We start from the raw sequence: 115,343 nt of genomic DNA, 5'->3' as shown, positions 1-115,343 counted from the left end.
TACAAAACGTATCTTCTTGTACAATAATAATAAAATATTTATTTTCATTTTTCCCACGCCTAGAGCAAGCCCTCTTGTGCATATACTCAGTCCATGCTAAGAAAATGAAGGATTCTTCGGCTGGTCAAAGAGGAACTTTTTACGTTTTTAAACATGGGGGTGTTCGGGTGGCGGATCATTTTTTTACAGACCGTTTGAAGTTGAATTTGAGTGGTACGGGCAAAGAGTTAACGCCGCAGCAATTAAATGAAAATTTTAAAACCATTGAAAAAGAATTCATTGAACGCAGTGTAAACGTAAGCTGGTTTGGAACTGCTGGTGATGGTATTCAGGATGATACGGCAGCTTTGCAGGAATTGATTAATAAGACCCCCGATTATTCTATTCTTCACATTCCCAGTGGACGATACAAAATAACCTCTACCCTACAGATTCGCAAGCAGGGTGTACGCATTTTTGGCATTCATAAGGGCAGATACCGACAAGGCAAAGGGGTTACGTCGATTGAATATTATGGTACGGGCCCTTGTTTTCAAATTGGAGATGAAAGTCTACCAACGTTTAGCGGATTTCAAAATGTGCAGTTTCATGACTTATCGATCCGGTACGAGGGGGCTGACAGAGCCACATTAAATAATCCGTTTTCGCAGTCGGTGAAGCGTGGATATTATGGTAAAGGTACTTTGGGTATTCAGGATTGGAAGGGCGGCGGAGTTGCCCTGGATAATGTCCTAATTGAGCATTTCGAAACGGCTTTTTGGGGCTACGAAAGTGATGTCAATTTATTTAAATGCACAGAGATTAATTACAATAAAACAGGGATTCACTTGCAGAACAGAAGTTCACAGTTTACTAGCATAGCGCTTTTTACATTGGGGAACGATACGGCATTGGATCTGAATAGCTCCAACGGGGCTAGATTTTTGGCTAGCCAGCACATTAAGGATGGAAGTTCCAATGATATTCCCATTCTCATTAATGATTTTATGAACGCTGAATTTATAGGCTGCTGGTTTGAGGGACTAAGCAGAGAGCATAAGATGACAGTACCTTCTTTTATTCAAATTGGTGCTACTAAAGAAACCAAAAATGTGGCATTGCGTGACTCCATTTTAGCGATAGCGGATAAATTCAATGATACCCAATCCGTATGTAACTATTTTGTAGATGTGGTCATTGGCAAAAAAGTTTTGGTGGACGAGGTGGGAGGGTATCCCCGTAATCTAAAAAAGCTTATTTCTTTCTCTGGTAGTTCTTCCACACAGCAGGTGACACTTCGCTCACATTTGGATTTTAACTATAACAATAATCGTTATGACGAGAATAATGGGACAGGGCAGGCTTTGCTGCTGGTCGAGAAATACTCGAACAACGGAATTGAGCATTTGGACGAAACCTTTGTTAAAGCCTACCTGGGAGCGAGACAAAATCTTCCGGCAGGTAGTTGGCAGAAGGTGAAGTTCAATCAAATCAACCAGGATGAGCTGATCGAATTCGATGCGGTGAATAGTCGATGGCGAGCCAAGCGAGCTGGGAAATACAGAATACAAGTCTACATTTCGACCGATCCCCAAGTGGATGGAAACCGTACACGGTTAGCACTTCACTTGAATGATGAGCAGCTTGCCGGGAGTTCCGCCTATGCTTATCTCGATGACAGGATAATTGGCGGACTGAACTATAGTGCATTGAGTGGAGCAATGGAACTTAGACTGGAAGCGAATTCTTTTATTGATATACGGGTGTTCAGTCAAAATGCAATGGATATTCTACCAGGTGGAGGTATCACATATCTCACCGTAAGCCGAATTTAAACAATTATTTCACAGACGATAGATGTTCTGTCATTTTAGATATTGGAAAATGCGCACCATGCTGACTCAGCTTGGTGCTATTTGATGTTTTTAGTCATATGGAATATTTTTCTTTCATTCTGACGACAATGGTTAGCAGCACAGCGAATAGGCCGGAGGAGTAAGAAGTAAATAGGCTCCGGTGGTTTACGCCAATATGTTGAGGAGGGAACCGATTGTGAAGAAAAAAGTGGTGGCGTTCATCCTGGCTTGCCTGGTAGCCTTGACTGCCGTCCCTGTCGGCGGTTGGGCCGAAGAAAGCATACCTGATAGCAAAACCAAAGAGGGATCAGCGGCTGAGCTAGCTCCCCAGGCTCTCTCGGCGATCCTGATGGATGCAGATACGGGCACAGTCATCTATGAAAAAAACAGTCGTGAAAAGCTTCCTCCAGCGAGCATCACCAAGATTATGACGATGTTGCTAACAATGGAGGCCATTCAGGATGGCAAGCTTAAGCTGACCGATAAAGTTCGTGCCAGCGAATATGCATCTTCAATGGGGGGCTCGCAAATTTTCTTGGAGCCGGGAGAAGAAATGACGGTCGATGAGATGCTGAAGGGAATTGCGATGGCTTCAGGCAACGACGCCTCTGTGGCGATGGCTGAGAAACTTGCAGGGTCTGAGCAGGCATTTGTTGAGATGATGAACGCCAAGGTGCAGCAACTCGGGCTCAAGGATACGCATTTTGCCAATTGCAACGGTTTACCCGTAGAGAATCACTATTCTTCTGCGCATGATATTGCGGTTATGAGTCGGGAGTTGTTGAAATACCCGCAAATTACGAAATATACGGGAGCCTATCAGGACTATTTGCGTAAGTCCTCAGTCAAGCCCTTTTGGCTGGTGAATACGAATAAACTTGTCCGTTTCTATACTGGAGCAGACGGGCTGAAAACAGGCTATACGGCAGAAGCAAAGTTCTGTCTTTCCGCTACCGCGAAGCGTGATGGCTTGCGTGTCGTGGCTGTCGTGCTCGGGGAGCCAAATACGAAGATACGCAACAATGAAGTGTCTTCCATGTTCGACTATGCATTTTCTCAATATACAATGAAATCCATATACAAGCCGGGTGAATTGCTGGGCAGCGTAAAAGTTGAAAAAGGCGTGTTGCCAGAGCTGAAAATTCAGGCTGATCGTTCTTACAGTGTGCTGGTGAAAAAAGGTGGCAACAAACAAACGTTGCGTCATGAATTGCAACTGGCCCCAAGCCTCAAAGCTCCTGTCCGGGCTGGTGATCCAGTTGGTAAGCTGGTCGTCTATCAGGATGGACAACGGCTTAAGGAGTTTAATATCACTTCGCCTGTGGCTATCGAGAAGGCCGGATGGTGGAAATTGTTTAGACGTACCATGTCGAACCTATTTTCTTTGTAGATTTTACGGGGTTTTCTTCTAGTTTTGTCGGAGGGCAGGAATCGTCTGCGGCTACGTAGAAATCCTTGTCCAAGACCGGGAGGAGAGTGAGCAAGCATGAACCTGCAAATTGAAATGGAGCATCACCGGGGGGTACTGATTGTAAGGCTGTCTGGTGAGCTTGATCACCATACGTCGGACATGGTCCGTATGCAAATGGATGAGGCGATTCAGCGCCGGCAATGCGAGCATATTGTGCTCAGCCTGAAGAATCTTCAGTTTATGGATAGCTCCGGCCTTGGCGTTATCTTGGGACGGTACAAACTGATCAAGCAAAAGGGCGGAAAAATGGCAGTCTGTGATGTCAATCCGCCAGTACACCGACTGCTGGATATGTCAGGGCTGTTCAAAATCATGCCCATTTATGACAACGAGGGAAATGCGCTCACGGAACTGGAGGTAGTGTCATGAGAGAAGGCACGGGTAACAATTTCATGAGCTTGCAGTTTGCTGCAAAATCCGAGAATGAAGCATTTGCTCGTGTGGCTGTCGCGGCCTTTATTTCCAGGCTTGATCCCACAATGGATGAGCTAAGTGATTTGAAAACCGTGGTGTCTGAAGCGGTGACAAACAGTATCATTCACGGCTATGACAGCGACCCGTCAGGTGTCGTAACGATTAGAGTCGGGATTGAAGCGGACGTGATCACGTTGGTTGTTGAGGACGCAGGCCGAGGAATTGAGGATCTAGAACTCGCCAAGCAGCCTTTATATACGTCCAAACCTGAATTGGAACGCTCCGGCATGGGCTTTACAATTATGGAAAATTTCATGGATGAGTTTGAAGCAGTCAGTGAGCCGGGCGGAGGCACGTCGGTCCGGATGAAGAAAAGGATTGAATCCAAGAAAGCTTTATATAATTAGGAGTTGATCCTATGGAAGCAGGAGGAAAAAAAACTTCGCACAGCTATTTAGAGGATGCGGAAGTCAAGCGGCTTATTGCATTGAGTCAATCCGGTGATAATGAGGCTCGTGAGACACTGGTCAATAGTAATATCCGGCTCGTCTGGTCTGTCGTGCAGCGCTTTATGAACCGGGGGTATGAACCTGACGATCTTTTTCAAATTGGTTGCATTGGCTTGTTAAAATCGGTGGATAAATTCGATCTCAGCTACGAAGTCAAATTTTCAACATATGCAGTACCGATGATTATCGGTGAGATTCAACGGTTCTTGCGTGATGACGGTACACTCAAGGTTAGCCGTTCCTTGAAGGAAACGGCCAATAAGGTCCGCAAAATGAAGGACGAGCTATCCAAACGGCTCAACCGCCTGCCTACAGTCAAGGAAGTTGCTGATGAGCTGGGAGTGACGCCAGAGGACGTTGTTTTTGCGCAGGAGGCCAATAAGCCGCCTACTTCAATTCACGAAACGGTGTTCGAAAATGACGGTGATCCGATTACACTTATGGATCAGATTGCTGACGAATCCCAGGAAAGATGGTTTGACAAGCTGGCACTCAATGAGGCCATTGGCGGACTATCTGAGCGGGAGCGGTTGATTGTGTACCTGCGCTATTACCGGGATCAGACGCAATCAGAGGTTGCAAGTCGGCTTGGTATTTCTCAGGTGCAGGTATCACGGCTGGAAAAAAAGATTTTACAACTGATCCGCGATCAGATTGCCCAATAATAACAGTCAGGATCTTAGTGAAATCCTTATGCTTACGTATTTTTAAAGGGTATTCCAAAGCCATTTTAATGGTCAGGGGTACTCTTTTTTGCGTGGGATAAAAGACAATACACAGAATAGGTTTCCTTGCTTCGTTCCATACTAACTGATAATTACGAGGATAAGGAGGGGATCGGATGACTCATACTCCGGCTCCTACAGTAGCTCCTATTGTCTACTTGCGGCTCCGCAGCCGTGTCCGCATGATACAAGGACAGGATTTACATTTGGGTGATGTAGCCAATTTGCTGACTAATCCTGAATGGGAAAAGGAACTGCTTGAGCTTGTTCTCAAGCGGCCGCAGCACCAGGACGGTAATCTGATACTGATAGATATGCTGCAGATCATAGCAAAAATTAGAGATCATATTCCGGGGGTCGTAGTTGAATCTCTTGGGAAGCCGCATGTACTTGTCGAACTCGTGGAGAAACCCCGTAAGCCGTCCAAAATACTGTTTGTTTTGGTATGGGTGCTTCTGTTTTTTGGCTCTGCGCTGACAATTATGAATTTTCATGCCGACGTTAGCATGATGGAAGTACAGGTTCGGATTGTGGAGATGATTACGGGACATAAGGATGAGCATCCGTACCTGTTTCAAATTGCTTACTCAATCGGCATCGGCTTTGGCATGATCGTTTTTTTTAATCACTTGTTCAAGAAAAATTGGAACGAGGAGCCGACACCGCTGGAGGTGGAAATGTATCTGTACCAGGAAAATGTGGATCAGTATGTTGTGGCAGAGGAATATGAAAAGATGGCCCGTCTGCAGACAAAGGCTAAGAAACCATGATATTTGTACAGGCTGCACTTCAGATTATTTTAGGTATTGCTGGGGGCCTTGCGGTGGGTAGCGGTGTAATTGCTTTTTTTATTGTGCTGGATATCATGCCGCGATTAGCTCAACTCACCCGTACGTATAAAAAATCACGTGCATACGAAAAAGCAATGATTATAGGTTCAGTGCTGGGGACTGTGGTCGATTTTTGGAACATTTGCTTGCCACTACCGGGCATATTTACATGGATACCTGGGCTATTTTGCGGAGTGTTTATTGGTTTGCTCGCCGCGGCTTTAACGGAGGTATTAAATCTCCTGCCTATACTCGCCAAGCGACTCCACATGACCGTGTATATGCTCGGTCTGCTAATGGCAATGGTGCTTGGTAAGGTGACGGGTTCCTTATTTGACTGGTTTGTATACAACCGTTAACAACGAAAGCGAAGGGGACAAGGAATATGGATCACAGAGCGGATCAAGAGCATCGGGAGCAGCATCAAGAAGACGGGGTAATCGGAAGGGAATATCATACTGGCGAAGAAAAGTTGAGTCCATGGCAGGAAAAGCAGGCGCAGGAATCTGCACGTTTTAAACACAAAAAAGAGAGTGAGCGATCTGATAACGTAGAGGAGTCCGTTCGCTACTGGCAGGCCGAAGATAATATATCGCCGAGGATGAAGGATAACAAGAATACACTTGAAACAGTATTAGGTTTGGGGGAGACCTTTGATGTCGTATTCAGGGAAATGACACTGGGAGGGCGTCATACTGGATATCTGTTCCTGAATACCTTTGCGAAGGATCAAATTATGCTTGAAGTGCTAAAGCGGCTCACCTATCTGACGCCGGATAATCTCTCTTCCGATGGACTACAAGCGTATTTCGAAAACTTTATTCCACATATTCAGGTGGAGAAGACAGATAAGATGTCAGTCGTCATTAACAAGGTACTGACGGGGATGAGTGCCTTTTTCATGGAAGGTGAACGTTTTTCCCTTATTCTGGATACCCGTAATTATCCGGTGCGTAGTCCAGAGGAACCCTCTTTGGAGCGGGTTGTGCGCGGTGCCCGCGACGGGTTTACTGAAACAATGCTTACAAATGTAGGTCTGGTACGCCGGCGTTTGCGGGACCCAGGACTTAAATTTGAGGCTATGCAGGTCGGACGCCGAACTCGAACGGACGTATGCTTGGGCTATATTGACGATATTGTAGATAAGGTGATGGTGGATACTGTACGAGACAAAATTAAAAATGTTAATTTGGATGGTATTCCGCTGGCCGATAAGCAATTAGAGGAGACGATTATCAATAAAGGTTGGAATCCATATCCATTAGTACGATATTCGGAGCGACCAGATGTCGTGGCATCGCATATTATGGAAGGGAGACTCGTTATTTTCGTAGATACCTCACCCAGCGTGATGATCTTGCCTACCACTTTTTTTGACTTGTGTCAGCATGCAGAAGAAAATCGGCAAACCGCTTTTATGGGAAGTTATTTGCGGTGGGTACGTTTTTTAGGCATATTCGCCTCAATGTTTCTGCTTCCGATGTGGCTGCTAATGGTCATCAATCCCGAATTAAAACCAGCTTTTCTTGATTTTATTGGTCCTCAAAAGGAAGCACATCTTCCGCTGATTGCACAGTTTATCATCGTGGAACTAGGGGTCGATCTCATGCGAATGGCGGCTGTGCATACTCCGACACCACTGGCTTCCGCTATGGGCTTGATCGCAGCCATTCTGGTCGGTGATATAGCGGTTAAGACGGGACTTTTCGTGAATGAGGTCGTGCTGTATATGGCTGTCGCTGCCATAGGAATGTTCGCAACACCGAGCTACGAGCTGGGGCTGGCAAATAGACTGATTCGACTATTCCTGCTGGTTGCTGTTGCGATTTTTCACGTACCGGGCTTTGTCGTGGGTACGACACTGATCATTTTGATGCTGACGCTGCATCGGTCATATAATTCTTCGTATTTGTGGCCGTTCATTCCTTTTAATGCCAAAGCGTTAGCTTCCATCTTGTTCCGTATGCCTGTACTAGATGCGGCTAACCGCCCGTCATCTAACAAAACGAGGGACAATACGCGTATGCCCCATACGGATGCCGACACAGATTCGAACTCAGGCAATGGACAGGAGCATTAATATAAATGATCTGCATAAAAATCCATTGTTCTTGATGTTTTTTTTGCTATACTGGTGTAAACATTCGATGGAATATGACTAGCTTGTTCCAGAAAGAGAGGCGCCAGAACATGTATTTGCATGGAAGCAGTAAAATTAACAGCAATGGACATTTGGAGATCGGCGGTTGTGATACAACGCTTTTGAAAGAGCGTTTTGGCACGCCGCTATATATTGTTGACGAACAGTTAGTCCGCCGGCGTTGCCGGGAATTCATAGAAGCTTTTCGTGAAACTGGATTGAAGTTTCAAGTTGCTTATGCAAGCAAAGCGTTTTGTGTTATGGCGATGTGCGCTTTAGCTGCTGAAGAAGGGATGTCGCTTGACGTTGTTTCCAGTGGAGAATTATTTACTGCGCTACAAGCAGGGTTCCCGGCAGAACGAATCCATTTTCACGGCAATAACAAAACACCGGAAGAAATTGAAATGGCGTTAGATGCGCAAATTGGTTGCTTCGTCGTCGATAGCGAAATGGAGTTGCATTTGTTGCAGGCCCTTGCCTCTGAGAAGGAACAGCAGGTGAATATCTTACTGCGGGTTACACCAGGGGTTGAGGCGCACACGCATGAATATATGGCCACAGGTCAAGAAGATTCGAAATTTGGCTTTGACATTGGGAACGGTACAGCACGCCAAGCAGTGGAACAGGCTATCAAGCTAGATCATCTTAACCTGCTGGGGGTACATTCTCATATCGGTTCGCAAATATTCGAAGTGAATGGCTTCCAAATGGCTGCTGAACGGGTTGCAGCTTTTTCCAGAGAAATTAAGGAACAGCTTCAGTTTTCTTTCAAAGTGATTAATCTGGGTGGGGGATTTGGCATTCGCTACACAGAGGAGGACACACCGCTGAAAGTTTCCACCTATGTGCAGGCTATCGGCGAAGCGGTGAAAACTTATTTTTCAGGACTTTACGATGAACTTCCAGAAATTTGGATTGAGCCGGGACGCAGTATTGTAGGCGATTCAGGCACGACCTTATATACGGTAGGAAGCATCAAGGATATTCCGCAAGTACGTAAATATGTTTCGGTAGATGGTGGGATGACAGATAATCCACGCCCTGCACTGTATCAGGCCAAGTATGAAGCGATGCTGGCTAATCGAGCGCAGGATACGAACGAAGAGACGGTGTCCATTGCGGGCAAATGCTGCGAAAGCGGCGATATGCTGATTTGGGATGTAGAGCTGCCTCGTATAAATAGCGGCGACTTGCTCGCTGTTGCCTCAACCGGAGCCTATAATTACTCGATGGCGAGTAATTATAACCGAATACGTCGACCTGCAGTTGTATTTGTCAACAACGGTGAGGCCGAGTTGGTGGTGCGTCGGGAAACCTACGAAGATATGGTACGCAACGATGTTGTGCCACAGCGCTTGGTTCGTGATCAAGCCAGTCCGGCGGTTCAGCCCAACGCCAAGATTACGGTTTCGTCCTGATTTTAACATTGTAAGATCAAGCAGGCCATTGAGTCGGTAATCATATACCGGGGTCAATGGCCCTTTTTTTTTGGACAAGACTTTGCTAAGCGCGGCAATTCATAGTAAACTGGAACTTGATGTTATTTAGTTCTCAAAACAGGTTGAAAAGGAGATACAAACAATGAAAAAAGGTAGAATAGATCTTGAAAACGGCGGTATCGTCGAAATTGACTTTTTCCCAGAAGAAGCTCCAAACACCGTTGCTAACTTTGAAAAGCTGGCAAACAGCGGTTACTACAACGGTTTGAGCTTCCACCGTGTCATTCCTGGCTTTGTTGCTCAAGGTGGTTGTCCGATCGGTAACGGTACAGGCGGTCCTGGTTACACGATTGACTGTGAAACAGCTACGAATACAACAAAGCATGCCAAAGGCGTTCTGTCCATGGCTCATGCAGGTCGCAACACAGGTGGCAGCCAATTCTTTATCTGCTACGCTCCACAACCACATTTAGATGGAGTACATACTGTATTTGGTAAAGTAACCAAAGGTATGGAATTCATTGATGCTGTAAAGCAAGGCGACAAAATGAAAGAGGTTAAAGTATTTGACGTGTAATTTTACCGTTAATTACATGATCTTTTTTAAATAGCGTTGCACCTAAGCCGTTCTGTCTTTGGACAGGACGGCTTTTGTTGTCTTTTGTTTGACGGTTTATTGATTTTCGCAATCACGTAGGCATTACAGTGCGTAAGATCACATTCGAAAAGTAAGTGTTGTGATAGCCTTTTCATAAGAATGCAATTTCCAATTTTTTTTATATGAGTATTCAAACTCGTTAAGGATTGGAAAAGAAGGGGGCTTATCACATTGTCTATTTTAACGAGCACAAATCGACTCGGATTTTTTGAAATCCGGCTGGAATCCATTGGTGGACTCGGCGCTAATCTGGCTGGCAAAATGTTGGCCGAAACCGGGGTGCTTGGTCTGGGGCTGAATGCTTCAAATTTTTCGTCCTACGGTTCGGAAAAAAAGGGAACTCCGGTTAAAAGTTTCGTCCGTTTCTGTGAGCCAGAAGTCGATATTCGGGATCACAGTCCGATTGAGCAACCGCATGTGGTAGGCATTTTCCATGAAACGTTATACAAAACGGTAAATGTAATCAGCGGACTGCCAGCGGATGGGATTGTAGTGGTTAATTCCACGCGTCCGGCAGAAGAAATACGGGCTGATTTGGGACTGGTATCCGGAACATTAGCGGTGGTGGATGCGATGGGCATCGCACTGGAAGAGCGAACCAAACTAAATACGTCCATGCTCGGTGCCTTGTTCCGTGTCTGTGACTTCCTGGACCCGGAAGCGATGAGATCGGTTATACGCAGTACCTTTGAAAAGAAAAATCCACTGTTAGTGGAACCTAATCTGCGTACGTTTAACCGTGGTTATGATGAAATGGAACTGCACGTATATCCGGTTACTGATGACGCGCAGGATCGGGTTTTTGAACGTCCGCAGCCATTGCTGGGATACGAAACGCAATTACTGGGGGGCGTTATTGCAACTCAGGGAAACAGCATAACGAGAGATGTTAGTGGTTCACGTCAGGGGTATGTGCCTGAATATGAAGTTGATAAATGTACCCATTGTGCCAAGTGTGATTCGATTTGCCCGGATTACTGTTTTGTATGGGAAGAGCAAGCAGACAAACGCGGAAGAATGATGCCATTTTTGCAAGGGATTGATTACCAGTATTGCAAAGGATGTCTGAAATGTGTAGATATTTGCCCATCGGGGGCACTAAGCTCGCGTCGCGAGCAATGGGGATGGGCTGAACAGAATCGAGTTGCCCACCAATTTCCGGTATATGAAGGAGGGCGTGCGTAATGGCAAAACTGGAGGAAGAACTCAAACAGACAGGCGCCGCGCAAGTGACAACGTTCGAATCCGGTAATGAAATGGCAGCAACGGCGGCTGCGCAGATTAATTATCATATGATGGGATATTTCCCGATTACTCCATCTACCGAGGTAGCGCAGTATCTAGATCAGATGAGAACGAGAGGTCAGCATAATATTAAGCTGGTTGCAGCAGACGGAGAACACGGATCGGCAGGGATTTGTTATGGAGCTGCCGCAGCGGGAGCGAGGGTGGTGAACGCCACTAGTTCGCAAGGTTTCCTGTACATGCTGGAGCAGTTACCTGTTCAGTCAGGTACCCGTTTTCCTATGGTTATGAATCTGGTGACACGAGCTGTCAGTGGTCCCCTAGATATTCGCGGAGATCATTCGGATCTGTACTATGGTTTGAATACAGGCTGGGTCATTTTGACGGCAAGTACACCACAGGCTGTGTATGATATGAACATTATGGCACTAAAAATTGCAGAGCACAGCGATGTTCGGCTGCCTGTAATGGTCGCATATGACGGTTTTTATACGTCCCATCAAAAACGTAAAGTGCAATATTTTGCCGATGCTGAGACCGTGCGTGGTTTTGTAGGTCCTAACCCGAACTTAAATTATCCGAATATTACGGATTTTGATCATCCTGTTACTGTGGGCGCGCATATGAACGGCGATGACTTGACGAATAATCATGTTCAGCTGTCCGAAGCACTGAAGCTGTCAGAAGGAGTATATGAGCAGGTAGCAGCAGAATATGCCGCTTTATCCGGTCGGGAATACCCGATTTTAGATCTGTATCAAATGGAGGATGCTGAGGTTGCGGTATTTCTGTTGAATTCGGCGGCTGAATCGGCCAAGGATGTGGCGGATCAACTCCGCGCGCGCGGAATTAAAGCTGGTGTGATACGTCCGAACATCATCCGACCGTTCCCAGCCGCACAACTGCGGGAAGCATTACGCAATGTCAAGGCGTTGCTGGTAGGTGAACGTGCAGACTCGTATGGGGCGGACGGCGGTAATTTAACGCATGAAATTAAAGCGGCCTTGCAGGAGGACCCGCTGAATCGGACACTCGTGTTGAGCCGTATCTTTGGCTTGGGCGGCAAAGATTTTTATGCAGAAGATGCAGAGGCGTTCTTCCAGCTTGCAATCGAGGCGGCAGAGGCCGGACGAGTAGAGAAGCCCTTTGATTACTACGGAATTAATTCGGGTTCACCGGACAAGGTGATGCCGCAAGTTATGCAGCCGCCACGTGGTAATGATTACCGTACGGGTCTGATTCAGGTTACGCCGGACGAGGAGACCGGGAAGCTCAAGGTCAAGGTACCCCCTTTGCGGTCGTTGACAACCAAACCACGGCGTCTTTCACCAGGCCACGGAGCTTGTCCAGGATGTGGGGCATTGTCTGCGCTGGAACTGTTTTTCAAAGGTATTGAAGGGGATATTGTCGTGCTGTTCCAGACAGGCTGCGTATATGTGACGACGACAGGGTATCCATATACATCACACAAACAACCGATGATCCACAATCTTTTTCAAAACGGGGCCGCTACCCTTTCAGGAGCGCTGGAAGCTTACATGGAAATGAAACGGCGTAATGAAATTGAGATGTCGGACGATCCGACCTTTATCATGATTAGTGGTGACGGTGGGATGGATATTGGTATGGGTTCTGCGATTGGTGCGGCTCTGCGTAATCATAAGCTAATCATGCTGGAATATGATAACGAGGGGTACATGAATACAGGTTCACAGCAATCTTACTCCACTCCGCTCGGTCACATGACCAGTACGTCGGGTGTAGGTAAAATGCAAAAAGGAAAGCAAGGGCATCACAAGGATACCGTGCAAATCATGGCTGCTTGTAACATTCCGTATGCTTTTACCGCTGCTGAAAGTCATCCGCAGGATATGCTGCGTAAAGCAGCCAAGGCTCAATGGTATGCAAACAACGTGGGTACGGCCTATGGTAAAATCCTGTGCGCCTGTCCGCTGAATTGGAAATCCGAAGACAGACTGGGTACCAGCATTGTGGGCGCCGCAGTCGAGTCCTGTTTCTTTCCTTTGTACGAAATAGAGCAAGGCAGTACGACGATTACGTACAATCCGGAGGACAAAGGAAAACGAATTCCAGCTGCTGAATGGCTGAAATTAATGGGTAAAACGAAGCATCTTATTAAGGAGGAGGCTACGCTGGCGACCTTTGAACAGGAGATTGAGCGTCGCTGGACTATCCTGAAAAAGAAACATGAAATTTCAGAGCTATAATCCTGTTTTTTGCATAATCATCGATTAACATTGTTAGCCGCTGTTACTGTAGTGGCTCGATCAAGATTCTTTGCGCTTTTTGCGCAAAGAATCTTTTTTGTCGTTTATGGGTTGAAGCATAAAAAAACAGGTAATGATTTCCGATATAGGAGTGGAGGCCTATAAGAGGCACGTTAAAAAGTTTTCTTCTGAATTTTAAGATGCAATGAGGTGCAGGTAATGATTAAGCTGAATACAGTTGAAATAATCGAAATTATAAAGAAGCAAATCCCTAAGGTTATGAACATCAAGCCAGTGGAACTCAAGTTTACGGATGATTTTGGACGGACCTCGCTGGCAGCGACAGAACACAAATTTACGCTGACGAACCAGCATTATTCTGCCAAGGTGATGGATTGCGTGTTAGAAACACAAGTACGCCCCATTTTAATGTGCGAAATTATTTATTTTCTAAAATGCGAGTTTATTGACGGACATGTTGATGTACGACTGGATTATGAAGCATGTTCTGAGGAAGGGCGAGGACCGGTTGCTTCAGCCGTAATTACCTTTGATCATGCAACAGAGCTGGGAGTCGAGGAACTGGCCGATCTGATTGACTTGGCGCTTCATATGAACGATAAAACCTGGTTTGAAGAACTCTCCAGCCAATATGTCAAAACCAAAGCAGGAGCTTCTATTTGATAACTTGCTTTTTTTAGAGGTCGGTGCTAATATACGTAACAAGTTTAATGTTAATTCAATTAAATAAGAGCAAGATCCTTCGGGGCGGGGCGAAATTCCCCACCGGCGGTGATGACATGTTTGTGGATCGTTTTTGTGAGAAACAGCATGGCTTAGTCCGTGACCCGGATGCTGAATGATCAGCAGAAGGTGGACCTGGTGCAAATCCGGGACCGACAGTATAGTCTGGATGGGAGAAGGATACGAAGCGCATGTGCATGACGTGACATGTGCCGATTTTTAGCATACCCAATTGTGCGTACGGCTTATTTCGTTGTAGGACAGCATCGGGCGATAGCTTGCTTAAGCTTTCTTTTTGATGGGTGTTCTGAGCGTATTTGGCTGTATACTCAGTCATGCTTTCTATTGGCAAACCTATGATTTCATGTCGTCTTAAGATGCAAATGAACTGCGCTTGTATACTACAAATGTGACTCTCATCACCCCCATGACGGATTGAATCCGAACTGGGGGTTTTTTGCGCTTATAGCTGATGAATTAGGGATAAACTGAGATGTAGTGGAAAGGAGTGAAGGCATGTTTACCGGATTGGTCGAGGAAGTGGGTCGTATTCAAACCATTTCCAAAAGCGGTGAAGCGATGGTGCTGGGGATTTCGGGTTCCGTGGTGTTGGGCGATTTAAAAATAGGAGACAGTGTCTCAGTGAATGGCGTTTGCCTGACGGCGATACAGATCGGTACGAAAGACTTTAAGGTTGATGTGATGCCGGAAACCTTTCGTAGCACTAATCTGAAAGAGTTGAGATCCGGCAGCCGAGTCAATCTGGAGCGAGCGATGGCGGCGAGTGGAAGGTTCGGAGGACATATCGTGCAAGGACATGTGGACGGGACGGGAACGATTCGCGGGGTGACATCAGACCAGAATGCAGTGGTGTTCGAAATTGAGCCTAAAAATCAAACATTATTTAAATATATTCTTCTCAAAGGGTCAATCACAATTGATGGTATAAGCCTCACAGTCGCACAGCGTACGGGAGATACCTTTGCCGTATCCATTATTCCCCACACCTTATCCGAAACGGCCTTACAAGCCAAACGTGAGGGGGATACCGTCAATATCGAATGCGATATTTTGGGCAAATATGTAGAACAGCTTTTAAATTACAGAGGTGCAACGGAGGCGGAGAGAGTAGAAAAAGCTCCTCTCAGTTTGGACTATTTGGCGAAATACGGCTTTGCCTGATATTGAATGGTAAACCTGTTTAGGAGCATTCGTGGCACAAGACATAAGGAGGAAAGTGTTATGGATAGAGGTAGCCAAACAAGTGCAATGGCAAACGTCATAGAGCATGGTGAGTTGGAACATGACGAAGAGATTCGTTTGGATTCCATCGAAGAAGCGTTGGAGGACTTGAAAAACGGTAAGGTTGTCATTGTAGTGGATGATGAACAGCGCGAAAATGAAGGCGATTTTATCGCTTTGGCTGAAAAAGCGTCGCCTGAGGTCATTAATTTCATGATTACAGAAGGTCGCGGGTTGGTCTGTGTGCCGATCACACGACAAAGAGCCGAGGCCTTGGAATTGCATCCTATGGTAAAGCAAAATACAGATTTCCACGGTACTGCCTTTACGGTATCGGTAGATCATATGGAGACAACAACGGGGATTTCAGCGGCCGAGCGTTCCTTGACTGTACGCGCCTTGGCAGACGAAGCAGTCACAGGAAGTGATTTCCGCAAGCCTGGTCACATGTTCCCGCTGATTGCTCGCGATGGGGGTGTCTTGCAGCGTGCTGGTCACACGGAGGCGGCTGTTGATCTGGCTCGACTCAGTGGCTTCAAGCCTGCTGGAGTCATTTGTGAAATTATAAAGGAAGATGGCTCAATGGCCCGCCTGCCTGATCTGGCATTGGTCGCTAAGCGACATCAATTGAAGCTGATCAGTATTCAGGATTTGGTGGACTACCGTCGTCGTTTGTCATTGTAAATAATTTAAATTAAGAGAGGTTGATTAATTATGGCACGTTTTCTAGAAGGTAATCTTGTATCGAACGGTTTAAAATATGGTATTGTGGTGGGCAGATTTAATGAGTTTATTACGAGCAAGCTGTTAAGCGGTGCAATTGACGCACTTCAACGACATGGTGCACAGGAAGATGAAATTGATGTAGCCTGGGTTCCGGGTGCATTTGAAATTTCACTAATTGCGCAAAAAATGGCTGCAAGCGGCAAATATGATGCCGTAATTACGCTGGGTACGGTCATCCGTGGTTCTACTTCACATTATGATATCGTCTGCAATGAAGTGGCCAAGGGTGTGGCAGCGAGCAGCCTAAAAACGGGAGTACCTGTTATTTTTGGGGTAGTGACTACAGAAAACATTGAACAGGCTATTGAACGAGCAGGTACGAAGGCTGGTAATAAAGGTTGGGATTCAGCACTGGCTGCGATTGAAATGGCCAATCTCGGCAAGCAATTTTAATGATAGGAATAGCTGATAGAACGGTATAAACTGCAAGGGGAAAAAAGGGATTGGATTGTTAAGCAAGGCGATGACGTATATACTACAGAAAGAGGGATTGATAACGCAGAGCATAAGTGCTATAGGGAAAGGTATTGTTGAATGATGATTGGAGTAAGGCAGGGGGAAGCACATTGACAGTCGTAAACTACAAGCTGGAAACATTCGAGGGTCCGCTGGATCTACTGTTGCATCTGATTGATAAAGCCGAAATCGACATTCAGGATATCCCGATTAGCGATATTACTGATCAGTATATGGCTTTTTTGCACAGTATGCAGGAGCTGGAACTGGACATTACGAGCGAGTTTCTGGTGATGGCGGCGACGCTCTTATCCATTAAGAGTAAATTGTTGCTTCCCAAGCCACCTGTGATGGAATATGACGATTTGGATTTTTATGAGGAAGAGGATTATGATCCACGTGAGGAACTGGTCCGCAAGCTGGTGGAGTATCGTAAATATAAAGGGATTGCTCGCCATCTAAGTGAACGTGAGTGGGAGCGGAGTCTAATTTATGGCAAAGAGCCAGAAGATCTGAGTGCATTCCTGCCCACTGAACCCGTAAATCCGGTGCATGGGCTGCATGCAAGCGATTTGGTCGCAGCCTTTCAGCGTGCTTTGCGCAAAGCAGAACGACGTACGACGGTAACCCGTGTTCATCGGGACGAAATTTCAGTCAAGGACCGTATCCGGCAAGTTATCGGGGCTTTAGAGATGGTGGGGAATGGAGGACGGCTGCTGTTCTCCAAGCTGATGCATGAGGATATGTATCGGCATGAAGTGGTTGTGACCTTTTTGGCTATCCTTGAACTGATGAAAATGAAGCAAATTTTCTGTTATCAGGAGAAGCTTTTCGATGATATTGTAATGGAGTGGAGAGGGGATTTACGGGTTAATGGATTATCTGAAGCTGAAATCAATTATTGAGGGACTGCTGTTTCTAGCAGGAGAGGAAGGGTTGTCCACCAAGCAGATCGCCGACATTGTAGAGCAGCAGCAAGAGCTGGTTGAACAGTGCCTGGAAGATATGAAGCAGGACATGGAGCAGGGGGGAAGAGGCCTGCAACTTGTCCGTATTGCCGGTCATTATCAGCTTGCAACTTTATCCGAACATGCACCTTACTTTGAAAAGCTCGCATACTCTCCGGCACGTGCGTCACTGTCTCAAGCTGCTTTGGAGACGCTGGCCATTGTGGCCTACCGCCAGCCCATTACAAGAGTTGAAATCGAAGAGATTCGGGGGGTTAAATCCGAGCGGGCCATACATACACTGGTCAACAAGGAGCTCATTGAAGAGAAAGGTCGAGCTGAAGCCATCGGACGGCCGATATTGTACGGAACGACGAAATCATTTTTGGATTATTTCGGTCTGGGCTCTCTGGCAGATCTACCGCAACCGGAGCTGTTCGAGAATTCGGACAATTTGGAGGAAGAGACTCAATTATTGTTCGAGCGTCTGGAGAGTAGCCAGCCTGCGGCCAACGATCTAGATCTTGAATCCCAATAAAGTTGCTCCGGATCTTGCGGTTCACTTATGTAAAAGTTCAAACAGACAGCCAGTCCTCATATCGTTGGGGGCTGGCTGTTGGTATTTTAAGATGCATGATTTTCCGGCGAACGGTCATACTATTTTTGCCATGATATTCTATAGCAAAAAGGTAGGGAGGACACGCCAGTGTGGAAATGGATCAGTATCGCCATCATCGTCGTTATATTACTTGTACTGGCAGTTCTGCTCTCTCGTATTCGTTTGAAGCTGAATATTGCCAAACATGACAATGATGATCGGGCGCATCTAGAGATCAGATTTCTATACGGGATGATAAAAATGAATTACGATGTGCCGGCCATTCTCATAACAGGGTTGAAAAAGGGGCTTCTCTATCGGCTAGATCGCAACAAAAACATACATAAAACGGATGCTTCCGTGGATAGCGGTAATATTGATACAGTAAAAATCAAGCAATTTATACATGATATACGGGTTTTGCTCAAGGGAACGAAATCCTTTAATAAATGGTTGCGACATACATTGGCACATGTGACGATGTCCAAAATGGAATGGTCTACCAACATTAGTCTTGCTGACGCGGCATATACAGCTACCTCAACTGGTATTTTGTGGGGATTAAAAACAACCTTGATCGGTTATGCTTCAAGCTTTGTACGCATGGATTGTACCCCTAAGCTGTATGTTGTGCCCTATTGGGTGGATCGCTTGCGTTTTACCACCACTTTGAACTGTGAAGCAAACGTATCGCTCGGCTATTTAATGTTCTCCATGCTCATCTTATCTTACCGCATATGGCGCGTTCCGGGTGGACCGGAGGCATGGAAACGGGTTTTTTTCAAAAAAAATGCGGCGGATCATCAAGCTAACAATGAATGGTAAACAGTGGAGAGAGGTGAGACTCAATCCTTTCTGAACTATCGAATGACATACATATTTCCTTGAACCCCTGCGCACAATAGCGAAAGAAAAGGCAGTCTACGCTTGAGATAAGCAGAGGAGGAATAAATCATGTCAGATCACCCGATTCAAGGGCTCATGCAAACCGCAATGGAAAACATCAAAGCCATGGTAGACGTGAATACGATTGTAGGAGACGCAGTGGAAACACCCGATGGTTCTGTTATTTTGCCAATCAGTAAGGTGGGATTTGGTTTCGCTGCCGGGGGAAGTGATTTTAACGTAGACGAAGAGGCACTTCATACTTCCTCGGCGTCGGGTAATCATAGCGGGAAGGAAGGGCATCCTTTTGGAGGCGGTAGCGGTGGTGGTGTATCTATTCATCCCATTGCTTTTCTGGTTGTTGGCAAACAGGGGGCACAAATCGTTCCATTGGACAATCAAACGCATCTGATTGAGAAGCTCATTGACTCCACGCCATACCTGATTGATAAGGTTCAGTCTATCTTCCGGAATTCAGGCGGCGACTTGCAGACTCCCCCCCCACAGGTACCTGTAGATGTTGCTACGGATCACAGTAATTCTGGCCCGGCTTACTTGTAAAAGTTATTGAAATTAAAAGCATTCTCTCAGGAAGGTATCCCAAAGCCGAGTATAGGCTAAGGAATACCTTCTTTTCTGCTTGTACTTGGGCCTATCCCCGAATATACTGCCTTCCCCCAATGAAAGCATGTATATGGTGACTGTATTCCTGTTGATATAAAGTATGCAGCGAGATTTCATTTTTTCGATTTCCTTCGGTAGCAAACTGCGATAGGTAGATGAAGTCCGGATAGATCACTTCATTCGTCAAATAAGCGGATACCGTGGCATCAGGCCGACGATGTTGATTCAGGGAATCGATAATACCTTTCGCCGGCAAGATGCCAATCCCATGTCCATAAAACAAGTCTTCCTTCAGCTTAACGACATTTTCTCCTTTCCATTCTAATGTTTCAGACGACACATCCGGATTGTTGAAATACAGAATATCGCCAGGAGCCGCTTTATGACTTCCTTCCTGCTGTATGAGCCTGAGGTCGCTGTCATAGTGCCAGTCATACAGCAGCATATCTGCAAAAATCCGATTAAACTCACTTTCCAGAATGGAATCCAGCACTCCATTGTACAGCACAATAACCATAGCTGTTGCACATTCAAAAGCGTATTGATGACCGTTTAAAAAGATATCTCTGATGCCTTGGGCTGGTGTGACACCTGCTTTGATCTGAAAGCCACCTTTTTCCGTTAAATTCCAAAATTGCGGGTTGCAACGTGCGGTAGCAAAAGTGGCAAAGGATACACCGCTTCGATGCAATGCTTCTGCGGACTCTACAATCCGCGATCTTAAAATCATTTCAAACTGTAGTCGCTGCATGTTATAACCCCTCGATCCATATTTAACGTTTAGTAACTAATATATATGTGCTCAGGAGGGCATGTTGCTTGGTTTGTGTAGAAAGAAAGCGAAAAAGGAGCAGCTAATGGCTAGTCCTGTAAAGGAATTTTCTGTTATAAAGGTGGACATACTTTGAACAGCTTGGACATAGAATGGTACAAGACTTGCTCAAAACCGGAGGAATCCAAATGTTTAAAAAAAAGCAACACATTCACGCGGACCACAGCCATTTCTTGAATAAGGCACGCGCATTTGTTTTGCCGCTGGTATTTCTGCTTATTTTGTCATTGCCGCTTACGTTGCTAAGTCCGCAGCCCGTTCGGGGAGCGATAAAAACAGAAGTAGCGCCGCCCGCATTAGGAACCCATGCACAGGCTGCTTCTTTAATTGATGTTACATCAGGAAGAATCATTTATTCTTCCGAAGGTGACCGGGAGCTACGTATTGCCAGCCTGACCAAAATTATGACAGCGATCGTGGCTATTGAACATGGACGCTTGCAGGACCGGGTAAAGGTGAGCCCAACCGCGTATGCCAAAGAAGGGTCCTCGCTTTTTTTGCAAATGGGTGAACAAATGTCATTGGAAAATATGCTGTACGGCTTAATGCTCCGTTCTGGTAATGATGCCGCTTCTGCCATTGCTGAGCATGTGGGGGGGACAGAAGAGGGATTTGTTCATTTGATGAACGACAAGGCGGTTCAGCTTGGGCTAAGCCATACACATTTTGCTAATCCGCACGGGCTGGATGCCGAGGGACATTATTCCTCAGCCAATGATATGGCCCGGCTTACTGCTTATGCGCTGCATAATCCAACTTTTGCCCGTATCGTAAAAACAGAATTGAAAAAAGCACCGAATCCCAACGATTCTTGGGATTACTCATGGCACAATAAAAACAAAATGCTGCGGCTGTATGACGGAGCTGATGGGGTGAAAACAGGCTTTACCAAAAAAGCGTTTCGCTGTCTGGTCAGTTCGGCTACACGGGACGGTCGTCAGCTCGCTGCTGTTACCTTGAATGACGGGGACGATTGGAACGATCATGCCCGTATGCTTGATTACGGATTCCGATATTATCCGCTCATTCCGATTACGGACAAGCAGCAACCTATCGATGGTTACCCACTATTAACAGGTACAAGCTTTGCCTATCCTTTACATGATGGCGAGAAAACCCAGTTGCACAAAAGACTGGTGTTGTATAAAAATTCCGCTTCTGCCGATAGAGCGGACGTATCTTTTGGCTTACGAGGACGGGTTGAATTCCTTTTGGAAGGTAAACTTATCGGTTCTGTTCCTGTGTATGCAAAAGGTAGTAAGCTGTCTGCTCAAAATACCGTACAGCCACAGAAGGAGACTCCAACTGCACAAGAACCTGCGAACAATACTCAGCAACGAGGTTGGACGAGCAGATGGAACGAAATCCTTAAAAATTTGTTTGGAGCATAGGGCAACCAGGAAATAGAGCTGTACGTGTCACATCATTGGGAAAAGGAGGAATCAGCCATGATTCATCTCATATGGGTGGCTTTGATTTGTATTGGATTTGTATTTGCTGCCGCGCAGGGAAATATTGAGGTGGTGACGAAAGCGGCTTTTGACGGGGCAACTACGGGGGTTACAGTGTGCTTTGGACTGATAAGTGTGCTGGTGTTCTGGATGGGCATGATGCGGCTGGCTGAAGATGGCGGGCTCTTACAGAAAATATCCAAGCTTCTTTCTCCTTTAGTTGCCTTTCTCTTCCCTGATGTTCCGCGTAATCATCCCGCTATGGGTTACATTCTGTCCAATATGAGCGCCAATCTGCTGGGCCTGGGGAATGCAGCCACACCGATGGGAATCAAGGCGATGCAAGAGCTGCAGACGCTCAATCCAGATAAGCAAACCGCCACACCAGCCATGTGTACGCTGCTCGCCCTGAATACAGCCAGTATTACGCTTATTCCTACGACGTTGATCGCGATACGGCTAAATTTTCATTCCGCACATCCGGCAGAAATCGTCGGTACGACACTGGTAGCGACCGCAATAGCCACCTTTGCTGCAATTGCGGCGGATCGTTGGTACCGTAGTCGAGAATTGCGCCGCCGTCCTCCGGCGATTCCGCCGTCCCAGTCATCCTTGGCGCCACTCGCCCCACCAGCACCAACATCTGCTGCCTCTTCAACTACGTTGCCCGCATCTTTACCTGCCGTTCCGCGAACGGGAATCACGGCTGCCAAGGGCAGGGACACCACTTGGAAAGGATGAGGGAGGCATGCTTAATTTTATAAACCTCGTATCGACTTGGGCCATTCCGGTTATTCTCGCTTTTATTCCTTTATATGCATATGCTAAAAAGGTCCCTGTCTACGATTCTTTTGTGGATGGAGCCAAAGACGGATTTTCTACCGCCATCAGCATTATTCCTCATCTCGTAGGCATGATGGTGGCGATTAGCATTTTTCGAGCATCCGGCGCCTTGGACTATTTGATCTCTTGGGTTACCCCTTGGATTAAACACTGGGGTGTACCGGGCGAGATATTGCCTTTAGGTTTGCTTCGTCCATTGACGGGCACTGGTTCACTTGCGTTTACGACGGATCTAATTCGCACCTATGGCCCGGATTCCATGATCGGTCGGATCGCTTCAACGATTCAGGGCAGCACAGACACGACGTTATATGTGCTAACTGTATATTTTGGTGCGGTAGGTATCCGCAATGGACGGTATGCTTTGAAGGTAGGACTATTTTCAGATGTGGTTGGTTTTGTGGCAGCTATTGCGATTTGCCTGCTTGTATTTTAATTTCTGCATCGTTTTTTGAACGGGGGTTGTGATTTTGCTCATGGATGGGTATCATTAGCATGAGGTGAATTAGCGAACATGGAAAGATTGCAGAAAATATTGGCCCAAGCTGGTGTAGCTTCCAGACGTAAATGTGAGGAGCTTATTCAGGCGGGTAGCGTGGAAGTGAACGGGGTTGTCGTAACTGAACTGGGAACGAAGGCAGACCCTGATCAAGATATGATTACGGTAAAGGGACGCCCGATCAAAACCGAGAAAAAAATCTATTTGATGATGAACAAACCTAAAGGGGTCATTACGAGCGCTTCCGATCCGGAAGGCCGTAAAATCGTGTCAGACTATCTGAAAGGCGTTAAGGAACGCGTATATCCGGTAGGACGTCTCGACTACGACACCGAAGGACTGCTGTTGCTTACCAATGATGGCGAGTTCGCCAATCTGCTGACCCATCCCAAGCATCATGTGCCCAAGACATATGTGGCAACAGTCAAAGGCGTTCCACATGGTACTGAGCTGGACAAGCTGAAAAAGGGAATCGTGCTGGAAGATGGCATTACTGCACCAGCCGAGGTAGAATATAAAGATGTAGATCCGAATGGTAAGGAGTCTGTGATCCAGATTACCATTTATGAAGGCAGAAATCGGCAGGTAAGACGGATGTTTGAGGCCATTTCACACCCAGTCATCAGACTCAAGCGGATAGCCTTCGGAGATCTTTTGCTACAAAACTTGAAGCGCGGTCTGACCAGACCCCTAACCAAGGACGAAATCAACCGTCTCATTCAACTTGCCAAATCAGACAACACGAAAAAGAAACGGACAGGACGGGGGTCATAACCCCGGCCTTTTTGGTGTAAAGAGACTGTTGGTTGAGAGTAAAGTTTGACCAAGCACGGGAAAATAGTAAAATAGAGAGAATGCTTTTTTTAGCGAAGGGGCTGGGAATATGTCAGAACAAAGCAACCGCATATTAATTGTAGATGATGAAGAACGCATTCGACGCCTTCTGCGGATGTATCTGGAAAAAGAAGGATATGCAATTGACGAAGCTGAGGATGGGGAGATTGCCCTCCAAAAAGCGACTGCAAGCGATTACAGCATTATTTTGCTAGATGTGATGCTTCCGGGGATGGATGGGATTGAGGTGTGTACACGGCTACGTCAGACCAAAGCTACACCTGTGATTATGCTGACTGCCAAAGGCGAGGAAGTGAACCGTGTACAAGGCTTTGAAGTCGGAGCTGATGATTATGTGGTTAAGCCCTTTAGCCCGCGAGAAGTCATTTACCGGGTAAAGGCGATTTTACGCCGTTCGTCGGAAACTGCCTTTTTAACGAAAGAAGCGGTACCAAGCAATAGTATTGTTTTTCCGAATCTTATCATTGAGCATGATGCGCACCGGGTAACTGCGGGTGGGATTGAAATCAGTCTCACGCCTAAAGAGTACGAGCTGTTGCATTATTTGGCGGTGTCACCAGATAAAGTCTTCTCACGCGAAGAACTGCTGAAAGACGTTTGGAATTACGAATTTTTTGGTGATCTGCGCACTGTGGATACGCATGTGAAACGGCTTCGTGAAAAGCTGAATAAGGTATCGCCAGAGGCAGCGGCTATGATTACGACCGTGTGGGGCGTAGGTTATAAGCTGGAGGTTCCAAAATAACGTGAACTTCTGGAGATCGCTGGTAGGCAAGCTGTGGATCACCATCATTTGTCTTGTAGGCTCTGTGCTTATTTTTCTAGGGCTTTTTTTATTGCCGTACATCAACAGAAATTTTGCGGCGTATGAATCGACGGAAATTAAGCATTTGTTCACCTATACATGCATTGTCGGATTTTTATTGACGACCTTTTTTGCCCTATTCCTTTTTACTAAAATCACACAGCCTATGCAGCTGTTGATTCAGGCGGCGAATGCGATTCGTGAGGGAAGGTATGATACTCGGCTTTCGCTGGTGACCAGTGATGAAATTGGAGAACTGGCGAAAACTTTTAATCATATGTCTACGGAACTGGAAGCAACGATCCGCAGTCTGAATGAGGAGAAAAACCATTTATCCAGCGTACTGCGAAGCATGTCTGATGCAGTAATCACCTTCGACAGAAGCGGACAAATCATCTTGACGAATCCGCCGGCACAAAGTCTATTGGATATCTGGAAAAAGCTGGAGTGGCAGGAACGTGATCTGGAGGAGTTTGGAGCTTCTGTACCTGAGCCTTTGCAGTCTCTGTTCCATACCGTTATGGACAGGGGAGAGGATGTCGGAGACTATATCCATGTCAAGAAGGGCTCCTGGTCGGTGCAGATGGCGCCTCTGTATACGGATAATGCAATCCGCGGTGCAGTAGCTGTGCTTAGAGATATTACGGAAGAAGTGAAGCTTGAGAAGATGCGGAGCGATTTTGTGGCCAACGTATCTCATGAAATCCGTACACCTTTATCTATGATGCAGGGCTACAGTGAGGCGTTGCTGGATGGTATGGCGGGTTCACCTGAAGAATCCGAGGAGCTGGTACAGGTCATCCATGATGAATCATTACGCATGGGAAGGTTAGTCAAAGATCTGCTTGATCTGGCCCGAATGGAGGCTGGGCATACAGACATGCACCGACAGGAAGTGGATGTGAATGAGCTGATCGAGCGTGTTCACCGTAAATTTACGGTACGATCCAAGGAACAGGGACTGACACTCGATTACCATGAGCAAGGCCAACGTTTGCTGCTGCCTGAGGCAGATGAAGACCGACTGGAGCAGGTATTGACCAACTTGCTGGATAATGCATTCAGACATACACCCGGTGGGAAAAAGGTTACTATTGCGACGGATCGAATTTTGGGAGAACGGCATGAGTTAATCCGTATTCGGATTAAGGATGAAGGTGTAGGCATTGCCAGCGAGGATCTACCTTATATTTTCGACCGCTTCTACAAGGCAGATAAGGCCAGAGTACGTGGTGAGGATAAAGGGACTGGTTTGGGGCTTGCTATTGTCAAGAACATTGTAGAGGCTCACGGAGGCTCTGTCTCTGCTGCCAGCGTATTGGGGGAAGGGACGGAATTTACTATTTTGCTGCCGATCTCCAACAAAACAAAGCTGAGTCTGTAAAAGGCTTATAAGCCCCAGCTGATATACCCCGGTTTGCAGGCATCCTCGGAAGAGGGTGCTTTTTGTTGAAAAATCAACATTTATCTTGTTCAACGTGGAACATCCTGTTTCATGCATGATGATTGCTCTCATGACAGATAACGGTATATGAGAAAAAGACGCCTGGGTAGCCAGGCGCCTCTCTTTATTATAAAACCATGGACTTCTCAATATGTCTGGAACTAATTTAGCACTACTTCTTGGGCAGTATTTAGTTCTGGCAAACCAACGAGTTGAATTAGCACGTCTTTTGGCACGGCTTTATCGACGGTCAGAATCATGATGGCTTCACCGCCGACAATTTTACGCCCTACTTGCATGGAAGCGATATTGACGCCGTTTTCTCCAAGCAAGGTGCCGACACGACCGATAATGCCTGGTTTATCATTGTGGGAGATGAGCAGGAAATGAGCTTCCGGTGCCACGTCTACCGGGAACTGGTTCAACCGAACAATCCGTTCACCATAGCCTGCCAGCAGGGTGCCAGATACACGTTGCTCTTCGCCGCTCTGCGTTTTGAGTGTAACGGTAATCAGGTTGGTAAAACCCTTGGTGGCGGGCGCCTGAGATACGACAAGATGGATGTCACGTGTTTTGGCCAGATGTACAGAGTTTACAATGTTCACATCGCTGCCCAGATGACGGCTAAGTACGCCTTTCAAAATATACCGTGTCAGCGGCTGTGTATCCACAGAGGACAAATCGCCAGCGTAATCTACCTGAATTTCACGTACAGCCTGATTCGTGATCTGAGCGGCAAAGCTGCCCAGCTTCTCTCCAAGCGAGAAATATGGCTGCAATTGCGTCATGACGTTGGATGGTACTGGAGGCATGTTGACCGCATTTTTAAAAGGCTCATCACGCAAAATATGCAGCACTTGCTCGGACACGTCGATAGCTACATTCTCCTGAGCTTCGACAGTCGAGGCACCCAGATGTGGTGTAACGATAATTTTCGGATGGCTCAGGAATGGGTGATCCTGTGCTGGCGGCTCTGACTCGAATACGTCAAAAGCTGCACCGGCAACGATACCTTCATCAATGGCTTCAACAAGAGCCATTTCATCGATAACTCCGCCCCGGGCACAGTTGATGATGCGCATTCCTTTTTTCATCACTTCAAACTGTGGACGAGCAATCATATGTTTCGTTTCCGGTGTTAATGGTGTGTGTACGGTCATAAAATCTGCGTTGCGGATAATTTCATCCACGCTCGCAAGCTTAATGCCCAACTTCTCAGCGCGTTCTTCCGTTAGAAATGGATCATAGCCGAGGATACTCATGCCAAATGCTTTGGCACGTTTAGCCACCTCACTGCCGATACGTCCCATGCCGAGGACTCCAAGTGTTTTGTTACGCAGTTCGACACCGAGGAATGTTTTACGATCCCATGTACCGCCAATGGTTTTGGCATATGCCTGTGGAATATGACGTGCTAGAGCCATCATCATCGCAAAAGTGTGCTCACATGTCGTAATTGTGTTGCCGTCAGGAGCGTTAATAACGATAATCCCGCGTTGTGTTGCTGCTTCGAGGTCGATGTTATCCACTCCGACCCCAGCTCGCCCTACAACCTTGAGGTTCTTACCTGCCGTCATGATGCGTTCGGTTACCCGAGTTTGACTTCGAACGAGTAATGCGTCATAGTCACCAATAATTTGAACCAATTCATCCTCGCTGAGACCTGTGTTCTTGTCCACCGTGACATCGTCTGCATCCATCAGTTGCTGGATGCCCAGGTCACTGATTGGATCGGATACTAATACTTTAAACATTTGGTTTCCTCCTCAAAGTTAACTTCTTTTATGGACAGGATGCACTTCAAACTGAAATACATTCCATAAAGAACATGAAAAAACTTGAAATGCTTCTAAAAGTACAGGAGAGCGGTGTAAAATACTAGTGTGATAACGCATTGACGCAGAAAAGGGATGGAATAGCATTATGCACCAAACTAACGACCAAAAGTCTTATGCGGAGACGCTTTGCGGTTTTCGGGCATCAAAAAAACCCCCGAATCACATACTATCTCCATAGTAAGGGACGAGAGTTATCGTGGTACCACCCTAATTCGCAGCCATTTCGCAATGGACTGCCTTCAGCGGTCATAAAATGACCGAAAGGATAACGGTTTTCTGCCGATTGCATCTAATGCCGGGAAATATTCCCCAGACCTCGGTGCAATAACTCAGGAGCGCTGAAAGTAGTTACTTCGTCACCGGCTTCCACCCAAGCACCGGTTCTCTGAGGACGAAATCAATACCTTTTCTCCATCATTGTTGTTGTCGCTAATAATTTTTTCATAATGTATCATGGCTTACATGGGCATGTCAATAGGACATGCGACATGTGAGGATAGCCGGCTAGATATATAGCTACAGAATGCGGAAAATTAAGATTTAAGTCTTCTTGAATCCGCCCGACTTTTTGGCTATGATGCTAAAGAAGACTATGCAGAGGACTAACTAACTATGAAAAAGCTTAAAGTGAAATGGAAAAGAGCGCAAATTCATGAATTGAACGACCGCTTGCTGCTTTACAATTTGTATCTAACTCAGGGGCTGACCCTGCTGATTGGCGCAATCTGGATATTTTTTCAGAAAAGAAATTTGTTAGAACTATTTGCATTGCCGAACACTCTGCACGTCTTATGGTGGGGATTGGGATTGGCCGCCGCTATGTTACTTGTGGACCTGTTGCTATCCCGGATTATGCCTGAGGATGCTATGGATGACGGTGGTATTAACCAAATGCTATTTCAAAATCGTCCAGTTTGGCATATTATTTGTATAGCAGCTATCGTTTCTATCTGTGAGGAACTCTTGTTCAGAGGTGCGATTCAGTACAGCTTTGGTCCTTATTGGACAAGCATTTTATTTGCGGTGATTCATATCCGATATTTACGGCATTGGATTCCCACTGGCTGGGTTTTTCTTAGCAGTTATGGATTGGGCTACATATATGTGCAGACCGGTAGTCTGTGGGCACCGATTATTTGTCATTTTGTGATTGACCTTATATCTGGTTTAGCGTTACGTTTTCGGAGGTATGAAGAATGAATCAGGGACTTAGCAGAGTGCAGACCTATGGTAGCCGTCGAAATGGTCGCAAAGGCAAGGAAGAGGACAGGTCAAAATCTAAACCAGTTCGCTCCCGTGCTTCACGGCCCGTGCCAGAATTGGCTCACGTTGCCGCTGCACCAGAAGTTGCTGTGACGATGGAGGGTGACACTCCTGCCAGTGAGTACCGAACGCGGGCAGAAATGTTTCCGTCCCGCCGTATTCGGGTAAGCAAGTGGTTTTTAAATTTTTTGAGCACTCTTTTTGTGCTGATTACTGCAGCATTACTGTGGTGGGGCGTCAAGGGTGCACCACCCATCAGTGAAATGCTTTGGTAATATAAAGTTATTATGGACGTCTGTGCTTAGGTCAAGGCGCGTAGTGATACGGCGAAAAGGCCTCCATCTCCACATGAATAACGGAGAATGGAGGCCTTAATTGCATCATCTATAGTTAATCCGGAGTATACGCAAGTGTCTACTAGCTGGCAGGAACCTCAATCCCTTGCGGATCGACAAATTGGTAACCCTTTTGCTCAAGGCGCGTCAATAGACTGTCCAGCGCCTCAGCTGTCCATGGCAGTTCGTGCATCAAGATATTGCTGCCTGGATGAAGTTGTTCTGTTACATTTTTGAGAAGTGCCTCCGTTTTATTAGGCCGATTCTTTTTCATTGTCCAGTCCAGAGAACCGACGGACCATGTCATGTATAGGAGACCGTTTTCCTTAGCGACCTTGCGACCTACGTCCCCGCCTGCACCATGAGGGGGGCGGAAGAAGACAGGGGCTTGGCCTGTAATGTCCTTAACAGCTTTTTGTACCGTTTCAATCTGTTTTTTGACCTCGGGCTCAGATTTGTTTTTCAGCACGATGTGATCCCAGCTATGGTTGCCGATGGGCTGTCCACGGTCATGGATAAGCTTAAGCAACTCAGGATGCTTTTTTACACGGTAACCGTTTACGAAGAAAATTGCTTTCGCTTTGTGTTTGTCCAGTACATCTATGATTTTGTTAATCATGGCTGCTTCCTTAGGACCATCATCAAAGGTCAATAACACGACTTTTTTTTCGGTACCTTGTTGGTCAGGGATTACATTGTAAGCTTTGTCCAAGTGATACATTTTGTTATTGGTAGTTGCAGATGTCGCAGCTCCTGTTTCGTTGCTTTCGCTGGTTTTATCATTTTGTGCATTGGTTTTATCCGCTGAGTTGTGATCATCACTGCCTGCTTGCTTACTGCTACTTTTTGGGGAAGAGACGTTGCTCTGATCTTTGGCGCTGTTACTTGAGTCAGAGGCTACCGAATCCTGCTGGTTGCTTGTTGCCGCAGATTCAGGCTTGGTTGCAGTGCAAGCACTAAGCAGCAGACATGCGGTGAACAAAATGGCTGCTGTTTTTGTACCCATTATTTCATCTCACCTTCCTGTATTTTATACCGTATGAGTTTGTCACTACTGACGAACACTATGCTTGATTCTACCACAAAGGGAGGTTCTAATTGTGAAAACATCTTCATTTTTCCTGGGAATCGTTTTGGGCGCTGTCGCAAGCTCTATGATCTCCCGTAACCGCAACATGTTGGGCTTATCTATGGACATAGGTGGAAAAAAAGGCGGCAATTTAGTGCAGCAAGCCCGTACTAAAATGATGGACGCGGCATTCCCCGGGATGGGCGAGATTACGCTCAATAAAGAAGACACCCATAAGGATCAAGACCATCATTCACAAACAGATAAAACCGCTTATAACGCCCATACTGCCAAGAACAAAGAAGAGAATATGAAGTTGATTAAAGACTTCATCAGCACAAGTCCCGATGTTAAACGTGAGGTCGAGCAAATTTTGAAAGAAACTCATACAGCCGTACCGGGATTGTAACCCAGAAACCTTTATTCCGAATCATTTTGCGGCTTTTTTGTAAAAGCCGTTCAAATGATTCTTTTTTTTATCTTTTTATTGCGTGCATTTACGATTATAAAATGATAACATGATTACATAGAACCATTTTCATCACAGGCATCATAATTGCATCATAATCTGTTAATAACACTCGGCTGCCAGGAGGAGGGTCCAGTATGAAAATAGAAAGATTAAGTCAGGACAAGATACGGATTTTCCTTACCTTTGACGATTTGAGCGAACGCGGTATTCAAAAAGACGATATGTGGCAAGAAATTCCTAGAGTTCATGAGCTGTTTACCGAAATGATGGATCAGGCATACAGTGAGCTGGGCTTCGACGCCACGGGACCGTTAGCTGTCGAAGTCTTTGCGCTTCCTGCTCAAGGAATGGTTGTTATCGTCACTCGGGGTAAATACGACCATCAACAGTATGGTTCGGGTCCCGATGAGGAGCTTCCAGAGGAAGTCTACGAAATGGAAGTCACGTTGGAGCAGAGTGATTCCATCGTTTATGCGTTTAGCGATTTCGAAGTACTCATAGAAGCGGCTCATATGCTTCGTAGCAACACTACGGAAGCAGGTAAGCTGTATCATTATAGAGGAAAATGGATTCTGCATTTGGAACCAGAAGAAGTAGAGGAGTCCAAGCTTGCCGCTTTAATCGCGGTTCTTGCTGAATTTGGAGAAGGCTCATCCGTTACACCAGCTATGTTGGAAGAGTACGGCAAACTGGTCATTCCTGAACAGGCAGTTGCTGTCATCTGCACTCATTTTGACAGCCGTTCTTGATTCGTTTTATCAAAAGTGATATTGAAGTGAATTTGTCGGCTCTGCGCTGAAAGCAGAGCCGACTCATTTTTATGGAGGGATGATCGGTGCTTCTGTTTTCAGTTATAGCGGCAGCCACAGCGCCGGGTCTCGCCTTATTGATGTATTTTTACTTGAAGGACAGGTATGATTCGGAGCCACTGCACATGGTTATTAAAGTGTTTTTGCTCGGCTTTTTGGTGGTTCTTCCTGTCATGATTTTTCAACGAGGGCTGCTGCTTTGGCTAGGGGATCACACGTTAATCCAGGCGTTCGGCATTTCAGCCGGAGTGGAAGAGTTTTTTAAATGGTTTCTGTTGTATCACATCATCTATAATCATACCGAGTTCGACGAGCCTTATGATGGTATTTTGTATGCGACCGCAGTCTCACTCGGATTTGCAACGGTTGAAAATCTGTTATATGCCTGGGCGGGCCATGCTTCGGTTAGCATGATGCTGATGAGATCATTGCTACCGGTATCCGGTCATGCGATGTTTGGCGTAATGATGGGCTACTACATGGGGAAGGCCAAGTTTTCAGAAGGCTTGAGGAGCAAATACATGTTGCTGCTGTCATTGGTGCTTCCATGGTTCTGGCACGGAGTATACGATTTGATTTTAACGAAATTTTCGCATGACTGGATCTGGTTTATCATTCCACTTATGGCCTTTCTATGGTATGGAGGAATGGCGAAGATCAGTCGGGCTAATAACCGTTCTCCTTTTCGTTTGTTAAAACGGGAAGAAAAGGTTAACATGTAACAAAATGGGACACACTGATCTGACAAACCTGTTAGAGAAAGAGGTGTCTTTTTTGCGTATAAAAGTTAGAATTCATTGTAAAAGATGCGGAGAACGCTTTGTGCTGAGAGGACGCATAGAGCAAGGACAGATTCAGACCGGCTTTAAACGCTGTATTTGCGATAACTGTGAGTTTATTGTTGAAGTCATGGAAAACCATGCATAAGAGAGCTTTCTTCTTGTCACACTATCGGTAGTGTACTTGAAGAAAGGAGACTCCCAATGTATAAGCGACTTAGTTCCGTATTGTTCCCGGTGGTTACCCTGATGATGATAGGAGCATTTGTGTGGGGTTATCAGCAAAGCCAGATGAGAAAAGAGGTGTCTCTTCAGGCAAATAGCATGTCGATAAAAGCGGAAAATCAATACCAGCGTGCGTTTCACGATTTGTCGTTTCATATGGATCAGCTGCATTCTCAACTCGGTAACGCGGTTGCTGTCCATAATACTTCACACGCGATGCACCGCAAATGTTTGATGAACGTGTGGAGGATTACAAGTGAGGCTCAAAATGAGGTTAATCAGTTGCCCCTCAATGTAATGCCTTTTAATCATGCTAAAGATTTGCTGTCACATCTATCTGCATTTTCGTATCAGACCGCTGTCCGTGATCTGGATCACGAGCCCTTAAACGAGAAAGAAATTTCGAACCTGAAAACGTTGTATAACAATTCCAAAGAAATTTCGAAAAACATGCAGGAAGTGCAGCAGAAAGTCATTAGCAAAAATTTGCGCTGGACGGATGTGGATATGGCGGCAGGTTCTCAAACTGGGCCGAAGGACAACACCATTATTGATGGCTTTAAAACCGTGGACAAAAAGGTGGAAAACTATAAAGAGCTGGATTGGGGACCGTCTGTAGCCAGCATCTATGATAAACGCTCTGTGAAAAAATTGAGTCTCCCGCCAGTAAATGCAGAACAAATTAAACAAAATGCTGCTGAATTTACAGGAAAACCGGAAAGTCAGATCAGGGTGAACGAAAACGGTAAAGGAACGGAATGGGCATCTTATACAGCTACCCTGCTAAATAAGAAGCAGCCTGTGGCCAGTATGGATTTTACGAAAAAAGGCGGCAAGCTTATTTCTTATCATGACATGAGGGCAGTAGGTCCTAAAAAAGCAACACGTAATGAAGCGATTCGCTATGCTAGTGAATACCTTGAACAAAAAGGTTACAAAGACATGAAGCCCGTTGCGTATGATGAAAGCGGGAATTTAGCTAACATTACATTTGTGAGCCAACAAGGGGATGTGATTATCTATCCAGAAAAAATCGCAGTCAGATCAGGCCTTGATAACGGACAAGTGATCGGTTTTCAAGCCAGTGATTATGTGTATGAGCATAGTCATCTCCGCCGCATACCGCAAGCGAAATTGAATTTGAATGCAGCACGAGCAAAATTGAATCCTGAGTTTCGTGAAACTTACCACCGTAAAGCCTTAATTGAAAATGAACTTTCGAATGAAGTTCTCTGTTATGAATTTGGTGGTAAAATCAATGGTTCCGTTTACCGGATATACATTAACGCCAATACGGGGATGGAAGAAACGATTGAAGAGGTTAAAGATTCAGATGAACCTCAGGTTACTGCAAGTAATGTCTAGTTGATTACATGAAAATGAATCAATAGTCACTCTAAACCTCCTTCATGAAGGAGGTTTTTTGTGCTTTAGTCATAGATCAAACAAATATTATGCTTAATATAGGCACAAAGTCGTGGTATTATATACCTTAATTAGAGCTTTTAATGGACAAGGATGGTGGATCATTTGTTTCCCAAAATTAATGATGTGTTATACATACAAGTGGCAGGTACTGACCATAAGGACGAGATTTTTGAATTTAAGTCTCGTATTGCAGAAGAGGAGTCACAGAACTTTTTAATTGAAATTCCTATGTCACAAACAAGTGGGCATTTGAAAAAATTGTTTCTAGGGGAAGAACTGTCTATATTTTTTTTGAGCGAGGGTGGGATTAAAAATTATTTTAATACCCACGTTACGGGTTTCAAAGAGGATATCCTCCGGATGATTCGTATCCACAAACCTGCTCCAGACAGCATCAGCAAAATTCAGCGTCGAAACTTTCTTCGGGTTAAGGCCAACTTGGAAATTGCTGTAAAGCATGGTGCGAACGAGTCCAGATTTGTAGCAGAGACACATGATGTAGGAGGTGGGGGTGTTTCTTTTCACACCCAGGGAACTCATCATCTTGAAGAAGGAGAATCATTGTCTTGCTGGATTTTAGTTCCATATAAAAACGGTACTCAGGAGCATGTTCCGTTCCAATCTGAAATTGTGCGCATTCAGCAGATGGAAAACGGTCGCAAACTCATTATGCTGAAATATGAGGAAATCGCTGATCAGGAGCGTCAAAAACTGATTAAATATTGCTTTGAAAGACAGCTGGAATTCCGGGGGAAATCTTAATCATCCGAAATTTTTCTTTTTTAGTAAACCTGTCGCTTATTTTGCATCGCCTATAAATGTGTGGTATAATTTTCACGTCGCAGGCAATGCCTGCTTTTTTCTTGAGGTTAGGTTAGGAGGAATTCCCTGTTGGCAAGGCAACATGTATCTTCAATTAACAAAATAAATGTAGCCATTGATGGACCTGCTGGTGCAGGGAAAAGTACAGTGGCCCGCTTGGTGGCGAAAGCACTTTCTTATGTATATGTAGATACTGGAGCCATGTACCGAGCAGCAACGTGGTACATGATGCGTAAGGAAATTCCTGCAGAAAATGTACAAAAAGTGCTTCAACATGTACCTGAGCTGGTGATTGAATTAGTACCGGACCCCACAGGCCAAAAGGTTTATTGTAACGGGGAAGATGTAACCACTGTGATCCGTTCGATGGAAGTGACTAGCAACGTGTCACAGTATTCAAGTATTGCTGGTTTACGGACACGTTTGACTGAAAACCAGCGTGAGATGGCTGCACGCAAGGGTGTCGTTATGGATGGTCGCGATATTGGAACAACTGTACTTCCCGATGCGGAAGTCAAGGTGTTCATGACCGCAAGTGTTCAGGAACGTGCCTCCCGCCGTTTTAAAGAACTGAGCGAAACTGATGATATCACTCTGGAGCAACTGGAACGTGACATTGCGGCACGTGACAAGCTTGACGAGGAGAGGGAGGTATCTCCGCTTCGTTGCAGTGAGGACGCCATCGTGCTCGATACGACCCAAATGGGCATTCAGGATGTCGTTGATACGATCGTATCTTATTGCTTAACGGAGAAGGATGGAGAGATCAGCCAATGATATATACTGTATGCGCCAGTATTTTGCGTCTCATTTACCGCGTTCTGTTTAGACTTGAGGCGGTAGGCAGGGAAAATGTTCCTGCTGAGGGTGGAGTGCTGTTGTGTTCTAATCATATTAGTAATCTTGACCCTCCTACAGTTGGTATTTTGCTGAAAAGAAAGGTTCACTTTATGGCAAAAGCCGAGCTGTTTAATGTTCCTGTACTGGGTCCACTAATTGGGAAACTGGGAGCTTTTCCAGTCAAACGTGGCGGTGTAAGTAAGGAATCCATTAAGTTGGCATTGAACATTTTGCGTGATGGTAAGGTTATGGGAATCTTTCCCGAAGGTTCCAGAGGAGCTGGGGGAATCGGTAAAAAGGGTGCTGCAAGCTTTGCGCTACGCAGTGGAGCGGCTGCCGTTCCGGTCGCCATTATTGGTGATTACAAGCTTTTCCGTAAAACGAAAGTGTTATACGGTAAACCTGTCAATTTGGAAGCTTACCAAAAGGGTGCCGATATCGAAGGAGATCCACTTGAACTGGCAACAGAAGCAATTATGTCTCGTATTCGCACGATGAAGGAAACGGGTAAGCCTACGAATAACTGAAAGGCTTGTATGAATTGTGTCTAAGCTCGGAAAACTAGAACAAAAGTTTATTTATGTTTTGAACTCTGCCATGCGCAGGTTTAAATAAATGGTTTTTTTTGAATTGAGGAGGGTATTGACATGTCGGAAGAAATTAAAAATCAAGAAGCTGCTGAAGCGGCAAATCAAGACGAGCTCGATCAAATCGTCTCCCTGAAAAAAGGTGACACCGTTAAGGGTACAATCGTGAAATTGGAAGATAACCAAGCGGTAGTAAGCATTGGATATAAATACGATGGAATTATTCCAATTCGCGAGTTGTCTTCTGGTCTGGATAACGCAGAAGAAGCAGTACAAGTAGGCCAAGAGGTTGAAGCTAGAATTATCAGCATTGACGATGGCAAGGAAAAACTTGTTCTGTCCAAACGTGCAATCGACAGTGAAAATGCTTGGGAAAAGTTGGAGCAACTGTTCGAAAGCAAAGAAGTATTTGAAGTCGTTGTAAATGATGTCGTTAAAGGCGGCATCGTGGTAGACGTGGGTCTGCGCGGATTTATCCCTGCATCCATGGTAGAACGTCACTTCGTAGAAGATTTCAGTGATTACAAAGGCCGCACATTGCGTGTTGTTGTAAAAGAACTGGATCGTGAAAATAACAAAGTGATTCTTTCTCAAAAAGACGTTCTGGAAGCAGAATTCGAAGCCAACAAGCTTAAAGTAATGGCTGAGCTGAAAGAAGGCCAAGAAATCGTAGGTACGGTTCAACGTCTTACTCAGTTCGGTGCTTTCGTAGATGTTGGCGGCGTGGATGGTCTTGTTCACGTATCTGAAATTGCTTGGACTCATGTCGATAAGCCTTCTGATGCAGTTTCTGAAGGAGACCAAGTGAAAGTAAAAGTCTTGAAAGTAGATCCTGAAAAAGGAAAAATCAGCCTGAGCATGAAAGCTGCACAGCCTGGTCCTTGGGAATCGGCTGCTGGACAATTCAACAACAATGACATCGTAACAGGTGTTGTAAAACGTCTGGTTAACTTCGGCGCATTCGTTGAAATCGCTCCTGGCGTGGAAGGTTTGGTTCATATTTCCCAAATTTCCCACAAACACATTGGAACTCCACAAGAAGTTCTGGAAGAAGGGCAAGAAGTGAAAGTTAAAATTCTTGAAATGAATCCTTCCGAAAAACGTGTTAGCCTGAGCATTAAAGAAACTGAGGAAGCTCCTGAAGCTGCTCCTAAAGCAGAAAGAGCACCACGTGCATCTCGTGCACCTCGTGAGGAACTGAATAATCCTAACGTTTCCCTCAATAATTCCGGTCTGAGCATCACGCTCGGCGAGCGTTTTGGCGATAAGCTGAACAAATTTAAATGAGTTTAAATCAATACATTTTATAATATGCATAACGTACACCATCGGCGGACCCAGAGGGTTCGCCGATTGTTGTTACGTGACCATATCGCCAATAGGTATGTTTTTTGCTATGATGATAGCGGAAGAATTGACAGGAGGAGTGAATTTATGGCAAGACCCGTTGTGGCTATCGTTGGTCGTCCGAATGTGGGCAAGTCCACTATTTTTAATCGGATAATCGGGGATCGTTTGTCCATCGTGGAAGATAAACCCGGAATCACTCGTGACCGTATATACGGTATATCGGAGTGGAATGGTAAATCCTTCAGTATTATTGACACCGGCGGCATTGAGATTGATGGTGAGGATGTCATTTTAAAATCCATCCGTATGCAGGCCGAACTTGCAATAGAAGAAGCAGATGTAATTGTATTTATGAGTGATGCGAAAGCAGGAATTACACAGTCAGATGAAGAGGTTGCTCAAATGCTATATCGTTCGGGTAAACCGATCATCGTAGCTGTCAACAAGGTGGACAACCTCAGTCGCGCCGATCTGATTTATGAGTTTTATTCTTATGGATTTGGTGATCCAATCGCTGTTTCTGGTAGCCATGGTACAGGGATAGGCGATCTGCTAGATGCCATTACATCCAATTTGCCTGAGCTGGAAGAAGATCACTATGATGAAGACGTTATTCGTGTTGCCTTGATCGGCCGCCCGAATGTAGGTAAGTCTTCACTGGTTAACGCCATTCTGGGAGAAGAGCGGGTTATCGTTAGTGACATTGCAGGTACGACACGTGATGCAATTGATACACCCTTTGAAAAAGACGGTCAAAAGTATGTACTGATTGATACGGCAGGTATGCGTAAACGTGGCAAGGTATATGAAACGACCGAAAAATATAGTGTAATGCGTGCCATGCGTGCCATTGAGCGTGCAGATGTTGTATTGGTCGTTATTAACGGCGAGGAAGGCATTATTGAACAGGATAAGCACATTGCTGGCTATGCTTATGAAGCGGGTAAAGCTTCGCTGTTTGTCGTTAACAAATGGGATGTCGTGGACAAGGACGACAAAACGATGCACCAGTTTGAAACGAAAATTCGCGATCACTTTTTGTTTATGACATATGCTCCGATTGTGTTCTTGTCTGCAAAAACGAAGCAACGCCTGCAAAAGCTGCTTCCTGTTGTACAGCATGTGGCACAGCAGCATGTGTTGCGTATTCAGACACATTTGCTGAATGATGTAATTTCCGATGCGGTTGCCATCAATCCTCCACCAACAGACAAGGGACGTCGTCTGCGCATTAACTATGTGACCCAGGTTGCTGTTAAGCCGCCTACGATGGTTGTATTCGTAAACGATCCAGAAATAATGCACTTCTCGTATGAGCGTTATCTGGAGAACAAAATCCGCGCCGCCTTCAATTTTGAAGGAACTCCAATTCGAATCTTTACACGGCGCAAGTCTGACGAAAGTTAGGAGCGAATAGGTTGATTTTACAAATCGTTGCCATCGTACTCAGTTACTTGCTTGGCTCTGTCAGCTTTAGTTTGCTGTATGGAAAATTAAAAGGAATCGACATTCGCCAACATGGGAGCGGCAATGCCGGTGCGACGAATACGCTGCGTGTGCTTGGAAAAGGCCCAGCTATTCTGGTACTGCTGCTGGACGTACTTAAAGGGGTTATTGCGGTACTAATAGGGCACTGGTTAGGTGGGGAATCATCCTGGGTACCGGGTTTGTGCGGCATCGCGGCGATTGCGGGCCATAACTGGCCGGTATATTTTCACTTCCGTGGAGGAAAAGGTATTGCGACTGCTATTGGTGTATTGGCATCGCTTGCCTTACTGCCCGCACTATATGCCGGAATCATTGCGATACTTGCAATCGTAATGACGCGTTACGTATCCCTTGGATCGCTCATTTTTGTCATTTTGACCCCTTGGATATTACTCGTGCTTGGTTTTGCATGGCCGTTATTCTGGACGGCTCTAATCATTTGTCTGTTCGCTGTGTGGAGACACCGTACCAACATAGTCAAGCTGGTGCGGGGGAATGAGAATAAGCTTGGCTCCAAAGGAGGAGATCGTCTTGTCTGAGAAAATAGCTGTGCTGGTCGCGGGGAGTTGGGGAACAGCCCTGGCTTCCGTTCTTGCGGCCAATAACAACGATGTCTCTGTCTGGACGAGAAACGAGCAGCAAGCAGCTGAAATCAATGAGAAGCATACAAATGAGCATTATTTACCGGGCTCTATTTTGTCTGATCGCATTTCAGCTACAACTGATATGCAGACTGCGGTATCTGGTGCTAAAGCAGTGATAATCGTATCTCCTTCTGCTGCTGCTCGTCAGGTAGCACGTAGTCTGAAAGCTCATTTTAGCAAGGATATGCTGGTAGTGCATGCCATTAAAGGTTTTGAAACAGAAACGCTTAAACGTATGTCCACGGTGATCTCGGAAGAACTGGAAGTCGCGGAGGGCGATATTGCCGTGCTGTCTGGTCCGAGTCATGCGGAAGAAGTGGTGAGGAAATGTCCTACAACGGTCGTTGTAGCTTCCTCCAATGAGCAGGCTGCACAGGCTGCTCAGGGGCTGTTCATGAACTCCTATTTCCGTGTCTATACAAACCGCGATTTGCTAGGCGTGGAACTGTCCGGGGCGCTAAAAAACATTATCGCATTGGGTGCGGGAATGTCAGATGGACTTGGTTTCGGTGATAATGCCAAAGCGGCTTTATTGACCCGTGGATTGGCTGAAATTACCCGTGCCGGAGTTGAGATGGGTGCTAATCCATTAACCTTTGCCGGTCTGGCTGGGATTGGCGATCTAGTGGTCACGGCAACGAGTCGTCACAGTCGCAACTGGCGTGCAGGGTCACTATTAGGACAGGGCCAACAGCTTGATGATGTGCTGGAATCTATGGGCATGGTCGTAGAGGGGATTCGAACGACAAAAGCGGCATACGCCATCTCTCAAAAATTAGGTGTTCAGATGCCTATTACAGAGGTACTGTATGGAGTACTGTTTGAAGGACGTGACGTCCGTAAGGCCGTTGAGGCGCTGATGGGTCGCGACCCTAAGACCGAGATGGAAGTCATGCCACTTCAGACTTGGGAGCAATGGCATTCTTAAAGGCTCAGATGAGCTTTAATAATATAAAGGCTGTCTCATGGTAGATTTTTTCTATAATGAGATAGCCTTTTTTAGTTAGGCGTTTGGCATGTCTTATGTACGCTTAATCACCTTTTGTCTCCGCCACTCATAGACTGAGTTGAGCAATGGCGGAGGAGGGGAGATTATGAATAAAAACTTTCCGAAAGATGCATTGAAGGCCATTAACAAAAAAGGCGGCAAAAACATATCCGAAAATGCAGTGAAAAAGCTGGCAGGCACGGTAAAGGCGGACACGCTTCAAAGCGAAGCGCAACTGCGTCAGCTTATCAAGCAAGTGTCTGCGATGGCCAACATTCCGGTGTCGGAAGATACAGTAAGGGATATTGTTGGTGCCGTCAAAAAGAGCGGAATGAATCCTTCCAATATGGAAGCGTTGATGAAAATGATGATGAAAAAATAGACCGCTGGCCGCACGCCAGTTAGTATTATTCACCGTGGACCGGGAAGGTTCGCGGTTTTTTTATATTTTGGAGTGGGTAACCGCTTTTACAGTACACAAAATATCGAACTGCCCTGTCGAACATGTTATAATGATGCCCATCAGGAAACGGAAGGAAAGACAGCAAAGGAGGAAACAATGTTGAAGGAGGCAATATCATCGGTGTTAGTAGACAGGCTTCCTCACAATCTGGCAGTTGCGCTGAGTAGCTTGGCTGAGAACTGGTCAACAGTGTCGGTTCCGTGGATGCTAGGCGGGAGTTGTTCACTACTTGTACATGAAGTTGAACTGGATCGCCTGCCTCGGGACATTGATATTTATGCGGATATTCATGCAGCAAAGCAACTTCATGCGCACCCCCTGGGTATGAGTATAGATCGACAGCAGGTTGATCGTAGCGGCTCTTACGTTTCATTGCTGAGCCACTATGATCTGGAGGGATTTCCAGTCGAGTTGGTGGGGGGATTTGAAGTATTATGTGACGGAGCGTTATACCGCTTAGAGATCGAGCGACTACTTTGGTCGGCTGGTGTTCAGCTTGAGCTGGGGAGTGCTTCACTGCGTCTGATGCCGCTCAGTCATGAACTTTTATTCAATATATTGCGAAATCGACCCGACCGATATAAAGCGATTGCAGAAGTCATGAAGCGCGACCCGCGACGTCATATAATTGTACTGAAGCAGCTACTAGTCAGTAATATTTGGAATGAGGAGCAATTGGACAAGCTTGTAGAACTTCTGCCTTGGCCAGAGTTGCACTCCGTCATCCAGATGGGCAATGAAGTATAAGTTGTGTGTGTTAGGAGAAAGACAACTGGAGGACTATTCATGAATGTGCAGATTACGTTTAGGCCGTCAGGTAGGCGCGTACAGGTCGGTCAGGGTACGTCATTGCTTCAGGCTGCTCGTAAAGCGGGTGTATATATCCCCACTCGTTGTGACGGAAAAGCAGCCTGTCTGATGTGTAAGGTACAAATATCACCGGAATGGGCTGAATTTGCAGACCAACCCAGAGATGCAGAGCAGCGTAAGCTGGGGCCTTTACTGGATGAAGGAATGCGCTTATCCTGCCAGGCACGTGTCCAAGGCGATATGGAGGTAACCATACCGGAGGATAGGCTCAAGGCGGCTATCAGACGGCAACTGGAGCGTCAGGCGCTGGATGATGAACTGTGGTAATGCCGATTATATCAGGAGAATAGAAAAAGGATGTTTCCGACGACTCTAAACGGTCAGGAGAAACATCCTTTTTTTATTTAATCTAGCGACGAAGTCATGGGAGAGTCCTGCCCCGCATATATTAGGTGAGTGGAACCAAACGTAAAATATCGTTTCTGCAATGATCGCTCTGTCGTAATCTATTTTTCAAAAAACTAAACATATTTTACGGAGGGGATACATATGATGGTATCAGTCCAAATGCATGTACGAGTTTACGCCGTTTCGCCGATTCCATCAGTCTCCTGAATCTCGGCGGCGGACGACTTCCGGGCATTTTAAAGGCTGTTCTGCCGCATCTGGGATCAAGCAGTTGGTTGAACACGAAGCGGATGCTCTTTAAGCATTTTTCCTTCGGAGACTTTTTAGGAGGGGATTTCATTGGAGAAAGTAGACATTTTTAAAGACATTGCCGAACGTACCGGAGGAGACATTTATCTTGGGGTCGTCGGCGCAGTCCGAACAGGAAAATCAACGTTTATCAAGCGGTTTATGGAGACGATTGTTCTGCCAAACATTACAAGTGAGGCGGACCGTGCCCGCGCCGTAGACGAGTTGCCGCAAAGTGCGGCAGGCAAGACGATCATGACGACGGAGCCTAAATTCGTACCGAATAATGCCGTCCAGATCAAAGTAACGGAAGGACTGGATGTGAATGTACGTCTGGTTGACTGTGTAGGATATGCAGTAGAAGGAGCAAAAGGGTACGAGGATGAAAATGGTCCGAGGATGATCTCCACACCATGGTTCGAAGAACCCATTCCTTTTCAGGAAGCGGCAGAAATTGGTACACGCAAGGTTATTCAGGAGCATTCGACGCTCGGTGTGGTAGTCACTACAGACGGCACGATTGCGGAAATCCCGCGCAGCTCTTATGTAGAGTCGGAGGAACGCGTCATTGAGGAGTTGAAGGAAGTTGGCAAACCATTTGTTTTGGTTATCAACTCCACGCATCCTCGCAGTGATGAAACACTCCAGCTTCGCGGTGAGCTGGCTGCCAAGTACGATATACCAGTTATGACACTCAGCGCGGCGACGATGACGGAAGATGATGTTACAGGCGTACTTCGTGAAGTATTGTATGAATTTCCGGTGCATGAGGTGAATGTAAACCTGCCGAGCTGGGTCATGGTACTGAACGAAGAGCACTGGCTGCGTAGCAATTATGAAAATTCCGTTCGCGATACGGTTAAAGATATTCGACGCCTGCGTGATGTAGATCGAGTGGTTGGCCAGTTTATGGAATATGAATTCATCGACAGGGCCGGATTGAGCGGGATGAATATGGGGCAGGGCGTAGCTGAAATTGATCTGTATGCTCCCGATGAGCTGTATGACCAGATTTTGGTCGAAGTCGTCGGGGTAGAGATTCGTGGCAAGGATCATTTGCTGCAAATGATGCAGGATTTTGCCCATGCCAAACGAGAGTACGACCGCTTCGCCGAGGCGCTGGAAATGGTCAAGACAACGGGATATGGCATTGCCGCGCCGTCGTTATCTGAGATGGCACTAGACGATCCGCAGTTGATTCGTCAGGGTACAAGGTTTGGTGTGCGGCTCAAGGCGACAGCACCTTCTATACACATGATTCGTGTCGATGTGGAATCGGAATTTGCTCCGATTATCGGAACAGAGAAGCAAAGTGAAGAGCTTATGCGCTATCTGATGCAAGATTTTGAGAATGACCCAATCAAAATTTGGGAGTCAGACATTTTCGGACGTTCGCTGCATTCCATTGTACGGGAAGGCATTCAGGGTAAAATCGCCATGATGCCGGACAATGCACGCTATAAGCTGCAGGAAACGCTGGGTCGTATCATTAATGAAGGCTCCGGCGGTCTCATTGCTATTATTCTTTAAGGGTAAGCCACACCTAAAAAATGTATAAGAGAAATACCGTGGAGAGCAATTTGCTCTCTACGGTTCGCAAAAACAAAATATTAGACTGACCTCCAAAACCAGACAGGGGTAGCCATGGACGAGAAAATAAAGTCCTAGACTACCTCTGTTTTTATTGAGCTTTTCGTTTCTCGTAGCAGGATGTAGGTTCAAATATAACAATCCGATTAATGAGTTTCACAAGTAGAGAGCTAGGCTCCGCCTTGATTTTACATTTAAACAGCAACCGTTTTCCGGTATTCAATCGGGGACGGTTGATTTTTGTGTTCTGGCCTATAAAACAGAAATTTTTCTATATTTCATAAAACCTATTTACATACTTGGTTTAAAGCGATATATTAAGTATCAAATTTGAATCATTTTGTGGTTGAACGAGGGGGAAATGAAATCATGGATATCCAAAAAGAGTTCCAAAGACACAAAAAGCTAGGACTGGGAGGTATCATGCTACTGGTGCTGGTTTTGCTGGTCACTGCATGTGGCGTGCCGAAAACAGAGAGCGGCACTCAAGGGACAAGCACTGCGGAATCGAATACAACAAACGAAAAAACGGACAACTTAAATCTAAAGGGTAAACGGGTTGCGTTGATCATGGAGTTTAACACGGGCACATTTTCGCAACAGTATGTTCAAGGTGTGGAAGAGGAAGTTAAAAAATTTGGCGGTACGCTGACTAAGTTTGTGGCAGATAACGATAAGGCTAAAATGGCTTCTCTGCTTGATAGTGCGATTAACCAGCAGTTTGATGTCATTTTGACTGATCACGGTGATGCATTACTGGAAACAGGGTTGAAAAAAGCAGTTTCCCGCAATATTCCAGTTATCGTGTTCGATGCTGCCGTCAATGTTCCGGGTGCGGTAGTGCTCTCACAGGATGACCAAAGCATGGCTGAGCTAACGCTGGAGCAAATGAAGAAGGATATCGGTGGCAAAGGCAACATTGTGAAAGTATGGGTTGCCGGATTTGCGCCGATGGAACGTCGTCAGGTTGCTTATGGTGCATTTTTGAAATCCAATCCGGATATTAAAGAAATTGCGACTTTTGGTTCGGCTCAGAATCCTGCGTTGGATACGCAAGCCAAAATGGAAGCTGTATTAAAGCAATATCCTAAGGGCGAAATTACAGCCGTCTGGGCGGCATGGGATGAATTTGCCAAAGGCGCAGCACGTGCCATCCAACAAGCGGGACGTACGGAAATTAAAGTCTACGGCATTGACATGAGCGACGAGGACTTGCAAATGATCCAAGACCCGAAAAATCCTTGGGTGGCCTCGGCAGCCGTAGATCCAACAGATATCGGGCGCGTACAAGTGCGCTATGCATATCAGAAGCTGCATGGGGATAATCCGGAGGAGAAAGTCGTACTGAAGGCTGTATATGTGCAACGCGAAGCGTTGCCGGATAAGCAAATTTCCACATCCGAGCTGTCCCAATATGTGAAGGGCTGGGGCCAAAGCGAACAGGGCTATAAGGATTGGATGAAGGAATATGAAACGTCCAAATAAAATGTTTGCATAACGCAAAGGCGCGCTTCGGCGCGCTTTTATCATAAGCAGGCGTGAGGGGGCACCATGAGTTCACAAGTATATACATTGGAAATGAAGAAAATTAGCAAACAGTTTGCTGGTGTAGATGCGCTGCGAGCCGTGGATTTTACAGTGCAGGGTGGCGAGATTCACGCTCTGCTGGGCGCCAACGGGGCAGGGAAAAGTACATTGATGAAGATTCTGTCCGGTGCGTATCATTCCGATCAGGGAGCTATCGTAGTTGGTGGCAAGGAACTGAACATTAGTTCACCGTGGGAGGCCAAAAGAGCGGGAATTCACTGTGTGTATCAGGAGGTCGATTCAGCGCTTGTACCACAGTTAACTGTTGCTGAAAATATTGTAATGGACGATTTGTCAGCCCCTGATGGTCGATGGTGGACTGCACCGGTTTCTATGCGCAGACGAGCGCGTGAGGCATTAGCACGTCTGGAGATAGATATTGACGTGCGACGATATGTGCCAGATTGACGTTGGCAGAAAAACAGCTTGTACTTATATCACGCATTCTGACACAGCAAGCCAATGCCATCATTTTTGACGAGCCTACGGCGCCGCTCAGCGAAGAAGAAACGCGACGTTTGTTCCGCACAATCCATACACTCAAGGATGAGGGAGTTGCATGTATCCTCATCACACACCGATTGCCGGAGGTTATCGAACACAGTGACCGTGTTACGGTGATGCGTGATGGTGAGCGCGTGTTCACGGGACCTGCGTCTGATTTAAGTGTAGGCGACATCGTTACGCATATGCTTGGGAAAACATTTGAGGAGGAATTCCCAAAAACAGAGGTACCGATTGGTGAAACGGTATTGGAAGCGAAAGGGCTTCACAAAGGATTACGAGTGCACGGCATTGATGTACAGGTCCGATGTGGTGAAATTCTCTCTATTGTAGGTTTGGTTGGTGCAGGCAAGACAGAGTTGTCACGACTTCTTACAGGAGCAGACAAGCCGGATAAGGGAGAGCTGACCTTTAAAGGTCGCTCCATTCGATTGAGAGAACCAGCGGATGCGGTAGCTCAAGGAATTGTGTCCATACCCGAGGAGCGACGGAAGCAGGGGGTGCTAATTGAGGAGAGTGTGGAAAGAAACCTTAGTCTTCCGCTTTTGGGCAAACTGAGTGTCCTTGGTTTCATCAGTCGGCGTAAAGAACGAAATAACGGTAATGGGATTGTCGCCTCTCTCGGTATTAAGACACCATCGCTCCGTCAGAATGTTAAATATTTAAGTGGCGGGAATCAGCAAAAGGTTGCTATTGGGAAATGGCTGCATTCCGGAGCGGATGTATTTGTTTTTGACGAGCCAACCAAGGGTGTAGATATAGGGGCAAAAAGTGATATTTTTCGTATCATTGGTGAGTTGGCGGAGCAAGGAAAAGCGATCATTTATCTAACCTGTGAATTTGCTGAAGGGATTGGCATTGGTGATCGGATTGCAGTGATGTATGATGGCAAAATTATAAAGGAATTTGCTCGGGGCGAAGTGGAACAGGAACAGCTTCTGTTGTATGCCAGCGGGGGTGAAGAGGTGCATTCATGAAGGAAAAATGGTTAAACGTCTCATTTCGTTACGGTGCCGTAGTTGTCATTATAGGTGTGTTGGCGTTTTTTTCATCTACATTACCTTATTTCTGGACTTATGATAATTTAATGGACATTCTTGGCTCGATTGCCATTGTGACTTTCGTTGCCATTGGTGTGACATTGTCACTTATCGTGGACGGTTTTGACCTGTCGGTGGGAGCTACAGTATCTTTGACAACGGTCGTTGCCGCTTCTTTAATGGTCTGGTATGAGCAGCCTGTTGCGGTGGTCATTATTGTGTCTCTGATTGTCGGCGCTTTGGTAGGACTGTTGAATTCATTATTGATCATTAAACTACGTATTCCTGATTTGCTCGCAACCCTTGCAATCATGTATATTGTAAGCGGGATTCACAAAACGTACGCACAGGGCTATACCATATATAATCATATGCAGTTTCCCGATGGTAGCAAGGCGCCGGGGGAGATATCTCCTGCATTTCTTTTGCTTGGGCAAGGTAAATGGTTGGGTATCCCGATTTCGGTTATTTTACTGTTGCTGGCTGTGGCGGCGGTGCATGTTTTCTTGACTTATACAAAGCATGGGCGTCAAATGTATGTAACGGGTGGAAATAAGGAAGCTGCTCGTCTGTCGGGTATACGGGTAAAAAAAGTCCGTACTCTGGCCTATGTTGCTTCAGGTGTATTTGCGGCGATTGCCGGTATTTTGTATGCCTCGCGCGTAGGCTCAGGCCAAATTGACGCGGGTTCCCCCTTGCTCATGGAAGCGGTAGCTGCAGTATTCGTCGGTTTTTCGGTCTTTGGTGCTGGTAAACCCAATGTCATTGGTACATTTATTGGTGCAGTTTTGATCGGTGTGTTGGTTAATGGACTAACGATGATGAATGTGCAATATTTCGCCCATGATATTGTCAAAGGAGTAGTGCTGGTACTTGCGCTGGCCGTTACTTTTTATGTGTTAAACCGTCGTCGTACTTGAAATTGTCTGTGGACTGTATTACTATAAACCTTGTTCCACGCAAGCAGGGTGCCATAAAACGCCAGTTTCGGCCTATATTGCGGAGGTTAGGTATATTCTATGTATATTTAACGACGAAACGGAAACAGATGATAACATTATGGAAGGCAGTACGCCGCCCGGGTTATTTTATACAGGCGACCTCATATCGGTCATTAACACCGATAACCTAAATGCTGGACTACACTTGAATTGGGAGGTGAATATGTTGAATAAAACGGATTTGATCAATCAGGTTTCTGAAAGCACTGAATTGTCCAAGAAGGACGTAACCAAAGCAATCGATGCAGTATTTGAGGCGATCTCTGGAGCGTTGCAAAGCGGAGATAAAGTGCAACTGGTAGGTTTCGGGAACTTTGAGGTTCGTGAACGTTCCGCACGTAAAGGACGTAACCCGCAAACAGGAGAAGAAATCGAAATCCCTGCGAGCAAAATTCCGGCATTTAAACCGGGTAAAGCGCTTAAAGACGGAATTAAATAAGATTTCTTACATATTCCCAATGCGCTGAAAAGACCGTGAATTTGATTCACGGCCTTTTCTTTTTGTCCTGTTTACTTCGTGGTAGGGGTGCTATGGACTGGAGAAGAGGAAGCTGCCCTGCCGTTTCGCGAGGCATAAGCGATCAGCACTAGGGGTTCACCTGTTAGCTCGGCAAATTCATGCTCCAGCTGTTGAAGCCGTTCGATTTGGGCAGGACTGAGATTGGCGGGAAGGTAGTTTTTCATCAGATCCGTTCCTTTCTTTAATAGATGGGACTGCACGGATAGTATGGCTCGGGACATGCTAATTATTGCAGGAGCACGGGAAGCATGTAGTTGACAAAACAAGCTTGAATCTCCATCATAAAAAGTATAGCTTCGGCTCTCAGGGAGGAAAAGGATATGGAAGATAACGTGACGGGTAGCAGTGAGTACGTCGTAATTAAAGCGAAAAGCAACGGATGTCAGGTTTTTGGTTTGACCAGAGGCCAGGATACACGCTTGCATCATTCAGAAAAATTGGACAAGGGCGAGGTACTGATTGTCCAATTTACGGATCATACTTCTGCTATTAAAATTCGCGGCAAAGCCGTTGTGATGACCAAGCACGGGGTAGTAGATACGGAGGATTAAAATGCAGGCATAGCCTGCTTTTTTTTGTTGTAGAATGAGAGTGAGGACCTTTACCGTAGCAAACCCACATTATGAGGTAGAGGTCAGGGGAGGCTCTGATGAAACCTTGGATTGTATTCGGTGGCTCCATTCTCATAACCATCGCAGCAGCTGTGTTGCTGCCGTCTTTACAAGTGCTGGACTCAGGAACCGCAGCAGTTCGTGAGACACAGGCGACGATTTCGCCTCAGCAACGGGTGCTGCTGTCAGATGACAATCTGGTGGATACGCTGAATGAGCTACCGTTGACTACACCGATTGCAAGCGCAAGCTGGGAACATTCAGTCCTGACCCTGGATGTCAAACTGTCCAAGGAAGAAACTGCCCCGCTAGAGATTTATCAAAACATGGCGGAGATTGCCGCTTTTAGCTTTTACGGAACGACGAATGTGCGGCAATTGCTGCTTCGGGTGGTGACGCAGGACGAATGGTCAGGAGAACGTCATTTGCTGCTTGCATCCGATATACGCCGGAACGAGTGGACGAACGAGGCATTGGAACAGCTGAGAAGCCGGGAAGGCGCGGAATTGCCAGAGGATTTGAAATCCCGTTTCCGCATTACAGTAACGCCCATGTGGCAAAACAGGTTTAACGGTGTATATACAGATTAGATGTTTCTGCCGGTGGACCTACAGTACTTTAGTCGCGAATCATTTTAAATTGTGATATAATATAAGGCATTGCAATTATTTGAGTATAGCAGAAAGTCATGTCTCGGAGGCTTAGGATGAAACCGTATCGCGTACCCCAATTAGCAAGGAAATATGTGGAATACGACATGATTCAACAACATACGGAAATGCCGGCTTTTCCTGACAGCCGTACCCGTTTGATGTTTGTGTTTTTGAACCGGAATGCGCAGGAGCTGCATGCCAGTGAGGACGAACTGTACGCATTGGTAACCTCACTTGTGCAGATGGGGCTGGATACGCATGATATGATTGATACTTTATCCGGTATACGGAGCCCGGAGGAGATGCGTTCCAGACAGCTGAAAGTGTTAGCTGGGGACTATTTTAGCAGTCGTTTTTATCAGCTGCTTGCACTGGCAGGCCGCATTACGGCCATTTCGAAGCTGAGTGATGCTGTATGTGAAGTGAACGCAGGGAAAATGAGTCTGTACTGGGGAATGAAGCAATTCCGCCTGGATGCAACTCAGTATTTAACTCAGATGGTTCGTTTCAAAAAGGAGCTTTTTTTATCATTCACTTCACTTGTAGCAGAACAGGATCAGGAAATTTGGAAGCAGCTTCTCAACAAATTTGCCCTCTGTGATACCTTGGTGGAGGAATGGGGTAAGCGGACAGAACCGGACAAGTCCCGTTTCGGATATATGTTCTGGCATATTTATGGTAACGGGGACCGGAACGAGCAAGCGTTGCTTTCAGAGAGTGGTACTGACACTGAAGCATGGCGTAAGCTTGTTCTGAAATACAAAGCCGAGGATGCGATACTGGACAAGCTTCGCACGGCAGTTACACACATCCGGCAGATCCTGTCAGATGATCAAAATACAGGGATCGAGGAATTTGAACGCATGCTTGAGCCTTTCCTAAAGCTGCTAAATAGTCCGCACCCATTTGTGAGGGAAGGTTAGGTGAACGTGATGGGATCAAGCGACACCAAGCCGAAAGAGCAATTCGTTCATGGCGTGTTTGAAAGCATAGCAGGTAAATACGATTTGATGAACGATATACTGAGCTTTCGCAGACATAAGGCTTGGCGGAAATTTACGATGAAAAAAATGAACATGCGTCGCGGCGATACGGCAATTGATCTTTGCTGTGGTACATGTGACTGGACGCTTGCGATGGCGCGAGCAAGTGAAAGTGGTCACATCGTAGGACTCGATTTTAGTCAGAATATGCTCAATGTTGGCGAGCGTAAAATTATATCAGAATCCCGTGAAAAGCAAATTAAGCTTGTTCAGGGCAACGCGATGGAACTGCCTTTTGAAGATAATTCATTTGATTATGCAACGATTGGTTTCGGTCTGCGCAACGTACCTGATCTGCGCCACGTGTTACAGGAGATGCAACGAGTCGTCAAACCTGGCGGGCAGGTCGTATGTCTAGAATTGTCCAAACCTACTTGGCAGCCGTTCAAGGGAATTTACTACACATATTTTCAACACATCTTGCCCATGCTCGGCAAATTGTTCGCCAAACGTTATGAGCAGTATAAATGGCTCCCTGATTCGTTGGCGCTTTTTCCAGGAAGGGATGAGTTGGCTGGCATCTTCCGTGAAGTCGGATTGAAGGATGTTCAGGCTCATTCTCTCACCGGAGGCATTGCGGCATTGCACATTGGAATCAAGGAGAGTCAGCATGTTTAAGAAAATTGCTATTTTTTTGGAAATGATTAAAATTGAACATACGTTATTTGCGCTCCCATTTGCATTCATGGGGGCTGTATTGGGGTCAGTTGTCGTGACAGGCAACCTTCCCTCGTGGCCGCAGATCGGCTGGATCCTGCTAGCTATGGTTGGCGCACGCAGTGCTGCTTTTGGCTTCAATCGTATGATCGACCGGGTGATTGACGGGAAAAATCCGCGCACAGCAGGACGCGCTATCCCGGCAGGGTTGCTCAAATCAAGCGAAGTGGTAATTTTCATTATCGTCAGTCTGGTGTTGTTATTCTGGGCATCATTCAAGTTAAGTCCGCTGGCGTTCAAGCTGTTCCCGCTGGCCTTTTTTATGCTCGTTTTTTACTCTTACACCAAGCGTTTCACTTGGCTTTGCCATATTGTACTTGGTCTGACCATTGGTTTGGCGCCACTAGGCGCGTGGGTTGCGGTAACGGGACAAATAGATTTGACCGCTATCGTTCTGTATCTCACGATCGCATTTTGGACGGCTGGATTTGATGTTATTTATGCTTGTCAGGATATAGATTTTGACCAAAACGAAGGAGTTTATTCTATTCCTGCCCGTTTTGGTGTAGCAGGTGCATTGAACATCGCTCGGGCATTTCACGTCATTACGGCGATCGGATTTATTGTACTGTTCTTTATTGCAGATTTAAGCTGGTGGTATCTGGCGGGCATGATTATTTCGTACATTATTTTATTTTATGAGCACTATATCGTATCTCCAAAAGATTTGAGTCGTTTGCAGACGGCATTCTTTACTATGAACGGTGTACTTAGCACTGTCGTATTTGCCTTTACACTGATTGATTTGGTGGTGCGTTAATACTAATGAATAATCAGGTGAGCGAACATCAAGGCAAACGAATCGTTATTGGCATTACAGGCGCGAGCGGAAGCATTTATGGTGTGCGACTGGTAGAGACTCTGCTGGACTTGCAATACACAGTTCACCTGATCGTGTCTAATGCTGGCTGGCGGGTGTTGAAAGAGGAGTTGGGCTGGAATGTAACTGACCGGGAAGGGGCTTTGAATGAACAATTCGGAGGCCGTCCCGGTTCTCTTGTATACCATCCGTTCACAGATATTGGAGCTTCGATTGCGAGCGGCTCTTATTTGGTGGATGCGATGATTATCATGCCATGCTCGATGGGGACGTTGTCAGCAGTAGCACACGGTTCGTCCGACAATCTCATGGCGAGGGCAGCGGACGTGATGATGAAGGAAGGTCGTCCGCTGATCCTTGTACCTCGTGAGACGCCTCTACATGCCATTCATTTGGAAAACATGCTTAAGCTTGCGAGACTTGGCGTCAAAATGATTCCGGCCATGCCGGCTTTTTACTTTCATCCGAAGACGCTGGATGATATTGTGCTGTTCCTCGTAGGCAAAGTATTGGACAGCTTGCGTATAGAACATCAACTGTTTACGAGATGGGGGGATTCCGATGCCGACACCGGACACCAAGACAATCACAATCGGAAAAATTAAATATACAAACGCTTGGCCTATTTTTCATTATTTTAATCCTTCTGAGCTTCTCCATTCGGCGGAGATGGTTTCTAAAGTTCCGGCTGAATTGAATCAAGGTATGTTGAATGGGAGTTTGGATATCAGTGCGATGTCCTCCTTTGCGTATGCATCCGGTGCTGAGGAAATGCTACTGTTGCCGGATTTATCCGTCAGTGCAGATGGTCCTGTGCAATCCATTTTACTATTTTCACGCAAGCCGCTGGACGAAATCAAAAACGGAACCATTGCACTAACAAATACCTCTGCTACATCCGTGAATTTGTTGAAAATTTTGATGCAAAAGGCATGGGAAGGTCAGCCTTCCTATTTTGACTGTGAACCGGATCTTGACTTGATGCTGGAACAGGCAGATGCGGGGCTACTGATTGGAGATCACGCGATTAAGGCATCTTGGCGAAACGAAGGTCTGTATGTTACGGACCTCGGAGAAGAGTGGAAGCGCTGGACGGGCTACAGTATGACTTTTGCTGTATGGGCAGTACGACGTGCTGTTGCTGCTCAAAATCCCGCAGCGGTGGCTGAAACTGCGAGTGCGTTCCGCGCAAGCAAGCAGCGTAGTCTGTCGGACTTGACGTCTGTTATTTCTGAAGCATGCGAGGAAATTGGAGGTCTGCGAGATTATTGGGAGCGCTACTTTACTAATCTGTGTTATGATTTTGGAGAGAAGCAACAACAAGGTTTAGAGCTTTACTTTCAGTATGCGCATGAACTGGGGCTGCTTGACCGACGAGTAAAGCCGCTTCTCTGGAGTGACAATACGCTGACACGGGTGAAAGAATGAAACGATTGGATTTGTTCGGTTTATTAAAGAAGGATATGAACTTTATAGAAGAAGAGTTGTACCGCAGTATCGATAGTACGGAGCCGTTGATTAATGATACGTCGCTTCATCTGCTTAAAGCAGGGGGCAAGCGTTTGCGTCCCGTATTTGTATTGCTGGGAGGCAAGTTCGGAGAATATGATCTGGACAAGCTCAAGCGTATAGCGGTACCTCTGGAACTGATTCATTCTGCCTCTCTCGTTCACGACGATGTGATTGACGATGCGGAAATGAGACGCGGTCAACCCACCGTGAAGTCCAAATGGGACAATCGGGTGGCTATGTACACCGGAGACTACATATATGCACGTGCGCTGTCTATTGCTGCTGGATTGCCGAATCCCGACATTCACCGGGTACTGTCTAAAGCGCTGGTGCAGATGTCCATTGGTGAAATGGAACAAATTCGTGATTTTTTTAATGTGGATCAGAGTGTGCGTAATTATTTGCTTCGCATACGGCGCAAAACGGCTTTATTAATTGCGGTTAGTTGCCAGCTGGGAGCTATGGCTGCAGAGGCACAGGAAAGTGTCAATTCCCTGCTGTACAGCTACGGCTATAACGTAGGTATGGCTTTTCAAATTCAGGATGATCTGCTTGATCTGTGCGGAACAGAAAAAAAGATCGGAAAGCCGCCGGGCAGCGATATGAGACAGGGGAATATTACGCTTCCGGTGATTTATGCGCTCGAACAGCCTGAGTTGCGTGCAGATCTACTGGCTGAAATCCGCCGCATTCAGGATGGAGATGGGCTAGGAGACGCACGCAAAGCGGTGGATATAATCAAAAAAAGTGAAGGAATCGCTAAAGCTGAAATTCTCGCCGACCGATATATTAATAAAGCGCTAAACGCGCTGGACTTACTACCAGATGTCAAAACAAAAAAGACGCTACGCGATATTGCTCATTTTGTAACACGCCGCTCCTACTAAAGTTGTGTTTTGGGTTTGCTGTGACAAAATGCTTTAACCAGTTCCAAGCTTTCTGTTACAATACAGTTTAGTACTGTATAAATACATTAGATTGGATTGGGAGTGAGCCGATGGATCGTACTTTTTTGATGGTTAAACCGGATGGTGTACAACGTGGATTGATTGGACGTATCATTAGTCGTCTGGAAGACAAAGGCTTTAAAATGGCGGCTGGCAAGCTTGTACAAGTATCAAGAGAACAGGCAGAACGGCATTATGCGGAGCATGTGGGCAAGCCTTTTTTTGAAGAGCTTGTAGGTTTTATCACATCAGGCCCTGTGTTTGCTATGGTATGGGAAGGGGATAACATCGTTACGCTTTCCCGCTTGTTGATTGGTAAAACACAAGTAACCGAAGCTCTTCCGGGCACAATTCGTGGAGACTTTGCAGCACATACACCGTTTAACCTCATTCATGGTTCAGATTCACCGGAGAGCGCAGAGCGCGAGATTGCAAATTTTTTCATGCCGGAAGAATCCGTTCGGTATGAAAAAAGTGTGGCGACCTGGGTGTAAGTTTAATTACGTATGAAGAAGGATGGTAGCATGACGGATATGGAACTGGGTCAGACGGACCCCGATTACACAGCGTTTATCCGCAAAATCAAGGACAGCACAGGTATTGATCTTGCACAATACAAAGAAGCACAGATGAAAAGGCGGTTAACTACGCTTCGCAACAAAAACGGGTTTCCCAGTTTTGTTTCTTTTTATGATGCCATGATGAAGGAAAAACCTCTATTCTATGAATTTCTGGATCGGATGACGATCAATGTTTCGGAATTTTGGCGTAATCCCAATCGGTGGGAAGTGCTGCGAGATACAATCTTGCCACAACTGCTTGTGGGGAAGCAGAAGCTTAAGCTGTGGAGTGCGGCCTGCTCGACTGGTGAAGAGCCTTATAGCTTGGCTATGGTTCTCGACGGTAAAGGTATTTTGGGGAATTGCTCCATTACGGCTTCCGACATTGATGATGGTGCATTGGCAAAAGCCAAGGAAGGCAAATATTTGGAGCGTTCGCTCAAGGATGTGCCTGAGCAGGTAGCTAGCAAATATTTTAAGCCGGATGGTGCGATGTATCGAATTGATGACCGTTTGAAACAAGCCGTGAAATTTCAAAAGCAAAACTTGCTGCTGGATCGGTTTGAGGATGGCTATGATCTCATTATCTGTCGAAATGTAATGATTTATTTTACAGAAGAGGCCAAACATACGTTGTATCAAAAGTTTGCAGCCAGTCTTCGTCCCGGCGGAGTATTGTTTGTCGGTAGCACAGAGCAAATCTTTTCTCCTAACCAATATGGTCTGGAATCGACGGAAACCTTTTTTTATCGCAAAAAAGCATAAGCCTGCATACATCATCCAAAGTTTTATAGGAACTTATTTATATCTTTGAGTAATTGATGGTTGGCTTATTAGCAAAGCACGTCCTTTAGCCCCTTTGGCTAAGAGGCGTGTTTTTGTTTATCTGCATACACGTGGCTTTTCTTGTCAAAGAAAGGTGCGTATACTATAATGAAGCACAGTTAAAGATTTTAGCGATGCACAGTTTAACAGTTTAAAGGGGGAACGCGTCATGAGTTTACGTTATTTAACCGCGGGGGAAACGCATGGTCCCCAGCTAACTGCCATTGTAGAGGGTATGCCGAGCAATTTAAAATTGGATTTTGAGGAATTGAATTTTCAGCTGCACCGTCGTCAGAAAGGATATGGACGGGGTCGGCGTATGCAGATTGAAAAAGATACGGCGAAGATTGCTGGAGGCGTACGTCACGGATACACCACGGGTGCACCGATTGCGCTGGTTGTGGAAAATAACGATTGGAAGCACTGGCAGAACATTATGAATATTGAACCTATTGAAGGCAGTGATGAAGAAAAGCGTCGGGTTCACCGGCCACGTCCGGGTCATGCGGATTTGAATGGCGGAATGAAATACAACCTGAAGGATCTTCGTAACGTGCTGGAGCGCTCCAGCGCACGTGAAACAGCAATTCGTGTGGCATGCGGCGGTTTGGCTCGTCAATTGCTGGCTGAGTTCGGAATCAAGGTGGCAGGTCAGGTCATTCGTATTGGGGAAATCGAAGCTCCTTACCGCGATTTGCCGATTGATGAGCTGATTGCGGTGACAGAAGCTTCCTCGGTGAGAGTAACCGATCCAGAAACCGAAAAGAAAATGGAAGCATATATTGATCTGATCAAGCAAGAAGGTGATTCAGTCGGTGGGGTAGTGGAATGTATTGTAGAAGGTGTTCCGATTGGTCTGGGCAGTCATGTACAGTATGATCGGAAGCTGGATGCACGTATCGCACAAGGCGTCATGTCGATTAATGCATTTAAAGGCGTGGAAATCGGCATCGGTTTTGAAGCAGGAGAGTTGCGCGGTTCACAGGTGCATGACGAGATTCTATATGATGAGGAACGTGGATATCACCGTCGTACCAATCGTTTGGGTGGTTTTGAGGGGGGCATGACGAATGGAATGCCAGTTGTGGTTCGTGGCGTAATGAAGCCGATCCCCACACTCTACAAGCCTCTGCAAAGCGTCGACATTGATACGAAGGAGGCGTTCACTGCACAGGTTGAGCGTTCGGATGCATGTGCAGTACCTGCGGCTAGCGTAGTTATGGAGCATGTGGTAGCTTGGGAGATTGCAAAAGCTTTGCTAGAAAAATTCGGCGGGGATTCGATTGAAGAGATTCGTGCGAATATTGCATCCTACGAAGAACAATTGGGGCGGTACTAAAATGAGTACGCTGACGGTACAGCTTGGCGAACGTTCTTATCCTATTCATATTGGACGAGGACTGTTATATCGAGCCGGAGAGTTGTTGAAAGAACGAGGAATTGCGCAAAAAAGCCCGTTGTTGATTGTTTCTGACGAAAATGTAGCGGGATTCTACTTGGCAACATTGGAGAGCAATCTTCAGGCATCTGGCTACAAGACAGTGTCCTTTGTCGTTAAGCCAGGTGAAACCTCCAAGTCGCTTGCTGTATTTGAGCAGGTCATAACAGCAGCCATTGAGGGCGGCTTGGATCGCAATTCAGCCGTTATTGCACTTGGGGGTGGTGTCGTGGGTGATTTGGCTGGATTTGTGGCAGCTTCTTATATGAGAGGTGTCAAGTTTGTACAGATCCCCACTACGATTCTGGCCCATGACAGTAGCGTGGGCGGTAAGGTCGGCATCAACCATCCTTTGGCGAAGAATATGATAGGAGCTTTCCATCAACCGGAACTTGTGTTGTATGACGTAGATACGTTGTCTACACTGCCTCCTCGTGAGGTATCTGCGGGGCTTGCTGAAATGATCAAGCACGGCTTGATCTGGGATGCTGATTTCGCCCAGTGGTGCCGTGACCATGCGACTGATTTGCTTGCACTGGATGCGACAGCTCTGGAGTACGGTCTGGAAAAGGGATGTTCCATTAAAGCCGAAGTGGTGTCACGCGATGAACGAGAACATGATTTGCGCGCTATTTTAAACCTAGGTCATACGATTGGTCATGCGATTGAAGCTATTGCGGGATATGGTGAGTTTTTACACGGGGAAGCCATTTCGATTGGAATGGTCGGCTCCGCACTTTTGGGCGTGAAGCTGGGGGCAGATCCTTCTTTGGTAGATGCAACGAAGGATATGTTGTCTTCACTACGGCTACCGACCTCCCTTCCGTCACATCTCGATACAGATCGGCTACTGGACGCGATGATGCATGACAAAAAGTTCAAAGAAGGCAGCATTACTTTTGTCGTCCCACGTAGCATCGGGCACGTGGAGGTTGTGAAGGATATTTCCGTCTCTTACATCCGAAGAGTTATTGAACAGTTAAAAGAGGGGGTGTAACGATGTACAATCGTGGAATTCGTGGCGCGACGACCGTAGCGAATAATGAAGAAAATGAAATTTTGGAAGCAACAAGCCAACTACTGGAGGAAATTGTATCCTACAATGAAATTCAGCCAGAGGATATTAGTAACGTATGGATTACGGTGACTCATGATCTGGATACTGCCTTTCCAGCCAAGGCCATTCGTCAGCTTGATGGCTGGGATATGGTTCCGCTCATGTGTGCATTAGAAGTTCCTGTGGCAGGTAGTTTGCCCAAGTGCATCCGTCTGATGGTACAGGTGAACACTGATAAATCCCAGCGGGAAATTAAACATGTATATTTGAACGGAGCGCAGGCCTTAAGACCGGATCTAGCTTCCCAAGGGAAATAAGTGCCTGTTTTTTAAGTTGATGGTTGCCAAAGTAACATCCCATGAGATATAGTGTGTGTAGCAGAGTTAAGTAGAGTAGAGTTAGCCAGAGACAGAGTTGAGATGAGAAGAGTGCAGCCTTAGCCAATTCCATATGAGATTACAGAGATCGGCGGTAGCGGGTAAGCTTTTGTCTATGAAGAGATATTCTTCTACAGAGAAGCTTATTTGAGGCAACCTGCGCGGTTAAACCAAAGGGATGAGTGTATACTTATCAATTTGCTGTAGTCATTTTACATATGGAGCATTCTTATAATTTCAATAACTGACAGCCTCTACCTTACCGGTAGAGGCTTTTTTACGATTATAGAATTTATAAAATTTTCAGCGGAGCTGAACAATTCTATAATCGCAAGAAAAACTTCCGCTACACGCGGTCTGGCCTCCGTGAAGGTACGTCGATAGACGTTTTTCTTATATTCTCTCCTTTGGTTCTGCGCCAATTTGGAAAGGAAGTGATCTCATGTTAACGCCGCATGTGGAGCAAGTGATAACGATGGCGAGTGAATTTAACCTGATTCCTGTGTACAAAAAAGTGCTGGCTGATATGGAGACGCCGATTCGGATTTTCCGTCGGTATGCCGAGCGGGACCGTGCCTTTCTGCTAGAGAGTGTAGAGGGAGGCGAGCAGTGGGCGCGACATTCGTTCATCGGTACAGACCCGTTTCTAATGGTCTCGGGTAAAAAAGGACGTTTGATATTGGAACAACACGGTAAACGGCAAATATTAAACGACAAGCCGATTGAAGCGCTCAAAGCATTGCTACGTAAATACCGCAGTCCGAAACTGAAAGAAATGCCTCCATTTACAGGCGGGGCTATCGGATTTTTTGGATATGACCTGCTTCAATACTATGAAAAGCTGCCAGAGCACTCGGTAGATGATTTGAATATGGATGATATTCGTTTTATGTTCTGCGATCAAGTCATTGTCTTTGATCATGTGAAACAGCAAATTTTGCTGGTTGGCAATGTTCATGTAGGCGAAGGGTTCCGCGATGAGGATATTCGAGCTGCTTATGCTGATGTGGAACGCAAGTTGGAGGAAACGGCACAGTATCTGCGCAAGCAGCCTCAGCCTGAGCGATTAGGATCGGCCTCCATTCCAGATGATGTGGAACTGGGTGAGATTCAATCCAATGTGACGAAGGAACAGTTTATATCAAACGTAGAGCAGGCGAAGGAGTATATCCGCTCCGGTGATATTTTTCAGGTTGTACTATCCCAGCGTTTTCACATTGATACAGAGGCCTCTCCTTTACAGGTATACCGCGTGCTGCGCACGATGAACCCGTCGCCATATATGTATTATTTGAAAATGGATGACGAGATCATCGTAGGCACTTCGCCTGAGGCACTCGTCAAGGTGGAAAACGGCCGGGTAGAAACCCGTCCTATTGCAGGAACGAGACCGCGTGGGGTAACGGAGACAGAAGATGTGGCACTTGCTGAAGAACTGTTAAACGATGAAAAAGAGCGTGCAGAACATCTGATGCTGGTCGATTTGGGAAGAAATGATTTAGGCCGTGTATCACAGTTTGGCACAGTCAAATGCGATACGTTTATGGAGATTGAACGCTATTCCCATGTCATGCACATTGTTTCCAATGTGTCGGGTGAGCTACGTGAGGACAAAGATTTCTTCGATGCCTTCCTGTCTTGTCTGCCAGCCGGCACCGTATCAGGGGCACCAAAGCTGCGGGCCATGGAGATTATTGCTGAGTTGGAGCGGGAAGCACGTGGACCCTATGCAGGGGCAATTGGATATTTGGGCTTCTCGGGCAATATGGACGCTTGCATTACGATTCGCACGATTGTGTTTAAAAAGAACCGGGCTTATGTCCAGGCAGGCGCTGGAATTGTGTGGGACTCAGTTCCGGAAAGCGAGTATCAGGAGACGGTGAACAAAGCAAAGGCATTGCTGAAGGCAATCCGCACGGCAGAAGTGATGTTCCCGGCAACGACACAGCCCTATAACAGCGTCATCAACCAGGATTATTTGTACACTCCGTAACACGCAAAAATCTGATTTTGAGGAGGAGACGACAATGGAACGACATGACATGATGCAAGTGGGGTTAAGCCGGATCATGGAGGGACAGCATCTTTCGCGTACGGAGGCCCGTAGCGTAATGGAACAGATTATGAGTGGAAGTGCTACACAGGCGCAAATTGGCGGGCTACTGACGGCTCTTCGCCTCAAAGGGGAAACGGTAGATGAAATCACTGGTTTTGCCGAGGCTATGCGTAGCTACGCTAGTCCAGTGCAAGCTGAAGAAGGCAGCGGTCGTCTGCTGGACACATGTGGAACCGGAGGTTCGGGTATTCACAAGTTTAATATTTCCACGGTATCTGCGATCATCGCAGCTTCGATGTCTGTACGGGTAGCAAAGCATGGCAATCGTTCTGCAAGTGGCCGTGCCGGGAGCGCTGATGTCCTGGAGGCATTGGGAGTCAATATTCATTTGACGAGTGATCAGGCTAGGTCATGTCTGGACCGAATCGGCATCTGCTTTTTATTCGCACAGCTGTATCATCCGTCTATGAAGCATGCCGCCGCGCCGCGCCGCGAACTGGGTGTGCGGACGGTATTCAATATGCTGGGTCCATTGACGAATCCGGCTGGTGCGGATCGGCAGTTGTTGGGCATTTATGACGCCAGCAAAACGGAAGTCATTGCCGAGGTATTGAACCAGCTCGGCTCCAAACGGGCCATGGTTGTCAGTAGTCTGGATGGACTAGATGAAATTAGCATTTCAGCTGCGACACGAGTATCCGAGCTAAGGGACGGCAAGGTTCACACGTTCGAGCTTCATCCGTCGGATTTGGGCTTGCAGACGCATTCTCTTGATCAGGTGCTGGGCGGTGACGCACAGGTTAACGCAGATATCATACGACGAATTTTAAACGGAGAGCATGGAGCTTATCGGGATGTTGTGTTAGCGAATGCAGGAGCGTGCATTTATGTATCAGGCACAGCAGCTACCTTGACGGACGGAGTAGCACGAGCGGCCGAAGCCATTGACTCTGGACGGGCACTTTCCAAGCTGGACCAATTAATACAGGCAACGGGGGAATATCAATATGTATCTTGATAAAATTGTGGTGACGAAGCAACAAGAAGTGGAGCAGCTTAAGGAGCATTTTCAAATAAGTAAAGCTGAACGATTAATTGCTGATTTACCTGCGACGAGAGGATTCGAAAATGCGATCGCGAGCGGGCGCAACCGTCCGCTCGGACTGATTGCTGAGGTGAAGAAGGCTTCCCCATCCAAAGGGCTGATTCGACCGGATTTCCATCCGGTGGACATTGCACGTGCATATGAGGGAGCAGGAGCGGATTGCATTTCTGTACTGACAGATGTGACGTATTTTCAGGGAAGTCCTGAATATTTACAGCAGATTCGCGATCAGGTGAAGATTCCACTGTTGCGAAAGGATTTTATCATTGATGAACGGCAAATATATGAAGCTCGTTTGCTGGGAGCGGATGCGGTGCTGTTGATTGCCGCTATACTGGAACCGCGTGTATTAGGGTCCTTTTTACAAATCGCCAAGGACCTTGGGCTGGACGCATTGGTAGAGGTGCATGACAGTGAGGAGCTTAAAGCGGTGCTGGAGCTGGGGACAGCAACCTTGATTGGCGTAAATAATCGAAATCTGCGAACATTCGAGACTCGTCTCCAGACGACGGAGGAGCTGATCTCACTAATTCCTAAAGGGATTACGTTCATCAGTGAGAGCGGAATTGCTGGACCGGAAGATGTAAAGTATCTGCATTCGGTGGGTGCACACGGCATCCTGGTAGGGGAGCATCTGATGCGCAAGGAAGATGTGGGACAGGCTGTAACCGAATTGATGGATGGGATTAAAGTATGAACAAAACGGGCGTAAAAATTTGTGGACTTCAAAGCGTTGAAGTGCTAAAATCTATGGTAAACTTACCGGTCGATTATATAGGTTTTGTGTTTGCCGACAGCAAGCGCCGGATTGACGGCGTACAGGCTGGAGAGCTGCTTCGCGTATTGGATGAATGGACCTCAGGCAGCAGACCGCGCAGCGTGGGCGTATTTGTGAACCCTGGTGATGCACTGTTAAATGATGTGATGGAGAAAGCACCCTTGGATGTCATACAGCTGCATGGACAGGAGAGTCCAGAGCGCTGTCGGGAAATCAGGGAGTATTTTGGTATACAGGTATTCAAGGCATGGTCTGTGGACAGTCAAGGACAGAGAGAACGCTCGGCGGACGAATTGGATGCCTATGTCGGAACAATTGATGCTTTACTGCTCGATACATACGATCCCCTGTATGGTGGCGGTTCTGGAAAAACGTTTGCGTGGGATCGAATTCCTGCCTATCAGGCTTGGACCCATCAACATGGAATTCCTTTGTTTGTAGCCGGTGGGCTGACTGCCGATAATGCGGAAAAGCTGGTTCATGAGTATCATCCCGATGGGCTGGATGTATCCAGCGGTGTAGAGACGAACGGAGTCAAGGACATAGCAAAAATCACAGCATTCGTGGAAAGGGTGAAGCAGGCATGACACAATTACCTGATAACAACGGACGTTTTGGAACATTTGGAGGACGTTTTGTACCGGAAACGTTGATGAACGCACTGATTGAATTGGAGGAATCCTACCGTAAGTACGCGGATGATCCCGAGTTTAAAGCAGAGTTGAACGGGCTCCTAAAGGACTATTCTGGTCGGGAAACGCCGCTTTATCATGCGGAGCGTCTGAGCCAGCATTTGGGCGGGGCTAAAATTTACCTGAAGCGCGAAGATTTAAATCATACCGGTGCCCACAAAATCAATAATGCGTTAGCTCAGGGATTGCTGGCGAAGCGTATGGGTAAACAGAAGGTCATTGCTGAAACAGGCGCAGGACAGCATGGTGTCGCGACAGCGACTGTGGCTGCGTTGCTCGGATTGGAATGCAAGGTGTTTATGGGTGAAGAGGATACTGTGCGCCAGCAGCTGAACGTCTTTCGGATGCAGCTTTTGGGTGCAGAGGTCATTCCGGTGACATCGGGTACACGTACACTTAAGGATGCCGGAAATGAAGCTTTGCGTTACTGGGTCAGCCATGTCCATGATACGTTCTATATTTTGGGTTCAGCTGTCGGCCCGCATCCGTATCCAATGATGGTGCGGGACTTCCAACGTGTGATTGGTGATGAAACGCGTCGCCAGATCCTAGAGAAGGAAGGCAGATTGCCGGATGTCATCGTGGCAGCGATCGGTGGCGGAAGCAATGCCATCGGCATGTTTTATCCTTTTATTGAGGATCAGGGTGTCGCTTTGATTGGCGTGGAGGCCGCTGGAAAAGGTGTCGAAACAGAATTCCATGCAGCTACGATGACCAAGGGAACACAAGGGGTCTTCCAAGGCTCTATGAGTTATCTGCTTCAGGATGAGTACGGACAAGTGCAACCTGCGCATTCCATCTCGGCTGGACTGGATTATCCAGGTGTTGGACCGGAGCATTCATACCTGAAAGATATTGAGCGGGCCCAATATGTTCCGATCACGGATCAGGAAGCGCTGGATGCGCTTCAGCTCCTCTGCCGTACCGAAGGAATACTTCCTGCATTAGAGTCGGCACATGCAGTTGCGCAGGTCGTCAAGCTGGCACCTACGTTGACGCCAGATGATATTATCGTTATTTGTTTGTCTGGACGAGGGGATAAAGATGTGGACTCCATTATCAAGTATTTGGGAGGAAATCCGTCATGAATCTAATTGATCAGGCGTTTGATCGCCTTAAAAATGAAGGCAAAACGGCATTAATTCCTTTTCTGACGGTAGGCGACCCGGATGTGGATACGACGATAGAGATCATTCGGCAGTTAGAGTCGGCCGGAGCTGACATATTGGAACTGGGTGTACCCTATTCCGACCCGCTGGCTGATGGTCCTGTAATTCAGCGCGCGTCTGAGCGTGCACTGAAACGGCAAATTTCCATCCGCACGTGCATGGAGACAGCTTCTCTGGCTAGGGCGGCAGGTTCAAACCTGCCTTTTATTCTGTTCACGTATTATAACCCTGTATTACAGATGGGGATGGATGCTTTCTTTGCAGGCTTGCAGGAGCACGGTATCAGCGGTCTTATTATTCCGGACCTTCCGCTTGAGGAAGCGGAGGAGCTGGGAGGACGGGCAGCAGAGGTGGGTGTGCATCTGATTCCTCTGGTGGCTCCAACGTCTGAACAGCGGATCGAGCGAATTGTCCGTCAGGCCCGTGGATTTGTATACTGTGTATCCTCGCTGGGTGTAACTGGGGAAAGAGCTTCCTTTTTTGAAGGTATAGAGGGCTTTATCGCGCAGGTCAAACGGCATACGGATATTCCGGTAGCGGTCGGCTTCGGGATTTCTACTCAAGAACAGGTAGCCCGGTTTTCAAACATTTGTGATGGAGTTGTAGTCGGCAGTGCTATTGTACGTCAGGTAGAGGAGGCCATTCCGCTACTGAATGATTCTGCACGCAGGCAAGAAGGTCTTTTGCAAATTCATAATTTTGTGGCACAATTAAAGCAATAATGGGTGTCAAAATATAAAGTAGTAAATATAGTTCTGATTGGATAGAGGAGGTAGGGGCATGCAACCTAAACCGCATATTGTACATTTGCCAGTATATCAGCCCGGTAAACCGATTGAAGACGTAAAACGTGAGCTGGGACTCGATGAAGTCATCAAGCTCGCCTCGAATGAGAATCCGTATGGTAGCTCTCCTAAAGTATTGCAGGCTATTCAGCAGGAGTTTGCTAACATTAGTGTGTATCCTGATGGAAGTGCGGTAGCTTTGACACAGGCACTAGCTAAACGGACGGGTTTAAAAGAGGAACAGTTTATCTATGGCTGTGGCTCTGACGAAATTATTGCGTTGATTACGCGTGCTTTCCTCCTTCCTGGAGAAGAAAGCATCATGGCCGATCAGACATTTTCCGTGTATAAAAGTAACGTGGAAATTGAAGGAGCGGTTGCAGTTGAGGTGCCTTTGCGTGATGGTGTACATGATTTGGATGCTATGCTGTCCCACATTAATGACCGTACAAAAATTATTTGGATATGTAATCCAAATAACCCGACGGGCACGATTGTACCCGAAGCGGAGCTGATTGCGTTTTTGAACCAAGTACCAAAGCATATCATGGTTGTGCTGGATGAAGCTTACGCCGAGTTTGTGACGGATCGTTCTTATCCCGACGGCATTCGTTTGTTGCCAGTGTATGAAAATCTGGTTGTACTTCGCACCTTCTCCAAAATCTATGGCCTTGCTTCGCTTCGCATTGGTTATGGTATGGGAGCTGAGTCAATTATTCGCTTGATAAATCAGGTTCGTGAACCGTTTAATACTTCACGGGTAGCACAGGCTGCGGCTATTGCTGCTTTGGAAGATCAGGAATTTGTTCAAGAATGCCGGGATCGTAATGCAGAGGGCAGAGCTTATTTGCAAAATGAGCTGAAGCGTCTGGGATTGGAGTCTTTCCCAGCACATGGTAATTTTATTATGCTGGATGTACGTCGTCCATCCGGTGAGGTATTCCAGGAGTTGCTTCGTAAAGGTGTGATTATTCGCGCAGGTCATCACAAATATCCGACATATATTAGAGTGTCCGTTGGATCACAACCGCAAAATGAGTTGTTTATTCGTGCGCTGGAACAGGTCCTGGGGGCGGAAGCGGCGAAAGTACGCCTATAATTTCCGCAGATGGGATTTGATAATTGATGAAGATTGCCATTTTCGGCGTGGGACTGATAGGTGGGTCCCTCGCACTTTGTTTTAAAGGGAAGCCGGATATTTCGGTTGTCGGCCATGCCCATCTCCCTGAACTGATGGAACCGATGTTAAGCCGTGGTGTCGTGGACACCGCGACTCTTTCGGTTGAAGAAGCGGCAGAGGATGCCGATTTTATTTTTTTATGCGTACCTGTGGGCTTATTGGAGTATTATCTCGAACTGTTAAGCAGGCTACCGCTTAAAGCGGGTTGTATTATCACTGATGTAGGCAGCACGAAATCGGCAATTGCCAAAAAAGCATCAGAAATTTCTTTGCGCAATGCTTACTTTATCGGTGGTCATCCGATGGCCGGTTCGGAGCGTTCCGGTGTAAAGGCTGCTTCCGCGTTGCTGTTTGAAAATGCATATTATGTGCTTTCCCCGGCAGAGGGTGTGCCTGAGGAAGCATACTGCTCGCTGGAACGTTTATTAAAATATACTAATGCTCATGTTGTGCGTGTCGAACCAGCTATGCACGATGACATTGTCGGTGCGATTAGCCATCTTCCGCACATTATTGCAGCAGCGCTGGTGAATCAGGTGCGAAAGCACAATGATGAAAATCCGTTGTACCGTACATTGGCTGCCGGTGGGTTCCGTGATATTACACGGATAGCCTCTAGTGATCCGGTTGTGTGGCGGGACATCTTACTGAGCAATCGTGAAGTTTTACTAGGTCTGTTGGAAGAATGGAACGGACAGATTGAGCGTTTTACCCATTTACTGAGAATACAAGACGGTGAGGGAATCGCTGACGAGTTTTTAACAGCTGGGCACTTCCGCAGTGAACTGCCAGAGCGTCGTAAAGGAGTCATCGTCTCTACGTTTGATCTGTATATTGATGTACCGGATACCCCAGGGATTATCGGGCGAATTGCTATGGAACTGGGGAATCACAGCATTAATCTGAGCAATATGCAAATCATTGAAAGCCGGGAGGATGTCCCAGGCATCATGCGGCTTTCCTTCCGTCAAGAGCAGGATTGGGAGCGTGCCAAGACACTGCTGGATTCGATGGGCTATAAAGTGGTGGTATAAAGGGTGAAGAAAGTATGAGTGTTCGTTAAAGGAGGGACTGCGCTCCGCGATTCATTTGATCTTACGATCGCTGTTGTCTGCGGATTTTCTGAATATATGTACAAAGGGGAAAATCCCGCAGGCAAAGGCGAGCGCTCCGCTTCTCCAGATTCAAATGAACCTCTACGCTATGGACCGCCTTAAAAGCACCACACTTTCTGGGAGTGAAGTAGTAAGAAAAGATCTAAAGCGGGTGAAGGTTCTCTTCGCTCGCTTTTTTGTTACTTGAAGAGGTAGTGGAGCTACGCGTTATTTTGTAATTACTATCTTTCTATACATACCGTTGAACATTATAGGTGCATCCTCTTTGATCCGCAGTTTTGTTTTTTGGGTTTCAAACAGTTCTTCAAAATTCAACCCTATATCGGTTCCTAACACCTTAATAACGGGCCTTATCGTTTTTTTGAATAATGAGGGCTTTTTTCCTTTAGGAGAAAACTTATCGAAAATAATAATTTCCCCGTCTTTTTTCAAAACCCGCACCATCTCATCGAAGCATTTATTTGCGTTAGGTACTACTGAGAGAATTAAACTTCCTACTACTATATCAAATTGCTCATCCATAAAATTCATTTGTTGAGCATCCATTTCCAAGAATTTTATGGATTTTTTGGCAAATTTATCTTTTGCTTTGTTAAGCATTTCAGGTGAATAATCTATGGCAGTAATATCCAGCCCGTAGTGATTTATTAATTCTAAATCTGCTCCAGTTCCTACACCTACAAAAAGTATTTTTTGCTCGCTATTAAATGACTTTTCTTGAAATATGATCTTTCTAGAATTGAGGAAGCTACCTGAATTGAAAAAGTTATCATAAATTGGAGACCAAATCTTATATACAGCCTTGTTCCACTTATTATTCATTTCCTGCCCCCTATCTATTGAAAAAATTAATTATATAATAATGTGTTTTAATAGGACAACCAAATAATTGGTGAAATATTGATGTATTTTATCAACCCACATATGGGGTAGGTGAGTAAGGTAAAGAGGAGTATTGGAAAACAAAAAAAAGACCACCCGGGTAAAGCCCCGGGTGGTAGCTACTTTTAGTGAAGTAGCTGAGTAGGATAGGAGTGGAGAGAAACCATACTGTACTTTTATTATATGTATACGTTTTCATTTTGTCAATATTTTTTTAAAGCGTTTTCTTTTTTTGTGTAATTATCCTTATTGGTTTATTTGATGGCACGCTTTCAGTAGGTTTGTCATTTAATCTTGAAAAAATTTAAAATCCATTGAAAAGCTGTATAAATGAATTAGTTGCCAGCGTTAGGGAGGCATTGATGGAAATCGTGGGGATTTTGGACTTTTTTACTGGCGGTCATTTTGTGGTACAATGGGTAAGTCCATTTTGGACGTTGAATATTGTTGGGGATAGCACCGTTAATGTTGGCACTACATAGGGTAAGAAAATAACAAATGTTCCATGATGCTGTTTCATCCATTTGCGCAGAGGGCGCAACTTTTTTTGACCTGTTCGGTATATATAGACAGAATCGAACGGGAAAACAGCACATGTATGGGCGAGGAGGGTCTCACTCGGATGATGACAGATTCCCAGATGATTCAGGAAATCAAACAAGGTAATGTTGAGGTTTATTCAGAATTAATGAGGCGTCACCAACGTAAAATTTTAGCTTTTGTTTATCATATGCTGAAAAGTTCGAACCTGGAAATGATTGCTGAGGACTTATGCTCGGAGACGTTTTACAAAGCGTATCGGAGCCTGCACTCTTTTCGCGAGGTAGACGCATCGTTCTCCACTTGGTTATATACAATTGCACGCAATACGGTGCTAAGTGAGCTTCGCAAGCACCGTAGCGGTCAGGTTCCATTGGAGGAGAGCGGTTATGTACCGGTAGCTCCATCGGATGTAATTCCGGAGCAGGCTGTCCTTCGCGGTGAGAAGGTAGAGATGGTTCGTGAAGCGATCAATAGATTGCCTGAGAAGCAGCGATCTGCGCTGATTTTGCGTGAATATGAGCAATTAGATTATCAGGAGATTGCGACTATTTTAGGACAGACCGTCAGTGCGGTGAAGTCGTTGCTTTTCCGGGCAAGAACCAGTGTGAAGACGCAGTTGGAGCCTTATTTTTTTGAGCCTCTCTATGAGGAAAACGAAGGGATGAGCAGCCAATGAAATCCAGGGACACTGAGGATTTGTTCGCTACAGGCAAAAATGTATCGAAACAAGACTCGGAGCGCAGACGGGCCAAAAGCTCGTCTGCTGGGTGGGAACATGGTTCGGAAGAAAAAGAGTGGGATTTGTCAAAAGAAAATCGATCCGCTATTCGTGATATTTCCTTTGAAATAACAGATGATAAGCTAGAGGCCATGAATCGCAGAGTCATGGATCGAATTTATGAAGAATCACCGTGGCTTGTTCCGGGTGAGCATCGACGTGCGCGTGTGAACCCAGCAGCCCGTAAGTATATGTCTGTATGGATCGCTGGCTTCTTGGCCGTATTTTTATGCAGCTTTTTGTTTTTGAACTGGAATGGAAGCTCCTCTAAGGAAAATCCCCCTCAAGCAGCTCCTGTCATGGATACGGGTATTTTACCGACAGGCCTGTTGGAAACTACAAGTACATCTCCACAATATCAATACCACATTAAAGATGTGAATAGTGGCATTATGGACCCGCTGGTTGCTAGCATTGTTCCTACTTATCCGCAATACTGGATGCTGTTGTCTGTATTGGCACTTGCGCTTGCTTTATTTTCTCTGGGCTGGATCCATCGGACGAGAAGGGTCAGAAGTTAGCAGGACAGCTGGACTCCAATATGAATTCATAACAATGCCTGAATAACAAAACAGCGGAGGAAAAGACACGATGCTTATTGGCTTAATCAGACATGGATTGACGGATTGGAATGCGGTAGGGAAAATCCAGGGCCACAGTGATATTCCGTTAAATGAGGAAGGACGCCAGCAGGCACGCTTGCTTGCAGAACGATTAAAGAGAGAGTCTTATCATTGGGACGGGCTTATTACAAGTAGTCTCTCCAGAGCGAAAGAGACCGGGGAGATTATTGCTTCTGCTCTGCATCTTCCGTTGCTAGAATCTGATGATCGACTAAGAGAACGTGCTTATGGTCAGGTCGAGGGCATGACACAGGCCGAGCGTGAAGAGAAGTGGGGAGTCGACTGGCATCTGCTGGATCTAGGGCAGGAAAGCGATGCGGATCTTCAGCTTCGCGGGCTAGGTTTTATGGAGGCCATTTGGACGGAAAATCGGGACAAGAATCTGCTGGTCGTTTCCCACGGCGGTTTTTTGGCTAATTTGTATAAGGCTCTGTATCAGGAAAAATTCACGGAACGAATCGGCAATTTGTCACTTAGTATACTTCAGCGTGAGGATATGGATTGGGCACCACTTTTGTATAATTGCACGAAGCATTTGCAAGAGAAAAGTGACTGTAACTCAAAAAGTTAGTAAAAGACCACGGCTTCTACTCATCGTAGAAGTCGTGGTCTTTTTTGTTTTTTAATTATACCTTTGCAAAAAAAGAGGTTTAGAGTTTGAACAATCCGTCAAAGCTGTGGGTACAACAGGTAAGAATCAATTCCGGATGACAGTCCAGTGACGAGGCGATGGAACAATGAATCTGGCGGATATGCTGACATTTGCGGATATTGTGCATTTGAACAGAATCGCGGTGTATTACGATTGTGACTGTAAACCTAATTCCAAGCATGAGTTGATCCAGGGGATTTTGACGAAGCTCGGCAGCAGTAGTTTTTTTGAGGCGCAGGTCAAGGAGCTGAGGTTGTCAGAGGTAAGGTTTTTGAACGCACTGCTGTTCGATGACCGACCGTATTTCAGCATGGAGGAATTGATTGCAATAGCCAAACAGTCTGTTGAGGAGGACGAAAATCCTGGTGAGCGGCCAAGAGATATTGTGACCCGTCTGCGTTCTAGTGGCTGGTTGTTCAACGGTTCGACGCACAACACGAGGTATTTGTTCCAAATTCCGTTGGATATGAAGGAGCGTTTTCGACGTGTTATGGTACATGACTTCCAAAGCGGAATGACACGGGTAAGCGAACCGTCATCGTACCGGGATGAAGGGCATCTACTGGCAGAGGATTTACGGCTTTTCCTTCAATACATGGGGCAGCATGAGGTTCCGCTAAATCCCGAGGGGGCTTGGTACCGTCGCAATCAGCAGCAGCTGATGGAGCATTTGCACATTGCGGAGCCGCTTTTGGGTAAGGGAGGATGGCGTTTCGGGTATGGTTCCTCTTTTAAGTTTTATCCAGACCGAATGGCCCTACTGTATGATTATGCCCGTCACTCCAAGTACATCGAGGAGAAAGGGGACCAGGTTGTGCTGACAGCAAAGGGAGAAGCGCATCAGGAGCATACAATTGAGGAAGAAATGATACAGCTATTCAGGTTTTGGTTAAGACTGTATAAAGGAGCCGTTCCTAATTTGCTTTCTCTAGTCTACTGGATTGGAGAATGTGCCAGGCCGTGGACGTCCTCAGAGTCGCTTTTTGTACATATCGGCCCACTGATTCGACCGTTTTACTATGATACGCCCCGTTCGGTCTTTGATCAGAGAATTATACGAATGATGCTTCACTTGGGTATGCTTCGTCAGGGTGAACATCCGACGGGACCCTCTGTACAGATGACAGCCTGGGGGCTGAAGTTGGCGGGAGAGTGCCGCATTGGGCGGAACGACTCGGGTATACGGCTCCATTGACAAGCAACACACATGTTGATAGAATTTCACCCAAAATGAGAGGGTGAAGTTGATGCTGATTCACTATAACGGAAACATGCCACAGCTCCATTCATCTGTCTATGTGGCAGAAGGAGCAAAAATTGTCGGAAAAGTAACGATCGGCCAAGATTCCTCTGTATGGTTTAATGCCGTACTGCGCGGAGATATGGCGCCTATCTTCATCGGTGAACGCTGCAATATTCAGGACGGTGTCGTGGGACATGTGAACACGGATCAGCCCCTGTTGCTGGCGGATGACATTTCGATAGGTCATGCTGCAATAATCCACGGTTGTATGGTAGGCAAAGGCACTTTAATCGGTATGGGGGCCATTGTACTCAACGGAGCGGAGCTTGGTGAATATGCTTTAATAGGAGCAGGGTCGGTCGTTACGGAAAATACCAAAATACCACCCTATACTCTTTCTCTCGGTACACCTGCCAAAGTGGTGCGCGAATTGACAGATGCAGATTTGCAGCGGATGTCACGAACGGCACTCAGCTATGTGGCGAAAGGAAAAGAATATAGGATCTCTTAAACTCATGTTGGAGGTGCATCCTATGGATAAAATGAAGGTTACTTATGAAGTAATGTTGGGCCTGTCTGCTGAAATGGTTTTGGACGAGGCATTACGTAAACACCGGAGTGAAAAACTCTACAAGGATATTGATGAGGCGCTGGCCTCCGGAGATGAAGTAGCTTTTCGTCATCTTACGGATGAGCTGAAAGCAATGAGTTAGAATAATCTTAGGAACCCTAAGTTGGATTTCAGACCAATTGTTAGTTCGAGATTATAATCATCAAACCTGACTGTAGCGGCGGTCAGGTTTTTTTGATACGCTTGGATATGATATAGTCTTTGTAGGATGGGCCTGTACAAGGCAACCGTCGTATGAACGGAGGATGAAGGGCGTGTCGTTATCTTATTTGTGGAGCCGGTCGTTCTTGACGAGCCGGCCTTTTTTGTGGCTGCTGTTCTGGTGTAATCTGGTAGGAACAGTGTATGGGTACATATGGTATGGGGGGCAGTTGGAATATACTCTAAATTATCATCCGATGTGGCAGATTGTATTTGTGCCTGATAGTCCGACGGCGAGTCTGTTTTTTACGATCTCTATAGCATTTTTGCTCTATTCTCCGCGTCTCAAGAGCTTGAAGGTCATTCGACAGATCATGGAGGCGTTGGCTGTTGTCACGAGTGTAAAATATGGCATATGGGCTTCAGCTATTATTTTTTGGGGAGTTGCGCAGGGCGGACATATGATATGGCAGGATTGGATGCTGGTGGCATCTCACACGGCAATGGCGGTCGAAGCGTTACTGTTCGTGCGTTTTTTCACCTGCAAATGGGCTGCTTTATGCCTAGCCGCACTCTGGACATTGTTAAATGATACGATGGATTATACATTTGGTATATATCCGTATCTTCCAAAGACGCTAATGGATAATGTACCGCAAGTGCGTGCGTTTACCTATATGCTAACCCTTGTCAGTATCGTAGCAGCATGGCTTGCCATGTTTGCGCGCAATCGAATGAGAGTAGAAGTGAAGAAATAGAAAGGAATCCGTGATGATCATAAAATAAGAAAGAGCTTTAATCATTTAGCTACACAAAGTTTTGGTTTTGATTTTGAAGAAAGTTCTAGTCCCGGTAACCTTGCCATACAGTAAGGTGAGGAGGGATGTCCCATGATTAGGGGTCAGACGTTTCAAATTACGATACGTATTGTTTCGAGTGTTGTATTATCTATGGTCCTGCTGCTGTCCGTCTGCGTCCCTCCAGGTGTGGCAGAAGCGCATGATCAATCAAAACCCATAGGAAATACAAAAGAAATTGAGGAACTGGATCATGCAGCTGCGATACTGTACCGGGATGTGATGGACGGGAACATTGAAAAAGCGCGCGCGGATGTAGCCGAGGTGAGTCGATGGTTTGGCACCGGACAGGTGCAGGCAGCGTTATCTGTAGAGGCCATTCATGCTTTGTCCGGCAGCATCCTTGAGGTGCAGCAAGCTACACAGTCCGTCCAAGTATCACCAGATGAGTGGGTGAAGGCTGCGGCCAATTTACGACTTGCGACAGATGCGCTTGCACATCCGCGTCAGCCCTTATGGCAGCAGTATTATAAGATTTTAAAAGAAGATGTTAGCGGCTTGAACAGCCAGTTTGCTAAAGGTAACATGAAGGGTTTCAAAGCTGGAGCCGCGGTGCTGGAGGACCATTATGAGACGATCCGTACAGCAGCATTGATTCATGGCAGAACAAGTGAGGTTGTCCGGGCTGATTCATGGATTTCCTACGTCAAAGGATTGGGGGATCAGCAACATGCAGATGCCTCAGCCATTAGAGGGGCGTTGGATCAGGGAAATCCGACGTTTAATGCCTTGTTTGGACGTGAAAAAGACGCCACTGCACTGGCGCCATTTATCCCACGTGAAAGTGAGCGCCGGGCAGAATTGGCAATCGGCATGATTGTTCTGCTGGCGCTGGTCTATGCAGGTTATCGTAAATATCGAGCTGGTTTCTCTGGATAACGATGCAAATTCGAACATTCGCGTCGTTGGCTGCTGAGCCATCCATATAGATTAGCCCATCGCCCGGATTTCCGGGCTATTCCTCTTTGAACCCCTCTCCATGTACATCATGCACATCCTGTATGATAATAAACGCCCGTGGATCAACCGATTTAACAATTTGGTGCAAACGTCGTATTTCCTGACGAGGCACGACACAATAGGCAACATGCTTGGCCTGCTTGGAAAATGCACCTACAGCCGGAATAATAGTAACTCCGCGATCCATGTCTCTAATAATAATATCCGCAATGTCCATCGTGTGGTCGCTGATAATCATAAAGGCTCTGGCGGAATAGGCGCCTTCTTGTATAAAATCAATAATCTTGGACGCGATGAACACGGCGACTAATGTATATAGAATTTTTTCTTTTGGTATGTAAAGTAGTGAAGCACCGATAATGACGATATCAATGACCAGCATAATCCTTCCCATACTCCAGCCAAACTTCCGGTTTAGAATACGAGCGATTATATCCGAGCCGCCCGTGGTGCCGCCAAAGCGGAACACAATACCTAATCCGGCCCCAAGCGTAACCCCCGCATATAATGAAGAAAGTATAAAATCGTGTTCAGTTTGAAATGTTCCCATCCATCCGAGATGAATCATTTTTTCATACAACCACAGAAAAAAAGTGAGCGACCCAATACCTACCCCTGTATATAGAATTTGCTTGCCCCCAAGCATTTTCCATCCAATTAAAAATAAAGGAATGTTCAGAAGCAATGTGGAGAGAGAGGGTGAAATCGAAAAAGCATAATTGAGCAGCAGGGTGATCCCAGTAATACCACCTTCCATCAGTTTACTGGGTATAATAAAATAAAGCAGACCGAATGCATAGATGGCGGTCCCGAGCACAATGGGTAAAATCATTTTAAGCTGTTCCATGGACTTGGATATCTTCATATAATCCCTCGCAGTAGCAGTTTAAGGAAGAACGACTTCATGCTGATTTTGCTAATCGCAGCTCCTTATATGTAGTATACCTTTTTACGGTAGCTTTAAAAGACTGATGACAGTAAGTTGGGGTCGTAAGTTCACAATTAAAAAAAATTTGTTTTAAAATGTGCTTTACGATAACATATGAATAAACCTGCACATGGGGGGATTGCGTGTTTCATGGAAAAATCATTAGATGAAATTCAACGTGAGGTAGACCAGTATATATCTCAATTTAAGGAAGGGTATTTTAGCCCTTTAGCGATGTTGGCCCGGATGTCTGAGGAAGTCGGGGAACTGGCGAGGGAAGTCAATCACTCCTTTGGCGAGAAACCGAAAAAAACGGATGAGGCGGACAATTCCATTGAGCTGGAGCTGGGGGACATTTTGTTCATCACCATCTGCTTTGCGAACTCGCTAGGTATAAATTTGACCGAGGCACATGATAAGGTTATGCATAAATTTAACACACGTGATGCGAATCGTTGGACCAAAAAGGACACCGATTAGGCGCTTTGTACATATGCTGTACCAAACCGGTTACCCGGAGGTGCAGTGTCATGAAGGCGGAGGAATACGTTCAGAAAGCTTATCAGTGCATTTTGCAGAACGATTTTGAGCAGGCCGTGGAATGGTTTGAAAAAGCAATTTCAGCTCAGCCTGATCATGCGGAGCATTATTTCCGGTGCTCGGTTACCTATGCTCGTAGTGGTCGTTTGGAGCAGGCTCTCGCATATGCAGAGCATGCGGTTCGTCTCGCTCCACAGCAGGATGAATATGTTCTCCATCTACATGCGCAGGAAGCCAGGCAGCATACGGAGAAGGCCAGAAAAATGCTGGATGTCGACAGAGCTACGCCGCAGGTGCGTCAGGATGCGATCTTGTTACTGGAACGAGCAATAGCCCTCGATCCGTTATGTGGGGATGCTTTTTTGCTGCTCGCATTGATTTATGACGAAATGAATGAGTATAAGCTGGCTGTGCAGGCTGCTCGTGAGGCGGCTGCACTGTTTCCTCACAATGTGCAGCTTGCCAACCTCATGAAGAAGTTATGCCAGCAGATGAATGAACAGATCTAGCACAAATGGATGCATAAGGAGTTGTAGGGAAATGTCAGAACCAATAAAAGTGGCTGTTGTAGGAGCAGCAGGGCGTATGGGCCGTGAAGTTGTCAAATTGGTTCTTCAAGATGAGGAACTACAGCTTGTGGCCGCAGTGAACAGAACACATGCCGGCAGTGATGCCGGCCTTCTCGTCGGACTACCGGAAGCGGGTATCGCTATTGTGGAGGATGTGGAGCAGGCATTACTGGATAGCCGAGCGGATGTCATGGTCGATTTTACGGGGCCGCGTTTTGCATATGCACATACAGCGCTTGCTATCAAGCATGGAGTTCGTCCGGTTATCGGAACAACAGGGTTTACTCCCGAACAGATTGATGAACTGGACAAGCAGTGTCGTGAGCAGCAAATTGGTGGTCTAATCGCGCCAAACTTTTCAATTGGCGTCATTTTGATGATGCGGTTTGCGGCTCAGGCAGCGAAATATTTCCCACATCTGGAAATTATAGAATATCATGGTGACCAAAAATTGGACGCGCCATCGGGCACAGCCATTAAGACCGCAGAGCTGATCGCCGAACAGCGTGAAGAGCTGCGACAGGGTAACCCGGAAGAGGAAGAAACGTTAGAAGGATCACGGGGAGGTTATTATCAAGGGTTTCGTGTCCACAGTGTCCGTCTTCCCGGTGTGTTCGCACAGCAAGAAGTGATATTCGGAGGGTTTGGACAATCTCTGAAGATTCGTCAGGATTCTTATGAACGGGCGGGCTATATGCCGGGTGTTAAAATCGGTATTCAGAAGGTCATGGAGCAGCCAGGGCTTGTATATGGATTTGAGCATTACATCGATTAAGAATACGCGAATGATTGGACGAATGAAATTATAGAATGAGGCAGGAGGAACTTCGAATGTTAAAGATTGCATTTATAGCGCATGACCGAAAAAAGGATGAAATGGTAAATTTCATAACGGCCTATGAGCATGTTTTTACAGATCACAAGTTATTTTCAACAGGTACAACAGGTCTGCGTATTATGGAGCAAACCAAGCTTGAAATTCACCGTTTCATGTCCGGGCCGCTTGGAGGAGATCAGCAAATCGGGGCTATGGTTGCGCAAAATGACATGGACTTGATTATATTCTTGCGTGATCCGCTCATGGCACAACCGCATGAGCCGGACATTAGTGCCTTGTTACGTTTGTGTGACGTGCAGGGGATTCCTTTGGCGACAAACGTTGCAACTGCTGAAATACTGGTGAAAGCGCTAGACCGAGGCGATTTTGCTTGGCGTGAGCTGGTACATAAATATAAACCGGGCATTGACCAGCAGGGTGATATATAATGACGCTGGACATCCTGATTTTCGGAGCTCATGCCGACGATGCAGAAATAGGAATGGGAGGCACGATTGCCAAGCATACAGCCGTTGGTTTAAAGGTGGGCGTGTGCGATTTGACGCGGGCTGAAATGTCATCCAATGGTGATGTGGATACTCGTATGTCAGAAGCTGAACATGCTTCGAAAGTGCTCGGGCTTGCTGTGCGGACGAATTTGGGTCTGCCTGATCGTGGATTATATGTAACTCCTGAACATGTAGCTGCAGTTACAGCAGAAATCAGGCGCCATGCACCGAAAGTCGTATTCGCTCCTTATTGGGAGGATCGGCATCCAGACCATGTCATGTGTAGCAAGTTGGTGGAGGAAGCGGTATTTAACGCGAAGTTGCGACGTTTTATGCCAGAAAATCCTGCGGTACAGGTAGAGCAATTATATTTTTATTTTATCAATGATATTGGCAGAACGGATTTGATTGTGGATATCACCGAGCATTATGAAGTTAAGGAACAGTCGTTATTGAGTTATGCTTCGCAATTTCAGGCAGCGCCTGGAAAGGATACAGTGTCCACACCATTAAATCAGGGATATGTGGAACGCGTAAAAGCTCGCGACTCGTTGTTGGGTCAGCGCAAACTGATTACGTATGCAGAAGGGTTTGCGTCCAAAACGCCATATCTGGTTAAGCTATTCACATAAGAATTCTATACTTGAGCATTTTGCAGAGTGTTAAAATAAATCGGCAGAAAAGTTATCACTGGTGAGCGGAAGGAGGCAGCTAGCTTGAATGACAAACTGAAAATTGGGATTACCTGTTATCCGTCGCTGGGTGGTTCCGGCGTAGTGGCTACTGAGCTGGGCAAGTTGCTGGCAGAAAAAGGGCACGAGGTTCATTTTATTGCCAATAGCATTCCGTTCAGATTAGGCGGGACGTTTCAGAAAAATATTTTTTATCATGAGGTTGAAATTAACGATTATTACGTGTTTAGATATCCGCCCTATGATTTGTCACTGGCGACCAAAATGGCCCAAGTCGCACAAATGAAGAATTTGGATGTACTCCATGTTCATTATGCGGTACCACATGCAGTATGCGCTTACTTGGCGAAGGAAATGGTGGGTGATCATCTGAAGGTGGTAACCACCCTACACGGTACGGACATTACAGTCTTGGCACAGGATGAGTCGTTGAAGGACCTGATTCGGCTGGCTATTAACAAAAGTGACGCTGTGACGGCGGTTTCCAAAGATTTGATTCGGGAGACGATAGATGCGCTGGAAATTACACGGCCTATTGATTTAACCTATAATTTTGTAGATAAACGGGTGTATTATCCACGAGATGCCGCTGCGCTTAGAAGAGACTTTGCCCAACCGCATGAAAAAATAATGATGCATATTTCCAATTTCCGTCCTGTCAAAAGGGTGGGCGATGTGTTGGATATATTTGAAAGAGTGCAACGAAAAGTGCCTGCGAAGCTGCTGCTGGTGGGGGAAGGACCGGATCTACCAAAAATCCGTTGCAAAATTGAGGATTTAGGACTTCAAGACAAGGTCTTCTTTTTAGGTAAGCAGGATCAGATCGCAGAAGTGATTTCTATGGCGGATGTGCTGCTGCTTCCCTCGGAAAAAGAAAGTTTTGGTTTGGTTGCGCTGGAAGCAATGGCCTGTGGAGTGCCGACAATCGGTTCTCAGGCCGGAGGAGTTCCTGAACTCGTTGTGCATGGAAGTACGGGGTATCTTGCTGAAATTGGTAATACTGAGGCGATGGCTGATTATGCAGTTGAGCTGTTGTCCGATGAAGCGATGGCGGAACGTTTCCGTGAAGCGTGTCTGACCCGCGCCCGTACCGTTTTTTGTGATGAGCTGATTACCCGTCAATATGAAGAAATCTATTACCGTGTGTTGGGACGCGAGGTGCCGGATCTTAAACCGATCAGCGTTTAAGGGGGCGGACTCGCGTCCGTTTTTTATATTGAATACTTGCAAAGGGGGAAACCCTATGAATACAAATACTTGGCAATGCGCTGACCAAGAGATGGCACTTCATGGCAGAGAGGTCATACATACACTAACAGCAGCAGGCCACGAAGCTTACTGGGTTGGCGGCTGTGTGCGGGATGAGATATTAGGACGAGCTATTCATGATATGGATCTGACCACTTCGGCTGAGCCTGAACAGGTCTTAGCGCTATTCCCTCATGTTATTCCGACAGGAATCCAGCATGGGACGGTAACGGTTATGCAGGGTGGCCATGCGTTCGAGGTGACCACTTTTCGTACAGAAAGCGGTTATGCCGATCACCGCCGTCCAACGGAAGTTGCCTTCGTGAAGGATATCCGTGAGGATCTGATGCGACGGGATTTTACTATGAATGCGATTGCGATGGCAGAACACGGAGAGCGGGTGGACCCGTTTGGGGGAGAAGCCGATTTGCGAGCTGCTCTCGTTCGTTGTGTGGGACGAGCTGAGGAACGCTTTGAGGAGGACGGGCTGCGAATGCTGCGTTGCATCCGTTTTGCCTCTGTATTTCGGTTCCGGGTGGCCTACAATACCTGGAAAGGTATGATCCGTCGCAGAGAGGGACTTCGATATATAGCCATGGAACGGGTACGAGTCGAGTTAGAAAAGATGCTAGCGGGGCCTGACCCATTACGTGGATTGGAGATGCTGGGACGTAGCGGATTGCTTGGCTGTACGAAGGTTCCGGTTCCCTGGGAACAATGTGACGCACAGGCGCTCAAGGAGATCGTGCAGCTGCCAGCAGAGCTACGGTGGGGTTTGCTCCTTATGTCTTGTAGACTTAGCTCCGAGGCAGCGGACGAGCTATTAAGAGCTTGGACCTTCTCCAACGCCGTACGTTTGCGTTTGGTTCATTTATTGGAATGGGAGACCGAGCTCATCAGCCATGCTGTTGCCATAGCTGACAACTCTGTTTCGAGAGATTCTGACCCTATCAACGACGAGGTACTGCGTCGTAACTGGATTCGATTGTTAATTAAGCTGGGAAAGGATACAGCTTCAGACTGGCTGGAGCTTCACAAGACACTGCCTTCTTCGTTCCGTGGATTACCGCCGTGGGTAGAAAAGCATGTGAAGAAGATTGCCGAACTGGCAAACTCGTGGACACAGCAGGCTGTCGTCGTTCGTATCAAAGATTTAAATATTACTGGAAATGAACTGGTTCAGGCAATGAATCGACCAGGTGGACCTTGGCTGGGGCAGATGATGGAACGGCTTTTACAAGCGGTCGCTTGCGGAGATATCCCGAATGAAACAGAAACATTGCTTCAGGAAGTGAAACGGGTGATGAGTAGTGAATAATCATGATAGACTGTTAGGCATACTGGAGGAAGGTTCATCCGATTACGTATCTGGTGAGGAGATTAGCCGACGCCTCTCCGTTAGTCGCACAGCAATATGGAAGCAAATCAACAAACTGCGTGAGCTGGGTTATAATATCGATGCCTCTTCGCGCCGGGGCTATCGGTTGATATCTCGGCCTGACCGATTGGAAGTATCCAAACTGGCAGATCTATTAACTACACAATCGTTTGGCCAGCGTATCATAGTGCTGGATTCGACGGTATCCACTCAGCAGGATGCTATGCGTTTAGCAGAAGAGGATGCGCCGGAGGGAACGGTAGTGCTGGCAGAAGAACAGACGGCGGGTCGGGGACGTCAGGGACGTAAATGGTATTCCCCTCGCGGCAAAGGGATATGGATGAGCATTGTATTGCGCCCCACCCAGCCCTTAGCTTTTACCCCCCAGCTAACGCTACTTACAGGTGTAGCAGTGTGTAGAGCCATTCGTCGGCTGACGGGTGTGGAGGCAGGAATCAAATGGCCAAACGATCTGTTGATTCATGGTCGCAAAGTATCCGGTATTCTGTTGGAATCTGCAACAGAGGATCAACGGGTCCGCTACTGTATTGCAGGGGTCGGCATTGACGTAAATTTAAATAAAGAAGATTACCCGGAAGAGCTATCCCATGTAGGGACATCCTTGAAAATAGAAGCAGGGCTTGAAATTGACCGTACTGCACTGATTGCTGCAGTTCTGGAAGAAATGGAGCTGCTAAGTAAGTTGTATGCCGAGCAGGGGTTCCAGCCCATAGCCATGCTGTGGGAGGCGTTATCCGTGACGATGAACCGCAGCGTTCGGGCACATACGGGACAAGGGATAGCGGTAGAAGGTACAGCGGTGGGCTTGGACCCTTCAGGGGCACTAGTGATAGAAACGAACCAGGGTGAGCGGATTCAGGTTATTTCAGGGGATATACAATTGTAGAAGCGACCCTAGCTGAGTATACGACCACAATCTTTCTGTTTCCTGTGTGAAACTTCACGTGAAAAAGCTGATGTTTTTTGTTATACTGTGCAGGAGGCGGCATCGGACGGTCCGAGCTGCACTCCAAGGGCACATTGCTCTACTTTAGCAAGTTTGTAAGACCATCATAACTTCATTTGAAGGTTACGTTGGATTCTGCTCTGAGCCGAACAGGACCGAGACAGAAGGGACGATCTCAAAATGAGTGTCTTTTTTGGCTGTTCGGACCTTTTGATGACGCAGATGTACAGGCGTTCATAAAAGGTTATTTTTTGTGCCAAAAAAAGATGGAAGGGAGCCATTCGCGATGGCAGGAAAACAAGCGCTGAATATTGTAAAAATGAAAAAAATGAAGCAGGAGGGCATTCCGCTCAGTATGCTGACCGCCTATGATTATCCATCGGCTAAGATAGCCGAGGAGGCGGGAATTGACATCATTCTCGTGGGGGACTCGCTGGGTAACGTAGTTCTTGGTTACGATTCGACCATCCCTGTGACCTTGGATGATATGGTGTACCATTCCCGGACAGTTGCAAGAGGCGCTGAGAATACATTTATCGTAGCGGACATGCCTTTTATGACATATCACGGCAGCATATCCGAAAGTCTTCAAGGCATCCGCCGTCTGATGCAAGAAGGACATGCGCATGCTGTTAAATTGGAGGGCGGAGCTGAAATTACCGATGTCGTAAAAGCGACTGTTCAGGCAGGTGTACCTGTGCTGGGACATATCGGGCTTACTCCGCAATCAGTTAATCAAATTGGTGGCTATCGCATTCAAGGTAAGGACGAAGCAGACGCACGCCGGTTGATGGCAGATGCCAAGGCATTAGAGCAGGCGGGTGCCTTTGGTATTGTCTTGGAATTGGTGACTGAGGAAGTGGCAACGGCGATTTCTAAAGAACTTTCCATTCCAACCATTGGAATCGGTGCAGGACGTGGATGTGACGGTCAAGTACTTGTTTATCACGATCTGATTCAGTACGCATCTCCTTATTTCAGCAAACGCTTTGTTAAAACCTATGCCGATGTAGGCGGCTTGATCCGCAGCAGCATTGAGCAGTATGTGAGTGATGTGAAAGGGCGGGCATTCCCGGCCGCAGAGCATGTATTCAGCGCGGATGACCGTGTTGTGGAGTCCCTGGAGTCCTTGTACGGACAGGCAAAAGGACAAGCGCAGAAACAAGCTAAGGAAAAGGTGGAATCTCAGTCATGATCATCGTAAGAGAAGTGGCTCAACTACGCAAGGTTATTGCCGAACGTCGGCAACTTGGAGCCAATGGAGCAAAAACGGTACACGATTCTGCCTCTTTACTGCAACATAAAGTCGGCTTTGTACCAACGATGGGATACCTGCATGAAGGACATGCGAGCTTGATGCACAAGGCGCGTGAAATGGCAGATACGGTGGTGCTTAGCATTTTCGTAAATCCGATCCAATTTGGACCGAATGAAGATCTGGAAAGCTATCCCCGCGATGAAGCTCGTGATTTGGAGGTAGCACGGCGTGAGGGCGTGGATATTGTATTTTTGCCAACTGTAGCAGAAATGTATCCACAACCAACCCAAACCAAAATTCGTGTATCCGCTTTGACAGATCGCTTGTGCGGTGCTTCCCGTCCCGGCCATTTTGATGGTGTGACTACGGTGGTAGCCAAGCTTTTTAACATGATAGGTCCTGATTTGGCCTTTTTTGGGATGAAGGACGCACAGCAGGTTGCTGTGCTCCAGCAGATGGTGACTGATCTCAATATGAACGTGACTATCGTACCTTGTCCCATCGTCAGAGAGGCGGATGGTTTGGCCCTCAGCTCCCGTAACGTGTATTTAAGTGCAGAACAGCGCGAGCAGGCATTGGTGCTGTCCCAGTCACTGCGTAAGGTGCAAGAAGTGAGCGAAGATATTGTAACAAACACAATTACGATTCGTCAGTTACATCAAATGGTGGAGTCCACCATTACTTCCTCTCCTTTAGCAGACATTGATTACATTGAAATTTTAACTTTTCCTGGTCTGGAGCCCCTTCTTCCCGAGCAGCGGCTATGTGATGTTCAGGAAGACATCATCGTAGCGCTAGCTGTGAAATTTGGCAGTACCCGACTGATTGACAATATAAGAATACAGAAGGCGGAGGTGCTTTCCCATGTTTAGAACTATGATGAAATCCAAAATTCACCGCGCTACGGTTACGGAAGCTAACCTGAACTATGTGGGGAGTATCACTATAGATGAAGATCTCATGGAGACATCGGATCTGTTGGAGAATGAAAAGGTTCAAATTGTAAACAATAACAATGGAGCTCGACTGGAAACCTATGTTATCCCCGGACCGCGTGGGAGCGGCGTGATCTGTCTCAACGGTGCGGCAGCTCGTTTGGTGCAGCCTGGTGATACAGTCATTATTATTTCCTATGCTTCCATGTCAAATGAAGAGGCCAAAACATACAAACCAACAGTGGTATTTGTTGATGAACATAATAAACCAGCCCAAACGATGAACAAAGAAGTACATGCGACGATCATGTAATGAATGGGAGTGCGGATGAAACCCGTCTTTTAAGCGAAAAATGTGAGTGTATTAATCCATCTTTCATAAGGGCGGGATGCACATGTTCCAGCATGTATTCGCAGAAATGAACAGCATGTTAGATGATATCGTGAAGCATTACCCATCAGCCCAGGGCTCCCGCAGGCAGGAGCTGCTACAGCACTGGAGTCTGCTGCGGAGAATGAGTGACGGAATTATGGATGAGTGGCTGGCCTTTGAGGAAAAAATGGTGTGCCTGCGTGCGGCCGGCTTTTCCGCGGAGACCGATATGTCTGACACGGAGCTGCCTGAAAAAGAGCTGCCGGCTTTTAGTCGGGGGCAAGGGTATTATCGATTACTTATGTACCCTGAGGCGATCCAACAATTTGAGCAGGTACTACAGCATTTTCCGAACAGTTGGCAGAGTCGCATGTATATGGGAATGGCCTATTTTCAACTAGATGATCCAGCAGAAGCTGTATACCATTTTCAGAAGGTGCTGGACCTGACTGAGCAGGCAGGACTAAAAGCGGTCATCTATAATGCGCTAGGCTGTCTGTTGGCAAAGCAGGCTGACGTAGAGGAGGCGCAAAAATGTTTTGCTCTCGCACATCAGTTCGATCCTGCGTTACCCGAGCCGCTGCACAATATGGAAGCCTGTTTGTCCGGTACCGAAAAGCTTCGATACGACAGCTCCATAATGACCTGGATGTAGTTGTCAGACACCGAGTAAGACGATGCATGCCCACCTCCTGAGGCGGCGTATGCATCGTCTTTTTTGGCTGTCTTAATTTCCAAACACGCGATCTTCTGCTATGCTAATATACGGAGTTATTATTTTTGTAAGTGTCATAAGAAAGGATTAAGCCCGAATGAAATTTGCGGTATTGGATTTTGAAACGACAGGCACCCAGTCCGCGGATGACATCATTCAAGTCGGACTTGCAATTATAGATCATGATAACAGCATTTCCCGTGTTTACGGCTCTTATGTAAACCCTGGCAGATCTATTCCACCTTTTATCACTGGATTGACCGGAATTACAGACGATGACGTGAAGGATGCACCTGCACTTGAAGAAATGATGATGGAGCTTGTGCCTATGCTGGACGATGTTGTACTGGTCGGTCATAATGTGGCGTTTGATTTTAATTTTTTGCAAAACGCTCTGGATCGGTGCGGATACTTGCCATTTAGCGGAAGAATCTTGGATACAATGGATTTTCTGAAAATTATGTTTCCATCACTATCTTCGTATCAGTTGGGTTTTGTGTCTTCTGAGTTCGGGCTGGCACATGATCGCCCTCACCAAGCAGACAGCGACGCATTGGCTACGGCCGAGGTGTTTTTAAAGTGTCTGGGTGAGCTTCAAGCATTACCTCTGATAACGATACAGCGGCTTAGTGATTTGTTTGCAGAGGAAGACAGTGACCTTGGATGGTTTCTTGATGGGGTGCGTGAAGAGAAAGAGCTTGATCCTATTCAGGATTTGGAGGGATATCAGTTTTTTCGTCAGCTTGCGCTAAAAGTGGAAGATTGGACGGAGCTAGCTGCTCCGCGTAGAGAAGATGACCCGAATCCACTGTCAGGTGTTACCTTTGAGGAGTACATGGATGATGTGCGGGACAATTTGCGTTCATCCTTGAGTCAATATGAGGAGCGCGAGGCGCAGATACAGATGATTGAGGGTGTGAATCAGGCACTGAGTGAAGACAAGCATCTGCTGATTGAAGCAGGTACAGGAACAGGGAAGTCTCTGGGTTATTTGCTCCCATCGCTGTATCACAGTGTGAAAAAGGGACAGCGCGTTATGGTGAGTACACATACGATCAACCTGCAGGAGCAATTACGCGAGCGCGACATTCCGATGCTGACCAAGGTGATTCCGTTTCCGTTCCGGGCTGCTATTTTCAAGGGTCGGGGACATTATTTGTGTCTGCGTAAGTTTGAACATAAAATAAACAGAAGAGACTTCGCTACACCGAAGGAAGATTTAATTACAGCGGCTCAGATGATCGTCTGGTTGACGCTAACAGAAACCGGTGATGATGAAGAACTGAATCTGAGCAACCGTGGAGGGGATTTCTGGGAAACGGTGGCGAGTGATTCAGAGTCCTGTCTTGGTCGTTCCTGCCCATGGTTCCGCAAATGTTATTATCATCGTGCACGCCATGAAGCAGGAATAGCGGATGTTGTTATTACGAATCACTCTAAGTTGTTCACAGACGTCAAAGCCAGTCATCAGTTATTGCCGAGCTATGAACATCTGGTGATAGATGAAGCCCATCACCTGGAGGAAGTAGCTGGTAAACACCTAGGTATGCATATGAAATATTTCACACTCGTGCATACACTGACGCGACTGTTCAAAGACAGCAAGAATGGACAACTGCCTTCACTTCGTCAACAGTTGGCGAAATCGGGGCACGAGAAGTCGGCAGATTGGGCCTCAACTATCGACCAGCTGTATCCGCTCGTGTTAGAGGTGAAGGAAACTTGGGACCTGCTAAGCGACAAGCTGTTTGGCATGTTGCCGGAGCGAAGTGATGCGACACCGGGTGAAACAGGACAGTTTTCTTCCCGTCTCAAACCTTCGGCCAAGCCTGCAAAGTGGGATCAGGCGGGAGCTTTGGAAAATCAGCTATATGTAACGATGAGCGAAATTTTGCGCAAGGGCGACAAGCTGATGCTGGACGTCAAGGAAGAACATGACGATTATGCGGCGGATAGCCTTATTACAGATATCACGGGTCTGCTCAAGGATTTGGCGGGGATTCGAGAAAATTTGCGCTTTTTTATCCGACTCGATGATGAAACAACCGTATACTGGCTCGAGGCAAGCGGGCAATTCCGTAGTAAATCATTGCAATTTTATGCGGTACCCGTCGATGTGAGCCGCCAGTTGAAAGAAATGTTTTTTGACAAAAAAAGAAGCATTATTCTGACTTCTGCTACCTTGTCGGTAGATAAGTCGTTTCAGTACATGATCGATCAGCTCGGCTTACAGGAGGCCGCAGATCAAGAGCGGCTGATGACTTCGCAGCTCCCGTCACCCTTTAATTACAGGGATCAGGTGTTGCTGGTTATTCCACGGGATTTCCCAAGTGTGAAGGGCAGTGTAGGAGATGCGCATTTTGTAGATATGCTCGTTAGCTCTCTAGGAGCGACTGCTCAGGCGACACGTGGGAGAATGCTCGTTCTGTTTACGTCCTATCGGATGCTCCGGCAAGTGTATGAGCCGCTCAAAGAGGCCTTAGCATCCAGCGAAATTACTGTGCTGGGACAAGGTGTGGACAGTGGAAGTCGCAGCAAGCTAACCCGCCGGTTTCAGGAAGCGAAAGCTTCTGTATTGCTGGGGACCAGCAGTTTCTGGGAAGGCGTCGATATTCCGGGGAAGGCTCTGACTTGTCTAGCCATTGTTCGCTTGCCGTTTCAACCGCCGAATCACCCGCTGCTGGAGGCAAAAAGCGAACTGCTCCAGCAGCAGAAGAAGAATCCATTTATGAAGCTGTCTGTACCGCAAGCGGTCATTCGCTTCAAACAGGGATTTGGTCGGTTGGTACGTACAGCGAACGACCACGGGGTCGTTATCGTTTATGATACGCGTGTGATTGAATCCTATTACGGAAAGCACTTTTTGTACTCGTTACCGGGACCAAAAATGGAGCATATGCCATCGGAGCAAATGGTGCCCCGCATCGCCGAATGGCTCCAATCCGCCCCGGAGACAGAGGCATAACGGACGGACATAAGTATGTTCGTTACAATTAGGGGGAGCAAGTATGAAATCAGATAAAATTTCAGAGGCTGTCGTACGGAGGTTACCCGTATATTTACGTTATCTGAATGCACTGCACAAACGGGAGGTGGCTACGGTCTCTTCTCAAGAGCTGGGACAGAGGCTAGATTTGAACCCGGCCCAAATCCGTAAAGATCTTGCTTATTTTGGAGATTTTGGTCGGAAGGGTATCGGTTATGATGTTTCTTATCTCATTGAGAAAATACGCCATATCCTGAAAATCGACCAACAAATTAATGTAGTATTGGTCGGAGCGGGTAATCTGGGGCAAGCCCTTTCGAATTATAACGCTTATTTAAAAGACAATATGAAGATTGTGGCGGTATTTGATGCGTTTCCGGATAAGGTAGGAACCAAGATCAATACATTGGTCGTGCAACCGATGGATGAACTGGAAGCGACTGTGAAAGAAAAAAACATTCGAATCGGGATTATTACCGTACCTGATTTTGAAGCACAGCACGTGGCTGATAGGCTTATTGATAGCGGAATTGGAGCGATCCTGAACTTTGCACCGACTACTCTCAAGGCACCAGCCAACATTCGGATTCATGCCACAGACTTTACAACTGATTTGCTTAGCCTCGCTTATTATTTGGAGGACGGAAAGGAAGAAGCACAATATGACAGTGAATAAATGGATGATTAAAAACGGATCTTTTGCCGTAAATGGACCAGAAGCAGGGGTAGTCCATGGTTTTATGATTGTGGAGGATAGTCGTATTACTTATATTGGCGAAACCTTGCCTGCGGGTGAGGAAGAGACGGAAGCGATCGATGGTAAAGGGCTATTGTTTTTACCTGGTCTGATCAATACTCATGGTCATGCGGCGATGTCTCTACTGCGTGGGCATGGAGATGATTTGGCACTTCAAGTATGGCTTCAGGAAAAAATGTGGCCTATGGAAGCCAAGTTTACATCTACAGACGTGTACTGGGGTACGTCCTTGTCTGTGCTGGAAATGCTGAAAGGTGGAACAACAACCTTCCTCGATATGTACGATCATATGGATGAGGTGGCTCGTGTGGCTGAAGAGTCAGGTATTCGTGCAAGTCTGATGCGTGGAGCAATTGGACTATGTTCGGAGGAAGAACAGCGAATCAAGCTGGCAGAGGCCGTGACTTTTGCGCGTAACTGGCACGGTAAAGCAGACGGCCGTATTACAACGATGATGTCACCGCATGCGCCATATACATGTCCACCTGCGTTTATTGAAAAATTCGTACAAGCTGCGCATGATCTGGACTTGCCACTGCATACGCACATGTCTGAGACGATCGCCGAAGTAGAGCAAAACGTACGCGACTACGGTTTGCGTCCGGTTGCACACTTGGATAAGCTTGGCTTTTTCTCCCGTCCTTCGCTTGTTGCCCATGGCGTTCATTTGAACGACGAAGAAATAGCTTTACTGGCAGAACGTGGTGTAGCGGTTTCCCACAATCCTGGCAGCAACTTGAAGCTGGCAAGTGGTGTGGCAAGAGTGCCTGAATTGCTGCGTGCAGGGGTTACGGTTTCTCTCGGAACGGATGGTCCTGCCAGCAATAATAACCTGGATATGTTCGAGGAAATGCGTCTGGCAGCACTTATTCACAAGGGTGTATCCGGTGACCCTACGGCAGTTCCTGCAAGTGAAGCGCTGCGTCTGGCAACAGAATACGGTGCAAAGTCGATTGGTTTAAAAGAAGTAGGAGCGTTGGCAGCAGGCAACAAGGCTGACTTTATCGCGTTGGATCTGAATCAGGCACATTTCTTGCCGCGTACAGATCTTATTTCCCATGCGGTATACTCTGCAAGCGCCAAGGACGTGGCTCATGTGTGGGTAGACGGTCGTCAGGTTGTGAAAAACGGCGAATGCCTGACTATGGACGAGGAACGTATCAAACATGAGGCACAAGCCGCCTTTGAAGGGCTGCTGTCGCGCTAATTCAGGTGTCACATCCCCTTAGAGAGGAAGCACGGGTTTGAAAAATAAGAAAAAATGGATAGCGGTCGCCATTTTGGCCGTGATACTGATCCTGGTCAGCATTTTCTGGTATTATTCCTATGTTACTCAAGACCAGGTGGCTGAGAAAAATGCCGCTATCATTAAGGCCAAGCAATCAGGTGGTCTGGTTAGCACGACTCAAACATGGAAGTCTGTGTGGGATCAGGTATATTGGGTGGTTCAAGGGAAAAATGCACAGAATGAAAATATAATGGTATGGGTTCCTTTTCAAAAAGTGGAGGGACAACCTAACGTACCTGCCGCAGATAATAGCGGTGTTCATACCGAGCTGCTGAAGAACGGAGTCGACGAGCAAAAAATGACGTCGCTAATTCAGCAGCAGCTTCCAGGTGTAAAAATTGTAAGCCTCCAGCCGAGTGTGTTCAATGGCGAATATGTGTGGCAGCTGTTTTACGATGATGGAAGCCATCATTACTATGCCTTTTACCGTTTTTCAGATGGGGGAGCGACGGGGGTAAAGTATACTTTGCCCAATAACTAAGCTGGTTGAGGATCAGCAGATGTGGAATGAATGACTAGTAAATGATTAAAAGCTCAAGAAAAAGACGTAAATGCGATGAAATTCGTATTTACGTCTTTTAGTCTTGCTATGCCGTAAAGATGAGCTGAATGCCAGCGAAGCATCTTTACCTACCCAACTTCTCTCCTAAGGCAAATTCATCTTTATGGCGGGCAACAGCGATCGTAAGATCAAATCCTACACGCAGCGTCCCACCTCCACCATAACCAAAGATTTTGCCTCATCACAACTCCTCCACACATTGCCTTCGATTTTAGATATACGTTATGATATACTATATTTTATAAGTGATAGACAAAAATGATAGAAAAAAGAATTGCTGATCACTGTAAGATCATGCAATTTGGTTGTTTGTTGACATTCGTCCCGTTTCTTCTGAGTTTTACATTTTGAGAGGAGGATGTTGTTTGAAATTGCGTGCAGTTCCTATCGTTGTGGCGGCAGTTTTGGCAGCTTTGCTGCTATTTGGGGGATGGTTCATTTACCGTCAGGTTACAATGCAAAGTCCTCTGGAAAAACTGGTTTCTCAATATCCAGGCGTGACAAGCGCTCAAATAGATATTAAACAGGATCAGGTTGTATTGAAACTAGATCTCAAACCGCAGGCGGATGTGGCCGGATTGGTCGATGTAGTTAAGCAAAAAGGACAATCCATCATTGGCAGCCGCACCATTAAGCTCGATATTGCAGACCGTTCCAATACAGCACTGAATCAATGGTGGTCTGAGGCTATGTTTCCTGTAGCCGAAGCGATGGAAAATAGAAAGTATACTCAAATTTCATCTACAGTTGAGCATATGAAAAAGAAAAAGACGGGTATCAAAGCTGATACCGACATGGATTCGAACAATGTCTATATCCGACTCAGCGAAGGGAAAGCGACCAAGTTTATCGTTTTGCCACGTCAATCTCAGCAGATGGGGGTATGGCCTAATGCCTAGATGGATCAAGGAAATATTAATCGGCATTGTGCCGGTAACCATTATATTTCTCGTTTTTATTGGGGTAAATATTATCCCTCTTCTAGTTGCTGGTGTGATGTTCAGCGGCTTGTTAATGCTCATGCATGCTCGTGGAGGCTTGGCCGTAGGTGCTGGGCAAGAACGTAAACGTAAAAAAAATGGCCCGGACAAGCTGACTTTTGAGGAAATCGGTGGGCAAGAAAGCGCTAAGCAGGAGCTGCGTGAGGCCTTGGATTTTTTGAATCGACATGATGAAATCTCCAAGTTTGGTATCCGTCCATTAAAAGGCGTTTTGCTCACAGGTCCTCCGGGAACAGGAAAAACACTGATGGCTAAGGCAGCGGCACACTATACTAATTCTGTTTTTGTTGCAGCCTCAGGTAGTGAATTTGTTGAAATGTACGTTGGTGTTGGAGCAGGTCGTGTGCGTGAGTTGTTCCGGGAGGCACGTACTCGTGCAGCCAAGGAAAAGAAGGAAAATGCAATTATTTTTATTGACGAAATCGACGTAATTGGTGGTAAACGTGAGGGTGGACAGCAACGAGAATATGATCAGACTTTGAATCAGTTGCTGACAGAAATGGATGGTATTTACTCGGTAGATACACCGCGGATTTTGATCATTGCGGCAACAAACCGTAAAGAAATGCTGGACAGCGCCTTAACGCGCCCAGGGCGTTTTGACCGTCATATTCAAGTGGATTTGCCTGATAAGAAGGGCCGTCTTCATATTCTTAAAATTCATGCCAAAAACAAACCGATTCAGGAAGATGCGAATCTGGATAAAATTGCTGAGGAATCTTATGGGTTTTCTGGCGCACAGCTGGAGAGCGTAATGAATGAAGCGGCAATCTATGCGATGAGACAGGATCAGAAAATGATTGCACAGAAACATCTGTCGATGGCAATTGACAAAGTGATGATGGGTGAAAAGACAGATCGAGAATCGACCTTGGAAGAGAAAAAACGTGTAGCGATCCATGAACTGGGACATGCTATTATGGCCGAAATTGTTCGTCCTGGTAGCGTAAGCCAGGTTGCACTTAGCCCACGTGGGAAAGCGCTTGGGTATGTGCGCCACAATCCACAGCAAGAGCATTATTTATACACCAAGCAGTATCTGGAGGAGCAGATTATGATCTCGCTCGCAGGGGCTACGGCAGAAGAAATGTACTATGGCGGTCGAAGTACCGGCTCTAGTAATGATTTTGAGCAGGCGCTGAACATCGTCCATACGATGATGACTTCCGGTTTGACTTCACTTGGCATTATTAACATGGAAATGGTAACGAAAGAAGAACTCATGCGGGAAAATGGCGAGATTATGGCTGACCTGCATACCCGAACTTTGGAACTGCTGGAAAAGCATCGTCCTGTGTTCGACAACTCACTTGACATCCTAATGAAGGAGGAAACTTTGTCTGGAGACCAATTTAGATGTCAATTTAGTGAAAATGCTTTATTACCAGCATAATTTTTTATGCTGGTTATTTTTTTTTACTTTTAGTCCGTGCTAAGATATTATTATCTATTGGGACATAAACATGTATTTTTCGACAAAGAAGGATACAATATATGAGAGTGACCAGGAAAGGGTGGAGTTAAGAATCATGCAATTTAAAAAAATCGGCGTCATCGGCGGCGGCACCATGGGACAGGGGATTTCTGAAATGCTCGCGTCCAAAGGAATCGATGTGCTGCTGGTAGAGCAGACACCAGAGAAACTAGACTACGCCTACAATATGATTGAAACGAGTCTGGACAAACAACTGGAAAAATGGGCAATTACTCAAGCTGAGAAAAAATTGATCTTATCCCGTATTCAGAAAGTATCCCATTTAGCGGAGCTCGGCAGCTGTGATATGGTCATTGAGACTATTACAGAGAATCTGGACGAGAAGAAAGCAGTGTTCCAAGAGCTGGACCATGTGTGTCCAAACAATATTATTCTTGCAAGTAATACATCCACGCTGAGCCTGACCGAGCTTGCCAGCTCGACCAAGTATCCAGAGCGTGTTATTGGTATGCACTTTATTTATCCAGTATCCCGTATTGATCTCGTAGAAATTATTCGTGGTTTAAAAACTTCGGATGATACCTTTGAAAACACTAAGATGTTCGTGGAAGAAATAGTGGAGAAAAAAGGAGTCATGATTTATGAATCTCCTGGATTCGTAACAAGCCGGATTATCTGTCTGCTGATTAACGAAGCGGCCCATGTACTTCAAGAAGGCGTGGCTTCCGCTGATGATATCGATGACGCTATGCGAATCGGCTATAACTTCCAAAACGGTCCTTTGGAAATGGCTGACCGCTTTGGTCTGGATTCCGTTTTGGCTGCTCTGGAGCGTATGTTCCGTGAATTTGGTGAATTGAAATATCGTCCGTCCATCGTACTGAAGAAAATGGTGCGTGCAGGTAATCTGGGCGTGAAATCGGGCGAAGGCTTCTTTAAGTACGACAAGGATGGTGACCGGATATGAAAATTCTCGTAATCAATGCAGGGAGTTCTTCCCTGAAATACCAATTGTATGATATGACGGACGAGTCCGTTTTGGCAAAGGGATTGGTAGAGCGCATCGGTATGGATTCCTCCATTCTGACGCATAAGCCAACCAATAAAGAAGAATACACCGAAGTTAGCGAAATTTTGGAACATACTACAGCCATCCGTAAAGTGCTGAACGCACTCACAGATGCTGAACATGGTGTAATCTCCAGTACTAGCGAAATTCAGGCTGTGGGCCACCGTGTGGTTCATGGAGGCGAAATCTTCAAACAGTCTGCAGTTGTAACGCCTGAAGCGAAGAGTGAAATCCGCCGCTTGTTTGACCTGGCGCCACTGCATAACCCTGCTTCCATGATGGGGATTAAAGCGGCTGAATTGAATATGCCAGATGTACCGCAGGTTGTAGTATTCGATACCTCGTTCCATCAAACCATGCCTGAAAAAGCTTATATGTACGCCATTCCAAGAGTGTTGTACAATAAGTACAAGGTTCGTCGTTACGGTGCCCACGGTACTTCTCATGATTTTGTGAGTAAGGAAGCAGCCAAATTCCTTGGTCGTCCTTTGGAAGACCTGAAGATTATCACTTGTCATATCGGTAATGGTGGTAGTGTAACAGCAGTTCAAGGCGGTTTGTCTGTTGATACTTCCATGGGGATGACTCCACTGGAAGGCCTTATGATGGGTACTCGTAGTGGTGATTTGGACCCAGCAATTGTACCTTATGTCATGAACAAAGAAGAATTGACTGTCAATGAAGTCAATTCCATGCTGAACAAGCATAGTGGACTTTTAGCTATCTCCGGTATTAGCAGTGACATGCGTGAAATCACAGAAGGTATGGAAAAAGGCGAAGCTAATTCTACATTGGCATTTGAAATGTATGAATACCGTCTGCGCAAATACATTGGATCGTATGCTGCCGCAATGAACGGGGTAGACGTAATTGCATTTACAGCAGGTGTAGGCGAGAACTCCATCGTTCTGCGTAAGAGAGTGTTGGAGCAATTGACATTCCTCGGTGTCGAGCTGGATGAATCGTTGAATGCTATTCGTTCTGGCGAGCCTCGCCGGATCACAACTGCAAATTCAAAGGTAGAAGTACTGATCATTCCAACGAACGAAGAACTGGTTATTGCCCGCGACACGTTCCGTCTGGTTCAGTAGTTCGGTTCAAGTGTAAACTTTATGCATGTGGACTATTGTTTGAGTTCCACATGCACCAAACAGCGAGAGCAAACAGCCTGACCCAGGGGGAAGGGCTGTTTGATTTTCGGTTAAGAGGAGAGAGACGGTCATGACGAATAAAAGTACGATTGCCCAAGTGGGTCGCCATGTAGGGGAAACGGTTACAATCGGCGCTTGGGTAAACAATAAACGATCTAGTGGTAAAATTCAGTTCCTGCAACTGCGCGATGGTAGCGGGTATATTCAAGGGGTTATCGTGAAAAGCGAAGTGTCCGAGGATATTTGGAATGACGCCAAATCCTTGACTCAAGAAAGCTCCCTTTACGTTACTGGAGTGGTGCGTGAAGAACCGCGTAGCCAATCGGGCTTTGAATTAACGGTTACAGGCATTGAGATTATTCATTTGACCGAAAACTACCCGATTACACCCAAAGAGCACGGTGTAGATTTCCTGATGGATCATCGTCACTTGTGGTTGCGTTCCGCCAAGCAACGTGCTGTTCTGATCGTACGGGCGGAAATTATCCGTGCTGTACAGGAATTCTTTAACGGCAACGGCTTTACGAAGGTGGACCCACCTATTTTGACTCCTTCCTCTGCAGAAGGCACAACAGAGTTGTTCCACATTAAATATTTTGATGAAGATGCGTATTTGACACAAAGCGGACAGTTGTATATGGAAGCCGCGGCAATGGCGCTGGGCAAAGTGTATTCCTTTGGTCCAACCTTCCGTGCAGAAAAATCCAAAACACGTCGTCACCTGATTGAGTTCTGGATGATCGAACCTGAGATGGCTTTTGTGGATCATGAAGAATCCTTGCGCGTTCAGGAGCAGTTTGTAAGCCATATCGTGCAATCTGTTCTGAAAAATTGTGCGAAGGAGCTTGAAACTATCGGACGCGATGTTTCGAAGCTGGAGCAAATTCAAGGCGAATTCCCACGTATTACGTATGATGAGGCGATTGCCTTCCTTCAAGGTGAAGGTTTCGATATCCCATGGGGGGAAGACTTTGGTGCTCCTCATGAAACGGCGATTGCCGAAAGATATAACAAGCCTGTGTTTATTACACATTGGCCGACACACATTAAGGCATTCTATATGAAACCAGACCCGACCCGTCCAGAGGTTGTTCTGTGTGCCGATATGATCGCTCCTGAAGGCTACGGCGAAATTATCGGGGGTTCCCAACGGATTGATGATCCAGCATTGATGGAAGAACGTTTTAACGAGCATAACTTGGCTCGTGAAGCCTACCAATGGTATATGGATCTGCGCACCTATGGTACCGTTCCGCATTCTGGTTTTGGACTGGGCCTGGAGCGTACAGTAGCATGGATTTGTGGACTCGATCATGTACGTGAAACGATTCCGTTCCCACGTATGCTGTATCGTTTGTATCCGTAACCGATGACCGGATCATTCGACAAGACATCAGCGGCAGAATGGGCGGAGGGAGTAGCCTTTGCTATGGAAGCCGGAATGGTCCAGATTCCCTACGCCCTGCTCAAGCATTATCGAACACTTCGGCTGGCAGATGGCGAAATGCTGCTACTGATGCAGTTGCTTGCCTTCAAACAAGCGGAACGTAATGAGTTTCCGACATGGGAGCAATTGCAGGCCCGTATCGGATGCACTGCGAACGAAATCGCGCTCTATTTCAGCAAGCTCATGAAAGAAGGATTTTTGAGAATCGATTCCGTAGAAGACCGTAGTTCATCCGTACAATTCGAACGTTACAATCTGACGGGGCTGTATCGTAAGTTGGCAGAATGTATGATCGCCGAACGTAACGAGCAGCCTGATGAAGATGACATTTTGTTTGCCGGAAAGCCGGATTTACTGAATGGAATATCGGAATCCCCGCTTACAGAAGAACGGAATTTGTTCACGATTTTCGAGAAAGAATTCGGACGACCATTATCACCGATGGAATACGAGACGATCACCAGCTGGGTGGATCAGGATCGGTATCCCGAGGAGCTTATTTTGCTGGCTTTGAAGGAAGCGGTATTTGCAGGGAAGGTACATTTCCGGTATATAGACCGTATTTTGCTGGAGTGGAGCCGAAACCGTGTCCGTAATGCACAGGATGCCAAAGAATACGCCCAGCGATTCCGTGGTGGCGGACGCAATTAATGCATCGGTCTAAGCCTTTTAGGTAGTAGACTTATATATGAAGGCTGTTACTGCAGATTGGCTATTGTGCAATGAGGATAACATGGAATATCGCCTGTGCGCGTGAGCTAAGCCGAAATGAAGACGAGTAAATAGGCTTTAATGATAGAGGACACACCATTCCGTCAGGAGGGTGTGTCCTTTTTAAATTATTTTTTCGAAATATGCAGGGGAAGGAAATTTCCTGGCGTCTATAGTATTGGGAAGGGGGAGAGCGTCATTGATATAGAGAGAATCATTGAACGAATACGGTCTGGTGACCGGCAGGCGTTCCGTGAGATCGTAGAGCTGTACAGCAAGCATGTATTTCATATCGCCTATTCGGTGCTGCATGACAGCAAGGAAGCAGAAGATGCCGCGCAGGAGGCATTCGTTCAGGTGTACAAGTCTCTCCCCCAGTACCGGAACGAAGGTTTTAAAACGTGGCTGAGCCGAATTGCGCTCCACAAAGCGCTGGATATTAAGCGCAAACAGGACAGACGCCCCGCAGAGCTAATAGACGTCGCACAATCCCTTGTACAGCTCCCTTCCCGGGATGAGGATGTGCTGGCTCGTCTCATCCGCGAGGAGCAAATTAAAGAACTATCGCAAAAAATCGCTCAGTTGCCCCAGCAACATCGGGATATTATTCAAGCCTACTATATGCAGGGCAAAACCTACGGCCAAATTGCAGAAGAGACGCAGGTAGCTTTAAAAACGGTAGAGTCGAGACTCTACCGGGCGCGACTATGGATTCGAAACCACTGGAAGGAGGAGGAATGGCAATGACTGACCAACAGGATAAACCGTGGATTGAAGGGAAATCGAATGACTGGCATGCTTACATTGCAGGAACTTGCACGATAGAGGAATCTGCCCGGCTGGAAAGGCTCCTGCTGGAAGACGAACAGGCGCTGATGTTATATCTTGTTGCACTGGAGCAATTGGAGTCAACTATGAAAGATTATTCTGCCTGGATGGATACGGAGCGCTTCACAGATCAGGTAATGGCCGTTCTTCCCGAGCTAGAAGCTGAACCGAGTCAAGTTATGTTCAAAAAACGCCGCTGGTTTGAAAAACCTGTGTTTCACTATGTTGTCGCCGCAAGCCTAACGTTGATCTTGTTGTCCAGTGGAGCCTTTGACAAAATGATGCCGCAAACAGACGGAAAGCCGATTCCTCCAAAAGAACGCGTCTCTTACAGTGAAGAGGTCATGCGAGCTACCACGACCTGGCTCGATAAATTAAAGCCCTAAATCTTCGGATAAAGGGTGAGACGAAAAACTCAAAAACAACAACCTTCGGATGGGGACTTCATTAAAATTCCATAAATAGAAAGGAAGTGTAGCGATGCCTTATACGGAAAGAAGCAAGCTCTTGGCATTTCTATTGAACATCATTCCCGGTGTGGGACACTATTACTGGACCAGAAAAGCCAATGCGTTTGTATACACCATTTTGTTTTTCGGATGTCTGGCGGGAGGATTATTTTTTTCAGTGGTATCAAGAGACGAATTACCTTTATTGGCCAGTATGTTTGTTGCCGCTCTTTTTTGGGGGCTGAGTATGCTGCATATTATTATTAGCTTGTTGCGTTATGATCCTCGTGCAGCTGCTGTTCCATATCCCCCTCATGTAGGACCTAATCCATATGGTTATTACTCGCAAAGTGGGCCTTATGGACAGGCTGGTTTAACAGGAGAGGTACCGGAGGAGGCAACACACGCAGATACGGATTCACCGGGGGCAGGAATGGGATATGGCCCAGGCTATAACCATTATCAACAAGGACACTATGGTATGGCAGGATCACCAGCTTTTCAAAAGGGATCGGACAATGAACGATTTTTTACGATTTTGCTGTCGTTCATTCCTGGATTGGGACACCTTCACTTGGGCCTGATGCAGCGTGGTTTGTCTTTTCTGCTATCTTTCTTTGGCTTTGGAGCGATCCTCGTTTTTATTACCAGCATTACAAACGAATCCGGATTTTTGGCGTTTGCGGGCGTGTTACCGATCATTTGGCTGTATTGCATGTTTGATGCGGTGCAGCATGTACATCGCAAACAAGCGGGAGAAATGCTTCAGGACCGTACTTTGTTTGAGGAACTGGAATATGGAAGAGTCGAGGGACGGCGGAGTAAAATGCTGGCTACCATTTTATCGGTATTTCCCGGTGCTGGACATATGTATATCGGTATGCAAAAGCGTGGACTCCAGCTCATGCTTCTGTTTTTAGGAGGCATCTATGTACTGGACGTGCTGCATCTTTCACTTTTTTTGTTCCTGATTCCGGTGGTCTGGTTTTATAGCTTTTTTGATGCGTTGCAGCAAGTAAGCCGTTATGGACGGGAGCCGCTGATCGACAAGCCTGTGATCGGTATGTTTGCACAATATCACCGCTGGGTAGGCTTGGGGTTACTATTGCTAGGAGCCTATTACATCTTAATCAACGTATTAGTTCCTACTTTGGAACGTCTGTTTCCGAATGGAGAGATTTATAATTTGGTTGACATGTATCTACGAACGATTATCGTATCCTTATTGTTGATCGGCGGTGGTATTTGGATGATGATCGGGAATTCCAAATCTAAACGAGTAAAGGAGAAGCAATAGAATGGATACTGAATTTTCAAAGAGTGAGGCTCCCTTTAAGGGAGCCCATCATCCTCAGAGCGATGGAGGAGGCTCCACAGGTATATTGGGTACATCATCTAACAAAAATAATTCCTCTAAAGCGTCAAACGCTCCGGCAGGGGTGTGGAAAGTCGGAAGGCTGTCCATGGGACTTTTCCTCGTCCTGCTGGGGAGCATAACGTTTGCCTCCAAGTTTTGGGGAGCGGGCATACTGGACCAGGCTTTGACCTGGTGGCCTGTCGTTTTTGTTTTGCTAGGTTTGGAAATTTTAATGTATACTGCTTGGAAGGGGACGCGTGAGCGTATTCGTTATGATGTATTCAGTATGTTTATTACGGCGGTATTGGTTTTTTGCTGTATCGGATTTGCCTTGGTCAGTTCATTGGGGATCACTCCGCAAGTCAGAGAAATAATGAGTTCGGTTCAGGAAACAAGGGTTCTCCCAGACTGGCATGAAAAACTGCCTGCCAAAGTGAACAAAGTGATTGTACAGGGAGAAGATCCTTATGCGGTCAAAATTGACGCAACCAGCTCACCGGAAGTGCATGTGTTCGGAAGTTATGTATACACAGGCAAAGAGGACGAAATAAAGGGTCAAGATTTATATCAGACCAAGCAAATCGGCGATACCTTGTATGTATTACTGGGTCAAATTCCGACACGGTTTATGCAGACTCAACAGCAGCTTGATGTTACGATTGCTGTACCTGAGGGAATTACGGTTACTGTGCGCGATAGCCGAGGAAATATAATTGAAAAATAGGGAGATTTTCCGGCTCCAACTTTACATTTTGTATCATTCACGCGATACTTGAAAAGGAAGCCTGAGATGTCATCCATGTCGCTAACTAATGGTGCATTTGCTTATCAGGCGAAACTTGATGGTGTGCAGTCGAATAGCGATTGTGATCGGAAATGAGGGAGAAAAATGATTTCGTTGAATCCTGATACGCTTACAGGGCGTGAAAATTATAAGCTGTTGACCGGAAGTATTATTCCAAGGCCGGTAGCCTTTGTAACGACTTTGAGCAGCGAAGGGGTGCTGAATGGTGCGCCGTTCAGTTATTTTTCCATCGTTGCTTCCGAGCCGCCACTGCTGTCTGTATCCGTACAACGTGTCGATGGAGTATCCAAAGATACAACACGTAATGCGATGGAGCATAAAGCTTTTGTCGTACATATCACAGACGAGGACAATGTGGGAGCGGTGAATGTGACGGCTTCCCGTCTGTCTCCGCAGGAGAGTGAGGTTACACTGGCAGGCCTTACCCCGATAAAAAGTACAAAAATCGCAGTTCCCGGTGTGACAGAAGCGAAAATACGCATGGAATGTATTCTGGAACAGGTGATACCGCTAGGAGGCAAGGAGGACACACCTGCTTGTGATCTGTTAATCGGACGCGTAGTGCAGTATCATTTATCCGAGGAAGCGTACCAAAATACGTATGTGATTGCTAAGGAGTTGCGTCCAGTAAGTCGGTTGGCTGGGAACAATTATGCGAAGCTAGGAGAGCAATTCACGCTGGAGCGTCCCCAATAGGGGGCGCTTTTTTTACAGCATGCCTAAAATTACATCGGAAGGATTCTTATTCATCACATTTCCTTTATGAAGGCTATGTTTAATCTGAATGTTGATATTATTGTGGTGTTTCGAGAGCCAAGTGTTTAAAATGAGTCCCTATTTTGTTGGAGTTCCCTGATGAAAAAACATTTGCCATTGACCATCGTTTAGTTTCCAAATGGAACTTCTTAATGACCTATTTCCATCGTCAATCGATTTAGTACAGTATGTTGAATGTACAAAATCTGACGACAACAACTTTATTTTAAAGTTGGTAATTATAAATGGTATGTAGTTCAAAGGAGCTCTATCATTTAAAAAAATTAATTGCAATGATTTGTCGTATTTTTTACCCGAAGAGCCATATCACCTCAACTAAGATTTTATGTCACCACTAGGATAGGAAACTTTTTTAATAAAAAAGAGAACGTACCGTGCTTTTCGCTCAGGCCCCGTTCTCGATATTCAATAACCGCTTTTACTAATAATGATACACATCTTTGAGACTTATGAGTTTATTTACTTCAAAGTTTTCAGCAGCAGGGAGCGATACGTCGTTTCAAACAAAAATTCAAACGCCTCCAAATGCTTTTTAGCCTCAAATACATCACGGCCCCACGCATAAATGCCGTGGTTACGCAATAAAATTCCAGGCACCTGATCATTCAGTACACCAGACACCAGCCTGGCAATCGAGGCAATATCCGCGTAATTAGGCAGCACAGGAATATCAATCGCAGCATTTTCTTCCCAAATGTTAAAAGCCTTGATCAGCTCAATACCTTGGATAGGTACAGCGCTTTGCTCACCATAATATTCGGAAATCAGATTGTTAAACACGGTATGCACATGAAAAACTGCTCCACAGCCTGTCAGGCGGTAAATTTCGCAATGGATGAGCGTCTCTGCACTTGGCTTGAGGTTTGTGGCTTCTGCTGCTTTTCCGTATTGGTCTACGAACAGAAAATCCTCAGGAGTGCGTTTGGTCTTATCCTTGCCGCTGGCGGTAACTGCAAAATAAAATTGTTCGGGGTGAAAGTCACCGATTCGGATCGACAGATTACCGCTTGTGCCTGGGAACCAGTTGCGAGATGCGAATAGTTCTTTGACATCAGCGAGCTCTTCCAGTGCGCGGCGTTTTTCTTCCAATGAAATGTCTGCCAAGTTAAAACTCATTTACAGCACCCCTTGCTCCTGTTTTTGCTTTAAATCCTCGATAATGTCATCAAATGTTTCAAAGGGTACATGTGGTACGCCAAGTTCTTGACACTTTAAAGTCAGATGCGAACGGGAGTACACAAGATCGGCAATTTTAGCTCCTTCAAAATCGGTCAGACTGTCGCCGATCAAAATCCGTTCATATTGTTCGGGAGAGTATTGACGAATCACAGTCGTTTTACACATGCCGCAGTCATTTGTACACGGCTCCTCACATGGATGCGGCCACGTAATCTGGATGCGCTCCTCGGAAAAATCTGCTTTGTTGCAATAGACGTGGTCGTGTGGAATATCGAATGGTTTTAGCAATGGATCAATAAAAAAATCAATGCCGCCGCTGGTAACGAAAAATTCAATCTGCTGCTCCCGTACATAGTCCAAAAAGCGTGCAAAGCCCTCGCGTATACCAGCTTGTCCAAGTACATATGAGATAATTTCGCCCTTTTGCTCCGAAGGCATCAAGGCGAACATCGCACCTACGCCTTCACGAATGGATGTATGCCCATTTACGATCTGATGCATGATGGGCTCACAGCCTGCAGGCTGAAAATGCTTCATAATGGCGACAATATTATCGCTGTTCGTAATTGTCCCGTCAAAATCGCAAAAAATGACGGGCTTCTTTGCTGTGCTCATCGTTCTCCCCCCCACGTGTCAAGCGCAGATTGCAGCTCGGGGTGAGTACGGGCGTATTCTGCCAGCGGGACATTCTGCTGTACGGCTTCAATCGCCTGCACAAAGGCGCGCCCACCGGCTTCTGTACCTAGCGGATGGCCGTGAATCCCACCCCCGGCGTTGACAACAGCGTCAGTACCAAAGTCACGTACAATTAACGGCACGAGGCCCGGGTGAATCCCTGCGGAAGGGACAGGCATGCTGGCCTTCAGCGGTAGATCAGGGGTGATCAGTTCATCGCGGATCGCCATGTTTTCCTCACGCGGCATCGTCACTGAGCCGTAGGGAGAAGGGAAGAGGACGAGGTCAGCGCCAGCCAGCCGCATAAGCTGACCAAGTAGAACGGACGCCGATATACCATAATGTGGCGACGGATAAGCAGCTCCCGCCAACGAAGGATGAGCAGCAATTGGCACCGAGACGGCGGGATCGCTGCTAAGTTCATGCAGCACATCGTAACCGTAGGCCAACACGTTAAACAGTAACGCGTTGGCACCCGCGTCGATGGCCTTGAGAGCTTGCGTCTTAAGCTGCGAGGTCGGCCCCGTTAAATTAGCCGCATACAGCAGCTTTTTACCGGTTTCGCGCTCAGCCGCTTCGGCAGCTTTGATGCAGGCTTCGACACGTTTCTCAATTGGTGTCAGCGCATTTTCAAACAAGATCTCGTCATCCTTGATCAGATCAACGCCACCCAGAGCCTGCCGGGTAAACTGTTCACGAAGTTCGTCCAAATCGAGGCCAATCACAGATTTGAAAATGCTCATGAGTAAGGGACGATCATGCACGCCGAGCTGCTCGCGCAAGCCGCTGATACCGAATTTCGGTCCCGGAAAAGCAGAGCGGAAGGCTTCCGAGAAACCCAGCTTCGTTAGCTTAATTCGGCCGTCCATCGAAATTTTGCCGAAGACTGTGACCAGCAGTGCGGGAATATCCCGGCTGAAGTTGACATCCGGGTAAGCGATGGTCAGGTCGGCGTACCGTTCACCAGGACCCCCATCGTGAATATCCACAGAATGAACCGAGCCAAGATGCTTTTGCATCGCGTCCCGTTTGGCTTGCGGGAGCTCAGTCCAGCTGCCCACCGTCATGCCGATGGCAATAGATTGGGCCTTTTGGTTAAAATCGGCTTTGTCATCGTATACCCGGTAGGTCGCCAAGCAATAGCTCATTCAATTCCCTCCTTGAGTACAGCTCCCATCTCGCGGGATCGTTCAGCGCACCGCTGCACCGCTGCAATCACCGTTTCATAGAAGTCACCTTTGTCCAGCATTTCCAATGCAGCTACTGTAGAGCCATTAGGAGACATGATTTTGTGGCGAAGGGCAGAAGGCTCCTCTCCGGTTTGCTGTACCATGCGTGCCGCTCCAAGCGCGGTTTGCACCGTTAGTTCGTGCGCTTGCTCAGGGGTCAAGCCACCACGAATTCCCCCGGCAATCATGGCTTCCATCAGATAGTAGACATAGGCAGGGCCGCTTCCAGATATCCCGGTCAAAACATCCATTTTTTCTTCCTCTATAACCGTCACCGTACCTACAGATTCGAACATCGTAAGCACATTTTTACGCTGGTTTTCGCTGATCTCTTTGGAAAAGCTAATGCCTGTAGCTCCCAGCCCAATCGAGCTGGATGTATTGGGCATCGTCCGTGCGATCGGCTGCTTGCGACCCAGTAATGTTTGCATCGTACGAATGGACAATCCAGCGATGACCGATATGATCAGCTGCTCATCAGACAGAAGTGGGCCGAGCTGTCCAAGTGCTTGTGCAGCATCCTTGGGCTTCATGGCAAGCACAATGACTGGAGAACGACGCAGAAGCTCGGTTTTGGCGGCATCCTCGGTTTGGTACAAGACTCCATATTGCTTTTGAAGTTCCTCAAGACGAGCCTGATTACTGCGGTTGATAACGGTAATACCACTACGTTTAACGACAGAACGAGCCGTCATTCCACGAATAATAGCCTCTGCCATTGATCCTGCCCCGAAAAACGTAATTTGCTCGTTAATTAAAACTTTCGTTTGTGATTCACACATAGATTCATAACCTCCAAGGATACGGATTGATTTTTGTTATTATTCCCTGATTTGTCCAGTACCGTACACGCGATATTTGGTTGAAGTCAAGGCAGGCAATCCCATTGGACCACGGGCATGTAATTTTTGTGTGCTGATTCCGATCTCGGCACCAAACCCGAACTCAAAGCCATCTGTGAAGCGAGTGGATGCATTGTGGTACACGGCTGCCGCGTCCACTTCTTGCAGAAAACGCTCGACATGGGCTTGGTCCTCGGTGATAATACACTCAGAATGCATCGTACCGTAACGGGCAATGTGCTCCAGTACTTCGTCCAAATTGTCCACGACCTTGACGTTCATAATGTAATCATTATACTCGGTGCCATAGTCCTCTTCTGTGGCAGGAACAGCCCAAGGAGCCAATTCTCGTGTGCGTGCGCAGCCGCGTAGCTCGACCCCCGCATCACGAAAGCGTTCTGCCAATCCTGTTAAGTGTGCTTTTGCATAATCCGAGTGTACGAGCAGTGTTTCCATCGAGTTACACACGGACGGTCTTTGCACCTTGGCATTCAGTGTAATCGCTTCGGCCATTGCTGCATCCGCTGTAGCGTCCAAAAAGGTATGGCACACACCTGCTCCGGTTTCGATGACAGGTACGGTAGCGTTCTGAACAACATTTTGAATGAGTGAACGCCCGCCACGTGGAATAATTACATCCAGCAAGCCGTTCAAGGTGAGCATTTCGTTGACCGAGGCACGGTCTGAATCTTCAATAAGTTGAAGTGCCTCGCGTGGCACAGCTGTTGCGTCTAATGCCTGCTGGAGTACTTCGATAATCTTGCGGTTGGAGAAGAGGGCGGCCGAACCACCGCGTAGCACAACCGGATTACCTGTTTTCAAGCACAGGCCCGCGGCATCCACGGTTACATTTGGACGCGCTTCATATATGATGCCGATGACACCCAGCGGCACACGTATCTTCTCAATTCGCAGACCGTTTGGACGTTCAATTTGCTCAAGGGTGTCGCCGACCGGGTCAGGTAGTGCCACAATTTGGCGTAATCCTTCGGCAATTGCCCCGATTCGGTCCTCGGTCAGCGTGAGGCGGTCGAGCAGCGATTCCGATGTTCCCAATTCCCGTCCATGTTTCAGGTCATTATGGTTTGCTGCAATCAGCTCTTCAGTATGGTTTACTAGAGCTTCAGCCATAGCAAGCAATGCTTCGTTTTTCTGTGCTGTAGTCAGGCGATTCATGACCCCGGCACTTTTTTTGGCAAGATTCGCTTTGGTTCGTACTTCGCTAAACTGATTCTCCTCGGTTGTAGCTGTGTTTGTCGTTAAATCACTCATGTTACGGCCTCCCTACATACATAATGTAATCCATTCATCCCTGTGAATCACCTCAAGCCGGTGAATGGGACCAATTTTGCCCACAACCTCACCGCTCGGTAATCCTTGTACCATTCGAAGCTGTTCATCGTCATAATTGACGATGCCGCGTCCTAACACTTTATTTTCCGGTCCGAGCACCTCAACGACATCTCCGGCATGAAAGCTGCCCTCGACACGTCGTACGCCAACCGGAAGTAGACTGTGTCCTCCGTGAACCAGCGCGTCCTCGGCCCCTTCGTCTACATGCACCGCGCCCAGAGGGGTGGACATAAATCCAAGCCATTGTTTTTTCATCGGAAGTGAAGAGAGGTGAGTGTCAAAATATGTTCCCGGTCCGTGTCCTTCAACGGCTGCGTCTAGATCGCCATTCGCGCTTACACGTCCCACATATACAGGCACACCGCCGCGTGTAGCGACTTTGGCAGCTTCGATCTTGGATCGCATGCCGCCAGTACCTACAGACGATCCAGAACCTCCAGCTAATGCATAAATCTCCTCTGTAATTTCTTCGATACGTTCAAAACGTACGGCATTCGGATGCTTGCGCGGATCTGCCGTATATACGCCATCGGTGTCCGTAATGATAATCAGATGCTGAGCTTTGACCAGATTGGCAACCAGCGCGGACAGCATATCGTTATCGCCGAATTTCAATTCGTCAATTGATACCGTGTCATTTTCGTTAAAGATCGGGATAACCTGCTGGCGCAGCAATTCTTCTACGGTCATTCCGGCATTGTTCATCCGTTTGCGGATCAAAAAGTCACTACGGGTAAGCAGAACCTGCGCGATCACTAGGTCAAAATCTTTAAAAGCCTGCTCATAGGCCTGCATGAGAAGAGCTTGGCCAACAGCCGCTGCCGCCTGCTTTTCATGTAGCAGCTTAGGGCGAAACGGGTACCCAATCTCTCTGAATCCGGCGGCTACTGCGCCTGATGTAACCAGCAGCACTTCATAACCTTTTGCACGAAGCAAGCTGATTTCCCGGGCAAAATAAGCGATGGCTTCCCGATTCAAGCCACCTTCCACTCCAGTTAGAGAGCTGCTACCGATTTTAATGACGATACGTGTTGACATGACGTCCACTTCCTTAATTTTACTCTTTTTAATGCAAAAAAACTTCCATCCTTTGTATGCAAAGGACGAAAGTTTGTGCTTCCGCGGTACCACCTTCATTGATGATTCATGATCATCCCACTTGAAACCTGTTAACGGCAGGGGCCGCCTGATTGCGCAGGGCGCTCGGGGATAGGAGTTGGGAGAGAGTCCAGGTAAATTCTTGCAGCCTATCGGAATTTACTCTCTGAACAGGACCGGGTCTCTCTTAATAGTCCCTTCAACGCGCTAAATGATATTGGATACAGAATACCACGAAAAGACCAGGTTTGGCAAAGAAGTTGTAGCTGGAAAATACGGATTAACCAAACAGGTTTAGCTTGCCAATTCGATCAGCCGCCTCGGTCAGTCGAGCTTCTGAGCTCAGCAGCCCCGCTCGCACATATCCTTCGCCGCCACTCCCGAAGCCGATCCCTGGAGCGACAGCCACCTTGGCTTCCCGCAACAACAGATCAGCAAAAGAAGTAGAAGTATAGCCCTGCGGCACAGGCAACCAACTGAAAAAGGAGCCGCTTGGGCGTGTCGCCTTCCAGCCGATTTGCCCAAGTGCATCATAAAAAGCGTTACGGCGCGATTCATAACGGGCAACCAGCTCGCTTACGCAGTTCTGCGAGGCCGTCAAGGCTGTTGCTGCGGCTGCCTGAATGCCGCCAAACAAGCTTACATAAATATGATCCTGCAGCAGGTTAATCATCGAGATGATTTCGGTATTACCGAGCGCGAAACCAACACGCCAGCCCGCCATATTGTACGTTTTGGACAAGGTATAGAACTCAATCCCCACGTCTTTAGCACCCTTAGCCTGTAGGAAGCTTACCGGACGTTCGCCATCAAATCCAATAGCGCCATAGGCAAAATCACTGGCAACCACAATGCCGTTACGTTGCGCGAATTCAACCGTATCCTCGTAAAAGGAAAGTGGAGCAGTAGCCGAGGTAGGATTATTCGGATAGTTAAGGAACATTAGCTTAGCGCGGCGGCGGTCTTCCGCGGAAATGGCTTCATAGTCGGGCAGAAAACGATTCTCTTCCTTTAATGACAGAAAAGACATTTCCGCTTTAGCCAAGGCTACACCTGACCAGTAGTCCGGATAACCGGGATCAGGGACGAGACACATATCGCCGGGATTGAGTAAAACTTGCGGTAGCTGAACCAAGCCTGTTTTCCCGCCAAACAGGATGGCGACCTCGGTTTCAGGATTGAGCGTTACACCGTAATCCTCCTGATAGCGCTGGGCAACGGCTTCCTTGAGAAAGCTATAACCGCGAAATGGCGAATATTTATGATATAGCGGGTTATCTGCTGATTCCTGCAAAGCTTTTACAATATGAGAAGGAGTGGGGGTATCGGGGTTCCCCTGTCCGAGATTAATGACATCATGCCCCGCCGCGATTTCACGGTTTACATTTTGTACAAGTGTGGCAAAAAATTGAGTGGGTAACTGTTTCATGACGTCAGAGGAAGGAATAGAAAAATGAGTCATCCATGTACACGACCTTTTGGAATAGTTTAAGAAATAATCTATCACGATTTTACCGAGCTGTATAGGGGGAATTAAGCTTGCATGGTTGCGTAATCCAGACTGATCGGGCTATGATGGGAGAAAATACCGGACAATGGGTCACGAGAAGCTCCGGCTCACAAGGAGGATGAAGGATTTTGACGTATCAGGAAGCTCAGCCGTTCAGTGTTGCACTCATACAAGCTCACATAGAGATAGGAAATCCCCCGGAAAACCGCAGTCATATCCGAGCTTTAATGGAACAAGCGATGAAAGCCGAACTGAGGCCGGATCTGATTGTCCTGCCAGAAATATGGAACACAGGCTATGCCTTGGAGCGCATTCATGAGCTGGCGGACAAGGAAGGAACGGAGACCCGGGCATGGATAGCAGCATTCGCTGCCACCCACCAAGTGAACGTAGTAGCTGGGTCGATCGCAGAGAAAAAAAGCGACGGTCATGTGTATAATACGATGCTTGTTTTTGACCGAACAGGCAGAGAGGTTGCTTCGTATTCCAAAATTCATCTATTCCGACTTATGGATGAAGAAAAATATTTGCAGCCTGGCGAAGAAAAGGTTTTATTCGCACTGGATGATGGGATTCAGGCAGGTGCGTCGATCTGCTATGATATCCGGTTTCCTGAACTAGCCCGCAGTTTGGCTCTGTCGGGCGCGAATTTGCTGATCGTACCCGCAGAATGGCCTCATCCTCGGCTGCATCACTGGCGCACCTTGCTGACCGCACGTGCTATAGAAAATCAAATGTATGTCATTGCTTGTAACCGGGTAGGTCGCAGCGGAGAAACTGATTTCTTCGGGCATTCACTTATTATTGATCCATGGGGAGAAATCATTGCTGAGGGCGGAGAGCAGGAGGAGATTCTCACAGGAACGATTGAGTCTGCCTTGGTGCAGGACGTGCGTGGTCGTATTCCGGTGTTTGAAGATCGGCGTCCCTCACTGTATGACCGATAATCAGTGTAGAAAGGAATACTCCATGCTTAAGGAACGCATTGAATTTTTGTGTAAAAAGAAAAACCTGTCCCGTAAAGAGCTGGTAGACGGGCTGGTGACACCTGCACATTTTGCGAATATACTGGCCGACCGTTACCCGTTAGCAGAGGATCTGGCCGAGCAAATTGCTGGGCGTTTAGGTGTAAACCCATCGTACCTCTTACGTGCAGCGGCAGAGGATGAGGAAACGCTGGCTACAGCGGATAAGATTTTTACAGAGCTGTCCAAGCTGGCTAATCCTGCCACGGAAGGCTATGTGGATCAGCTGGAGGATCGCAACGATTCACTGGTAGTGGAAATGACGACTTATTTGATGAAGGCCGTTTATTACCAGCAATTAAATGACCCAACGGCCTATGAATATTTACATCAAACCTATTTGAATTTTTATTTGGAGAAGTTTGGTCGTTCGGATGAGGTGGAGCTGCCCGCACCGCTAAAAAAAGCAATTTTATTTTATAAAATCCAGTATCTCCGCTCTAAAAATCATTATTATGATGTGCTGAATAACGTTACGCAGTTAATCCGATTGGTGGAAGAGGGGACGGAAAACTGGCTCAATGCGCAAAACATTATGATGGAGGCCTGCATTCAGGTTAAGCAATTTGATCAGGCGAAGCAGGTATTCGAGCAGACGATGCGAAGGGTGTATGATGATCGGCTTTTTCACCGTTTGACGGGCCTGTATGTAGCTTACAGCGGATATTGTTTTGCCATGGGTTCTGTACAGGAAGCACTGTTAACGCTGTCTATGGCTGAGGCCAATCTAGTCTATTTGGAAAATGCGGCAGATATGCTCACGACCATCCTGAACAACCGGATTATTATGCTGACATCGATTGGAGAGCTGGACAAGGCATTGGAGGAAGTAGGGCGTTTTGAAGCGCTGGTGAGTCGGGAGCGGGAGGAAATGCAGCAGATGATGCTGCCCGTTACGCTGATATATCGTTGTGAGATTGCGTTTGTGCGGAAAAATTGGGGCCTTCTCTCACAGCATTTGGATCAGCTTCGCCAAACCAATCTGACAACAGATCAGCAAATGGGGCTTGATTTTTATGAAAGCCAGCTTGCGCTTGCTCAGGGAAATCAGGACGCCTTTTGGATGCATGCCTTGCAATGCTTGCCTTATTTTGAAGCTCTTCAGCATCCAGCGCGGCTTGAACAGTTATATGAAACGCTGGCTGTGGTGTCCGAGGACAGTCGTCGTTATAAAGAATCATCTGCGTATTATCGTAAACTGGTCTATCTTTTAAGAAAAAAATAGTCAGAAATCATTCGCTTTTCACAAAACTATCGGATAGATTGTTCGAAAGAATACTCGGAAGTGTGCAAAATTTTGTGCGAACCGTGCCAAAGTTCAAAAATAAACCGACAAAATACAGGTTGAAGCTCCTGTTTTTCCGGTTTTTTTGTATGTGCCAAAACGTATTGTGATGTCAGGAACCGTCTTCTATACTGAATTCATAAGGTACGACAATACAAAATACGAGGTGCAATCACATGATGAACTTTTTCGGTAAAAAGAAAAAACAGCAGGATGCGATAGAACAAGCAGATCAACTGATGAATAAAGGCCTGTCAGGATTATTTATGAAAGGTCTAGTACCCAAAGAGCATCGGGAACAGATCAACCAAAGCCTAAATTCGGCAAGACAAGCTCAAACAGCGGCTAACGGTGGTTTGGCGATGGCAGCGACTGCGGTTATTATTTCGGTAACAGATACCGGGAAGCTCGTGAATTTTGATCCGATCGTAGTGCTAGTGCTAGATGTGACAGAAATTAACGGCAATCGATACCAAAAAACGTTGGAAACGCTCGTATCCAAGCTGCAAATCCCGCGGCCTGGAGATACGGTGGGTCTGGGAAGCAACCCGAAAAATCCATCAGAGCTGATCTATATGGGTCTGGTGACAGCGTAAAATGAATGAGGTGTTTCACCCTATCTTGCTGACATATATTTTAAACAGATGATTGAAAAGGGGTTTTGAAGGATGAAAGGATTTTTGAGTATGATCGGGGTACTTCTAGTGTTTGGTGTAGGCTTCTCACCATTCTTGGCTAACTACTTATGGAATGATCCATTTTTGATTATGGATGCTCCGTGGTATCGGCCGTTAATTTATACAGGCTTTGCGCTTATATTTCTACCTGGTATTATAGGTGCGTTTTTCGGAGGGGGTAAAGTCAAGAAGGGTGCTCCTGGGGTAGGGATCATTACTAGTGTTCAGCAAACAGGGACTTATGTAAACAATCAGCCGCAGGTAAAACTTGGGTTGACCGTAACCAAACAGGGAGAAGACAAATATGATACTGCTTTGACGACGATTATTCCTTTAACTTCCATGGCTCAATTTCAGCCAGGCTCGATCATTCCACTCGTAATATCGGAGAAAGACAAAAAGAAAGTAGGACTTGACCTGAAAGGGCAGGTGTCGCAGATGGATTTGCAAGCGTTAATGAATGAGCAAATGGTCAAGCAGGGCGTATCGCCCGAGCTGATGGAAATTGCCAAAAC

At 46.6% G+C, this 115,343-nt stretch carries 119 protein-coding genes, 1 pseudogene, 1 riboswitch and 1 other annotated feature (1 of these 122 running past the window's edge); of the genes and pseudogenes, 107 read left to right on the top strand and 13 right to left on the bottom strand.

From position 1 onward, the window contains the following. Positions 1-167: 167 nt before the first annotated feature. From MKX46_RS04815 to ytfJ, 20 genes are all read left to right on the top strand, one after another. Positions 168-1,814, top strand: a complete 1,647-nt coding sequence (locus MKX46_RS04815; protein ID WP_029517292.1) for a glycosyl hydrolase family 28-related protein — start codon at positions 168-170, stop codon at positions 1,812-1,814. 217 nt (positions 1,815-2,031) lie between these two features. Next, positions 2,032-3,225, top strand: a complete 1,194-nt coding sequence (locus tag MKX46_RS04810) for a D-alanyl-D-alanine carboxypeptidase family protein (RefSeq protein ID WP_341070950.1) — start codon at positions 2,032-2,034, stop codon at positions 3,223-3,225. A 96-nt stretch (positions 3,226-3,321) separates the two neighbouring features. After that, a complete protein-coding gene (spoIIAA, locus tag MKX46_RS04805; protein WP_013310782.1) occupies positions 3,322-3,675 on the top strand; it encodes an anti-sigma F factor antagonist in 354 nt (117 codons plus the stop codon). Continuing rightward, on the top strand, positions 3,672-4,127 hold the full coding sequence (spoIIAB, locus tag MKX46_RS04800) for an anti-sigma F factor (RefSeq protein WP_029517294.1): 456 nt from the start codon (positions 3,672-3,674) through the stop codon (positions 4,125-4,127). The genes spoIIAA and spoIIAB overlap by 4 nt, the downstream gene beginning before the upstream one ends. A gap of 11 nt (positions 4,128-4,138) precedes the next feature. Next, positions 4,139-4,894, top strand: a complete 756-nt coding sequence (gene sigF / locus MKX46_RS04795; protein ID WP_023989213.1) for an RNA polymerase sporulation sigma factor SigF — start codon at positions 4,139-4,141, stop codon at positions 4,892-4,894. Between the two features lie 176 nt (positions 4,895-5,070). Next, on the top strand, positions 5,071-5,724 hold the full coding sequence (locus tag MKX46_RS04790; RefSeq protein ID WP_029517295.1) for a stage V sporulation protein AA: 654 nt from the start codon (positions 5,071-5,073) through the stop codon (positions 5,722-5,724). Next, the gene (locus tag MKX46_RS04785) at positions 5,721-6,143 is read left to right on the top strand and encodes a stage V sporulation protein AB (RefSeq protein WP_029517296.1); all 423 of its coding nucleotides are present in this window, start codon (positions 5,721-5,723) and stop codon (positions 6,141-6,143) included. The genes MKX46_RS04790 and MKX46_RS04785 overlap by 4 nt, the downstream gene beginning before the upstream one ends. Before the next feature lie 26 nt (positions 6,144-6,169). After that, complete coding sequence (locus tag MKX46_RS04780) at positions 6,170-7,864, top strand: spore germination protein (RefSeq protein WP_029517297.1); 1,695 nt, start codon at positions 6,170-6,172, stop codon at positions 7,862-7,864. A 110-nt stretch (positions 7,865-7,974) separates the two neighbouring features. Beyond that, a complete protein-coding gene (gene lysA, locus MKX46_RS04775; protein WP_341070949.1) occupies positions 7,975-9,342 on the top strand; it encodes a diaminopimelate decarboxylase in 1,368 nt (455 codons plus the stop codon). Between the two features lie 163 nt (positions 9,343-9,505). Continuing rightward, the gene (locus MKX46_RS04770) at positions 9,506-9,940 is read left to right on the top strand and encodes a peptidylprolyl isomerase (RefSeq protein WP_013310775.1); all 435 of its coding nucleotides are present in this window, start codon (positions 9,506-9,508) and stop codon (positions 9,938-9,940) included. A 252-nt stretch (positions 9,941-10,192) separates the two neighbouring features. Then, positions 10,193-11,206 (top strand): 2-oxoacid:acceptor oxidoreductase family protein, encoded by a 1,014-nt coding sequence (locus tag MKX46_RS04765; protein ID WP_029517299.1) that lies wholly within the window; start codon positions 10,193-10,195, stop codon positions 11,204-11,206. Then, on the top strand, positions 11,206-13,494 hold the full coding sequence (locus MKX46_RS04760; RefSeq protein WP_165147036.1) for a thiamine pyrophosphate-dependent enzyme: 2,289 nt from the start codon (positions 11,206-11,208) through the stop codon (positions 13,492-13,494). The genes MKX46_RS04765 and MKX46_RS04760 overlap by 1 nt, the downstream gene beginning before the upstream one ends. Positions 13,495-13,713: 219 nt before the next feature. Beyond that, positions 13,714-14,178 (top strand): IDEAL domain-containing protein, encoded by a 465-nt coding sequence (locus tag MKX46_RS04755; protein WP_029517301.1) that lies wholly within the window; start codon positions 13,714-13,716, stop codon positions 14,176-14,178. Positions 14,179-14,249: 71 nt separating this feature from the next. After that, positions 14,250-14,423: riboswitch (FMN riboswitch) on the top strand. A 331-nt stretch (positions 14,424-14,754) separates the two neighbouring features. Continuing rightward, entirely contained in the window at positions 14,755-15,420 is a 666-nt protein-coding gene (gene ribE, locus MKX46_RS04750) for a riboflavin synthase (protein ID WP_341039540.1), read from the top strand. 60 nt (positions 15,421-15,480) lie between these two features. Further along, the gene (gene ribB / locus MKX46_RS04745) at positions 15,481-16,164 is read left to right on the top strand and encodes a 3,4-dihydroxy-2-butanone-4-phosphate synthase (protein ID WP_341039539.1); all 684 of its coding nucleotides are present in this window, start codon (positions 15,481-15,483) and stop codon (positions 16,162-16,164) included. A gap of 30 nt (positions 16,165-16,194) precedes the next feature. Beyond that, entirely contained in the window at positions 16,195-16,659 is a 465-nt protein-coding gene (gene ribH / locus MKX46_RS04740; protein ID WP_023989205.1) for a 6,7-dimethyl-8-ribityllumazine synthase, read from the top strand. Positions 16,660-16,832: 173 nt separating this feature from the next. Next, positions 16,833-17,627: a segregation and condensation protein A gene (locus MKX46_RS04735; protein WP_029517304.1), complete on the top strand. Its 795-nt coding sequence runs from the start codon at positions 16,833-16,835 to the stop codon at positions 17,625-17,627. Continuing rightward, positions 17,596-18,207: an SMC-Scp complex subunit ScpB gene (gene scpB, locus MKX46_RS04730; protein WP_029517305.1), complete on the top strand. Its 612-nt coding sequence runs from the start codon at positions 17,596-17,598 to the stop codon at positions 18,205-18,207. The genes MKX46_RS04735 and scpB overlap by 32 nt, the downstream gene beginning before the upstream one ends. A 168-nt stretch (positions 18,208-18,375) precedes the next feature. Beyond that, positions 18,376-19,092 carry a DUF2953 domain-containing protein gene (locus MKX46_RS04725; RefSeq protein ID WP_029517306.1) on the top strand — a complete coding sequence of 239 codons (717 nt, stop codon included), beginning with the start codon at positions 18,376-18,378 and terminating at the stop codon, positions 19,090-19,092. Positions 19,093-19,221: 129 nt separating this feature from the next. After that, the gene (ytfJ, locus tag MKX46_RS04720) at positions 19,222-19,713 is read left to right on the top strand and encodes a GerW family sporulation protein (protein ID WP_029517307.1); all 492 of its coding nucleotides are present in this window, start codon (positions 19,222-19,224) and stop codon (positions 19,711-19,713) included. 91 nt (positions 19,714-19,804) lie between these two features. Here ytfJ and MKX46_RS04715 read toward each other — a convergent pair whose 3' ends face one another. Beyond that, on the bottom strand, positions 19,805-20,527 hold the full coding sequence (locus tag MKX46_RS04715) for a hypothetical protein (protein ID WP_029517308.1): 723 nt from the start codon (positions 20,525-20,527) through the stop codon (positions 19,805-19,807). A gap of 209 nt (positions 20,528-20,736) precedes the next feature. On the opposite strand from MKX46_RS04715, the gene MKX46_RS04710 reads away from it, so the two are divergent. The 6 genes from MKX46_RS04710 to MKX46_RS04685 all read left to right on the top strand — a co-directional run bounded on the left by MKX46_RS04710 (position 20,737) and on the right by MKX46_RS04685 (position 26,445). Next, positions 20,737-21,999: a D-alanyl-D-alanine carboxypeptidase family protein gene (locus tag MKX46_RS04710; RefSeq protein ID WP_341070948.1), complete on the top strand. Its 1,263-nt coding sequence runs from the start codon at positions 20,737-20,739 to the stop codon at positions 21,997-21,999. 57 nt (positions 22,000-22,056) lie between these two features. Next, entirely contained in the window at positions 22,057-22,800 is a 744-nt protein-coding gene (locus tag MKX46_RS04705) for a nucleoside recognition domain-containing protein (RefSeq protein WP_029517310.1), read from the top strand. Between the two features lie 7 nt (positions 22,801-22,807). Next, a complete protein-coding gene (locus tag MKX46_RS04700; protein WP_322251805.1) occupies positions 22,808-23,338 on the top strand; it encodes a spore maturation protein in 531 nt (176 codons plus the stop codon). A gap of 78 nt (positions 23,339-23,416) precedes the next feature. After that, entirely contained in the window at positions 23,417-24,175 is a 759-nt protein-coding gene (locus MKX46_RS04695) for a pseudouridine synthase (RefSeq protein ID WP_023989197.1), read from the top strand. 109 nt (positions 24,176-24,284) lie between these two features. Beyond that, positions 24,285-25,001: a response regulator transcription factor gene (locus MKX46_RS04690; protein WP_029517311.1), complete on the top strand. Its 717-nt coding sequence runs from the start codon at positions 24,285-24,287 to the stop codon at positions 24,999-25,001. 1 nt (position 25,002) lies between these two features. Further along, complete coding sequence (locus tag MKX46_RS04685) at positions 25,003-26,445, top strand: ATP-binding protein (RefSeq protein ID WP_340932504.1); 1,443 nt, start codon at positions 25,003-25,005, stop codon at positions 26,443-26,445. 221 nt (positions 26,446-26,666) lie between these two features. On the opposite strand, the gene serA is transcribed toward MKX46_RS04685, so the two are convergent. Further along, on the bottom strand, positions 26,667-28,259 hold the full coding sequence (gene serA, locus MKX46_RS04680) for a phosphoglycerate dehydrogenase (protein WP_039271025.1): 1,593 nt from the start codon (positions 28,257-28,259) through the stop codon (positions 26,667-26,669). A 261-nt stretch (positions 28,260-28,520) separates the two neighbouring features. Beyond that, positions 28,521-28,770, bottom strand: a binding site (T-box leader). Between the two features lie 185 nt (positions 28,771-28,955). Here serA and MKX46_RS04675 point away from each other — a divergent pair. Then, a complete protein-coding gene (locus tag MKX46_RS04675) occupies positions 28,956-29,543 on the top strand; it encodes a type II CAAX endopeptidase family protein (protein ID WP_069012705.1) in 588 nt (195 codons plus the stop codon). After that, the gene (locus MKX46_RS04670) at positions 29,540-29,881 is read left to right on the top strand and encodes a hypothetical protein (protein WP_340932503.1); all 342 of its coding nucleotides are present in this window, start codon (positions 29,540-29,542) and stop codon (positions 29,879-29,881) included. The genes MKX46_RS04675 and MKX46_RS04670 overlap by 4 nt, the downstream gene beginning before the upstream one ends. Positions 29,882-30,023: 142 nt before the next feature. Here the strand turns inward: MKX46_RS04670 and MKX46_RS04665 are convergent, their stop codons facing one another. Beyond that, the gene (locus MKX46_RS04665) at positions 30,024-30,947 is read right to left on the bottom strand and encodes a polysaccharide deacetylase family protein (RefSeq protein ID WP_340932501.1); all 924 of its coding nucleotides are present in this window, start codon (positions 30,945-30,947) and stop codon (positions 30,024-30,026) included. 94 nt (positions 30,948-31,041) lie between these two features. On the opposite strand from MKX46_RS04665, the gene MKX46_RS04660 reads away from it, so the two are divergent. The 19 genes and pseudogenes from MKX46_RS04660 to MKX46_RS04570 all read left to right on the top strand — a co-directional run bounded on the left by MKX46_RS04660 (position 31,042) and on the right by MKX46_RS04570 (position 49,572). Next, positions 31,042-31,419, top strand: coding sequence for a hypothetical protein (locus MKX46_RS04660; protein WP_029517316.1), 378 nt, complete (start codon positions 31,042-31,044; stop codon positions 31,417-31,419). Positions 31,420-31,616: 197 nt separating this feature from the next. Continuing rightward, positions 31,617-32,231, top strand: a complete 615-nt coding sequence (locus MKX46_RS04655; RefSeq protein WP_341070947.1) for a genetic competence negative regulator — start codon at positions 31,617-31,619, stop codon at positions 32,229-32,231. Between the two features lie 86 nt (positions 32,232-32,317). Beyond that, the gene (gene prsW / locus MKX46_RS04650; protein ID WP_029517317.1) at positions 32,318-33,013 is read left to right on the top strand and encodes a glutamic-type intramembrane protease PrsW; all 696 of its coding nucleotides are present in this window, start codon (positions 32,318-32,320) and stop codon (positions 33,011-33,013) included. 261 nt (positions 33,014-33,274) lie between these two features. Further along, on the top strand, positions 33,275-34,660 hold the full coding sequence (ypeB, locus tag MKX46_RS04645; protein WP_029517318.1) for a germination protein YpeB: 1,386 nt from the start codon (positions 33,275-33,277) through the stop codon (positions 34,658-34,660). A gap of 165 nt (positions 34,661-34,825) precedes the next feature. Then, entirely contained in the window at positions 34,826-35,485 is a 660-nt protein-coding gene (locus tag MKX46_RS04640) for a flagellar brake protein (protein WP_029517319.1), read from the top strand. A gap of 129 nt (positions 35,486-35,614) precedes the next feature. Further along, positions 35,615-36,322, top strand: coding sequence for a (d)CMP kinase (gene cmk, locus MKX46_RS04635; RefSeq protein ID WP_322251811.1), 708 nt, complete (start codon positions 35,615-35,617; stop codon positions 36,320-36,322). Further along, positions 36,319-36,912: a lysophospholipid acyltransferase family protein gene (locus MKX46_RS04630; RefSeq protein ID WP_029517321.1), complete on the top strand. Its 594-nt coding sequence runs from the start codon at positions 36,319-36,321 to the stop codon at positions 36,910-36,912. The genes cmk and MKX46_RS04630 overlap by 4 nt, the downstream gene beginning before the upstream one ends. Positions 36,913-37,032: 120 nt before the next feature. After that, positions 37,033-38,259, top strand: a complete 1,227-nt coding sequence (gene rpsA, locus MKX46_RS04625; protein ID WP_029517322.1) for a 30S ribosomal protein S1 — start codon at positions 37,033-37,035, stop codon at positions 38,257-38,259. A 147-nt stretch (positions 38,260-38,406) separates the two neighbouring features. After that, positions 38,407-39,729: a ribosome biogenesis GTPase Der gene (gene der, locus MKX46_RS04620; protein ID WP_013310744.1), complete on the top strand. Its 1,323-nt coding sequence runs from the start codon at positions 38,407-38,409 to the stop codon at positions 39,727-39,729. An 11-nt stretch (positions 39,730-39,740) separates the two neighbouring features. Next, positions 39,741-40,349, top strand: a complete 609-nt coding sequence (plsY, locus tag MKX46_RS04615; RefSeq protein ID WP_029517323.1) for a glycerol-3-phosphate 1-O-acyltransferase PlsY — start codon at positions 39,741-39,743, stop codon at positions 40,347-40,349. Further along, positions 40,342-41,382, top strand: coding sequence for an NAD(P)H-dependent glycerol-3-phosphate dehydrogenase (locus tag MKX46_RS04610; protein ID WP_029517324.1), 1,041 nt, complete (start codon positions 40,342-40,344; stop codon positions 41,380-41,382). The genes plsY and MKX46_RS04610 overlap by 8 nt, the downstream gene beginning before the upstream one ends. Before the next feature lie 166 nt (positions 41,383-41,548). Then, complete coding sequence (locus MKX46_RS04605; protein ID WP_013310741.1) at positions 41,549-41,824, top strand: stage VI sporulation protein F; 276 nt, start codon at positions 41,549-41,551, stop codon at positions 41,822-41,824. Between the two features lie 177 nt (positions 41,825-42,001). Continuing rightward, positions 42,002-42,652 carry a hypothetical protein gene (locus MKX46_RS04600; RefSeq protein WP_340932495.1) on the top strand — a complete coding sequence of 217 codons (651 nt, stop codon included), beginning with the start codon at positions 42,002-42,004 and terminating at the stop codon, positions 42,650-42,652. Positions 42,653-42,691: 39 nt separating this feature from the next. After that, positions 42,692-43,042, top strand: coding sequence for a 2Fe-2S iron-sulfur cluster-binding protein (locus MKX46_RS04595; protein WP_029517325.1), 351 nt, complete (start codon positions 42,692-42,694; stop codon positions 43,040-43,042). Between the two features lie 420 nt (positions 43,043-43,462). Continuing rightward, entirely contained in the window at positions 43,463-44,941 is a 1,479-nt protein-coding gene (spoIVA, locus tag MKX46_RS04590) for a stage IV sporulation protein A (protein ID WP_029517326.1), read from the top strand. 429 nt (positions 44,942-45,370) lie between these two features. Beyond that, positions 45,371-46,486: a sugar ABC transporter substrate-binding protein gene (locus MKX46_RS04585; RefSeq protein ID WP_340885733.1), complete on the top strand. Its 1,116-nt coding sequence runs from the start codon at positions 45,371-45,373 to the stop codon at positions 46,484-46,486. Between the two features lie 66 nt (positions 46,487-46,552). Next, positions 46,553-48,069 (top strand): annotated as a pseudogene (locus MKX46_RS04580) (sugar ABC transporter ATP-binding protein). Beyond that, on the top strand, positions 48,066-49,052 hold the full coding sequence (locus MKX46_RS04575; RefSeq protein WP_029517329.1) for an ABC transporter permease: 987 nt from the start codon (positions 48,066-48,068) through the stop codon (positions 49,050-49,052). Before MKX46_RS04580 ends, MKX46_RS04575 begins: the two are co-directional and overlap by 4 nt. Before the next feature lie 247 nt (positions 49,053-49,299). Beyond that, a complete protein-coding gene (locus MKX46_RS04570; protein ID WP_013310732.1) occupies positions 49,300-49,572 on the top strand; it encodes an HU family DNA-binding protein in 273 nt (90 codons plus the stop codon). A 71-nt stretch (positions 49,573-49,643) separates the two neighbouring features. On the opposite strand, the gene MKX46_RS04565 is transcribed toward MKX46_RS04570, so the two are convergent. After that, positions 49,644-49,817 (bottom strand): hypothetical protein, encoded by a 174-nt coding sequence (locus MKX46_RS04565; protein ID WP_165146994.1) that lies wholly within the window; start codon positions 49,815-49,817, stop codon positions 49,644-49,646. Between the two features lie 156 nt (positions 49,818-49,973). Here MKX46_RS04565 and mtrB point away from each other — a divergent pair, with 156 nt between their 5' ends. From mtrB to MKX46_RS04460, 21 genes are all read left to right on the top strand, one after another. Beyond that, a complete protein-coding gene (mtrB, locus tag MKX46_RS04560) occupies positions 49,974-50,204 on the top strand; it encodes a trp RNA-binding attenuation protein MtrB (protein ID WP_013310730.1) in 231 nt (76 codons plus the stop codon). A gap of 98 nt (positions 50,205-50,302) precedes the next feature. Further along, a complete protein-coding gene (locus tag MKX46_RS04555; RefSeq protein ID WP_029517330.1) occupies positions 50,303-50,854 on the top strand; it encodes a hypothetical protein in 552 nt (183 codons plus the stop codon). Between the two features lie 116 nt (positions 50,855-50,970). After that, complete coding sequence (locus MKX46_RS04550) at positions 50,971-51,840, top strand: heptaprenyl diphosphate synthase component 1 (protein ID WP_340932492.1); 870 nt, start codon at positions 50,971-50,973, stop codon at positions 51,838-51,840. Positions 51,841-51,849: 9 nt separating this feature from the next. Beyond that, on the top strand, positions 51,850-52,578 hold the full coding sequence (locus MKX46_RS04545) for a demethylmenaquinone methyltransferase (protein WP_039271329.1): 729 nt from the start codon (positions 51,850-51,852) through the stop codon (positions 52,576-52,578). After that, positions 52,571-53,437, top strand: coding sequence for a UbiA-like polyprenyltransferase (locus MKX46_RS04540; RefSeq protein ID WP_029517333.1), 867 nt, complete (start codon positions 52,571-52,573; stop codon positions 53,435-53,437). Before MKX46_RS04545 ends, MKX46_RS04540 begins: the two co-directional genes overlap by 8 nt. A gap of 5 nt (positions 53,438-53,442) precedes the next feature. Continuing rightward, positions 53,443-54,102 carry a UbiX family flavin prenyltransferase gene (locus MKX46_RS04535; RefSeq protein WP_029517334.1) on the top strand — a complete coding sequence of 220 codons (660 nt, stop codon included), beginning with the start codon at positions 53,443-53,445 and terminating at the stop codon, positions 54,100-54,102. After that, the gene (locus MKX46_RS04530) at positions 54,059-54,925 is read left to right on the top strand and encodes a menaquinone biosynthetic enzyme MqnA/MqnD family protein (protein ID WP_029517335.1); all 867 of its coding nucleotides are present in this window, start codon (positions 54,059-54,061) and stop codon (positions 54,923-54,925) included. Before MKX46_RS04535 ends, MKX46_RS04530 begins: the two co-directional genes overlap by 44 nt. After that, positions 54,922-55,896, top strand: a complete 975-nt coding sequence (locus MKX46_RS04525) for a polyprenyl synthetase family protein (protein WP_029517336.1) — start codon at positions 54,922-54,924, stop codon at positions 55,894-55,896. The genes MKX46_RS04530 and MKX46_RS04525 overlap by 4 nt, the downstream gene beginning before the upstream one ends. 110 nt (positions 55,897-56,006) lie before the next feature. Next, positions 56,007-56,450, top strand: a complete 444-nt coding sequence (gene ndk / locus MKX46_RS04520; protein WP_029517337.1) for a nucleoside-diphosphate kinase — start codon at positions 56,007-56,009, stop codon at positions 56,448-56,450. 30 nt (positions 56,451-56,480) lie between these two features. Next, positions 56,481-57,281 carry a CheR family methyltransferase gene (locus MKX46_RS04515; protein WP_023989169.1) on the top strand — a complete coding sequence of 267 codons (801 nt, stop codon included), beginning with the start codon at positions 56,481-56,483 and terminating at the stop codon, positions 57,279-57,281. A 229-nt stretch (positions 57,282-57,510) separates the two neighbouring features. Then, on the top strand, positions 57,511-58,680 hold the full coding sequence (gene aroC, locus MKX46_RS04510) for a chorismate synthase (protein WP_013310720.1): 1,170 nt from the start codon (positions 57,511-57,513) through the stop codon (positions 58,678-58,680). 1 nt (position 58,681) lies between these two features. Continuing rightward, a complete protein-coding gene (gene aroB, locus MKX46_RS04505; protein WP_340885731.1) occupies positions 58,682-59,776 on the top strand; it encodes a 3-dehydroquinate synthase in 1,095 nt (364 codons plus the stop codon). Between the two features lie 2 nt (positions 59,777-59,778). Beyond that, positions 59,779-60,153, top strand: a complete 375-nt coding sequence (gene aroH, locus MKX46_RS04500) for a chorismate mutase (RefSeq protein ID WP_029517339.1) — start codon at positions 59,779-59,781, stop codon at positions 60,151-60,153. Positions 60,154-60,655: 502 nt separating this feature from the next. Continuing rightward, positions 60,656-62,206, top strand: a complete 1,551-nt coding sequence (gene trpE / locus MKX46_RS04495) for an anthranilate synthase component I (RefSeq protein WP_029517340.1) — start codon at positions 60,656-60,658, stop codon at positions 62,204-62,206. 34 nt (positions 62,207-62,240) lie between these two features. Beyond that, the gene (trpD, locus tag MKX46_RS04490) at positions 62,241-63,287 is read left to right on the top strand and encodes an anthranilate phosphoribosyltransferase (RefSeq protein ID WP_069012428.1); all 1,047 of its coding nucleotides are present in this window, start codon (positions 62,241-62,243) and stop codon (positions 63,285-63,287) included. Beyond that, a complete protein-coding gene (gene trpC, locus MKX46_RS04485; RefSeq protein ID WP_340932489.1) occupies positions 63,277-64,071 on the top strand; it encodes an indole-3-glycerol phosphate synthase TrpC in 795 nt (264 codons plus the stop codon). Before trpD ends, trpC begins: the two co-directional genes overlap by 11 nt. Further along, entirely contained in the window at positions 64,068-64,739 is a 672-nt protein-coding gene (locus MKX46_RS04480) for a phosphoribosylanthranilate isomerase (protein WP_069012430.1), read from the top strand. Before trpC ends, MKX46_RS04480 begins: the two co-directional genes overlap by 4 nt. Beyond that, entirely contained in the window at positions 64,736-65,932 is a 1,197-nt protein-coding gene (gene trpB / locus MKX46_RS04475) for a tryptophan synthase subunit beta (protein ID WP_039271089.1), read from the top strand. Before MKX46_RS04480 ends, trpB begins: the two co-directional genes overlap by 4 nt. Further along, the gene (gene trpA / locus MKX46_RS04470; protein ID WP_340932488.1) at positions 65,929-66,735 is read left to right on the top strand and encodes a tryptophan synthase subunit alpha; all 807 of its coding nucleotides are present in this window, start codon (positions 65,929-65,931) and stop codon (positions 66,733-66,735) included. The genes trpB and trpA overlap by 4 nt, the downstream gene beginning before the upstream one ends. Before the next feature lie 58 nt (positions 66,736-66,793). Further along, a complete protein-coding gene (hisC, locus tag MKX46_RS04465; protein WP_069012432.1) occupies positions 66,794-67,897 on the top strand; it encodes a histidinol-phosphate transaminase in 1,104 nt (367 codons plus the stop codon). A gap of 26 nt (positions 67,898-67,923) precedes the next feature. Next, positions 67,924-69,012: a prephenate dehydrogenase gene (locus MKX46_RS04460; RefSeq protein WP_069012433.1), complete on the top strand. Its 1,089-nt coding sequence runs from the start codon at positions 67,924-67,926 to the stop codon at positions 69,010-69,012. Positions 69,013-69,300: 288 nt separating this feature from the next. Here the strand turns inward: MKX46_RS04460 and MKX46_RS04455 are convergent, their stop codons facing one another. Continuing rightward, positions 69,301-69,915 carry a class I SAM-dependent methyltransferase gene (locus MKX46_RS04455; protein ID WP_340932485.1) on the bottom strand — a complete coding sequence of 205 codons (615 nt, stop codon included), beginning with the start codon at positions 69,913-69,915 and terminating at the stop codon, positions 69,301-69,303. 682 nt (positions 69,916-70,597) lie between these two features. Here MKX46_RS04455 and MKX46_RS04450 point away from each other — a divergent pair. The 8 genes from MKX46_RS04450 (at position 70,598) to MKX46_RS04415 (ending at position 76,322) form a co-directional block, all read left to right on the top strand. Beyond that, positions 70,598-71,194, top strand: a complete 597-nt coding sequence (locus tag MKX46_RS04450) for an RNA polymerase sigma factor (RefSeq protein WP_013310707.1) — start codon at positions 70,598-70,600, stop codon at positions 71,192-71,194. Beyond that, positions 71,191-71,817 (top strand): hypothetical protein, encoded by a 627-nt coding sequence (locus MKX46_RS04445; protein WP_029517350.1) that lies wholly within the window; start codon positions 71,191-71,193, stop codon positions 71,815-71,817. Before MKX46_RS04450 ends, MKX46_RS04445 begins: the two co-directional genes overlap by 4 nt. A gap of 70 nt (positions 71,818-71,887) precedes the next feature. Further along, positions 71,888-72,490, top strand: a complete 603-nt coding sequence (locus MKX46_RS04440; protein WP_029517351.1) for a histidine phosphatase family protein — start codon at positions 71,888-71,890, stop codon at positions 72,488-72,490. A 166-nt stretch (positions 72,491-72,656) separates the two neighbouring features. Continuing rightward, complete coding sequence (locus tag MKX46_RS04435) at positions 72,657-73,766, top strand: hypothetical protein (RefSeq protein WP_069012435.1); 1,110 nt, start codon at positions 72,657-72,659, stop codon at positions 73,764-73,766. A 52-nt stretch (positions 73,767-73,818) separates the two neighbouring features. Further along, positions 73,819-74,325, top strand: a complete 507-nt coding sequence (locus tag MKX46_RS04430) for a gamma carbonic anhydrase family protein (protein WP_069012436.1) — start codon at positions 73,819-73,821, stop codon at positions 74,323-74,325. A gap of 22 nt (positions 74,326-74,347) precedes the next feature. Continuing rightward, positions 74,348-74,527, top strand: a complete 180-nt coding sequence (locus tag MKX46_RS04425) for an IDEAL domain-containing protein (RefSeq protein WP_013371655.1) — start codon at positions 74,348-74,350, stop codon at positions 74,525-74,527. A gap of 172 nt (positions 74,528-74,699) precedes the next feature. Further along, on the top strand, positions 74,700-75,344 hold the full coding sequence (locus MKX46_RS04420; RefSeq protein WP_029517354.1) for a DUF1405 domain-containing protein: 645 nt from the start codon (positions 74,700-74,702) through the stop codon (positions 75,342-75,344). 132 nt (positions 75,345-75,476) lie between these two features. Continuing rightward, positions 75,477-76,322: a sporulation protein YpjB gene (locus tag MKX46_RS04415; protein WP_340932484.1), complete on the top strand. Its 846-nt coding sequence runs from the start codon at positions 75,477-75,479 to the stop codon at positions 76,320-76,322. Positions 76,323-76,398: 76 nt separating this feature from the next. On the opposite strand, the gene MKX46_RS04410 is transcribed toward MKX46_RS04415, so the two are convergent. Beyond that, the gene (locus MKX46_RS04410; protein WP_029517356.1) at positions 76,399-77,268 is read right to left on the bottom strand and encodes a YitT family protein; all 870 of its coding nucleotides are present in this window, start codon (positions 77,266-77,268) and stop codon (positions 76,399-76,401) included. Between the two features lie 213 nt (positions 77,269-77,481). Here MKX46_RS04410 and MKX46_RS04405 point away from each other — a divergent pair, with 213 nt between their 5' ends. From MKX46_RS04405 to MKX46_RS04275, 27 genes are all read left to right on the top strand, one after another. Beyond that, entirely contained in the window at positions 77,482-77,811 is a 330-nt protein-coding gene (locus MKX46_RS04405; RefSeq protein ID WP_029517357.1) for a nucleotide pyrophosphohydrolase, read from the top strand. 50 nt (positions 77,812-77,861) lie between these two features. Then, on the top strand, positions 77,862-78,380 hold the full coding sequence (locus MKX46_RS04400) for a tetratricopeptide repeat protein (RefSeq protein WP_029517358.1): 519 nt from the start codon (positions 77,862-77,864) through the stop codon (positions 78,378-78,380). A 31-nt stretch (positions 78,381-78,411) separates the two neighbouring features. Next, the gene (dapB, locus tag MKX46_RS04395) at positions 78,412-79,215 is read left to right on the top strand and encodes a 4-hydroxy-tetrahydrodipicolinate reductase (RefSeq protein ID WP_039271105.1); all 804 of its coding nucleotides are present in this window, start codon (positions 78,412-78,414) and stop codon (positions 79,213-79,215) included. A gap of 56 nt (positions 79,216-79,271) precedes the next feature. Continuing rightward, positions 79,272-79,706 carry a methylglyoxal synthase gene (mgsA, locus tag MKX46_RS04390; protein ID WP_029517360.1) on the top strand — a complete coding sequence of 145 codons (435 nt, stop codon included), beginning with the start codon at positions 79,272-79,274 and terminating at the stop codon, positions 79,704-79,706. Then, complete coding sequence (gene bshB1 / locus MKX46_RS04385) at positions 79,706-80,398, top strand: bacillithiol biosynthesis deacetylase BshB1 (protein ID WP_341039512.1); 693 nt, start codon at positions 79,706-79,708, stop codon at positions 80,396-80,398. Before mgsA ends, bshB1 begins: the two co-directional genes overlap by 1 nt. Before the next feature lie 84 nt (positions 80,399-80,482). Further along, positions 80,483-81,646, top strand: coding sequence for an N-acetyl-alpha-D-glucosaminyl L-malate synthase BshA (gene bshA, locus MKX46_RS04380; RefSeq protein WP_029517362.1), 1,164 nt, complete (start codon positions 80,483-80,485; stop codon positions 81,644-81,646). A 55-nt stretch (positions 81,647-81,701) separates the two neighbouring features. Then, entirely contained in the window at positions 81,702-83,024 is a 1,323-nt protein-coding gene (locus MKX46_RS04375; RefSeq protein WP_318627169.1) for a CCA tRNA nucleotidyltransferase, read from the top strand. After that, positions 83,017-83,991: a biotin--[acetyl-CoA-carboxylase] ligase gene (locus tag MKX46_RS04370; protein ID WP_029517364.1), complete on the top strand. Its 975-nt coding sequence runs from the start codon at positions 83,017-83,019 to the stop codon at positions 83,989-83,991. Before MKX46_RS04375 ends, MKX46_RS04370 begins: the two co-directional genes overlap by 8 nt. Before the next feature lie 346 nt (positions 83,992-84,337). Next, on the top strand, positions 84,338-85,246 hold the full coding sequence (gene panB, locus MKX46_RS04365; RefSeq protein ID WP_039271112.1) for a 3-methyl-2-oxobutanoate hydroxymethyltransferase: 909 nt from the start codon (positions 84,338-84,340) through the stop codon (positions 85,244-85,246). Beyond that, positions 85,243-86,181, top strand: a complete 939-nt coding sequence (gene panC / locus MKX46_RS04360) for a pantoate--beta-alanine ligase (RefSeq protein WP_069011505.1) — start codon at positions 85,243-85,245, stop codon at positions 86,179-86,181. Before panB ends, panC begins: the two co-directional genes overlap by 4 nt. Continuing rightward, positions 86,174-86,557: an aspartate 1-decarboxylase gene (panD, locus tag MKX46_RS04355; protein ID WP_013371641.1), complete on the top strand. Its 384-nt coding sequence runs from the start codon at positions 86,174-86,176 to the stop codon at positions 86,555-86,557. Before panC ends, panD begins: the two co-directional genes overlap by 8 nt. 82 nt (positions 86,558-86,639) lie before the next feature. After that, positions 86,640-87,272, top strand: coding sequence for a tetratricopeptide repeat protein (locus MKX46_RS04350; protein ID WP_209947376.1), 633 nt, complete (start codon positions 86,640-86,642; stop codon positions 87,270-87,272). A 157-nt stretch (positions 87,273-87,429) separates the two neighbouring features. Continuing rightward, positions 87,430-90,297 carry an ATP-dependent DNA helicase DinG gene (gene dinG / locus MKX46_RS04345; RefSeq protein ID WP_318627170.1) on the top strand — a complete coding sequence of 956 codons (2,868 nt, stop codon included), beginning with the start codon at positions 87,430-87,432 and terminating at the stop codon, positions 90,295-90,297. 43 nt (positions 90,298-90,340) lie between these two features. Further along, positions 90,341-90,994 carry a redox-sensing transcriptional repressor Rex gene (locus MKX46_RS04340; protein WP_029517369.1) on the top strand — a complete coding sequence of 218 codons (654 nt, stop codon included), beginning with the start codon at positions 90,341-90,343 and terminating at the stop codon, positions 90,992-90,994. Further along, the gene (locus tag MKX46_RS04335) at positions 90,981-92,282 is read left to right on the top strand and encodes an amidohydrolase (protein WP_069011508.1); all 1,302 of its coding nucleotides are present in this window, start codon (positions 90,981-90,983) and stop codon (positions 92,280-92,282) included. The genes MKX46_RS04340 and MKX46_RS04335 overlap by 14 nt, the downstream gene beginning before the upstream one ends. A 37-nt stretch (positions 92,283-92,319) precedes the next feature. Then, on the top strand, positions 92,320-92,844 hold the full coding sequence (locus MKX46_RS04330; protein WP_039271118.1) for a cell wall elongation regulator TseB-like domain-containing protein: 525 nt from the start codon (positions 92,320-92,322) through the stop codon (positions 92,842-92,844). A 446-nt stretch (positions 92,845-93,290) separates the two neighbouring features. After that, positions 93,291-93,824 carry a hypothetical protein gene (locus MKX46_RS04325; RefSeq protein ID WP_069011509.1) on the top strand — a complete coding sequence of 178 codons (534 nt, stop codon included), beginning with the start codon at positions 93,291-93,293 and terminating at the stop codon, positions 93,822-93,824. After that, positions 93,817-95,319 (top strand): AAA family ATPase, encoded by a 1,503-nt coding sequence (locus tag MKX46_RS04320; RefSeq protein ID WP_029517373.1) that lies wholly within the window; start codon positions 93,817-93,819, stop codon positions 95,317-95,319. The genes MKX46_RS04325 and MKX46_RS04320 overlap by 8 nt, the downstream gene beginning before the upstream one ends. A 136-nt stretch (positions 95,320-95,455) precedes the next feature. Further along, positions 95,456-96,328, top strand: a complete 873-nt coding sequence (locus tag MKX46_RS04315) for a 3-hydroxyacyl-CoA dehydrogenase family protein (RefSeq protein ID WP_029517374.1) — start codon at positions 95,456-95,458, stop codon at positions 96,326-96,328. After that, complete coding sequence (locus MKX46_RS04310; protein ID WP_039271124.1) at positions 96,325-97,521, top strand: acetate/propionate family kinase; 1,197 nt, start codon at positions 96,325-96,327, stop codon at positions 97,519-97,521. The genes MKX46_RS04315 and MKX46_RS04310 overlap by 4 nt, the downstream gene beginning before the upstream one ends. A gap of 130 nt (positions 97,522-97,651) precedes the next feature. Beyond that, positions 97,652-98,947 carry an asparagine--tRNA ligase gene (asnS, locus tag MKX46_RS04305; protein WP_013310674.1) on the top strand — a complete coding sequence of 432 codons (1,296 nt, stop codon included), beginning with the start codon at positions 97,652-97,654 and terminating at the stop codon, positions 98,945-98,947. A 3-nt stretch (positions 98,948-98,950) separates the two neighbouring features. Further along, positions 98,951-99,679, top strand: coding sequence for a DnaD domain-containing protein (locus MKX46_RS04300; protein ID WP_039271126.1), 729 nt, complete (start codon positions 98,951-98,953; stop codon positions 99,677-99,679). Positions 99,680-99,853: 174 nt separating this feature from the next. Then, the gene (locus MKX46_RS04295; protein WP_341070946.1) at positions 99,854-100,486 is read left to right on the top strand and encodes an RNA polymerase sigma factor; all 633 of its coding nucleotides are present in this window, start codon (positions 99,854-99,856) and stop codon (positions 100,484-100,486) included. Further along, positions 100,483-100,953, top strand: coding sequence for a hypothetical protein (locus tag MKX46_RS04290; RefSeq protein WP_029517379.1), 471 nt, complete (start codon positions 100,483-100,485; stop codon positions 100,951-100,953). The genes MKX46_RS04295 and MKX46_RS04290 overlap by 4 nt, the downstream gene beginning before the upstream one ends. Before the next feature lie 94 nt (positions 100,954-101,047). Then, positions 101,048-102,313, top strand: a complete 1,266-nt coding sequence (locus MKX46_RS04285; RefSeq protein WP_340885717.1) for a multi-tm2 domain protein — start codon at positions 101,048-101,050, stop codon at positions 102,311-102,313. A 1-nt stretch (position 102,314) separates the two neighbouring features. After that, positions 102,315-103,097 (top strand): hypothetical protein, encoded by a 783-nt coding sequence (locus MKX46_RS04280; RefSeq protein ID WP_340885714.1) that lies wholly within the window; start codon positions 102,315-102,317, stop codon positions 103,095-103,097. A gap of 165 nt (positions 103,098-103,262) precedes the next feature. Then, positions 103,263-103,874, top strand: a complete 612-nt coding sequence (locus MKX46_RS04275; RefSeq protein ID WP_069011515.1) for a flavin reductase family protein — start codon at positions 103,263-103,265, stop codon at positions 103,872-103,874. A 540-nt stretch (positions 103,875-104,414) separates the two neighbouring features. On the opposite strand, the gene MKX46_RS04270 is transcribed toward MKX46_RS04275, so the two are convergent. The 7 genes from MKX46_RS04270 to MKX46_RS04240 form a co-directional block, all read right to left on the bottom strand. Next, positions 104,415-105,071: a methylthioribulose 1-phosphate dehydratase gene (locus MKX46_RS04270; RefSeq protein WP_029517383.1), complete on the bottom strand. Its 657-nt coding sequence runs from the start codon at positions 105,069-105,071 to the stop codon at positions 104,415-104,417. After that, entirely contained in the window at positions 105,072-105,749 is a 678-nt protein-coding gene (locus MKX46_RS04265; RefSeq protein ID WP_029517384.1) for a 2-hydroxy-3-keto-5-methylthiopentenyl-1-phosphate phosphatase, read from the bottom strand. Further along, positions 105,746-106,957, bottom strand: a complete 1,212-nt coding sequence (locus tag MKX46_RS04260; protein WP_341070944.1) for a 2,3-diketo-5-methylthiopentyl-1-phosphate enolase — start codon at positions 106,955-106,957, stop codon at positions 105,746-105,748. Before MKX46_RS04260 ends, MKX46_RS04265 begins: the two co-directional genes overlap by 4 nt. Further along, a complete protein-coding gene (proC, locus tag MKX46_RS04255; RefSeq protein ID WP_029517386.1) occupies positions 106,954-107,820 on the bottom strand; it encodes a pyrroline-5-carboxylate reductase in 867 nt (288 codons plus the stop codon). Before proC ends, MKX46_RS04260 begins: the two co-directional genes overlap by 4 nt. A gap of 39 nt (positions 107,821-107,859) precedes the next feature. After that, positions 107,860-109,152, bottom strand: coding sequence for a glutamate-5-semialdehyde dehydrogenase (locus MKX46_RS04250; RefSeq protein WP_341070943.1), 1,293 nt, complete (start codon positions 109,150-109,152; stop codon positions 107,860-107,862). A gap of 12 nt (positions 109,153-109,164) precedes the next feature. After that, positions 109,165-110,370, bottom strand: coding sequence for a glutamate 5-kinase (gene proB, locus MKX46_RS04245; protein WP_069011518.1), 1,206 nt, complete (start codon positions 110,368-110,370; stop codon positions 109,165-109,167). A gap of 241 nt (positions 110,371-110,611) precedes the next feature. After that, the gene (locus MKX46_RS04240) at positions 110,612-111,793 is read right to left on the bottom strand and encodes a pyridoxal phosphate-dependent aminotransferase (RefSeq protein ID WP_340932462.1); all 1,182 of its coding nucleotides are present in this window, start codon (positions 111,791-111,793) and stop codon (positions 110,612-110,614) included. A 176-nt stretch (positions 111,794-111,969) separates the two neighbouring features. Here MKX46_RS04240 and MKX46_RS04235 point away from each other — a divergent pair, with 176 nt between their 5' ends. The 4 genes from MKX46_RS04235 to MKX46_RS04220 all read left to right on the top strand — a co-directional run. Beyond that, complete coding sequence (locus MKX46_RS04235) at positions 111,970-112,788, top strand: carbon-nitrogen family hydrolase (protein ID WP_341070942.1); 819 nt, start codon at positions 111,970-111,972, stop codon at positions 112,786-112,788. 22 nt (positions 112,789-112,810) lie between these two features. After that, positions 112,811-114,091 carry a helix-turn-helix domain-containing protein gene (locus tag MKX46_RS04230; protein WP_029517391.1) on the top strand — a complete coding sequence of 427 codons (1,281 nt, stop codon included), beginning with the start codon at positions 112,811-112,813 and terminating at the stop codon, positions 114,089-114,091. A 236-nt stretch (positions 114,092-114,327) separates the two neighbouring features. Beyond that, on the top strand, positions 114,328-114,747 hold the full coding sequence (locus MKX46_RS04225) for a hypothetical protein (RefSeq protein ID WP_029517392.1): 420 nt from the start codon (positions 114,328-114,330) through the stop codon (positions 114,745-114,747). A gap of 72 nt (positions 114,748-114,819) precedes the next feature. Continuing rightward, positions 114,820-115,343, top strand: partial view of a hypothetical protein gene (locus tag MKX46_RS04220; RefSeq protein WP_165146856.1) — the 5' portion only. It continues 280 nt past the right edge of the window; the window shows 524 of its 804 coding nt (coding positions 1-524); the start codon lies at positions 114,820-114,822; the stop codon falls past the right edge of the window.

The sequence above is a fragment of the Paenibacillus sp. FSL P4-0113 genome, assembly GCF_038009305.1.
In the GTDB taxonomy this organism is placed as follows: domain Bacteria; phylum Bacillota; class Bacilli; order Paenibacillales; family Paenibacillaceae; genus Paenibacillus; species Paenibacillus polymyxa_D.
This window is presented reverse-complemented; position numbering and strand designations above follow the sequence as displayed.

Excerpts from the sequence above, each read along its gene's own strand:
- spoIIAA (WP_013310782.1), top strand. The coding sequence starts at position 3,322 with ATGAACCTGCAAATTGAAATGGAGCATCACCGGGGGGTACTGATTGTA.
- spoIIAB (WP_029517294.1), top strand. The coding sequence starts at position 3,672 with ATGAGAGAAGGCACGGGTAACAATTTCATGAGCTTGCAGTTTGCTGCA.
- sigF (WP_023989213.1), top strand. The coding sequence starts at position 4,139 with ATGGAAGCAGGAGGAAAAAAAACTTCGCACAGCTATTTAGAGGATGCG.
- MKX46_RS04790 (WP_029517295.1), top strand. The coding sequence starts at position 5,071 with ATGACTCATACTCCGGCTCCTACAGTAGCTCCTATTGTCTACTTGCGG.
- MKX46_RS04785 (WP_029517296.1), top strand. The coding sequence starts at position 5,721 with ATGATATTTGTACAGGCTGCACTTCAGATTATTTTAGGTATTGCTGGG.
- MKX46_RS04780 (WP_029517297.1), top strand. The coding sequence starts at position 6,170 with ATGGATCACAGAGCGGATCAAGAGCATCGGGAGCAGCATCAAGAAGAC.
- lysA (WP_341070949.1), top strand. The coding sequence starts at position 7,975 with ATGTATTTGCATGGAAGCAGTAAAATTAACAGCAATGGACATTTGGAG.
- MKX46_RS04770 (WP_013310775.1), top strand. The coding sequence starts at position 9,506 with ATGAAAAAAGGTAGAATAGATCTTGAAAACGGCGGTATCGTCGAAATT.
- MKX46_RS04760 (WP_165147036.1), top strand. The coding sequence starts at position 11,206 with ATGGCAAAACTGGAGGAAGAACTCAAACAGACAGGCGCCGCGCAAGTG.
- MKX46_RS04755 (WP_029517301.1), top strand. The coding sequence starts at position 13,714 with ATGATTAAGCTGAATACAGTTGAAATAATCGAAATTATAAAGAAGCAA.
- ribE (WP_341039540.1), top strand. The coding sequence starts at position 14,755 with ATGTTTACCGGATTGGTCGAGGAAGTGGGTCGTATTCAAACCATTTCC.
- ribB (WP_341039539.1), top strand. The coding sequence starts at position 15,481 with ATGGATAGAGGTAGCCAAACAAGTGCAATGGCAAACGTCATAGAGCAT.
- ribH (WP_023989205.1), top strand. The coding sequence starts at position 16,195 with ATGGCACGTTTTCTAGAAGGTAATCTTGTATCGAACGGTTTAAAATAT.
- scpB (WP_029517305.1), top strand. The coding sequence starts at position 17,596 with ATGGATTATCTGAAGCTGAAATCAATTATTGAGGGACTGCTGTTTCTA.
- ytfJ (WP_029517307.1), top strand. The coding sequence starts at position 19,222 with ATGTCAGATCACCCGATTCAAGGGCTCATGCAAACCGCAATGGAAAAC.
- MKX46_RS04715 (WP_029517308.1), bottom strand. The coding sequence starts at position 20,527 with ATGCAGCGACTACAGTTTGAAATGATTTTAAGATCGCGGATTGTAGAG.
- MKX46_RS04710 (WP_341070948.1), top strand. The coding sequence starts at position 20,737 with ATGTTTAAAAAAAAGCAACACATTCACGCGGACCACAGCCATTTCTTG.
- MKX46_RS04705 (WP_029517310.1), top strand. The coding sequence starts at position 22,057 with ATGATTCATCTCATATGGGTGGCTTTGATTTGTATTGGATTTGTATTT.
- MKX46_RS04700 (WP_322251805.1), top strand. The coding sequence starts at position 22,808 with ATGCTTAATTTTATAAACCTCGTATCGACTTGGGCCATTCCGGTTATT.
- MKX46_RS04695 (WP_023989197.1), top strand. The coding sequence starts at position 23,417 with ATGGAAAGATTGCAGAAAATATTGGCCCAAGCTGGTGTAGCTTCCAGA.
- MKX46_RS04690 (WP_029517311.1), top strand. The coding sequence starts at position 24,285 with ATGTCAGAACAAAGCAACCGCATATTAATTGTAGATGATGAAGAACGC.
- serA (WP_039271025.1), bottom strand. The coding sequence starts at position 28,259 with ATGTTTAAAGTATTAGTATCCGATCCAATCAGTGACCTGGGCATCCAG.
- MKX46_RS04675 (WP_069012705.1), top strand. The coding sequence starts at position 28,956 with ATGAAAAAGCTTAAAGTGAAATGGAAAAGAGCGCAAATTCATGAATTG.
- MKX46_RS04670 (WP_340932503.1), top strand. The coding sequence starts at position 29,540 with ATGAATCAGGGACTTAGCAGAGTGCAGACCTATGGTAGCCGTCGAAAT.
- MKX46_RS04665 (WP_340932501.1), bottom strand. The coding sequence starts at position 30,947 with ATGGGTACAAAAACAGCAGCCATTTTGTTCACCGCATGTCTGCTGCTT.
- MKX46_RS04655 (WP_341070947.1), top strand. The coding sequence starts at position 31,617 with ATGAAAATAGAAAGATTAAGTCAGGACAAGATACGGATTTTCCTTACC.
- ypeB (WP_029517318.1), top strand. The coding sequence starts at position 33,275 with ATGTATAAGCGACTTAGTTCCGTATTGTTCCCGGTGGTTACCCTGATG.
- MKX46_RS04630 (WP_029517321.1), top strand. The coding sequence starts at position 36,319 with ATGATATATACTGTATGCGCCAGTATTTTGCGTCTCATTTACCGCGTT.
- rpsA (WP_029517322.1), top strand. The coding sequence starts at position 37,033 with ATGTCGGAAGAAATTAAAAATCAAGAAGCTGCTGAAGCGGCAAATCAA.
- der (WP_013310744.1), top strand. The coding sequence starts at position 38,407 with ATGGCAAGACCCGTTGTGGCTATCGTTGGTCGTCCGAATGTGGGCAAG.
- MKX46_RS04605 (WP_013310741.1), top strand. The coding sequence starts at position 41,549 with ATGAATAAAAACTTTCCGAAAGATGCATTGAAGGCCATTAACAAAAAA.
- MKX46_RS04600 (WP_340932495.1), top strand. The coding sequence starts at position 42,002 with ATGTTGAAGGAGGCAATATCATCGGTGTTAGTAGACAGGCTTCCTCAC.
- MKX46_RS04595 (WP_029517325.1), top strand. The coding sequence starts at position 42,692 with ATGAATGTGCAGATTACGTTTAGGCCGTCAGGTAGGCGCGTACAGGTC.
- MKX46_RS04585 (WP_340885733.1), top strand. The coding sequence starts at position 45,371 with ATGGATATCCAAAAAGAGTTCCAAAGACACAAAAAGCTAGGACTGGGA.
- MKX46_RS04575 (WP_029517329.1), top strand. The coding sequence starts at position 48,066 with ATGAAGGAAAAATGGTTAAACGTCTCATTTCGTTACGGTGCCGTAGTT.
- MKX46_RS04565 (WP_165146994.1), bottom strand. The coding sequence starts at position 49,817 with ATGAAAAACTACCTTCCCGCCAATCTCAGTCCTGCCCAAATCGAACGG.
- mtrB (WP_013310730.1), top strand. The coding sequence starts at position 49,974 with ATGGAAGATAACGTGACGGGTAGCAGTGAGTACGTCGTAATTAAAGCG.
- MKX46_RS04555 (WP_029517330.1), top strand. The coding sequence starts at position 50,303 with ATGAAACCTTGGATTGTATTCGGTGGCTCCATTCTCATAACCATCGCA.
- MKX46_RS04550 (WP_340932492.1), top strand. The coding sequence starts at position 50,971 with ATGAAACCGTATCGCGTACCCCAATTAGCAAGGAAATATGTGGAATAC.
- MKX46_RS04545 (WP_039271329.1), top strand. The coding sequence starts at position 51,850 with ATGGGATCAAGCGACACCAAGCCGAAAGAGCAATTCGTTCATGGCGTG.
- MKX46_RS04540 (WP_029517333.1), top strand. The coding sequence starts at position 52,571 with ATGTTTAAGAAAATTGCTATTTTTTTGGAAATGATTAAAATTGAACAT.
- MKX46_RS04535 (WP_029517334.1), top strand. The coding sequence starts at position 53,443 with ATGAATAATCAGGTGAGCGAACATCAAGGCAAACGAATCGTTATTGGC.
- MKX46_RS04530 (WP_029517335.1), top strand. The coding sequence starts at position 54,059 with ATGCCGACACCGGACACCAAGACAATCACAATCGGAAAAATTAAATAT.
- MKX46_RS04525 (WP_029517336.1), top strand. The coding sequence starts at position 54,922 with ATGAAACGATTGGATTTGTTCGGTTTATTAAAGAAGGATATGAACTTT.
- ndk (WP_029517337.1), top strand. The coding sequence starts at position 56,007 with ATGGATCGTACTTTTTTGATGGTTAAACCGGATGGTGTACAACGTGGA.
- MKX46_RS04515 (WP_023989169.1), top strand. The coding sequence starts at position 56,481 with ATGACGGATATGGAACTGGGTCAGACGGACCCCGATTACACAGCGTTT.
- aroC (WP_013310720.1), top strand. The coding sequence starts at position 57,511 with ATGAGTTTACGTTATTTAACCGCGGGGGAAACGCATGGTCCCCAGCTA.
- aroB (WP_340885731.1), top strand. The coding sequence starts at position 58,682 with ATGAGTACGCTGACGGTACAGCTTGGCGAACGTTCTTATCCTATTCAT.
- aroH (WP_029517339.1), top strand. The coding sequence starts at position 59,779 with ATGTACAATCGTGGAATTCGTGGCGCGACGACCGTAGCGAATAATGAA.
- trpE (WP_029517340.1), top strand. The coding sequence starts at position 60,656 with ATGTTAACGCCGCATGTGGAGCAAGTGATAACGATGGCGAGTGAATTT.
- trpD (WP_069012428.1), top strand. The coding sequence starts at position 62,241 with ATGGAACGACATGACATGATGCAAGTGGGGTTAAGCCGGATCATGGAG.
- trpC (WP_340932489.1), top strand. The coding sequence starts at position 63,277 with ATGTATCTTGATAAAATTGTGGTGACGAAGCAACAAGAAGTGGAGCAG.
- MKX46_RS04480 (WP_069012430.1), top strand. The coding sequence starts at position 64,068 with ATGAACAAAACGGGCGTAAAAATTTGTGGACTTCAAAGCGTTGAAGTG.
- trpB (WP_039271089.1), top strand. The coding sequence starts at position 64,736 with ATGACACAATTACCTGATAACAACGGACGTTTTGGAACATTTGGAGGA.
- trpA (WP_340932488.1), top strand. The coding sequence starts at position 65,929 with ATGAATCTAATTGATCAGGCGTTTGATCGCCTTAAAAATGAAGGCAAA.
- hisC (WP_069012432.1), top strand. The coding sequence starts at position 66,794 with ATGCAACCTAAACCGCATATTGTACATTTGCCAGTATATCAGCCCGGT.
- MKX46_RS04460 (WP_069012433.1), top strand. The coding sequence starts at position 67,924 with ATGAAGATTGCCATTTTCGGCGTGGGACTGATAGGTGGGTCCCTCGCA.
- MKX46_RS04455 (WP_340932485.1), bottom strand. The coding sequence starts at position 69,915 with ATGAATAATAAGTGGAACAAGGCTGTATATAAGATTTGGTCTCCAATT.
- MKX46_RS04450 (WP_013310707.1), top strand. The coding sequence starts at position 70,598 with ATGATGACAGATTCCCAGATGATTCAGGAAATCAAACAAGGTAATGTT.
- MKX46_RS04445 (WP_029517350.1), top strand. The coding sequence starts at position 71,191 with ATGAAATCCAGGGACACTGAGGATTTGTTCGCTACAGGCAAAAATGTA.
- MKX46_RS04440 (WP_029517351.1), top strand. The coding sequence starts at position 71,888 with ATGCTTATTGGCTTAATCAGACATGGATTGACGGATTGGAATGCGGTA.
- MKX46_RS04435 (WP_069012435.1), top strand. The coding sequence starts at position 72,657 with ATGAATCTGGCGGATATGCTGACATTTGCGGATATTGTGCATTTGAAC.
- MKX46_RS04430 (WP_069012436.1), top strand. The coding sequence starts at position 73,819 with ATGCTGATTCACTATAACGGAAACATGCCACAGCTCCATTCATCTGTC.
- MKX46_RS04425 (WP_013371655.1), top strand. The coding sequence starts at position 74,348 with ATGGATAAAATGAAGGTTACTTATGAAGTAATGTTGGGCCTGTCTGCT.
- MKX46_RS04415 (WP_340932484.1), top strand. The coding sequence starts at position 75,477 with ATGATTAGGGGTCAGACGTTTCAAATTACGATACGTATTGTTTCGAGT.
- MKX46_RS04410 (WP_029517356.1), bottom strand. The coding sequence starts at position 77,268 with ATGAAGATATCCAAGTCCATGGAACAGCTTAAAATGATTTTACCCATT.
- MKX46_RS04405 (WP_029517357.1), top strand. The coding sequence starts at position 77,482 with ATGGAAAAATCATTAGATGAAATTCAACGTGAGGTAGACCAGTATATA.
- MKX46_RS04400 (WP_029517358.1), top strand. The coding sequence starts at position 77,862 with ATGAAGGCGGAGGAATACGTTCAGAAAGCTTATCAGTGCATTTTGCAG.
- dapB (WP_039271105.1), top strand. The coding sequence starts at position 78,412 with ATGTCAGAACCAATAAAAGTGGCTGTTGTAGGAGCAGCAGGGCGTATG.
- mgsA (WP_029517360.1), top strand. The coding sequence starts at position 79,272 with ATGTTAAAGATTGCATTTATAGCGCATGACCGAAAAAAGGATGAAATG.
- bshB1 (WP_341039512.1), top strand. The coding sequence starts at position 79,706 with ATGACGCTGGACATCCTGATTTTCGGAGCTCATGCCGACGATGCAGAA.
- MKX46_RS04375 (WP_318627169.1), top strand. The coding sequence starts at position 81,702 with ATGAATACAAATACTTGGCAATGCGCTGACCAAGAGATGGCACTTCAT.
- panB (WP_039271112.1), top strand. The coding sequence starts at position 84,338 with ATGGCAGGAAAACAAGCGCTGAATATTGTAAAAATGAAAAAAATGAAG.
- panC (WP_069011505.1), top strand. The coding sequence starts at position 85,243 with ATGATCATCGTAAGAGAAGTGGCTCAACTACGCAAGGTTATTGCCGAA.
- panD (WP_013371641.1), top strand. The coding sequence starts at position 86,174 with ATGTTTAGAACTATGATGAAATCCAAAATTCACCGCGCTACGGTTACG.
- MKX46_RS04350 (WP_209947376.1), top strand. The coding sequence starts at position 86,640 with ATGTTCCAGCATGTATTCGCAGAAATGAACAGCATGTTAGATGATATC.
- dinG (WP_318627170.1), top strand. The coding sequence starts at position 87,430 with ATGAAATTTGCGGTATTGGATTTTGAAACGACAGGCACCCAGTCCGCG.
- MKX46_RS04340 (WP_029517369.1), top strand. The coding sequence starts at position 90,341 with ATGAAATCAGATAAAATTTCAGAGGCTGTCGTACGGAGGTTACCCGTA.
- MKX46_RS04335 (WP_069011508.1), top strand. The coding sequence starts at position 90,981 with ATGACAGTGAATAAATGGATGATTAAAAACGGATCTTTTGCCGTAAAT.
- MKX46_RS04320 (WP_029517373.1), top strand. The coding sequence starts at position 93,817 with ATGCCTAGATGGATCAAGGAAATATTAATCGGCATTGTGCCGGTAACC.
- MKX46_RS04315 (WP_029517374.1), top strand. The coding sequence starts at position 95,456 with ATGCAATTTAAAAAAATCGGCGTCATCGGCGGCGGCACCATGGGACAG.
- MKX46_RS04310 (WP_039271124.1), top strand. The coding sequence starts at position 96,325 with ATGAAAATTCTCGTAATCAATGCAGGGAGTTCTTCCCTGAAATACCAA.
- asnS (WP_013310674.1), top strand. The coding sequence starts at position 97,652 with ATGACGAATAAAAGTACGATTGCCCAAGTGGGTCGCCATGTAGGGGAA.
- MKX46_RS04300 (WP_039271126.1), top strand. The coding sequence starts at position 98,951 with ATGACCGGATCATTCGACAAGACATCAGCGGCAGAATGGGCGGAGGGA.
- MKX46_RS04290 (WP_029517379.1), top strand. The coding sequence starts at position 100,483 with ATGACTGACCAACAGGATAAACCGTGGATTGAAGGGAAATCGAATGAC.
- MKX46_RS04285 (WP_340885717.1), top strand. The coding sequence starts at position 101,048 with ATGCCTTATACGGAAAGAAGCAAGCTCTTGGCATTTCTATTGAACATC.
- MKX46_RS04280 (WP_340885714.1), top strand. The coding sequence starts at position 102,315 with ATGGATACTGAATTTTCAAAGAGTGAGGCTCCCTTTAAGGGAGCCCAT.
- MKX46_RS04275 (WP_069011515.1), top strand. The coding sequence starts at position 103,263 with ATGATTTCGTTGAATCCTGATACGCTTACAGGGCGTGAAAATTATAAG.
- MKX46_RS04270 (WP_029517383.1), bottom strand. The coding sequence starts at position 105,071 with ATGAGTTTTAACTTGGCAGACATTTCATTGGAAGAAAAACGCCGCGCA.
- MKX46_RS04265 (WP_029517384.1), bottom strand. The coding sequence starts at position 105,749 with ATGAGCACAGCAAAGAAGCCCGTCATTTTTTGCGATTTTGACGGGACA.
- MKX46_RS04260 (WP_341070944.1), bottom strand. The coding sequence starts at position 106,957 with ATGAGCTATTGCTTGGCGACCTACCGGGTATACGATGACAAAGCCGAT.
- proC (WP_029517386.1), bottom strand. The coding sequence starts at position 107,820 with ATGTGTGAATCACAAACGAAAGTTTTAATTAACGAGCAAATTACGTTT.
- MKX46_RS04250 (WP_341070943.1), bottom strand. The coding sequence starts at position 109,152 with ATGAGTGATTTAACGACAAACACAGCTACAACCGAGGAGAATCAGTTT.
- proB (WP_069011518.1), bottom strand. The coding sequence starts at position 110,370 with ATGAAGGTGGTACCGCGGAAGCACAAACTTTCGTCCTTTGCATACAAA.
- MKX46_RS04240 (WP_340932462.1), bottom strand. The coding sequence starts at position 111,793 with ATGACTCATTTTTCTATTCCTTCCTCTGACGTCATGAAACAGTTACCC.
- MKX46_RS04230 (WP_029517391.1), top strand. The coding sequence starts at position 112,811 with ATGCTTAAGGAACGCATTGAATTTTTGTGTAAAAAGAAAAACCTGTCC.
- MKX46_RS04225 (WP_029517392.1), top strand. The coding sequence starts at position 114,328 with ATGATGAACTTTTTCGGTAAAAAGAAAAAACAGCAGGATGCGATAGAA.